Genomic DNA, 86,844 nt, shown 5'->3' on the forward strand with positions numbered 1-86,844 from the left:
GTCGAGGGGTGAGGCCGGGCGCGGCATCGTGCCGGTGGTGAAGTCGTAGCCGCAGTTCTCGCAGAACAAGGCGTCCGGTGCGGCGGGCTCCGAGCAGTTCGGGCAGTCCTGGGTCACCGGCGCGGGCGCCGGAGCGGCCGTCGCCGGGGCCGGCACCGACGCCGCCGCGGGGGTCGCGGCCGTTGCGATCGGCAGGCCGCAGACATCGCAGTAGTCGGTGGAGACGGACGGGTGCCCGCTAGGGCACGTCACTGAGCTCATTTCTTCACCCGGGTGGTCTTGGTGGACGCGGTATCCAGCGCCATCTCGTCGGCCTTCTCGACGCTGCGCTTGAGCCGCACGGTGCCGGTGTCCTGGTCGTCGATGTCGACCACCTTGCGCAGCCGCGTGGTGGCCTCCTCGTTGCCGGTCTGGGCGGCGAGCTGGACGGCGCGGCCGAGTTTGGTGGTCGCGGTGGCGGTGTCGCCCGCGGCCTTCGCGGCCAGGCCTTCCTGGATCGCATCGGCGAGCTCGGTCTGGCCGGTGTAGTGCGCGACCTCCGGGCTGATCCGGGTGGTGAGCGCTTCGTCCGCGGACCACAGCGCCTTCACCAGGCCCTGAGCGACAACCTGGTCGCCGACCGCGAGCTGGACCCGGGCCGCGAGCTGCTCCTGCCCGATGCCCTTGGCAGCAAGGCGGATCGCGACGTGGTAGTCGCGGGACTCGTCACCCCAGGAGCCGGTCGGGTAGGCGCCGGTCAGGGCGTTCACCTCGGTACGGCGCGAGGTCAGGTCGTCCACGGTCGGGGCGACCTGGCGGACGAACAGCACCTGGGCGCCCTGCGGAGCCCACACCCGCATGTCGGCGGCGGCGACGCCCTTGCTCATCGCCTTCTGGATCAGGCTGGAGAACTCGGCGGCGAGCTGGTCCGGCGCCGGGATGATGTCGACCGTGCCGAGCAGCGCGGTCGCGATCCGGCGTACCTCGTCGACCTGCCAGGCGACGCCGACGCCGCGGCAGTCGCACTGGAACTGACCGGTGACCGCCTCGATCGTGGCGGTTAGCACCTCAGGCGACTCGTGCTGGTTCTCGCCGTCGGTGAGCAGGATCGCGTGCTTCTGGGTCAGCGACGGCACCGTCGCGAAGACCCGCGAGGCGAGCCGCAGCCAGGTGCCCATCGCGGTACCGCCGTCGGCGAAGAAGCGGGCGACCGCGTCCTTGGCGGCCTGCCGGGTGAACTTGTCCATCCGCACCATCACCGGCTCGGGTGACGGTGGAAAGGCGAGCTGGGCCCGGTCGTTGCCGGAGATGACCGCGAACCAGACGCCGTCGAGGATCTGGTCGAGCGCGGTCTGGGCGGCCTGGCCGGCGGCCCGGACGCCGTCGGCGCCCATCGAGCCGGAGGTGTCGACGATGATGATCTCGCCCGCGTCGCCGCTGCCGGTCTGGCCGGCCACGCCCGCTCCGCTGCAGGACACCGTGACGATCGCGTGGACGTCGGTGCCGCCGTCGGGCAGGAACTCGTTCTGGTACACGGAGGCGGAGAACTCGGCCATCTCAGGCGTCCTTTCGGTCGTGCGTCAGGCTGGGCAACGATGAGAACTAGATACGGGCGAGGGCGACGGTGATGTTGTCCTGGCCGCCCTGGGCGTTCGCCCAGTCGACGAGCGCGGACGAGGTGGCCAGCGGCTCGCCACCGTTGGCCGCCGCGGTCTGACGTACCAGGTCGGCCAGTGGTGCCGCTTCGGAGCAGTAGTTCCACAGGCCGTCCGAGCAGACCAGCAGCCACCCGGGTCCGGTGACGTTGAGCGAGGTGGTGCGGGGAGTGTGGTCCGGGGCGTCCTTGCCCAGCCACCGGGTGATCGCGTGGGCCTGCGGACCGGTCTCGGCCTCGTGCCGCGGTACGCCGGTCGCGATCAGCTCGGCCGCCCACGAGTCGTCCACTGTCAGGGCGACGGCCTCGGCCCCGTCCGGGAACCAGTACGCACGGCTGTCCCCGACGACCCCGGCCACCAGCAGACCGTCCTCGAGCACAGTCGCCACGAACGTGCACGACGCCGGGTTCGGGCTGTCCGGACTCGTGTTCTCCAGTACTGCGTCGCTCGCGGCATCGGCGGCAGCCTTCATGCGCGCCACCACCGCACTGTTCCGCGACGACTCGGTACCGAGGCCCTTCGCGTGACCAGCGACCAGTACGTCGCGGGCGGCTCGCGCGGCGGCCAGGCTCGCCACGTCGGAGTCGAGTGACGAGCTGACCCCGTCACAGACCACCAGCAAGGCCCTGCTGCCGGGCTCGGGATCGGCCGCGATGGCCATGGCGTCCTCGTTGCGGCTGTGCCGGATCCCGCGATCGCAAACTCCGGCCACCCAGGGAGCGGGCTGCTCGCTGAAGTGGTCCCGGGGCTTGGTCGCCTTGGTGCCACAGGTCTCGCAGTACCCGTCCGCGCTGATCGTCCCACCGCAGGAGCGGCAAGGACCCGGTACGGCCGCGGCCCCGGTGTTCAGCTCGATCGTCGGTTCGGTGTCGGTGTCGATCGCCGGGGTAGTGGGGCTGGTCGGGGTGAGCTCGGCCCCGCACGCCTCGCAGAAGCGATCGGCGTCGGAGATCGGCCCGCCACAGCTGGGGCAGACCGTCTGGGTCGTACTCGTCATCGCAGCGTCCATCCTCGAACATCGTTGGCCAGGTCGACCAGGGCGATCCGTTCCTGCCGGCTGTGGGCCTGCCCGGCCAGCTCACGGTAGGCCTCTTCCAGCCCGTTCCGCAGGTCCGGCTCGGTCGCCTCCCGACCGGCGATCCGCAGGGCGGGCTCCGGTCCGCTCTTCCGCACCTCGTCGAGGGCGTTCTGGAACACGCTCGCCGACAGGTTGGCGCGGTCGACCGGGTCGATGGTCAGGTCCTCGATGTTGCTCATCGCCTCGGCCAGCGCGGCCAGCCCACGCCCCGATCCTGCCAGCAGTCCGGCTCTTTGGCGGCGAGCCCGCACGTACGCGCCGCTGGTTCGCGGTACCAGGTCGAGGGCTGCCACGGCGCCGTCGAGGTCGCCGCGGTTCGAACGGATCGCTGCCAACCCGAAGGCGGACGGCGCGATGTAGTTGGCGTCAGTACGGGCACAGGTGAGGTACAGGCCCTCGGCAACGTCGTACTCGCCGCTGATCTCGCAGGAGACCGCGAGGGCGAGCTTGGGAGCGAGTTCGCCCGGCACCTGGCCGTAGACGGCGTTGAACGCGGACTGCGCCGTGGACGCGTCGTCGCGGGCCAGCGCGACCAGCCCGGACATCCAGACCGCCCGCCACTCCCAGGGGTCCTCGGCGAGCAGGTCGGCGACGGCCGTGTCGACCATGTCGTACTGCCCGGACTCCAACGCGGCCAGTGCGATCTCCAGCAGCACCTGGGCCGACGACTCCGGCGCGTTGACCAGCAGTTCGAGCCGCTGGGCCGGGTCCGGCACGCTCACGGTCTTCAGCCAGCCGGCCATCTTGTCGCTGCCGTCCGTCGCCAGTGAAGGCAACCGCTGCCAGGGAGCGGCGGCGTCACCGAGCCCGGCGGCCAGGTCACCCGGGCTGCCGAACAGCAGGGAGGACGCGGAGTGCTGGGCCGCCTTGACGCCCTGCTTCTCCGCGACCACCTCACGCAGTACTCCGAGGAGCTGGACGCGGAGCTCGTCCGCGGAGACGAAGCGGTCGGCCGGGTCGGCCGCGCAGGCCTTCAGCAGCAGCCGGTAGACCGAGTCGTACTGCTGGAAGAGCGGGACCTCCGAGATCGGCGGCAGCGACCCGACGTACCGCGACTGGTAGCCGCGGAACTCGAACGCCAGCACGCACAGGGTGCGGCCGAGCGTGTAGATGTCGGAGGCAACCGACGGGCCGACCTCGGCTACCTCGGGAGCCTGGAACCCGACCGTGCCGTAGATCGCGGAGTCCATGTCGTCGATCCGGCGGACGCCGCCCAAGTCGATCAGCTTCACCGCGTCGCCGACCTGGATGATGTTGTCCGGCTTGAAGTCGCAGTAGACCAGGCCGAGGTCGTGCAGGTAGGAGAAGGCGGGCATGATCTCGAGCAGGTAGGCGATCGCCTGGTCGATCGGCAGCGCGTCGTACTGGTTGTGGTTGGCCGCCATCCGCTGCTTGAGCAGGGTCTTCAGCGAGGTGCCGCCGACGTACTCCATCACGATGTAGCCGGCGCCGTCGTGGGTGACGAAGTTGTAGATCTCGACGATCAGCGGGTGCTCGACCCGGGCCAGGAACTGCTGCTCGGCGATCGCGGCCGCGACGGCGTCCGGGTCCTCGGAGTTCAGCAGACCCTTCAGTACCACCCAGCGGTTGGACACGTTCTTGTCCTGGGCCAGGTAGATCCAGCCGAAACCACCGTGTGCCAGGCATCCTCTGACCTGGTATTGCCCGCCGACCAGGTCGCCATCCTTCAGCTTCGGCGAGAACGAGAACGGGCTGCGGCACTTCGGGCAGAACCCGTCGGTCCGGCCCGGCTGGTCGCCGCGAGACCGGCCGACCGGGTTGCCGCAGTTCGGGCAGTTCCGGCGGTCCTCGGGGACCATCGGGTTCGCCAGGATCGCCTTGCTCGCGTCGATCGCGGGGATCGGCGGCACGTGGGTCAGACCGGCGCCGAGCCGGGCCCCGCGCAGCCGGGTGGACGAAGTACCGAGGCGGCGGGTCAGTTTCGAACCGGCGGCCTGGGCGCGGGCGGAGCCGAGCGGTGTCGAGGCCAGCCGGTTGGAGGCGCGGGAGACCGTCGATGCCGTGCTGATCGGGTCCGGGGCGTCCGGCGTCGCCACCTCGGGCGCACCGGCGACAGCGGACGGGCTGACCGCACCAGCGGGCGCGGGGGAGCCGCAGACGTCGCAATAGCCGTCCATGATCGTGCCGGAGCAGCCCGGCTGGGTGCAGGCAATGGTCGTCATGTCGTCCCTCCTGTGGCGCGACCGGACTCGTGCCCCTGGTGGGGCTTCGGGCCGGTGGCCAGACTGGTGTCCAGATAGGTCTGGTACGCCGCCACGAGTGCGCCGAGCCGGACCAGGTTCACTGGTTCGGAGTCGAGCACCTCGCGGCCGCGCCGGTAGAGCTCTGCCAGGTCTTCGGTGGTTCCATTGGTCCGGGCGACGCTGCTGGCCTTCACCTGATACGCGTCCAGCCGCCCGGCCAGTTCGTCCCGCCGCTCCAGCGCCGCCCGGTACGCCGACTGCGCCTGCCCCAGCGCCCGCCGTACGGCGTCCAGGCGGGTCAGGTACTTCTCCAGCTCGGCAGGCGTGTTCGGCACCGGCCCGAGCGCGGTGACATCCGGTACGCCGAGCCGTGGGGCGGGGGTGACTCCGGCGACGCACCGGTCGGCCAGGGCGCGAACCGCCTGGCCCTGCGCCTCGAGTTCCGTCCGGACCGCGCGGGCCCGGGCGACATCGGCAGCCCGCTCCCGCCGGGTGGCGCCGCCGACGATCAGGTCCCGTTCGTTGCGGGCGGCATCGATCTCCAGGGGACCGATCAGGCCGCCCACGTCGGCACCGCGCTTGGCCCGCTCCGTCAGGTCGGCGACCCGGCGGTCCAGGTCGTGGTGCGCCGCGATCGCCTCGTTGCGGGTCACGGCCGGCTCGCGGGCGACCAGGTCGTTGATCCGCTCCACCTGGGCGCGCAGCTGGCGAAGGCGGGCGGCCAGATCGGCGTCGCCGGGCTCCAGAGCGAGCTTGGCCCGCAGGGTGGAGGCCAGCGCGTCTGACAAGGTGCATGCCTCAGGCAACGAAACCGCGAGTGAACCGCCGGCGCCGCCGGTGTCCAGACCGCCCCAGATCAAGGTGGAGATCCGCTCGGTCTCGGTCGGTCCAACCCGGCCGGAATCCCAGGTGACCAGGATTAGTTCATAGCGATCGGAAACGGCCTTCCACACTGCCATCGACAGCACGATGTCAGCGCTCAATGCGTCGGCGTCAGGGGAGTTCAGCGCAGCCTGGTCGAGCTCGTCCAGCTCGGCGCTGCGCCGGTCCCGCCAGGTGCCGAGCGCATCGAGGAAGGACAGCAGCTCCTTCGCCGGAATGCTGCTGCCGATCCTCCCCGGAGGCGACGGCGCCGTGGCCGTCGGCGTACCTACCGTCATTGGGGCCTGCCGTAGACGGCCGTCGGCGGCGCCGGAGCCTGGCCGAGGGCGGGCTTGAGCCAGTGATTGTAGGAAATCGTCCACTGACCGTCGGTCCGCATCTTCTCCAGTACCGCGTTGACGAATTGCACCAGGTCTTTGGTGTCCTTGTTCATGCCCAGGCCGTACGGCTCCTTGGTGAAGGCCGCCGCGTCGGTCACCTTCGCGTACGGGTCCTGTGCGGCCAGGCCGGCGAGCACGGTGTCGTCACCGGTGATCGCGTCGACCTTGCCCTCCTGGAACATCGCCAGGCAGCCGGTGTGCGTGTCGGCCGGCACCGCGACAACCTTCGGGAACTCGCGCAGCGCGTCGAGACTGGTGGACGCGGCCGGGGCGCAGACCCTCTTGCCGGAAAGGTCCGCGAGTCCCTTTGCCTTCGAGTTCAACGGAACCATCACCTTCTGGCCGGCCCGGTAGTACTCCGTGGAGAAGGCGATGTCGTTCCAGCGGTCGCAGTTGATCGTCATGTTCCGCGCGACGATGTCGACGCTCTTGTTCTGCAGTACCGGGATCCGCTGGGCGCTGGAGATTACCCGCAGCTCGATCTTGTCAGGGGTGCCGAAGATCGCGGTCGAGACCGCCTTCAGCATGTCGATGTCGAAGCCCTCGATCGCCCCGGTGATCGGGTTCCGCGAGCCGAGCAGCAAAGTGTCCGCGGACACGCCGGCGATCAACCGTCCCCGTGTCTTGATCTTGGCCATAGTCGAGCCGGCCGGTAGTGCGTCCGGGCCCGGCAGCGGACTGATCGCTGCGTACGACGCGAGCGGGTTGCCGCAGGCTTGGCTCGCTGCGGGAGGCGCGGCCGAGGCGGCTGGTGTCGGAGTTGGGATCGTTTTTGCCGGCAGCGGCGTTGCGTCGTACGCGTCGGTGCCGCAGGCGGAGGTGAGGAAGAGCACCGCGAGCAGCGCCGCGGTCAGTTTGGAGCGCATCATCGGTACTCCTCCAGTCGCTGCGACATGCCCCAGACGATGAGCAGGGCTGCGGCGATGCCGATCGGCAGGCCGAGCCAGGCGATCGGCGGGAGGCCGTTGCGGGCATCGGCCAGGTTGGCCTGGGTCAGATCGCTGACCGCGCTCAGGCTGTCGCCGGATTGCTTGTCGAAGGTGGCGAAAGCGGCGTTCGACGTCTGGCCGCCGCTGCCGATCGCCTTGTCGACCGCCTGGTCCCAGTTGCCGCCGTCGTCGTCCCTCCGGATGGCGACGTGCACGCTCTTGTAGGCGCTCCAGAGGCTGGTCAGTCCCGGACCGTTGGTGTCCGAGGCGGCGATCTGGTCGTCGACTGTGCCCGAGGACTTTTTCCAGGCTTCCTCGAAGGCGGCGCCGGAGCCGCGGGCGATCAGGGTCAGGCTCTCGTTCGACTTCGCGTCGAACGCCGCGATGCGGGCGCGGGACAGCGCCAGCGTGTCGGCGTACGCATCACCCCGGGTGTCCTCGGCGGCCCCCGAGGCGCTCGCCAGCGACGTACCGCCGACCAGCATGGTCAGCAGCACCAGCACAGCGGCTGCGGCGATCGGCACGTTCAGGTAGCGGTGGGTCTTGCGGGCCAGCCAGTACAGCGTCAGCCCCAGGACGATCAGGGTGGCCAGCCCGGCCAGGTACAGCCACACGCTGCCCTTGCCGACGTTGTTGAACTCGGTGGCGACGCGCTCCTCGTTCGCCTCGACCAGTGCGTTCAGCAGCGGCAGCGAGTCGGTCTGCAGGCTCGCGCTCGCATCCTTCAGGTACTGCGAACCGATGGGCAGGCCCTGTCGGTTGTTGGCCCGGGCCTGCTCGATCAGCCCCCGGTAGGTGAGCAAGGTGGCGTTGAGGGCGCCGAGGGCCTCCTGGTCCGCGGGCTGCGCGGTGGCCGCTTCGGAGATCAGCTTGGCGGCTGTCGACATCGAGTCGACGAATTGCTGCCGCTGCGCGGGCGGCTCGAGGCCACCGACCAGGAAGGCGTTGGTGGCGTTGGCGTTGGCGCTGACCAGGTTGGTGTGGATCGCCTGGATCCGGACCAGTTGCGCGGTGTTCTCCTCGGCCCGCTGCAGTGCACCCTCGGACTGGCGGAAGCCCTGCGCAGCCGCTGCGCCGAAGAGCACGGCGACCACCGCGGTCAGGATGAGGATGGCCCGCATCCGGCCCGGCGTACCGGCGAACCAGGCGCGGACCGCGCCCTGCCGGGAGTTGGTGAGGGCTGGCGAGGACTGTGGGCCGGTGGGTGCGGCCTGTGGAGCCGGCGGCGACAAGGTCGCCGGGGGCGCACTGGTTGTCTGGGTCACGCCGTTTCTCCTTGCTCGGGCTCGCCTTCGCGCGGTGCGGCCTCGCTGTCAGGTGTGCCGGACGGTTTCTCCGGGTGCAGGTCTTCGTCGGTCAGGTCCTCAGGGACGATCTGACGCAGTTGCTCGGTGGTGGGTGCCGTCACGTCGCGAAGTCGCCAGGCGTGCCGGCCGATCGCGGCCTCGAGCATGTTCCGGGCGAACCGGCCGTTGCCGAACGAGCGGTCCCGCGGCGTCGAGGCCAGGATCACCTTGAACTGGTCCAGCGCCTTCTCGGTCAGCTCGTAGTCGGCGCCCTCGGCCAGCCCGGTCAGGATGTCGGTCAGCTCGTCGTCGGTGTAGTCCTCGAACCCGATAGTGGTCCGGAACCTGCTGGCCAGCCCGGGGTTCGCGGCGATGAAGGTCTCCATCGGCTCCGGATACCCGGCGACGATCACGACCAGGTCGTCACGCCGGTCCTCCATCTCCTTGACCAGCGTGTCGACAGCCTCCCGCCCGTACTGGTCGGCGCCGGTGTCACCGGCGGTCAGGCTGTAGGCCTCGTCGATGAAGAGCACGCCGCCGGCCGCGGAGGCGACTACCTCGGCTGTCTTGGTGGCGGTCTGCCCCAAGTACCCGGCGACCAGTTCTGAGCGGTCCACCTCGATCAGCTGGCCCTTGGAGAGCAGGCCGAGCGCCTTGTAGATGCCACTGACCAGCCGGGCCACTGTGGTCTTGCCGGTGCCGGGGTTGCCCACGAACACCAGGTGGCGGGTGATGGTCGGGCTCTTGAGTCCTGCCTCGGTCCGGAGCTTCTCGACCCGCAGTACTGCGACCTGTCGGTGCACCTCGCGCTTGACCTTCTCCAGGCCGGTGAGGTCGTCCAGCTCGGCCAGGAGTTCCTCTACGGTCCGCTCGGGCTCCGCAGGCTTCTCTTCTACTGTCTTGGCCTCTGTCGACTTGGCCTGTGTGGCAGGCGCCGGTGTAGCTGGGGTAGGTGTCGCCTGGACTGGCCGAGCGCCTGCTGCTTGGAGCTGGGCCGCTGCTGCGACAGAGGCGTTGCCGATGACGCGCATGGTGGGTTCACCCAGGCTGCAGGCCGCCGATGCCACCTCAGCCAGCGCCTCGGCGTACGGGATCTTCTCCGGCGATCCCTGCGCGACCAGATCAGTCAGTACTGCGGTCGGCGCGCCCCTCCACCTGCGGCCGCGCACTGCGGCGTTGAAGAAGTCTTGTGTGCCTGCGCCGGGTGTCACCGAGGCCCAGTCGGCTGGTGCGCCGGGAGCTGACTCGGCCAGGGCTGCCGCGAGTGAGAGTGCTTCCGCCCGGGCAACCTCCTCCGGAACGTCCGCACGCGCGGCGACAACCAGCAGAGCCGACAATGCGCCCTGCAGCGAAGTACCCCCCGCGCCGCTCATGCTCCTCCTCGTCCCGGTGGTGGTTGCAGTGGCCCCGCCCCGCTGTCCGGTGGTGTCGAAGGCGGTACCGAAGGTGCTGGTGTCGACGGGGTCGGGCCGAGGGCGAGGCCGCCGCCGGTCGAGCCGGTGCCGAACTTCTCCTGCAGGAAGCGGCCGTGCGCGATCAGGGCCGCCGCGTCCGCCCGGTTGACCGCGTCGAACACCTTGTCCATCGTCGATCCCAGCAGGTCCAACTGGTCGATCAGGATCATCAGCGAGGTCTTGCCGCGGTCCACCGGCCGGCTGTCCGCCCACTGCCGCGGCAGTCGCAGGTAGCCGCCGATCGCCTCCGGCAGATAGTCCGTCGCCGTCGCCATCACCGAGTACGCCTGGGCGCTGCCGCCGAGGTTCCCGAGTCGCGGAATGGTGTCCCGGACAGTCCGGACCACCCGGCCGACGCGTGAGGCGACCACGGCCGGCACCGCTCCGTCCGCGACCAGTTGCTCGACCCGGACCAGCGCCTGCAGCAGGTCCTCGTTGGTCGGCGCGCGGGGGATCGGGGCAGGCTCGGGCTCCGCCTTGCGGCCGGTCAGCCGCGCGAAGAAATCACCCAACGCCATCCAGTTTCCCGTCCCCCCGCTCGTCTGCCGGTTCCGTCCCGTGGTCTGCGCTCAGCCGAGGTCCAGGGTGCCCTGGACCACCCGCTGGTCCTGCTGGGAGACCCGGTCGAGGTAGCTGCGCGACTTGGTCACCTCGGACTCGAGCGTGCCGATGGTGGCGGCCATGCTGTCCAGCGCCTCCACCTTGAAGGTGTCGATCGCGTCCATGGTGGCGTAGATGTTCGCGAACGCCGCCTGCAGTTGGGGCAGCCCGATCGAGGCCGACGCCGCCTGCTGCTGGATCGCCACCGAGTTGTCCCGCAGCATCTGCGAGGTGCGCTCGATCATGCCGCTGGTGGTGGTGTTGAGCGCGGTGATCTGGTCGAGCACCAGCTTCTGGTTGCCGAGCGCCTGCGCCACGATGACCGCCGTACGGAGGGCGGAGACGGTCGTTGTGGAGGCGCGGTCGACGCCCTTGATCAGCTCGATGTTGTTCTTGATCACGATGTCGATGGCCAGGTAGTTCTGGATCGACACGGCGAGCTGGGTGAGCAGGTCCTGGTGCTTCTGCCGGACGTAGAACAAGACGTCGTCGCGCAGCGCCCGGGCCTTCTCGGGATCGGTCACCTCCAGGTCCGCGATGGTCGCGGCCAGCCGGGCGTCCAGCCGCTCGGCGACGTACACGTACTGGTTCAGCCGGGCCATCGCGTCCCAGAGCTGCTGCTTCTCCAAGTTCAGCGAGGCGTTGTCCTTGCCGAGCTGGTCCTGGCCGTCGCGGAGCGCGTGCAGGATGCCCTCGAGGTGCGTCTGGGCGCTCTGGTACTTGCGGAAGTAGTCCTCGATCTTGTCCCCGAACGGGATCATCCCGAACAGCTTCTTGGCCCCGGTGGCTTCCTTCGGGTCCAGGCTCTCGACCGTGCGTCGCAGCTCGAGCAGGGTCTTGCCGACCGTCGAGCCCTCGGAGAGCCCACCGCTCTGCAGCGCCCTCACCGGCTGCTGGAGGAGCCGGTTCGAGCTCTCCGCGGCGTGCCGGATGTCGACGTCACCCATGCTCCGGACGTCAGTGGCCTTGGCGGCGAACTCCGGCGAGCGCGGCTCGACCGTCATCAGCGAGGTGAGGAAGGTGTCGACCTTCGCGTCCAGCCCGGGCAGCGCGGCGGGGTCCACGGCGGGCGCCAGGCTCGGGGCGGCCGTTGCGGCGACGGGCTGTGTCGGCGCGGGCGCGGTCAGTATCAGGCCGGGTGCGGTCGCCGTCGGCGGCTGCAGTGGCGACTGCGCGGCTGCCGCCGCCGGTGCTGCCGCTGCGCCTTGCGTGTTGTCAGCTTCGGTCATCGTCGTTCCCCTCCGGTGGCCTGCCGCGAGCCCGCGGCCCACGTCCCCAGTCACACAGTCCGTGACGCGCACACAATCTACGCGGTTCCCGGCCCACCATGACCGAGCCGTTGCGCACTCGTTGTCAGGTCAGGCGTACGGCGGGGCCGTCAGGCGCGGTGGTAGGTGACGAAGGTGAAGCCGTCGTGGGGGTCACGGGCGGTGACCTGCCAGTCCGACCGGTCGAAGGTGGGGAAGGTGACGTCGCCGGCGGGGGACTGGTCGACCTCGGTGAGTTCCAGGCGGTCGGCGTGCGGGAGGGCCTGGCGGTAGATCTCGCCGCCGCCGGCCACGTAGACGTCCTTGCCGTCCGCAAGGTCGAGGGCGGCCTGCAGGCTGTGCGCCACCTCGACGCCGTCGACGGCCCAGTCCGGCTGCCGGGTGACCACGACCGTACGGCGGCCGGGCAGCGGGCGGCCGATCGAGTCGTAGGTCTTCCGGCCCATCACCAGGGTCTGGCCGAGGGTGAGTTCCTTGAAGTGCCGCAGGTCCTCGCGGATCCGCCAGGGTAGGTCGTTGTCGCGGCCGATCACCCCGTTCCTGCCGACCGCCGCGATGAGGATGACCGTCATACCGCGATGGGCGCCTTGATCCCGGGGTGCGGGTCGTACCCGACCAGCTCGACGTCCGCGATCTCGTAGGAGTCGATCGAGTCTCGCTTCGCCAGTTGCAGCGTCGGCAGCGGCCGGGGTTCGCGGGTGAGCTGGAGCCTGGCCTGGTCGAGGTGGTTCAGGTAGAGATGCGCGTCGCCGAGGGTGTGGACGAAATCGCCCACCTCCAGCCCGGTCTGCTGGGCCACCATGTGGGTGAGCAGCGCGTACGACGCGATGTTGAACGGCACGCCCAGGAAGATGTCCGCCGAGCGCTGGTAGAGCTGGCACGACAGCCGGCCGTCGGCGACGTAGAACTGGAACATCGTGTGGCACGGCGGCAGCGCCATCCCGTCCACGTCCGCCACGTTCCAGGCGTTGACGATGTGCCGGCGGGAGTTCGGGTTCTGCTTGATCGACTCGATCACCGCGGCGATCTGGTCGATGTGCCGGCCGTCCGGGGTCGGCCAGGAGCGCCACTGGTACCCGTAGACCGGGCCGAGCTCGCCGTCCGCGTCGGCCCACTCGTCCCAGATCGAGATGTTGTTCTCGTGCAGCCACTTCACGTTGGTGGAGCCGCTGAGGAACCAGATCAGCTCACCGACCACCGAACGCAGGTGCAGCTTCTTCGTGGTCACCGCGGGGAACCCGGCGGTCAGGTCGTACCTGGCCTGGTGGCCGAAGACGCTGAGCGTCCCGGTACCGGTCCGGTCTCCCTTCTCGACGCCGTGGTCCAGGACGTGCTTAAGGAGATCGAGATACTGCCGCATGCCGCCAAACTAACAGCCGCCGGAAGAGCCCCGGGTGCGGCACGACGAGCTACTCGGAGGCGTCCGCTGAGCGGGCGGCGCGGGGCTGGCAGACTCGCGGGGTGAGTTCTGTGGAGCGCGAGTTCGTGCTGACGTTGGTGCTGCAGGTGGAGAAGGCGGAGCGGCCGGGGCAGACGGATGCGCTGGAGACGGCGGCGCGCGCGGTACTGGCGATCCTGGCGGACGAGCGGTCGGTCGGGGACGGGGACTGGGCCGCCGCGATGCGGGACTGGCAGGACGCCCGGATCCGGAAGGTCGTACGCCGAGCCCGGGGGGCCGAGTGGCGCAGGGCCTCCACGCTGCCGGGGATCACCGTGACCGGTACGACGGCCGTAGTACGGGTGTTTCCGCCTGTGCCGCTGGACGAGGTACCCAAGGATCTCGCCAAGCTCCAGGTCACCGGCACCGATCTGGAGGACCCTGAGCCACCTGATGAACCCGAGCCGGGCACCCCGGTCCTGTGGGTGAATCCTCATCTCGAGATGTCGACCGGCAAGACCATGGCCCAGGTCGGCCACGCCGCTCACCTCGCCTGGCTCGACCTGCCCACGCGTGCACGCGAAACGTGGCAGTCGGCGGACTTCCCCGTCGCCGTCCGCACAGCCACCGCGACCCAGTGGTCGGCCCTCCTCCGGAGCAGCCTCCCCGTCGTACAGGACGCCGGTTTCACCGAGGTCGAGCCCGGCTCCTGCACTGTCATAGCCGATCACCCTGCCCTCCGTGGCCGGGAGTACTGAGATCTAAGGGGTTCGGAGGCTTTTCTGAGGGGTTGCGGCCGATGTGGGTAGGGGGCCTCAGCGCCGACGGTGGAACTAGAGCGGCGGTCCCGCGCCGCAAGGTCCACTGGAGGAGCCATGAACCGCAAGCAGTCAGCAGCCGCACTGTCCGTCCTGGCGATGGCAGGCATCGTCCTGACCACCACCGAAGCGTCAGCGAGGTACAAGGACCCGGAGCCCTGGGCCATGCACCTGGCGCAGCCCGGTGAGGGCTGGCCGGACGAGGGAGCCGGCTACCCGGTGCCCGAGCCCACGACCACCGAGTACAACTACCCGAACTACGACCCGAAGTACGAGGTTCCACCGGCACAGGTGGCGAGCGTCACCAGGGTGTCGGACGACAACGGCGTCGAGGTCCTGCAGTCGGGTGCCTCAGCCCTGGGCGGCGCGGCCGTCGCCATGGGCGCGATGTGGTTCTACCGCCGCCGCCACGTCGTGGCCGGCTGATCGTCTCCCACGGAGAAGGGGCTACCGGACTCGGTAGTGGAGGTGGGTGACGCGGGTGCCCTGGACGACGGAGGGGCCGTCCAGGAGCACCTGCGCGCCCGAGTAGGTACCGAAGAAGGGGATGCCGGTGCCGAAGACCACCGGGATCAGGTTGAGGACGATCTCGTCGACCAGGCCGGCGGCCAACGCCTGGCCGGTGAGATTGCCGGCGGTGAGGGAGACCGCCCGGTCGCCGGCGAAGTCCTTCGCCTGGTTGATCGCGTCCTCGACGCCGTTCACAAAGGTGAAGGGGGCGTCGGGGAAGGGCCAGTCGGTCGGCGGTTCGTGGGTGACGACGAAGACGTGGTCGCCGACCGCGGGGACACCGTGCCAGCCGTTGGTCAGGTCGAACAACCGGCGCCCGATCACGGTCGCGCCGACCGTCGGCCAGACCGAGTTGATGTAGTCGGCGGTCTCCTGGCTGACCTTGAAGGCCCGGCCCTTGTCGGTTCCGAACACCTCGACCGGACCGTTGTTGTAGAAGTCGAACAACGGGCCCACCGCGTCCTCGGTGTCGGCGATGAAGCCGTCGAGGGAGACCGCGGCCGATGCGATGACCTTGCTCATCAGTCTTTCACCACCTTGTAGGTGAGATGTTGCGCGGCGGGGGTGGAGATGGCGTTGACCAGTTCCAGGCCGACTCTCGGCGCCTCGTCCCGGAACAGCGGGGTGCCGCCGCCGAGCACGATGGGCGCAACGTGCAGCCGCACGGTGTCGGCGAGGCCCTCGGCGAGGACGGACCCGCAGATCGCGCCGCCACCCATCACCACCACGTCCTTGCCATCAGCAACTTCCTGCGCCTGCTGTACCGCGCTCGCCAGGCCGTCGGTGACGAAGTGGAACCGATCGCCGAGCCGGGTCTTCGCGGGCGCCTGGTGGGTGACCACGAAGATCGGCGGGACGGTCTCCCCGTGGGGCTTGGCTCCGTAGCCCATCTCCTCGTTCCAGCCGTTCGGGCCGTCGATGAAGTCGAACAACCTGCGGCCCTGGATCACGGCGCCGGTCTGGGCGTACGACTCCTCCAGTACCGCGTGGTCCGCGTCGTTGCCCTCCATCACCCAGGTGTGCAGCACTTGGCCGTCGACACCGAGTCCGTGCGCGAGGTCCGCACCCGGAGCGGTCACGTAGCCGTCCAGCGACATCGTGATGTCGACGACGACCGGGCTCTTGGCAGCGCTCATGACTTGTCACCGCTGAGCAGTTCGGCCAGTCGGTCCATCGAGTCGCGGATGCCGTACTCCATCCCGGCCTGGACCGCCGCGTCGCGGGACTCGACGGACGGGAACACCGACTGCGTGTGCAGCCTGACCCCGGTGTCGGTCTTCTCGTAGCGAGCCGACTCGAGGCAGACCTCACCCGGCGCGCCCTCCCACTCGAAGGTCTGGATGATCCGCGCGTCCTGCTCCACCGTGTGGAAGACGCCGCGGAAGGCATCCTCGCGTCCGTTCGCCCGGTGGATGTAGCGGTACCGGCCGCCCGGGCGGACGTCGTACTCGATCACTTCCATCTCCAGATCGCGCGGGCCGAGCCACTGGGCGACCAGTTCGGGATCGGTGGAGACCTTGAACAGCTGGGCCGGGGTGGCGTCGAACTCGCGGACGACCTCGATGAACGGGGTGCCGGCGGGGGCGTTGATGGTGGTCGGGTTGGTGCTCACGATTCCTGCTCCTTCACGGTTTCGAGGACGGCGTCGATCCGGCGGAACCGGCGCTCGGAGGCGAGCCGGTACTCGTCGATCCAGCTCGTCAGTTCTTCCAGGGCGGTCGGGTTGAGATGACAGGGACGGCGCTGGCCGTCACGGCTGCGCGTGATCAGGCCGGCGGCCTCGAGCACCTGGATGTGCCGCGACACGGCCTGCTTGGTGATCGCGAACGGCTCGGCGAGCTCGTTCACGGTCGCCTCGCCCCGGGACAGTCGGGCGATCAGTGCCCGGCGGACCGGGTCACCGAGCGCCATGAAGGCCCGGTCCAGCGCGGCTTCGTCAACTGCCATCTTTATCAACCATTCCGTTGATCAACTGATGCGTTGACTATAAACAGAGGTCGCCGGCCAGGTCAAGAGCGGAGTTTTAGCAACTCTGGTTGACACCGCGAGATTGTCAACCTAGGTTGCTTAGATGGAGAAGTTGACGGATCCGGCCGATCCCGGCGCGGGGCTGGCCGCGGTCGTCGCGCTGCGGCGGTTGGCGGACCGGCTCGAGGACAGTCAGGTGGAACAGGCGATGCGGGCCGGCTGGAGCTGGTCCGAGGTGGCCGAGGTGCTGGGAGTCACCCGGCAGGCCGTGCACAAGAAACACGCCAAGCGGCTGATCGCCGCGGGCGTCGCGCTGAGGAGGCGTTGATGTCGACCAAGACCAAGGATGTCCGGTCGGTGCTGGTCCGGGGTGCTCGCGCTGAGGCGAGACTGGACGGCTCGTCCATGATCGAGGCGGAGCACGTGCTGCTCGCCCTCGCCGCGTTGCCGGGGAGCGCGGCCGCCCGGATGCTGCACGGTGCCGGTCTGACCAGGGACGCGATCCGAGCCGCGCTCGATCAGGAGTGGGAGCAGAGCCTCGCGACCGCAGGGATCGCCGTCACGGTCGCGGAGTTGCCCACGGCAACACCTGACGAGGAGCGGACTCCCGCCATCGGCGAGTCCACCAAGCTGCTGCTCAAACGCGCGATGGACAACGCGGCCGCGACCGGAGGCGGCCGGATCGGCGCCTCGAACATGCTGGTCGGCATCCTCGACGCCAACCTCGGACGCGTCCCCCGCGCACTGGACCTGGCCGGCATCGACCGCGCCGCCCTCCGCGCCCAAGCCACCCAGGCCGCCGAACAAGGCGACCACTGAACCACCTGTACTGCGTGCCCGGGCGGCACTGGAGGTCAGACGGTTTCGAAGCCGGCCATCATGGCCATGTCCTCGTGCTCCAGGTTGTGGCAGTGGATCACGTATTTCCCTTTGTGGCTTGAGAACTTGACCAGCACGTCGACAACCTCGGCGGGCCGTACGTCGACGGTGTCCTTCCAGCCGGCGTCGTACGGGCCGGGCTTGGAGCCGCCGCGACGGAGTACCTGGAAAGGCGCGAGGTGGACGTGTACCGGGTGGTGCACGTCGGTGGCGAAGGACCACACCTCGTACTGGTCGAGCTTCACCTGGGCCTGCATCACCTCGGGGTCGAAGGGCTCGCCATTGATGGTCCAGCCCTTGTGGCCGTTCGCGTCGCCGCGGCGGAATCGCCACGTCCGGTGGACCAGACCGCCCGGCTCGGGAAGCGGCGTGTAGCTCGACAGCTTCTCCGGCACGTTGCTGTCGTCGGTGGCCTTCCGGGCGACCTTGAACCGCATCACCTGTCCGGTGCGACCGCCGTCGAGCTTATTGAGCAGCGTGATCTCCGTCCCCGGCTGGTACTGCGAGAAGTCGAGCACCACGTCGAAGCGTTCGGCCGGGGCGATCACGAGGGTCTGGTGCTCGATCGGGGCGCCGAGCAGTCCGCCGTCGCTGCCGATCTGGACGAACGTGGCCGGGCCGTTGCTCAGGGCAAGTTCACACCGGCGGGCGTTCGACGCGTTCAGGATGCGGAAGCGGTACCGCGCGGCGTCCACTTCGAGCACCGGCCAGGGTGCACCGTTCACCAGGATCACGTCACCGATGACCCCTTCCATGTACTCCGGTTCGACGCCGGGGCCGTCCTTCAGGGCGGGGTAGAGGAAGGACCCGTCGGCGGCGAAGGCGCGATCCGCGATCACCAACGGGATCTCGCGGTCACCGCCAGGCAACGGCAGGGCGTCCTCCTCCGCGTCGCGGATCAGGTGGAGCCCGAAGAGGCCGCGGTAGACCTGTGGCGCCGTGTAGTCCATCCGGTGGTCGTGGTACCAGAGGGTGGCGGCTCGCTGGGTGTTCGGATACGTGTACGTCCGGCTGCCGGTCTTCACGTCGCCACCGGGCATGTTGTGGTGGCCGCCGTGTTCATGGTGTTCGCTGTTCGGCATCAGCAGGTCCAGGGGCCACCCGTCACTGCTGGCCGGGGTGTGGCCGCCGTGCAGGTGAACCACCGTCGGTACGGCGAGTTGGTTGACCTGCTCGATGACTGTGGTTCGCCCGCTGCGTACGTCGAAGGTGGGGCCGGGCAGGAGGCCGTCGTACCCGAGTACTGGTGTCTTGAGGCCGGGGAGGATCTCCAGGCTGGCCTGCTGCTGGACCACTCGGTAGTAGTCGACACCGGCCGCCGTGCGGATCGGCTTCTTCACTGGCGGAATGGGGAGCGGCACCTTGAAGGCTTCCGGCAGTGGCGCCTCGCTGTGGAGAAGTTCAGCCGTCTGGCCGGGGGAGGCGTCCAGGCCGCAGTTGGCAAGGGTGGCAGCGAGTCCGGTTCCTCCGGCGACGGCCAGGACCGTGCGGCGGGAGATGCTCATCGCGCTACCTCCTTGCGGCCACGGCGGGCGCTGGGGCGGAAGGACCAGATCGCCATCGCGACCACCGTGATGACGATGGCCGTCCCGAGCGGAACGTGGACGGCGAAGTTCTGCAGATACCCGAAGGTCAGCTGGATGAACTCGGCGAAGAAGAGCACGAACGTGAGCAGCGCAGGCCAGAGGCGGCCGCCGCCGGGACGCCAGTAGAGCATCGCGGCCACGAACTGCAGCATCGAGAACATCCACAGCGACGACCCGATCGGCCCGTGCCAGGCCATCGCGTCTACCTCGCCGGAGAGGAAGTACCCGGCGAGGATGGGCTGCGCGACCACTAGTCCGGCGTGGAGCACCAGCACTATCCGGAGGGACCACAGCGACGCCCGCGGCCGGCGTACCGGCTTCTGCTCGACTTGCTGTTCCACCTCGGTGGTCATGCCGCCACCGCCTGCTTCTCCGTACGCCGGACAGCCGCGCCCGGGCGGCACGTCCAGGCGGCGAAGGTGCAGGCGATCGCCACGATCGCGATGCCGAGCGGGATGTGCAGGGCCAGTTGACGGCTGTAACCCATCCCGATCTGGAGTCCCTCGGCCAGGAGGAGCGCCAGGGTGGCGGTGACCGCGAGCCCGCGGCCGCCGGAGCGCCAGTAGATCGTTGCTATCAGCAACTGGCCGAGGCAGAGGAAGGCGACGCCGAGTCCGATCGGCTCGTGCAGCCGCATCGCGCCGCTGGAGCCGTTCAGGTAGACACCCGCGAGCACGGGTTGCAGGCAGACGGCGACGGCGTGCCCCGCCGCGACCACCCGAAGAACCAGCAAGGACTTCATGGACAGCCACACTAGTAGCTTGTCTACATGTAGCGCGCCGGGGTATTCCCCTGAGTCACCCCTGGGGTCAGGTGAGGCGGCCCAAGGGGGAGACGGCGATGCCGGCGCGTTCGCAGACCCAGTGGGGGTCGGGGCCGAGCTCCGGCTCGATCCGGAGCTCGTGGTCGTTGAGGTCGTCGCAGGCGGTGCAGCGCGGCCAGCGGATGCCGGAGTCGACCAGGCGATCCTGGACGTCCTGCGCGACGAGGCCGGCGATGTGCTCGGCGCCGTCGGGCCACTGGTCGAGCCACCACTGCCGGCCGGCGACCGCGTCCTCCAGCAGGGACACCATGATGGCGTCGTCGAATCCCCGCGCGGCCAGGTCGTGGAGGACCATCGCGCGGGCCGTCAGTAACACGCCGGGCTCGTTCATCGCCCTTCAGAGTGCCAGACGGAACCGACAAAACCCCAAGCCGCCCGGCTCGGGGTCCTGTCGCCTCGGGAGAGGTCTGGTTTCGATAGTGGTTGTCGCCGGGGTCAGCCGGCGCTGCAGGTCGGCGCCGGGTCCAGCCGGTCGGCCAGCTTCAGCTCGCGCTCCGCGGTGGCGCGGAGGGCGGTGCCGAGGCGGGCGCGAAGGGCCTGGGTGCGCGGCGGACGCGGCTCCTCGTAGGGCTCCTGCGGCGCGTTCGGCAGGGCCGACTGCGCGAGGGACCGGGCGTTTTCCACTGCGGTGTTGCCGGCGATGAAGTAAGTCATGGTCGTGCTCCCTTCCGAAGGGCGTGGTGATCAGAGCCGGCGGCCGGACGGCCGTGGCTGACTTGGGGTGTTCTGCTGTTAGTTGCGGGGTGCCGGACCGCTGCTCGCGCGAACGATCAGCTCGGTCGGCATCGTGATCTGCCGCTCGGTCGTCGCCGGATCGAGCAGCACCCGGCCGACGGCGCGGCCCTTGTCCCGGATCGGCTGGCGGACGGTGGTGAGCCCGGCGCTCTCGGCGGCCGGCACATCGTCGAAGCCCGCCACGGTCAGGTCCTTGCCGGGGACCAGGCCGCGGGTCGTCATCGCCTCCATCGCGCCGAGCGCCAGCACGTCGCTCAGCCCGACGATCGCGGTCGGGCGGTCCTGGGAGTCGAGCACCCACTCGGCCGCGGCCAGTCCGGATCCGAAGGCGTTGTGGCCGCCTGAGACCAGCCTGATCCGGGCGTCCGGCATCTCCTTCTGCAGGCCCCGGATCCGGAGCTCGCAGTCGGTGTAGCCGACCTCGTCGAGGGTGAGGTCGACCGGTTGCGAGCCGGCCGCCTCGGCGTTGTCGACCAGCACCACCACGTCGCGGTGGCCCAGCCGGGCCAGGTGCTTGCCGAGCTTCGCGGCCGCCTCGACCTCGTCGATCGCGACCCAGGACAGGTCCGGGTGGTCGCCCCGGTCGGTCGAGACCATCGGGATGCCCCGGTTCTTCAGCGTGTCGAGGGCCGGGTGGCCACCGGCGACGCAGAAGATCGCGGCCGCGTCGATCGCGGCCTGCTGGACCGCGTTCGCACCGCCCTGGATGTCGGTCGAGCTGAGCGGCATCAGCAGCAGGCTGGTGGTGAACTCCTCGGCGACCTCGGCCAGCCCGGCCAGGAAGCCGACCGCGTACGGGTCGGAGAACGCGTAGGCGAGCTTGTCGGTGAACAGCACGCCGACCGCGCCGACCTTCCCGCTGCGCAGCGCCCGGGCCGAGGCATCGGGCCCGGCGTACCCGAGTTCCTTCGCCTTGGCCAGGATCCGCTCGCGCATCGCGGCGGACAGTTGGTCCGGCTTGTTGTAGGCGTTCGAGACGGTCGACGGCGACACCCCGACGGCCTGGGCGACGGTCTTGATGGTGACTCCCGGCGACATCCTCGACACCTCTCTCCGAACAGTCTTCTGTATCGTTCTTCTAAATCGTTCTAGAAAAACGATACAGAAGACCCTGGGGGTGTGCAACAGGGTTTCCGAAGAGTTTTGCCGGGCCCGGACGAACCAGATGAAGGATGATGGCGGGCATGGGTTCGTTGCTGGAGGTCATCGCGCTGCATCCGGCGGACGCGGAGGCGGCTCAGGAGGGTGGGGCGGACCGCCTGGAGTTGTGCGCCTCGATGGAGGCCGGCGGCCTGTGCCCGTCGGTGTCGACGGTCAGCGCGGTACGCCGGGTCACGGATCTCCCGCTGCGGGTGATGCTCCGGCTCACCAACTCCTTCACCACCAACGGCGCCGAGCTGAACCGGCTGACCGCGACGGCGCAGTCGTACCTCTCGGCAGGGGCGGACGGGTTCGTCTTCGGATTCCTGACCCCCGACAACGAGGTGGACGTCGAGTCGGTCGCGGCGCTGGCGAGCACGTTCGCGGGCACGCCCTGGACGTTCCACCGGGCGGTCGACGCCGTGCTCGAACAGCGCAAGGCCTGGCGTGCGCTGCGGAGTCTGGCAGGGCTGGACTGCGTGCTCACCGCCGGTTCGAGTCTGGGCGTCCGCTACGGGCTGGACGACCTCTGCAAGCTGGCCAAGGACGACCCGCAGGTCGCGAAGGTGATGATGGCCGGCGGCTCGCTCAAGCCGGAGCACGTGCCCTGGCTGTACGGCAGCGGAGTACGGCGGTTCCACGTCGGGTCGTCCGTGCGGCAGGACGCGTCGTGGACCAAGGCCTACGTGAACTCCCGCTTCGTCCGGGCCTGGCGCAACCTCCTCGACGCCCAGGACGAGCGGCAGGAAGAGAAGGACGAGAAGGAGCGCCCCGGGTGATCCTGATCGACCCACCGGCCTGGCCGGCCTGGAACAGGGTCTGGTCGCACCTGGTGAGCGACGAGTCCCTCGATGAACTGCACGAGTTCGCCCGCAAGACCGGCATCCCGGCCCGGGGCTTCGACCGGGACCACTACGACGTCCCGTCCGACAAGTACGACGAACTGGTCGCGGCCGGCGCGGTACCGGTCTCCAGCCGCGTCCTGGTCCGCCGCTTACTCGTCTCCGGCCTGCGCCACCGCAAGGGCAGCGGTCAGGTCCGGCCCTGAACCTCAGCAAAACAAGGCGCCCCGGGCATCAGCCCGGGGCGCCTCGTTTCACTTCAGTCGAGCAGTTCGGTCACCGTGCCGGCGGCGACGGTGTGGCCGCCCTCGCGGACGGCGAAGCCGAGGCCGACGTCCATCGCGACCGGCTTGGCCAGCTCCACGCCCAGCTCGATCGTGTCACCCGGCATCACCAGCTCGATTCCGCCGAGGTCGATGCCACCCGACACATCCGTGGTCCGGAAGTAGAACTGCGGCCGGTAGTCCGCGGCGAACGGCGTGTGCCGTCCACCCTCGGCGGTCGACAGCGCGTGCAGCTGCGCCCGGAACTTGCGGTGCGGCTGGACGCTGCCCGGCAACGCCACCACCTGGCCGCGACGGACCTCGTCGCGCTTGACGCCGCGCAGCAGCACGGCCGCGTTGTCACCCGCCTCCGCGGACTCCAGCGACTTGCCGAACGTCTCCAGCCCGATCGCCGTACTGGTGACGGTCGGACCGAGGCCGACCACCTCGACGGTCTCGCCGAGGCGGAGCGAACCGCGCTCCACCGCACCGGTGACCACGGTGCCACGCCCGCTGATGGTGAGCACGTTCTCGATCGGCATCAGGAACGGCTCGCCCAGCTCACGCGGCGGGTCCCGCACGTAGGAGTCGACGGCATCGAGCAGCTCGCCGATCGAGGCGATCCACTCGGGGTCGCCCTCGAGCGCCCGCAGCCCGGAGACTCGGATCACCGGCACCTCGTCGGCGGGGAACCCGTACTCCGACAGCAGTTCGCGGACCTCCAGCTCGACCAGGTCGAGCAGCTCGGGGTCCTCGGCGGTGTCCGCCTTGTTCAGCGCGACCACCAGGTACGGCACGCCCACCCGGCGCGCGAGCAGCACGTGCTCGCGCGTCTGCGGCATGGCGCCGTCCTGCGCCGACACGACCAGGATCGCGGCGTCCACCTGCGCGGCGCCGGTGATCATGATCTTCACGTAGTCGGCGTGCCCGGGCATGTCGACGTGCGCGTAGTGCCGGTTGGCGGTCTCGTACTCGACGTGCGAGATGTTGATGGTGATCCCCCGCGCGACCTCCTCCGGCGCCCGGTCGATGCCGTCGAAGGCGACGAACGAGTTGAGGGCCGGGTAGCGCTCGGCGAGCACCTTGGTGATGGCGGCGGTCAGGGTGGTCTTGCCGTGGTCGACGTGACCCATCGTGCCGATGTTGAGGTGCGGCTTGGTCCGCACGAACTGGCTCTTGGCCATGATGCGTTTTCCCTTGCTGGTCAGAAGATTCGAAGAGCCAGGACCCGGTGGCCCACCTTCTCGACAGCTGCAAGCGGCACAGCGCCGGCTGCGGTGAAGGGGGCCGGTTGCCGAGCCACCCTCCTCCGCGGGTCCTGCTTCAGCAGGAGGAGGGTCGGCTTCGTGCGCCGGTGTGTGAAGCTGAATCGACTGACGCCCACGCGGCAGCGCCCGTCAGGCCGAGGCCTGACAGGTACGCAACAGAATCCACGCGGAACATGCTGGTCACGGTAGATGCCAACGCTGCCTCCGGCAACGGAATTCCCGCCGGCTGGTCAGCCGAGATAGGCCTTGCGGGTGGCGGGATCGAGCTTCTCGACGGCATACCGCAGCGCCGGTCGCTGCATGGTGCCGGCGTGCTGGTCGAGGAAGTTTCTGAGGGCCGCTTCGTCCGCGACGCCGGCGTACTTCAAGGCGATCCCGACCGGTTTGGACACGACCGGATCGCTGTCGTCGAGGAGTAGTTCGGCCAACGCGAACAGGTCGGTCAGGTCGGCGGTCGTACCGAAGCGGGCGAAGTACAGGGGTGCGGTGATGGCCGTACGGCGGCGCAGCGGGTCGGTGGTCCGGGCCAGCTTGAAGAGGGGATCCCTGGATCGCTTGAGCAGATAGCGCCCGACGACGTGCGGGGCCGCGCGGTCGACCATGTCCCAGCTGTCGATGGCGTCGTGCCGGCGCAGGTACAGCTCGTACCCCGCGCGCCGTTCGTCGTCCGGCAGCTTGGTCCGGCGGGCGCGGAAGTCGAGCACGCAGAACCCCGCCAGCCGAGCCTCGTACGACGACTCGTCGAGCAGCCGGTCCACCTCGGTGAGCGGCAGGTCGGTGAACGCCTTGGAGGTGTCGAAGGTCGCCTTCATCGGCACGCCGAGCACGTCGCCGCCGCCGTGGTAGTGCTTCTGCACAGCCTCGCCGGGCCGCGCCTTCTCCCGCAACGCCGCCACCAAGGCGTTCGCCGTCAGCTCCATCCGCGGAGCCTAACCGGATTCAGTGCTGCGCGGCGGGTCAGTTTAGGGCGAAGAGGCGGGTGCCGTCGCTGAAGACGGGGCGCCCGCTGGCGACGGTGACGGCCGGCTTGTCGCAGGTGACCTTCTTGGTGTCGGCGACGGAGGTTGCCGTCGGCCCGGCGACGATCGGCCGCGGCTGCACGCCGGTGGTGCCGACCATGACCGGTGAGCAGCTCCCGTCGGGCTGCGGCATCAAGGTGACCACCCGGCCGTCCGGCAGCAGGCCGAACCCGTCCCTCGGGAACGTGGGCTGCTGCAGCTTCGGCGGCACTTGCAGCAGGTGGTGCCACTGCGGGGTGCCGTCGGCCGGGCTCACTGCCGACACGTCGTACGTCTGGGCCTCGCCGACTTCGTTGCTCGTCCGGCAGGTCACCAGGACCAGGGAGGCATGTGTCGCCGCGAGCTGCGCGTCGCAGGACGACCGGCCCAGCCGCGGCCTCGGAGTACCGGGTACTGGGGTCGTCCAGAGGATGCGGCCTTCGCCGACGTCTACGGACCACTGGTGCAGGGTTCCGCCGGCAGCGCCTGTCCACACCAGCCCTGAGACCTCGCGGGTTTCCGGGACGGCCACGAGCTCGCCGATCCAGGTGGCGGGGTCCAGCTCGGCGCTGAGCTCGAACCGGATGCCCAGGTCGACCTCCCAGCGCTGGTCGCCGTCGGTGAGATCCAGACCGCGCACTACGGCGCTGTTGCCGCCACAGGCGTCCACCACGACGGCCTGGTCGGCCAGGAGCACGCCTTGCGTGACGGCGCATTTCAGCTGGGTCCGCCAGTGGGTGGGATTGCTCACGCCATGCGCCACGACGTACCGGCCCTCGGCGACGAGCAACTGGTTCGCGTCCACCGCGAGAGCCGTGCCGTCGGTGTGGACCTCGGTGAGCACCCTCCCGCTCTCGGCGTCGAGTACGGCGTACGTCGGGAGGTCGATCCCGCTCGGCGCGTGGTTGCCGTCGTACGGGAGGTGTGCGGCGAGGGTGCGTCCGTCGGCGGAGACCAGGAGACCGCGCGAACCACTGGAGGCGGCGTCGTCGACGTCGGCCCGGGAGTAGCGCCAGCGGATCTGGCCGGTGGTCGCGTCGGACATCACCACGCCGTCGGACCGGAGCTCGGCCACGCCGCCCGCACTACCGGCGATCGCACCGGTTGCGGGGACCTCCCGGCTCCAGGCGAGCTCTCCGTCGAGCTGCACCGGCAGTACGCCGGGCGGCATGGTGGCGGTGGTGCTGACCGTGTTGGCGGTCTCCAGCCGAGCCTGGACGAAGGGCTCACCGGCGGAGACCACGATCCAGGCGAGCAAGGAGGCGCAGACCAAGGTGACGCCGAGACTCAGCCCGCGCGGTGGAGACAGCGCGTACGGCGGGGCGAGCCGCAGGCGCCGGGCGAGGGCCAGGAGCGCTCCGGCGAGCAAGATCGCGACAGAGGCGAGCATCAGGTACGGCCAGCGCTCGCTCATCGCCGCACCTGGTTGAGCCGCGGGCCAGCGCCACCAGCAGATCCCGATCGCGACTGCGCCGATCGCGGCGAACACCAGAGCAGGGATGGTCACCAGTCGGGGCTTGGCCCGTCGGAACCAAGCGCAGGTCAGCGCGGCAGCCACCGCGGTACCGGCGATCGGTGCCCACACCGGGAAGCCGTTCACCTCGTCGGGCGCGGCCGGCCAGCGTGGGGCGGCGCCGAGACCACGGCCGAGCAGCACGGAGGCGGCGACTACCACACCGAGCGCGGCGCCGAGGTAGATCATCGGGATGAGCCCGGCGATCGGCCGGGCCGCCTTAGGGCCCCAGCGCTTCAGCTCCCGCCGGAGGTTCTCCCGGGCGGCCTGCTCCCACTGCTCCTGAGCCCGGCTGGTCGCGTACAGGCTGGTCTCGGCCAGGCTCTGCAGGAAGGTCATCCGGCCGCGGGCGAAGTCGCGGTCGCCGATGTGCCCGTACTCCTCGCGGATGCCGGCGGCGTACTCGTCGTATCGGTCGGCGGACAGGCTGAGGATGCGCAGGTCGGCGTCGCACAGCACCGCGCCGTTCGCGTCGTCCGGCTCGCAGTCGTGCTTGGCGGTCAGCCGGATCAGCCGGCCGATCTCGGTGATCCTCGCGGCCTCGACGCCGTAGGCGGACAGTTCGAGCTCGGCCAGCTGGGCCGAGACCTCCTCGTTCTCGCCGGGATCGGCCTGCGGGTCGTAGATCGCGTCGTGGAACCAGGCGGCCAGCCGGACCGTGTCGGCGTCGTCGGCCAGATCGGCGAGCTCGTCGATGGTCTCGAGCAGCTCGGTCAGGTGCCGCTGGTCGTGATAGTGGCGATGTTGCTCTGCGTAACGGGCCAGTAGGTCGTCGCCCAGCGGCTGCGCGTCCGGCAGCAGGCGATTCCACTGGTCGCGCAGATCCATGATTGCGAGTCTCGCACCCGGAACCGGCCCGTACCGACCGATCCGGGGGTCCCGGTTAGGGTCGTGGCCAAAGCGATATCGGCTTGTCACCTGACCGGTGTGGTGGGTGGGGCCCGCAGCAGAATGGAGAACGCCATGCGCTTCGGTCTGGTTGGTACCGGTCCCTGGGCTCGCGACACCCACGGACCGGGGCTGCGGGCCGCGGCCGGCGTCGAGTTCGTCGGTGTCTGGGGGCGGGATCCAGGCCGGACGGAGGCGTTGGCCACAGGCCTTGACGTGACGGCGTTCAGCGACTACGCAGAGTTACTGGAAGCGGTCGATGCGGTCGCCTTCGCGGTTCCGCCGAAGGTCCAGGCGTCGATGGCGCTCGAGGCCGCTGCCGTGGGCAAGCATCTGCTGCTGGACAAGCCGGTCGCCGACTCGTACGACGACGCCCGCGCGCTGGCGGACGAGGCGGCCGACGAGGGGATCGCCTCGGTCGTCTTCTTCACCGCCCGGTTCGCGCCGGAGAGCCGGACCTTCTTCGAGAAGGTGCAGGCGCAGGGAGGGTGGAAGGGCGGCTGGTCCCGCATGCTCGCCTCGCTCGATGCTCCGGACAACCCGTTCAAGGAGTCCGTCTGGCGTCGGGAGCCGCGCGGTGCGCTATGGGACATCGGGCCGCACGCGCTGTCCAACCTGAGCGCGATGCTGGGGCCGATCGCGGAACTCCGGGCGATGGGCGGCGCGGGGGACCTCGTGCACCTGGTGATCACCCACGAGTCGGGTGCAACCAGCACGGTGAGCCTGTCGCTGTTCGCGCCACCGGCCGGGACCAACTTCGAGACCGGCATCTGGGGAGAGACCGGTACTGCGCTGCTGCCGCCGTGGGTGACTCCTGGGGTCGAGTCGTTGCAGTTGGCGGCGCGGGAACTGATCGAGGCGGCCGAGTCCGGTGAGTCCCACCCGGTCGACGTCGCCTTCGGCACCCGGATCGTCGAACTCCTCGCCTCCGCCGAGTCCCAACTGCAAGCCGCCCGCTGAGCCTCAACCCGCCGAGGTTCAGCGGAGGGCTATCACGCTGGTGTTGCCGGAGGTGAGGACGAGGTTGCCGACGGCGACGGCGTCGCGGCTGCAGGAGACGCCGGTAGGCAGCCGGACCTGGCGGAATCCGGTCGCGCCGATCACGTTCGCCCAGCAGCCGTCGGAGCCGCGGGCGAGCGAGACCACCCGGGCGTCAGCGGTGACGGTGACCCGGGCGCGCGGGCTCACGGCCGCCGTCGTCTGCCACACGGTCTGACCTGTGTCGGAGTCGATGGCCGTGACGATCGTCTGACGGTTCTCCCGGGTGTCCGGGCCGGGGCAGTCCACCACGACCAGGAGCTTCCCCGCCGCGTTCAGCAACGTGCGGCAGGCCCAGTTCCGCGGTACCGGCCAGCGCCACTTCGTCTCGCCGGTGCGCGGCTCGATCGCCAGCAGTGCGGCCGGTACGTCGGAGTCGCCGCCGGGCTCGGCCACGACGACCAGTCCGCCCACGACGACGGGCCGCCGGTACATGTCGCTGGGCGCCTTGGTCCACAGCTTCTTGCCGGTCTTCAGGTCCAGCCCGGTCATCTCGTCCGGCTCGTCACCGCAGCTGTGCCCGAGAAAGGCGACCACGGTGTCGGCGGTGGCCACCGCACCGATGTCGGTGCAGCGGCCGGGCTCGAACGTCCAGCGATCGCTGCCGTCCGGGTCGACGCCGCGCAGCTTGTCGGAGCCGCGGGCCACTTCCTCGCCGGTGAGCAGCGGATCGCCCTGCTGGATGGTGTGGTCGCGGGTCCGGCCGGGCCAGGCCGCTTTGCGCTCGCCGGTGTCCGCGTCGAGCAGCAGGTAGCCGATGTCGGCGAACTCGGCGACGATGAATCGGCCGTTGGCGGTGGCGACGATGTTCGGCTTCTCGTCCGAGTCGGACCGGCTGTAGCGCCAGCGGAGCTCACCGGTCGCCGCGTCGAGCATCTCCACCACACCGGTCTGCCGCGGAATGGCGATGCCGTACCTCGTCCCGACCGCCTCCTCGGCTCCCGCACCCGTCAATGCGCGGCTGACCCAGGCGACATTGCCGTCCAGCACCGAGTCGGGTGAACTACCGGCCGGGCGGTGGGAGCCCTCCACCCGCTCGTTCGAGCTGAGCACGTAGCTCCGCGCCAGTGGCTGCACGATCAGGAGGAGGATCAGCGCGATCACCCCCGGTACGGCGAGCCAGGCCAGCTGCTGGCCGAGGTTCCTCGACGGCATGAACCGGGCGACTCTCGTGCGCAGCAGCGACGCCACCAGAGCTGACGTGCCGGCCACCAGAAGTAAGAGGAGCGCGGAGATCACCAGTGGCACCCGCAGCCCGACGCCCAGCGCCGGGTTCGTCACGGGCACCTGCGCCCAGGCGACGAGGAGCCCTGTCACTGCCACGGCCACCACGGCGCCGGAGATCAGCCTGGCTCGCTGGGTGTCGCTACGAGCACAGCGGAACAGCACCGGCGCGCTGAAGAACGCGAACACCGCCAGGAGGACTGTCGGCCAGCCGGACTCAGGCTCGACCGACGGAATCTGCCACGACGCACCTGCCGCAGCTATAGAGACGACGGCGGCCGCGATCGCGCTGAACGTCGCAGTGGCCGCCAGTGCCGCCTGCTGCCACCCGCGCCAAGGTGCTGGGAGTTCACTGTCGAGTCCGGCGAGCTCCGTCTCCAGATTGGCCCGAGCAGCCGGGCCAAGCCGCTGCCGCGCCAGTTGCGTCCGGTAGAGATGCCCCTCGAGCAGTTGGCGTACTTCGTCGTACCGGTGTTCCACCGCGGCAGTCCGGTCGCCGGCGTCTCGCCGTACTTCGGACGTGTGGGCCGCGTAGCGCGCCGGGGCCGTGGCCAGGGTGGAGTTGACTGCGTCGAGCAGGACGTCGCCGTTCGCGTCACGCCGGGGCGGAGCGTAGGAGTCGGGCGGGGGAGCCGCGAGGTCACCGGTCAACCGGACGAGCCGGGCCACCTCCGCGATGCGGATGGGGTCGATCCCGTAGGACGGCAGGGTCTGTTCGACCAGCCGCGCGGACGATTCGGCGTCCTCGGCCGGTCCGCCGCCGGGCTCGTGCACCGCCCGGTGGAACCACGCGGCCAGCCGGACGGAGGTCGGGTCGGTGCTGAGCTGGATGAGCGACTCGAGTGTGGTGAGCACGGTCTCGAGGTACTGGTCGCGGTAGGCGCGACGGTTCCGCCCGACGTACCTGGCGACCAGATCGTCCGCCAACGTCGCCGAGCCCGGGATCAGCTCGTTCCACCGTTCGCGCAGGGCCACCACCGCCACAGTCTGCCAGCCTGACCGCACGACCACCCCTCGATCACCCGACCGCAGCCTTGCGGTTGCCGAACAACCACCCCTTGGCAGGCGTGGTTTGGTGGAATGCGAGACCTTCGCCATCTACGATGCGGATACGGAAACCATATTTCAGGGAGAGGGTGAGTTCGTGGCGCGTGCGATCGGCCGTGAGGCCGGGCCTGGGACACAGAGTGTCGAGCGGGCTCTGTCGCTGCTGTCCGAGTTCACCGAGGCCACTCCGCAGCGGCGCGTCTCCGAGCTGGTGGAGGCGACCGGCCTGGGGCAGTCCACCGTCTCCCGGCTGGTCGGCGCCTTGGTCGCGCTGGGCTTCCTCGCCTACGACCAGCGCAGCGGCCTGTACGGGATCGGCCCTCGGGTGATCACCCTGGCCGGCATCGGGCTGAACGAGATGCCTGTCCACCAGCAGTCCCGCCAGGTCGCGCAGAATCTCGCCGCGGACCTGAACCTCGGCGCCAACGTGGCCGAGCGCCGCGGTGCCGAGATGTTCTACCTATGCCACTTCGAGGGGCGTGCGGCCGGGCGGTCGTCCACGCTGGTCGGCCGCACCGGGCCACTGCACGCGACGGCGATCGGCAAGGCGCTGATCAGCGAGCTGCCGCGGTCTGAGTGGCAGGAGCTGCTCGGCGACAACCTCGCGCGCTACACCCCGCACACCGTCACCGACCCCGACGAGCTGGAGCGGATGCTCGCCCAGATCCGCGAGCGCGGCTACTCGCTGGAGCTCGAGGAGCTCGCGTTCGGCCGGGCCTGCCTGGCCGCGCCGATCCGCGACCGGACGGGTGCGATCGTCGCCGCGCTGTCGGTGTCCGGCCCGCTGACCGCGATGGACCTGGCCACCCGCGAAGAGGCCCTGGCCAGGCAGGTCATCGAGCAGGCGGACCAGATCTCGTCGGGTCTGGGGTACCACGCATCGGCCGCGGTGAGCTGACCCGCCGCACCACCAGTACTGCGGCCAGCGCCGCGGCGGCCGGGCTGAACACCAGCACCACGGGTACGACGTACCACGCACCAACAGCGAGCACGACCAGTACTACGGTCGCGGCGAGTGGTAGAGCCGGGCGTCGCCAGCTGAGGTGCAACGTGACCAGCCAGAGCTCCTTCAGCGGGCGATCCCCGGCGGACACCACAGCAGCCGGCAACATCCACAGCGTGACCAGGTAGCCCAGGAACACCACCGACAAGGGAACAGCCCAGACGGTCTGCCTCGCGGCGGCCAGGTAGAACGCCAGCACCCAGACGGTGGCGAGTGGCAGGCCAAGGACCAGTTGCCCGCGGCCGAGCCACTTCCGCCAGGCCGACCAGAAGCAGGACCACGGCCTGACCTCGGACTCATCCAGGTAGGCCATCGTCAGCCGGTGAGCGGCAAGTGTCGCCGGCGCCAACCCGGCGACCACCAAGCCCGCGGCAACACCGAGCAACCACAGCAGCGTGATCACTGCCAGGCGCAGCGGCCAGTCGAGGAATCGGTAGACGGGCGCGAGCCGGCCGGTCAGGTCCACCTCAGGCATCGCGGAGCCTGGCCTGGAGGTCAGCGCGCCCGGCAGCAGCCGGCGACATGACCGACAAGCCGCCGTCCACCGGCAGCACCACGCCGGTGATCCCGGAAGCCTTCGGACCAGCGAGGAACGCGACAGCGTCCGCAACCTCCCGCGCCTGGATCGTGCGGCCGATCGGGTAACCCGCAGCCGCGTCCGGGAGTTTCGTGCCGCCGACCATGCCGGGCGCTACTGCGTTCACGCGGACCCCGCGGCCGCCGTATTCGACCGCGAGTTGCCGGACGAGCGCGTCGATCCCACCCTTGGCCGCGGTGTAGGCCGCGGCCCAGGGAGCGGCGACCAGAGTGTTCACCGAGGACACCGCGACCACAGCGGCCGCGTCGCTCTCGAAGAGGTGTGGCAGGGCGGAGCGGACCGGGAAGAAGAAGGTGTCGAGCGTGTTGGACAGCGTGTCGAACCACTGCCTGTCTGTGGTCCGATGGGCGGGTTCGAGCGGCATCCGGCCGGCCGCGGTCACCAGCACGTCCAGCCCGCCGAAGTCGGCGACCACGGCCGAGACCACCTCGGCCGCGCCGTCGGGGTCGGAACAGTCGGCGGTCAGCCGCAGGTCCAGCCCGTCGACCTTGTCGTCCTCCAGCGACGCCCCGGCGACCCGGCAGTCGTCCGCGGCCAGCGCGGCCACGATCGCCTGACCGATGGGCGTCGTGGCCCCGATCACCAGGGCGCGGCGCGTCACCGGATGCACGCCGCGCGCACGGCATCCTCGTTGACCTCGACCCCGAGCCCCGGCCCGGTCGGTACCGCGAAGCCGAGCGTGCCCGGCTCCAATGGCGTCACCAGGACCTCGTTGACCGGGCCGAACAGCATCGGGTGGAACTCGTAGGCGAGCAGGTTCCCGACCGCCGCGGACGCGTGGATGCTCGCGGCCATGATGATCCCGAGCCCGGCCGAGTGGTGCGGGGCCAGCGGGGTGAACCAGGTCTCGGCCACCGCCGCGAGATCCACCAGTTCGGTGATCCCGGTCCGCCCGGCGTCCGGCTGCAGGATCGAGGCCGCACCTTCCAGCAACCACGGCTTGAACTCCTGCCGGTGCCGCAGACTCTCCCCGATCGCCACCGGGGTGTCGATTCGCCGAGCCACTTCCGCATGACCCGCGATGTCCTCGAAGCCCACCGGTGCTTCCAAGAACCAGCCGCCCGTGCTGTCGAGGCCCCGGCCGAGCCGAACCGCCTGGGCGACGTCGTACACGCCATGGATGTCGACGGCAACCAGCAGGTCGTCGTGCACGTTGCGAAGGGCCTCGACCGTCGCAAGGTCGGCCCGTACTCCGTGACCGAGGCCGAGCTTGATCTGGCGGACGCCCTGGTCGACCCACTCCCGGGCCATGGCGACCCGCTCGCTGTCCTTCTTCCCCGGCAACCCGGACACGTACGTCGGTACGACGTCCCGCTGGGCTCCGCCGAGCAACTGGTGCACCGGCACCCCCGCGATCCGGCCGGCCAGGTCCCACAGCGCCACGTCGATCGCGGCGACGGCGTCACCTTGGTGCCCGCCGAGGTGACCCCGCTCCCGCATCAGGGCACGCAGAGCGGTGACGAGCGGCCGGACTCGGGTCGGGTCGGCTCCTAGCAGCGCGGGCTTCAGCAGCAGCTCGATGATCTTGCCGGGGACCTCCGGCGCCACCGGTGCCAGGGCTTCTCCCCAGCCGACCGAGCCGTCGTCCGCGGTCAGCTTGACCAGCAGAGTCTCCCGCCCGGAGGCGTAGATGCTCGGCCAGGGCGGCTTCGTCGTGTATGTCCGGTCCGGTCCGGCCAGGACCAGCGGAAAAACCTCTACGTCAGTGATGGTTGGCATCAGCGGATCCCGGTCAGCGGAGTGGTGCCGGCAGGAAGGTCCAGCCGGTCGAGTATCGCAGCCAGTCCGGCCCTGGCCCTGGAGTCCAGCTCACGGGCAGGAACGCGGACGGCCGCGTGGTCGATCAACCCGCGGCGGACCAGGACCTCCTTGTGCACGGCCCAGGCGATCCCGGACTGCAGCCCGTACACCAGCAGCGGCAGCAGCAGGTCGAACCTCGCCCGGGCATCGTCGTACCGGCCCGCCCGCCAGTCGGTGAACACCGGCGCAAGCAGGTCCGGGATCTCGCAGGCGGGCATCGTTCCGACCGCCCCGGCCGCGAGCTCGTCGAGCAGGAACTGCGCGTTCTGACCACCGAGTACGACGAAGCCGGGCTCGTCGATGCGGTCCACCACAGCCGCGACCTTCGGAGCCGTCGGTGGCGCCTCGACCTTCACCGAGGTGACTCGGGCGATGGTGGCGAGCTCGGCGATCTGCTGCGGCGACATGGCCACTCCGGTCGCGCCGGGGGCGTCCTGCACCATCACCTCGGGTCCGACCGCGGCGACCGCGGCGTAGAACGACGGCAGCTGGGCAGGGCTCGGCGGCACCATGAACGGCGGCAACACCATCAGCGCGTCGGCTCCTCCCGCGGCTGCCTCCCGGGCCTGTTCCACCGCCGTCACCGTCGAGGTGGCGGCGACACCGACCACCAGCGGGACCTGTCCGGCAACCACCTCGGCGACCGCGTTCGTGACGAGCCGGCGCTCGGTCGCGGTCAGGGCGAAGGCCTCGCTGGCCATGCCGAGCACGGCGACGCCGTCCACCCCGCTGGCCAGCTGGAACCCGGTCAGCCGGCGCAGGCTCGGCAGATCCAGACTGCCGTCGGGATGGAACGGCGTGGCCAGGATCGGAACCAGGCCTTGGACGGTGGGGGCCACAGGAAGCTCCTCGATGTTCAGCATTCGGCATCCGATGGGTGCTTGACGAGATCCATCATGTGCGTAAGGCTGCCACATAGTGGATGACAACGTCCATCATTCGAGGAAAGGAACGCAGGCTGTGAGTGCCGAGGCAGGGACGAACCAGAGCGTGGAGCGCGCCGCGGCCGTCCTGCGGGCGTTCACCGGTCCGGGCGCCCTGCGCGTCACGGAGGTCGCCAAGCTGGCGGGCCTGCGGCAGTCCACCGCCTCCCGCCTGCTGAGCACCCTCGAGCAGGCGGGTTTCGTCGAGCGCGACGCGGACGGGCAGTACCGCCTGGGTGCCGACCTGATCACCCTGGCCGGCGTCGCGCTGAACGGACATCCCGTGCACCACGCGGCCCGGCAACGCGCCCAGTCCCTGGCGGCGACCACCGGGCTCGGCGCCAACGTCGCAGTACGGCGTGGAGATCACGCCTTCTACCTGTGCAACTTCGAAGGACACCTCGCACCGCGGTCGTTCGCGCTGACCGGCCGCCGCAACCCCCTGCACGCCACCGCACTCGGCAAGAGCCTGCTGCTCGGAGTCGAGGGCCGGCGCGACCTGCTGGGGGAGCTGGAGAGATACACCCCGCGCACCATCACCGACCACGACGTACTGACCGCCGCGATCGAGCAGGTCGCCTGGCAGGGCTACTCGACCGAGACCGAGGAACTGTCCCTCGGCCGGTCCTGCCTGGCCGCACCCCTGCGCGACCGGACCGGTCGGGTCGTCGCCGCGCTGTCCCTGTCCGGACCGTCGAGTGTCGTCGACCTTCCGGGCCGGGAGCACGAACTGTCCCGCCTCGTCGTCGAGACCGCGGACGCCATCAACTCACAGTTGGGTCACCACGGCCCGACCGACCGCCAGATCCCGGCGCCCCCGCGCCACGACCTCCGGAGCCGATCATGAAGATCCGCCCTGCTCTCACCGTGCTCACCTGCGCGGTGGCGCTCGCCCTGTCGGGGTGCAACCTCGTCGGAGGCAGCCCGGACTCGGGCAACGCCACCGACAAGGTCACCGTCACCGTCGCGCTGGTCCCCGACCCGCCCGGCGCCAGCCAGTTCTACCGCGAGCAGTTCGACGAGTTCGAGAAGGCCAACCCGGGCATCGCGGTCAAGGTGCTGGAGAACCCCTCGGACCAGCAGTTGAACGCGGTCGAGCTGATGTTCCAGCAGAACAACGCGCCTGACATCTTCCGTGCCCAGGACGACGGGATGGACCGGATGGCCGCCCGCGGCTGGGTCGCGCCGCTGGACGAGTTCGTCACACCCGAGTTCCTGAAGCGGTTCCCGGAGGGCAGCATGGACCCGGCCACCTCCGGCCTGCACCGCGACGGCAAGCTGATGAGCCTGCCGCTGGTCTGGGGACCGTGGTCGACGCTGCGGGTCTTCCTCTACAACGAGGACCTGCTGAAGAAGTCCGGCTTCACGGCGCCGCCGAAGACCTGGTCCGAGCTCGAGCGGACGGCCACCAAGGTCACCGCCGACGGCAAGGGCAAGTACTTCGGCTACGCGCCGACCGCGGCCAAGGCCGTCGGCGTCGAGATGCTCGCGGACACCGCCGTCCCGTACTCCGTGCCCGCGGCCGGCATCGACTACCGGACCGGCAAGCCCGCCACCTCCAGCCCGGCCTGGTAGAGGCCGTCGAGCTGCACCGGCGGATGCAGGCGGCGAAGGTGATGATGCCGGGTTGGGAGAGCTGGGACGGCAGCCGTGCGTTCAAGGAGTTCGCGGCCGGCCGGCTCGCGATGTACCCGACGCCGCCGTGGCACGTCGCCGAGGTCCGCAAGCTCGCGCCCGAGATCAAGATGGGCATCACCGGTCTGCCCGTGCCGGACGCGGGGCGCGGGGCCTACCTGCCGCTGACCAAGTCCTTCAGCCCGCTGTGGTCGATGTCGTCCAAGTCTGAGCACAAGGCGGAGAGCTGGAAGGTGATGGACTTCCTTTCCTCGGAGTCCTTCCACAACGCCTACTACAAGAAGTTCGGCACGCTCACCGCGCTTGAGGGTGCCTGGAAGGCCGAAGCGGAGAAGAACCCGGACCAGGCCGCGATCCTGAAGGTGGCCGAGGAGACCATGCGGCGCGCGCCGAACCCGGCCCTGGCCAGCACCGGCGGCCGGGCAGTCACCGACGCGCTCGCGGCCAAGCCCGACCTGAAGCACACCGACGCCGCGTTCAGCTCGATCATCAAGAACCAGCCGTTCGCTCCGGCCGCGGCCAAGCTCGACAAGGACCTGCAGACCTACCTGGACAAGACCTCGGCCGACCTGAAGGCGAAGGGCAAGGAGGGCTCGGCCAAGGACCTGACCTTCGCCGGCTGGGATCCCCTCAAGGACTTCACGCCGGGAGGCTGACCGCATGACGACGACCGTCGAGCGTCCGCTCGCGAAGGCCCCGGTCGCGGACACCAAGTCGCGCCGGCCGGGGCGGTTCCGCAAGCACCTGTGGAGCTACCTGTTCCTGGTCCCGCTGGTGCTGCTGTTCGGTGGCTTCACCGTCTGGCCGATGATCGCCAGCTGGTGGTACGCGTTCTTCAACTGGGACGGGGTCGGCTCGCCGACCGACTGGGTCGGCCTGGCGAACTTTCGCGAGGTGCTCGGCGCCGACGCGTTCTGGCGCGCTTTCTGGCACTCGTTCGCGTTCTCGCTGGCGGCGATCTTCATCGAGATGCCGCTGGCGCTGGTGATGGCGATCCTGCTGAACAGCAGCTGGCTGCGCTTCCGCAACCTGTACCGGCTGGTGCTGTTCCTGCCGGTGGTCGCCACCACCGCCGTGATCGGGATCGTGATCGCCATCCTGCTCGACCCGGCCGGCGGGCTGGTGAACCGGATCCTGCTGGACACCGGCCTGGTCGACCAGCCGGTCAACTTCCTCGGCAGTACGTCGACCGCGCTGCCCACGCTGTTGTCGATCGACGTCTGGAAGGGCTTCGGCATCACCTTGATCTACTGGCTGGCCGCGCTGCAGACCGTGCCGAAGGATCTGCAGGAGGCCGCGGCCATCGACGGCGCAGGCTTCTGGCGGGCCCTGCGCTTCGTCACCCTGCCGGTCGTCACGCCGATCGCGATCGTGATCCTGCTGCTCGTGTTCCAGCGCAGCCTGAACACCTTCGACCTGGTCCGCGCGGTCACCGAGGGCGGGCCGGACTACGCAACCGATGTGGTTCCGACCTACATCTACCGCTATGCGTTCGACCCGTCGTTGCAGGCACCGCGGTACGGGTTCGCCTCGGCGGCGGGCGTCGTCTTCGGTCTGCTGACCCTGGTGGTCACGTTGCTGCAGGCACCTTTCCTGAAGCGCCGGCTGTCCGGAGGCAAGGCATGAGCGGGGGTGTGGGACTGCGCCTGAACCGGCGCCTGAACCGACGCCTGGTCAGGCGCAACGTCTGGCACCTGCTGCTGATCCCGCTGTGCCTGGTCTGGATCTACCCGTTCGTCTGGATGATCTCGGCCGCCTTCAAGACACCGCGGGAGATGCTGATCGGCGGTCTCTCGCTGCTGCCCGACGAGGCGACGCTGGAGAACTTCCGGCGCGCCTGGACGACGGCGAAGTTCAGCACCTACACGGCGAACACCATCACATTCTCGATCGCGGTCGTCGTGCTGGTGCTGCTGGTGGCCTCGACCGCCGGCTACGCGCTGGCCAGGCCGGGGCTACCGGGCAAGAAGGTGTTCGTCGGGGTGCTGATCGCGACGATGTTCATCCCGCACGGCTACACGATCATCCCGACGTTCATCGTGGTGAACGGCCTCGGGCTCGGCAACGGCCTGCTCGGTTCGGCGCTCGCGCAGGCGGGTCCCGCGCTCGTCGTACCGGTGCTGTTGTTCATGGGGTTTTTCAGCGGGATCCCGAAGGAGTTGGAGGAAGCCGCGCGGATGGACGGCGCGGGGTACCTGCGGACGTACTGGCGGGTGATGCTGCCGCTGGCGAAACCGGTGATGGGCACGGTGGCGCTGATGAACTTCATCGGCGCCTGGAACGCCTTCTTCATCCCGCTGGTGTTCACCCTGGGCAACCCGGACCTGCGCACGCTCGGCGTCGGCATGTACGGGTTCTACGGCCAGGACACCACCGACTGGACCGGACTCGCGGCCGCGGCCTGCATCAGCGTGGTGCCGATCGTGGTGGTCTTCCTCTTCCTGCAACGGACCTTCGTCGAGGGGATCGCGGGTGCGGTCAAGAGCTGACCTGATCTCCACCACCGCTTATGTGCAAGGGGAATCACCCCGGCTGGATGCCAGGACCGGTGAGCTGGTCTGGGTGGACATCTCGGCCGGCCGGGTGCATCGCGGCAGCCTTGCGGACGGCGTACTGACCGTGCTGCGGGACTACGAGATCGGCCGGCCGGTCGGGGTCGCGGTACCGCTGGCCGAGGCTGGTGCCGGGTGGGCGATCGCTGTGAAGGAGGGGTTCGCCCACCTGGCGGAGGACGGCACGGTGACACCGCTGGTCACCGGCCTGACGTCCGGGCGGGACCAGATGAACGACGGCGCCTGCCACCCCGACGGCAGCTTCTGGGCCGGCTCGCAGGCGCTCCCGCGGGCGCCACACGCTGCGCTCTTCCGCTTGTCGCCCGACGGCTCGGTCGACACGATGCTGACCGGCCTGACCGTTGCCAACGGCATCGACTTCAGTCCGGACGGCCAGACGCTGTACTTCGTCGACACCCTCCCGCACCGCCGCCTCGAAGCCATCGACCTGTCCACCGGTACGCCGGGCGAGCGCCGTACGATCGTCGAGGTCGGCGGCGGGAATCCCGACGGGCTGGTGCTCGACGACGAAGGGTGCGTCTGGGTGGCGGTGTGGGATGCGAGCGAGGTTCGCCGGTACGCGCCGACGGGTGAGCTGCTGGCCACCGTCGAGCTGCCTGTACCGAGGCCGACTGCGGTCTGCTTCCAGGGCAGCACCCTGGTGATCACGACGGCCTCGCTCGGGCTGGCTGATGCGCCGCCCGGCAGTGGCGGGTTGTTCGCCGTCGACGCCGGAGTCACGGGCCCTGCGTCGAGACCGTGGCGAGGCAGATGTGATGGGGTGGGCGCATGAAGATCGAGGAGATCGACCTGGTGTCCCTGCCGGCCGCGGACGACTGGCCGGCGCTGGTGGCGGTGGTACGGACCGAGGACGGCCTGACCGGGATCGGCGAGGTCGGCATGCGCGGCCGGGAGCGCGCTGCGGCCGGGCTGGTCGAGGATCTGCGCCCGCTGCTGGTCGGCGTCGACGCCACCCGGATCGAGCACATCTGGCAGCTCGGCTACCGCTCCGCCTTCTTCCCGTCCGACCGGCACCACGGGTCGGTGCTGGCCGGGATCGACATCGCCTTGTGGGACCTGCAGGGCCAGCGCCTCGGAGTACCGGTGCATGCGCTGCTCGGTGGGCGCTCGCGGGACTATGTGCCGGCCTATGCGCATGTGCGTGGCGGGTCGATGGACGACGTGCTCAACCATGCGTCGGAGCTGGCCGAGCAAGGGTGGCAGCACCTGCGGCTGACGGCGTGGGATCCCGAGGAGCCCGAGTACAACGCTCGCCGGGCTGTTCGGTGGACCGTCGAGCTGATGCGGGAGTTGCGGGCCGGGCTGGGCGACGAGATCGAGTTGCTGCTCGACGTGCACACCCGGCTGGACCTGGCCGAGGCCGTCCAGCTGTGTCGTGAGCTCGAGCCGCTCCGCCCGTTCTTCGTCGAGGACCCGCTGCGCAGCGAGCACCTCTCGGCGTACAAGTCGCTCCGCGGCCGGGTCGGTGTACCGATCGCGGCGGGGGAGCAGCTGTGTACGAAGTGGGAGTTCCGGCAGTTGGTCGAGGACGAGCTGATCGACCACGCGCGGATCGATCTCGGGCACACCGGGATCACCGAGGGCCGCAAGATCGCCGCCCTCTGCGAGACCCACCACGTCCAGCTCGCCCTGCACAACTCGATCGGCGCGCTCTGCACGGCCGCGTCGACGCAGTTCAACACGGCGCTGCCGAACGTGAGTGTGCAGGAGCAGTGTCAGCGGGCGACGCCTCCGCTCGGCGCCTTCACCTCGACCATCCAGGCAGAGCCCGGGCGGCTGACCGCCACCGACGCACCGGGCCTGGGTATCACCGCCGACCTGTCCCAGGCGCTGCCTCCCGAGACGGCCGTCATCCCACGGCTGCACCGGCCGGACGGCTCGGTCACCAACTGGTAGTGATCCATGGTGTAGATATCTCATCTGCACTATGGACATGAAACCCGCACAATCATATCGTCGGTTCACGCCCGAGACGTAGGGAGCCGTCTGATGACCGTTCGCCCTGTTCGATTCCTGGCCTCACTCGCTCTGATCGCATCGACCCTCACCGTCTCCGCCCTGGCCGGTGTCGCGCCGGCCGCGGCTGACCCGCCCCCCGGGCCGAACCATGTCCCCGCTGGGTATCAACTCGACTGGTCGGACGAGTTCGCCGGCGCGACGCTCGCCGCGAACGACTGGTACAAGCGCGAGGGCTCGAAGGCGATCTGCAAGAACGACCCGGACAACGTCACGGTCGGCGGCGGCGTCATGCACATCGCGCTGGAGAAAGAGGTGAACGGCGACACGGACTACACCTGTGGCGGCATCATCTCGACGAAGACCTTCGGCTACGGGTACTACGAGACCCGGGCGAGGTTGTGGGGCGACAAGGGCTTCCACTCCGCCTTCTGGCAGATGGGCCTGGCCGACTACGTGCCGGACGCCCCGTTGTACAAGGGTCCGTACAACAGGTTCAACGAGATCGACGGGTTCGAGATCGACTCGCACGCGCCGGGCACGGTCCAGCAGCACACGCACTGGACAGTGCCGCAGCACATCGGCAACCCGGGCGGGGTGTACGCCGGGCCGGACTCGTCGGACGGGTATCACACCTACGGTTACGAGTGGCTGCCGACGGAGATCCGCTTCTACGTCGACGGCGTCCTGAGCCGCACGCTCGCCTACCCGGGGCCGCATGCCCTGCAGAACGTCTGGCTCACCACACTCGGATTCACCGAGCCGGTGACCGAGACGAACCTGCCGGGTGAGACCACGTGGGACTACTTCCGCTATTACAAGCCGGTGGACTCCGCCAGCGACGTTGCCTCTGGTGATGTCCTTGTGGACAACGGTGATCCGGGCTACGCCGAGACCGGTACGTGGTCGGCGGCGAGCGATGCGTACGGCTACCAGGACAAGCTCACCCGGCGCGCGGCGACCACAGGTGCCTCCGCGACCTGGACCCCGACCCTGCCCGCGACGCAGTCCTACGAGGTCTACGCGTGGAACCCCGACTTCATCAGAACCGGCAGTACTGCGGCCCGCTACGAGATCACCCACGACGGCGGTACTACGAATGTCCTGGTGGATCAGACCAAGGCGGGTCAGCAGTGGGTCGACCTCGGCTCCTACGTGATGACACCGGGAGCAGGCCGGAAGGTGCAACTCGTCAACAACGCGGGTGCGACCGGCACGTTGCGGGCGGACGCGGTGAAGTTCGTCCCGACAGTAGTGATCGACAACGGCGGCGCCGGGTACACCGAGGCCGGGCCGTGGACCAGTACCACCACGGTGAAGGGCTGGCAGGGGACGGACACTCGCTACTCGTCCACCTCGACCTCCACAGCTCGGTGGACCCCGCAGCTACCGTCGGCCGGTCGGTACGACGTCTACGCGTGGATCCCGGGGAACTCCCTGAACGTGACGACAGCGCAGTACGTCGTCAACAGCAGTGCGGGTGCCAGTGCGCCGGTGGATCCGGCTGAGTCGGTGGGAGTCGACCGGTGGGTGCGGCTGGGCAACTACCAGTTCGCAGCGGGCGGTACGGGCTGGGTCGAGCTGAGCAAGCCGTCGGGGCATGAGGGCTATCTGCGCGCTGACGCGGTGAAGTTCGTCCCGGCGCCTGCCGCCGACGCCGTGCCTCCGGCGACGCCCACGGATGTCACCAACACCGTGCAGACGTTCCCGGCGACGGGCGACGCGGTGCTTGATCTCCAGTGGACTCCGGTGACGGATGCGGACGTGGTCGGGCACCACGTCTACCTCGACGGCCGGCGACAGACGGCGAACCCGGTACGCCGTGGGTCGTTCCAGTTGCACGAATTGGCCGCCGGGCAGACATACCAGTTGTCCGTCACGGCGATCGACAGGTCCGGCAACGAGTCGCCGGCCTCGGCCCCGGTCGCAGTACAGGTCCCTGCTGATGCTCAGGCTCCTGCGACGCCTACTGGTCTGATGGGCGAGGCTGCGAACGGCCAGGCCGTCCTGTACTGGAACCAGAGCCCTGAGCTGGATCTGCTCGGCTACAACATCTACGCCGACGGTGTACTGGTGAACACCGATGAGCCGGTCGGCAACATCGGGAATCCCGGATTGGTTGCCCAGGGCATCCCTGTGCCGGATCTGGCGAACAACGTGGCGCACAGCCTGCAGGTGAAGGCCGTAGACCTCAGCGGCAACGAGTCGGCGCCTGCGACGGTCTCGGTGACGCCGCTCCCGATGGCGATCGTGGGAGTCGCAGACCCGGGTTACACCGAGGTCGGGGTCTGGGCGCCGTCCAGTGTGCCGGGCTGGCTGACCACGGGAACACGTGCCGCCAACGGCGTTGGCAAGAGCGCCGACTGGCGGCCGGACCTGCCTAGCGGCGGCCGGTACGACGTGTACGCGTGGGTGCCCAACCACGAGAACAGCACAGCGGCCGCCCACTACGTGATCACTCATGCCACTGGCACGGCGAGCACGGACCTCAGTCAGAAGACCGGTGGAATGCAGTGGATCCTGCTCGGCCGGTACCAGTTCGCCGCCGGTACAGCGGGGCACGTCACCGTCTCCAATCCGTCCTCCGCCGGCTACCTCCGCACCAGCTACACCAAGTTCGTTCCGGTCAGCCCTGATTGTCGGAGGGTGCTGGCAGGGTCGGCGCATGCGGAGTTCGGTGCGGAGGGTTCAGGAGTTGGTGCGGGGGATTGTGCCGTTCGACGAGGTGGAGGCGGGGCATCGGAACGAGGCGTTGAGGTGGTTGGCGAGCACTGACGATGTGTTCCGGCGGGTGAAGCCGGCGACACCGAGTCCGCATCTGGTGTCGTACGTGGTGGTGATCGATCCGGTGGATCGGAGCAGTCTGCTGGTGGATCACCTGAACGCGAAGTTGTGGCTGCCGCCGGGCGGCCATGTCGAGCCGGACGAGGATCCGGTGGACGCTGCCCGGCGGGAGGCATCCGAGGAGCTCGGCGTCGAGGCTGAGCTCGCGGATGCCTTGCCGGCTTTCATCACCGTCACCGAGACGGTCGGGGTTGATCACGGGCACACCGACGTGAGCTTGTGGTTCGTGGTGCACGGGCGGCGGGGGATGTCGTTGGTGACTGATCCGGCCGAGTTCCGTGAGGCGCGGTGGTGGACGCCCGAGGAGGTCCGTGCGGCTGGTGCCGGGGTGTTCGACCCGCACTACCCGCGCTTTGTCGCGAAGCTCGCCGGCCAGCGCGGGCCCGCAGTACTGGCATCCGCAGTGCGTCAGCGTTGGGCGGCGAGGATGCCGGTGAGGAGGCCGGGGTAGAGGGTTTCGAGGTCTTCGCGGCGGAGGGTGCTGATGCGGCGGGTGCCTTCGGTGTGGGTGCTGAGGACGCCGGCTTCGCGCAGGGTGCGGAGGTGGTGGGCCCGGGTGGAGGCGGTGACGGGAAGCTCGATGTCGCCGCAGGCGATGCCCTCGGGTGCGTCGGCCAGAGCGCGGACGATCTGTAGCCGGACGGGTTCGCCCAGTGCCTGCAGGACCGTCTCGACGCGAATCTCCTCGCGGTCCGGCTGCGGCAATGCCCTTGTGGTCATGGGTCCATAGTACGACGTGTATCGAAGTTCGATGAAGATCGTAGTACGATCAACGTCGAACTAGTCGTCCACCCGGGAAGGTCCCTTGATGTCCGCACGCATCTACCTGCTGGCGGCCGGTGCTTTCGCCGTCGGTACCAGCGCGTACGTCGTCTCCGGCGTGCTGCCGGCTGTCAGCTCCGAGCTGCACGTCTCGCTGACAGCCGCGGGTCAGCTGGCCACCGCCTTCGCCCTCTCGTACGCCGTCGGTGCGCCGCTGTTGTCGACGCTCACGGGCCGCTGGGAGCGCCGTACCCTGCTGATCGCGGCGTTGCTGCTGGCTGCGCTGGGCAACGGGATCGCCGCTATCGCGACGAACTACCCGATCCTCATCGTCGGCCGGATCGTGGCCGCGCTCGGCGCCGCGGCGTACACCCCGGCGGCGACCTTGTTCGCGACCGGATTCCTGCCACCGGAGGAACGAGGCCGAGCGGTCGCGGTGGTCTTCGGCGGACTGACCTTCGCACTGGTGCTCGGCGTACCGGCGGGCAGCCTGCTCGGTGACAGCCTCGGGTACCGCGGGGTGTTCGCGCTGATCGCGGCCGTCTGCCTCGTGGTCGCTCTCGCGGTGCGGTCCGCGCTGCCGAAGGCGGCCGCACCGGCCGCGGTGAGCTTGCGTGAGCGGTTCGCCGGACTGACCGACCGGCGGGTCCAGACCGTGTTGCTGATGACGGTGCTGGCAGTGCTCGCGACCATGAGCGTCTACATCTACGTAGTGCCGTTGCTCGCCGAGACCGCCCACCTGAAGGGTGGAACGGTCGGCATCCTCCTGCTCGTGTACGGCGTGGGCGCGGTGTTGGGCAACCTGGTCGGCGGCCGGGCGACGGACCGCTTCGGCAGCCTGCGCACGCTGACGGTGACGCTGATCGGTTTCACCGCGGTGATCGCCACCCTGACCCTGACCGCGACGACCGTGGCCGGTGCCGCTATCGCACTGTTCGTCTGGAGCCTGTTCACCTGGGCCTTCAACCCGCCGATCCAGAACCTCCTGCTGGAGTTGGGCGAGGGCGGCGGCCTCCTGCTGGCCATGAACGCCTCCGCGATCTACCTGGGCGCAGGACTGTCCGCGGTAGCGGGTGGCGTGATCATCAAGCTGGTAGGCGTTCAGTTCCTCCCACCGATCGCCGCAGGCCTCGGCCTGGTAGTGCTCGGCCTGCTGTACACGTTGCGCCGTGACCCGGCCTTGCAGCAGGTCGAACACCTCGAGCCGGTCGAAGCCGAGGAGTGCCTGGCCGCGGCGGTCGACTGACCGTCAGACCGGGCGCCGGCATGGTGGACGACGTACACGGCCGCGGTGGTGGTCGGTCAGTGGGACTTGAGCCACTCGGTGTAGGTGGTCTCCGACAGCGTCGCACCCTCGCCCGGGACCAGGCTGCGCTCCTCCAGCTCGGTACCGAAATAGGTGCCGTGCGGGTCGACCATGACCTTGCGCGGGTCGTTGCTCAGGGCAAGGTGCTGCTGGATCAGGTCGCTGAAGCGGAACTCCTCCGGCCCGCCGATCTCGGTCTTCCCGTTCAGCGGCGAGCCGACCGCGGTCCGGCCGACCGCCGCGGCGACGTCCTCGGCCGCCATCGGCTGGATCAGGGCGTCCGGCACCTTGATGACGCCGTCCTCGGTGGCCGAGTCCGCGATCCGGCCGACGAACTCGTAGAACTGCGTCGCCTCGACGATCGAGTACGGCATGGACGACTTGGCGATCAGCGCCTCCTGGGCGGCCTTCGCCTCCAGGTAGCCGCTGTCCGGCAGCCGCCCGGTGCCGACCACCGACAGCGCGACGTGGTGCCCGACGCCCGCCTCGGCCTCCGCCGCGAGCAGGTTGCGGGTGGACGTCTCGAAGAACTCCATCACCGCCTTGGTCTCGAAGGAGGGCGAGTTGGACACGTCGATGAGCACCGACGCGCCGGTCAGCACCTCGGCCAGACCCTCGCCGGTCAGAGTGTTCACGCCCGTGTTGGGTGACGCAGGCACCGCCTCGTGGCCGTGCTCACCGAGCTTGGAGACGAGATACGACCCGATCAGGCCGCTGCCGCCGATCACTACGATTTTCATGGGGCCCCTTCGCTGCGTCCGGCGGCTTCGGACGCCGCCCGGTCGTACAGCTAAGACAGGGCAGCACCCGGGGGTGTGACAGAAGTCAGCTTCGCCGGGTTCATCGCCCACTGGATCTGGTCGATCCCCTCGGCGGACGCGCTGACGGTGACCAGGGCGAAGGCCACCCCGTCCCGGGCGATCAGCACCGCCGACCGGCCGTTCGCCTCGACCCAGGTGAGCGTCGTACCGACCCAGAAACGCGAGGCGAAGGACGCCAAGTACTTCGAGACCTGCGTCCGGCCCAGCACCGGTATCCGGCTGGCGCGGGCAACGCCACCACCGTCGGCGTAGCTCGCCACATCGGCCGCGAGCAGTTGCTCCAGCGAGGCCAGGTCACCCTGCTGTGCCGCGGCGAGGAACGCTTTCAGCAGGCGATGCTGCTCGGCCGCGTCGACCGGCTCGCGCCGTTCGTCGGCGAGCCGCTTGCGGGAGCGGCTGACCAGTTGCCGGACGTTCGCTTCCGAGAGTTGGATTATCTCGGCGATCTCGTCGTACGGGTAGCCGAAGGCCTCGCGCAGCACGTACGCCGCCCGCTGGGTCGGGGACAGCTTCTCCAGCAGCAGCAGCACCGCCAGTTCGAGAGCCTCACCGCGCTCTGCCCCGAGAGCCGGATCGGCGCTGGTGTCCACCGGCTCGGGGAGCCACGGCCCGATGTAGGTCTCGCGGCGGACCCGGGCGCTCTGGGTCGCGTTGATCGCGAGCCGGGTCGTGATGGTGGCCAGGAAGGCCGCGGGTTCCTTCACTTTGCTGCGGTCGTAGGCCTGCCACTTCATCCAGACGTCCTGGATCAGGTCCTCGGCCTCGTGCACGCTGCCGAGCATCCGGTAGGCGATCCCGAAGAGCCGCGGTCGCACTTCGCCGAAGGTCGCGGCGGCGTCGTCGAGATCGGTGGTCACATGCTCCAGCCTACGGCCGGTCGCCGAGGACTGCCGGGAGGTCTTCCTTGTGCAAGACCGCCAGCGAGGTGACCGCACGGGTCAGGCAGACGTACAGCCGGCGCAGCCCGGTCCGCTCGTCGGCCTCGCCCGCGACGATCCCCGCAGGCTCCACTAGGACCACGTGGTCGAACTCAAGACCCTTCGCCAGCCCGGCCGGTACGACGTCCACGTGAGCCTCGACATCGTCCTCGTCACCGAGTATGGCGAAGCTGACCCCCTTGTCCTGCAAGGCCTTCCGGGCCCTGGTGACCAGGGCGTCCGGCACGATCAGCCCGATCGAGCCCGGCCGGTCGGAGACGGCCCGCACGGTCTCGACGGCAGCCACCAGGCTGTCCGGGACCCGGGTGATCGCCAGTTCACCGCGGGCCCGTCGTACGGCGGTCGGTGGGGTCAGGTGCGGCGCGATCAGCGGCAGCAGCCGGGCGGCGTACTCGATCACCTGGCCGGGCACGCGGAACCCGGCGGTCAGCTCCTCCGTGTGGGCGCCGGTCTTGCCGAGGTGGCCGAGCGCCTCGTCCCAGGAGGGCGTCGCCCACGGCGTGGTTCCCTGCGCGATGTCGCCCAGCACGGTCATCGAGCCCGTCGAGCAGCGCCTGCCGACGGCCCGGAGTTGCATCGCCGAGAGGTCCTGCGCCTCGTCGAGCACGACGTGCCCGAGGCTCGGAGTGCGGTCGACCAGGTCGGCGACCTCGTCGATCAGAGTGGCATCGGCGACGGACCACTTCGCCGCGCCGGCCGAACGGGGCGCCTTCTCCCAGCGCAGCAGCTCCTGCTCCTCGGGGGTGAGGATCCCGTCGGCGTGCTCGGCGAGCAACTCGGCGTCGGTGAACAACTGGAACACGAGCCTGGCCGGGTCGATCGCCGGCCACAGCGCGTCGGCGTACTGCTTGACCGGGCGGCTCCGGGCCACGGAGTCCTGCACGCGGTCGTCGGGGGAGTCACCGGCGGCCTCCATCCGCAGCAGGACGGCATGGGCGAGCCGCTGCGGCAGCATCGCCCGCCCGGCGCCGTACCGCACCCCGCGGGTCCGCAGCTCGTTGACCAGCTCCTCCGCCTGGTACGCCGGTACGCGCCACCGGTGGGACCCCCGCGGGACCACCAGCGCCTCCTTCGGGAGCTGCACCCGCGACCAGACGGCCCGGCGGAGTACGTCGGCCATCCGGGCGTCGCCCTTGAGCACGTCCACGGCGGCCGTCCCGGGCCCGGCGATCTTCACCCGCGCCACCATCTCCTCGACGGTGGTTTGCTTCGCCTCGATCTCGCCGAGAGCGGGGAGCACGTCGCCGATGTAGCGCAGGAAGCTCGCGTTCGGGCCGACCACCAGCACCCCGGCCCGGCTGAGCTGGTCGCGGTACGCGTAGAGCAGGTACGCCGCGCGGTGCAGGCCGACCGCGGTCTTCCCGGTCCCGGGTGCTCCCTGCACGCAGATGGTGTCCTCGACCCCGGCCCGCACGATCACGTCCTGCTCCGGCTGGATCGTCGCCACGATGTCGCGCATCGGCCCGGACCGCGGCCGCTCGATCTCCGCATCCAGGATGTCGCTGTGCTCCTCCACGGCGCCCGGAGCGGTCAGATCCTCGTCCTCGAAGGCGGTCATCTCGCCGTGCGTGAACCCGAACCGGCGGCGCACCCCGACGCCCATCGGCTCGGTCCGGCTGGCCCGGTAGAACGGCACCGAGATCTCGGCCCGCCAGTCCACCACCAGCGGCTCGCCCGCGTCGTCGTTCACGTGCCGGCGGCCGATGTGGAACGTCTCCGGCGCGGGCTCCAGGTAGTCCAACCGGCCGAAGAACAGCGGCACGTCCGGGTCGTCCTCGAGCTCCTTCATCCGCCGCCAGATCGCCGCCTTGAGGAACTCCGTGTTCACCGGGTCCGCACTGGCGATCTCCAGTGACCCGGTCTTCTGCCGCATCACGGCCAGCGCGGCGCGCGACGTACGGAGATAGTCCTTTTCGCTGGAGAGGATCGGATCGTCAGGGGGCATGACAGGACCTCCGCAATGCGGTCGACGGTCAGGGAAGCCCCGCCACGTTACTTGAGCACAAGCTCCGGCGAAACCGAATTATCCCCGTCGCCGTCCCGGCCGCGGGACCGGTTGCGGACCTTGGCTCGCGGCGTGTCGCTGCGCAGCCCGGGCCGCAGTAGCAGCGGCAGGCTGATCGCGAGCAGGATCAGGACCACGATGCCGTCCAGCCAGTAGTGGTTCGCCGTCACGACCACCACGCCGAAGGTGATGATCGGGTGCAGCAGCCACAGCCAGCGCCACTTGGTCCGGGTGATCAGGATCATCGACAGGGCGATCAGAGCTGCCCAGCCGACATGCAGGCTCGGCATCGCGGCGAACTGGTTCGCCACCCCGCTCGAGTTGTCCGCCCCGTACACCGACTGGCCGAACCGCAGGCCGGTGTCCACGAAGCCGGGCATCATCCGCGGCGGAGCCAGCGGGAAGACCATGTGACCGATCAGGGCGAGCCCGGTCAGCGAGACCATCGTCCAGCGAACCCGTGGATAGGCGTTCGGGCGCCAGATGCTCAGCCAGAGCAGGACCGCGCCGGTGAGCGGCGCGTGCACGGAGGCGTAGTACAGGTTGGCCCCTTCGACCACATGTGGCAGTTGGAGCGCGGCGTGCTGGATCGATGCCTCGTCGGGCAGATGCATCCAGCGCTGGAACGACAACACCTCACGGGCATGGTCGAACGCCGATCCCGTGTGCTTCCCGGCGAACTGCCGGCCCAAGCTGTAGAGACCGAAAAGGGTGGCGAGCAGGACTACTTCTCGTACCACCCTCCACACCACCGGCGCGGGCCCCGAAGAGGCCCGCCCCCTTTCCCCCGCCAGTTCCACCTGCTCCAGTGCGTGTGTCCCCATACCCCTCGACGGTACCGGTCGGAGCGTCAGGTTTGGCCCAGGCTGAACCCTGATGTTGCCCTGGGCAACCCCCGAACCACGCTTCGTGACCGGACCATCACCCCCCTTTGTGTGTCGGCGTAAATCCCTCTTTCAACGCAAACCCCCGAGCCGCGCGGGTCATTCCAGGATGACTGTCTGATCACACCTGCGGGAGACTGTGCTGCCATGAAGCCTTTCGGAGTACTGCTCGCAGCCGGCGCCGGGACACGGATGGGGCAGCCGAAGGCCCTGGTGCGCGATGCCGACGGTGTGCCGTGGGTGGTGAGATCCGCCCGCGTACTGCGCTCGGGCGGGTGCGACACGATCGCCGTGGTAGTCGGTGCCGCCGCCGACGAGATCTCGGCCCTGCTGGTGGACGAGAACGTCGTGATCGTGCCGTCGCCCGAGTGGACCGTGGGGATGTCCGCCTCGCTGCGTGCGGGGCTGGACTGGGCGGCGACCACCGAGGCGGACGCCGCCCTGGTGCACCTGGTGGACATGCCGGACGTCGGACCGGACGTCGTACGGCGGGTCGTCGCGGCCGGCGGTCCCGGCGACGCGGCACTGGCACGAGCGGGATACCACGGCAGGGCCGGGCACCCGGTGCTGATGGGCCGGGTGCACTGGGAGCAGGCGAAGGCGGCCGCCACCGGGGACCGCGGCGCCGGCTCCTACCTGAAGCGAGCCGGCTGCCCCCTGATCCCCTGCGAAGACCTTGCCTCAGGCAACGATCAGGATACGTGAGCGGTCCGTCACCGGCCGGCTCTCACGACAACACAACCGACACGACCCGCCAGCCCTGAGACCCCCCAAATCTCCCGGACTTTCCAGTCGGCCCCCCGGAGTTCACAGCCGGCCGATCCCTCAGGTTCGAGGAGACCGGGACCGGGTGGTCAGCTGGTGAAGAGGTTTTCGGCGTCGACGATGGTGTAGGCGTAGCCCTGTTCGGCGAGGAAGCGCTGGCGGTGGGCCGCGAACTCGGCGTCGACGGTGTCGCGGGCGACGATCGAGTAGAACCGTGCAGTGCGGCCGTCACCCTTCGGGCGCAGTACGCGACCGAGGCGTTGCGCCTCCTCCTGGCGGGAACCGAAGGTGCCTGACACCTGCACCGCGACGGAGGCCTCAGGCAGGTCGATCGAGAAGTTGGCGACCTTGCTGACGACGAGCATGTTGATCTCGCCGGTGCGGAACGCCTGGAACAGCCGCTGCCGCTCCTTGACCGTCGTCTCGCCCTTGATCACCGGGCACTCGAGCCGCTCACCGAGCTCGTCGAGCTGGTCGATGTACTGCCCGATCACCAGCATCGGCTCACCCTTGTGGTGCTCGGCGATCTGCTGGACCAGCCTCGACTTGGCCGGCGTCGACGCGGCCAGCCGATACCGGTCCTCGGGCTCGGCCGTCGCGTAGACGAACCGCTCGGTCTGCTCGAGGTCGACCCGGACCTCGACGCAGTCCGCCGGCGCGATCCAGCCCTGCGCCTCGATGTCCTTCCACGGCGCGTCGTACCGCTTGGGCCCGATCAGCGAGAACACGTCGCCCTCGCGCCCGTCCTCGCGGACCAGCGTCGCGGTCAGCCCGATCCGCCGCCGGGTCTGCAGATCCGCCGTCATCCGGAAGATCGGCGCCGGCAGCAGGTGGACCTCGTCGTACACGATCAGGCCCCAGTCGCGCGCGTCCAGCAGCTCGAGGTGCGTGTAGACACCCTTCCGCCGCGTCGTCATCACCTGGTACGTCGCGATCGTGACCGGGCGGATCTCCTTGCGCGCGCCGGAGTACTCGCCGATCTCTTCCTCGGTCAGCGTGGTCCGCTTGAGCAGCTCGTCCTTCCACTGCCGCGCGGACACCGTGTTCGTCACCAGGATCAGCGTGGTCGCCGACGCCTGCGCCATCGCGGCCGCCCCGACGATCGTCTTGCCCGCGCCACACGGCAGTACGACGACGCCCGAGCCGCCGTGCCAGAACGCGTCGGTGGCCTGCTGCTGGTACGGCCGGAGGTCCCAGCCGTCCTTGACGAGGTCGATCTTGTGCGCCTCGCCGTCGACGTACCCCGCGAGGTCCTCGGCCGGCCAGCCGATCTTCAGCAGCGTCTGCTTCAGGTGGCCACGCTCGGACGGGTGCACCAGTACGGTGTCGTCGTCGATCCGCGCCCCGATCATCGGCTTCACCTTGGCCGACCGCAGCACCTCCTCGAGCACCGGCCGGTCCGTGGTGACGAGCACCAGGCCGTGCTGCGGATGCTTCTCTAGCCTGAGCCGCCCGTAGCGGTCCAGCGTCTCCGCGATGTCGACCAGCAGCGAGTGCGGCACGGGGTACCGGCTGTAGCGGAGCAGTACGTCGATGACCTGCTCGGCGTCATGCCCGGCGGCCCGGGCGTTCCACAGCCCCAGCGGCGTCAGCCGATAGGTGTGCACGTGCTCCGGCGCCCGCTCCAGCTCCGCGAACGGCGCGATGGCCTTCCGGCAGTCGGTGGCGTCCGGGTGAGCGGTTTCCAGCAGCAACGTCTTGTCGGACTGAACAATCAACGGACCGTCGGTCACCGCGAGATCTCCCGTCAGCAGCTACGGGCGAAGATCTCCGCCCGACCCTCCATTGTGCCCGCTCCCGCCAAACCACCGGCCTCCCGCCGGCTCCCGGCGAGAGGGCGAAAGAGATGAGCCACCACTCACTCGTGGATTTGCGTTCCCGGCAATCGCTTTCCCTGCCCCAATTCCACGACTCGACGAACGAGGCGACGAACGAGGCGACGGCGAGCGGGTGGGGCACCCGGGTGCGGGATTACCTGTCGACGGGGCGGGCGGCGGCGATTCGGTGGAGGGCGTAGGTGCGGGGTTGGTCGGCGGCTTCGTCGTAGGCGGTTAGCCAGCCGTCGGCTACGCGGACGGGTTCGACGATGCGTTCGGCGGAGTTGCCGTTGTGGTCCACGTAGGAGATCCAGGTGCGGGTGTTCGCCTCGGCGGCTTCGCTGAGGATGCTGATGGTTTCGGCGGGGGCGGTGGTGTCGCCGAAGGTGTGTTCGGCCGGGCGTTCGGCGGCTACGCGATCGCCGGCGCGGACGCGTTCGATCACGGCCTGCACCTGGTCCTCGGTGAGTTCCACCGTGTTGTCGGCGAAGTCCCGGCTGGTACGGCGACGCGGTGGTTCGCCGCGGCGGTTGCCCGCGGCCGTCACGTGCACGACTCCGTCGAAGGTCTCCCCGAGCGGCGCCAGCCCGGCCTCGCGCAGCCGGCTCAGCACCTGGTCGGGCGGTGACGGCGACACCACCACGGTCGGCGCGAGTCGCCGGAAGCGGATGCCCGGCAGGTTCGTGCTCAGCAAGCCGTTCAGCACGTTCTCGTCGTCACACCGCAGGTACGTTGACGCCGCCCCGATCCGCAGTACTCCGTGCCTGCGCGCGACGTCGTCGATCAGGTAGGTCAACGGCTGCGGGACAGGAGTCCGCGAGTGCTCGGCCAGCCACTTGTGCAGCTGGTCGCTGGTCCGCCCGAGGTCGAAGGCGCGGCGCACCGAGCCCTCGCTGAAGCGAAATACCCCACCGCCGCCGTGCGACTCCACGTCAGCCATCGCGACAAGCTCATCCTGTACTGCGCGGACGAGCGGCCCGGGTGCCACCGCGGTCAGGTCAGCCTGCAGCAGCACCTCCGAAACGGGCTCAGGAACAAGCGGCTGGATCGCGGCGGCCAAGTCGTCCACGCTCGGCTCGTCCTTCAGGAGCACGTGCGCGTGGGACGCCAGAGCCCCGAGCCCGGTGAGGCCGAGCAGCGCGGCCTCGGTGATGGTCCACTCGACCAGGTCGTCGCGGAACTGGCCGCCCCGGCGCGGGCGATGCCAAGCGACCCAGGTGACGACGGATTCGCTCGCGGGCGCTGTCCCCGGGTCTGCCTCGGACAGAGCGCGCAGGGTGAGCTGCCGGATCTCCGGAGCCAGCAGTCGCTCCAGGTCGGGAGCCAGCGCGTTCACCAGTCGTTCGCGGGCAGCGGCAGTCGCACCGCCGCTGTCCCGTCGACCGATCAGCCCGATGGCCCGCAGCCCGGTGAGCCACGCGTTGACCAGTGCGGCCCACCGATGAGCGGTGTCCAGCTCCAGCCAGTCGTCATACGAACCAGTGGGCAGCCACAGCTCGTTCGTCCCCACCTCGACCGCCGCAACCAGCCCGGCGGAGTACGCGATCTCCAGTACGGCGGCGGCCGCCGGCTCATCGGCGCCGATCTTCGTGGCCAGGCTGCGGAGCTCCCGTACGCCGATGCCACCAGTACGCAGTACCGGCGGTGGTTCCGTTCCCAGCTGCTCCAGTGCGCGGTCAACCTGGCGCACGAGGTCCAGCGCGGCGCCGGCGGCGGCGCGGTCGGCAATGGATGCCGACACCTGCTTGCCGTCGAGCGGAGGCGGTGTCGGCCGAGTGGACGCCAGTACGCGCCCACCACGAAGGTGCAGCCCGATCTGCCGCGGCAGGACGACAGTGCTCGGATCCTTCGGTACTACGAGCCCGCGCGCGAGCAGTTGCTCCACCGGAGTACGGGCGGAGGCGATCGTCACCGGACGTTCGGCCTTCTCGACAGAGCCGGTCGGCGGTCCCCAGGTGAGCTTGGCGAGGACCTCGCGTGCTTCCGGTCCGGCGTCCTCGATCAGCTGGTCCAGGTCACCGAAGTGGCGAGTGGTGATCGGGCCAAGGCCGGCTGGTGTCGGCCCGAGCAGTTCGTGCACGGCCCGGATCGGGCGGAGGTCGTCCTCGTTGCCCCAGACGAGGGCGAGCGCCAGCAGTTCGGCGATCCGCGGCTTGACCACCTCGACGGGCTGGTCGACACCCTTGGCCAGGGCTGCGAGGTCTACAGGTTCGGGCAGTGCGGACAGGGCCTCCAGCAGGTCGACGCCGAATTCGTCGAGCCTGTTGATGGCCCGGGCCGCGGAAGCGTTGGTGGTCGCACGGGCCGCCAGTTGGCCGGTGTCGGCCGGGATCGGGGTTGCCAGGTCTGGCCGGTGCCGGAGCAACTGGCCGAGGGCAGCGTCGTCCCAGCTGCGCAGTGCCTCGGCGAGGGTGCGTGGGCGGGTCCGCTCGGAATTGCTCATCCCTCCAACGGTACGGCCCCCGCCCCAGTGCACACGACCGGCCGCCGAACTCTTGTCCCTGCAATGCGCTTTCCGGCCCGGGATCCGCAGCGGCGGGACCGCTGCGACCTCAGGCGTCTAGTCGGTGAGCTCCCGGGTGTCGCCCGGCTTCCAACCGACGTCGGCCAGGATCCGCTCGACGGTCTGTTCCAGAGTGCTGTACCGGTCGATGACCTCCTCGCCGACGCCGGACAGCACGTCGAGATCCTGGTACCACGACCGCATCGCCTCGCTGCCGACAACTTGGCCAGTTCACGCAGGAGGATAGGGCTACTTGGGGGCAGGTTCCGCGGCGCCGACCGAGCCGATCCGGTGGAAGCCGACCCGCTCGTAGACGGCGGCGACCGCATCGCTGTCGGCGGACAGCAGCACCAGGTCGATCCCGTTCGCGAAGGCGTGCTCGGCCAGACAACTTGTCACCGCGGCGGCCAGTCCCTGCCTGCGCATCGCCGGCAACGTGGCCACGCCGACGATCTCGGTGGCGTCGCCGACCGGCTGGTGGCTCCCGCTCGCGAGCATCCCCCGGTGGTCGTAGGCGCCGGCGGTGATGGAGATCCCCGCCTGAGCCCGTTCGAGCAACGCGGCCGCGGTCTCGTCGGAGATCTCGGCGAGGTTGGCATCACGGGCCTCCGTGCCGCCGTCGCCGATCGCGGTACCGGGAGTTCCGAAGCCCACCGAGGCGACGGCGCGGGCCTCCCGCAGTACGGACTCGGCGGTGGGCAGGATCGCGCACTCGACAGCGGCGGTCACCGGCTTGAAGTCCGCCCGGTCCAGCACCAGCAAGGGGTGCTCGCGCACCTCGAGTCCGGCGGCCGCGGCGGCCGGGCCGAGGGAGGGGCAGGTGTCGACGACCCACTCGAGGCTGAACGGCAGCCCGAGTTCGTCGTTGCGGGCCCGCACCTTCTCGACGTCGCCGGGCTCGATCGTGGCACCCGAGCCGGGGATCGGGCGGGCGTAGTACGGCCAGATCGTGGTCGAGCGGAAGAGCGTGAACGGTCCCACCTGCTGTCCGGTCGCCCCGGACAACGGGGCCGCGTGCAGGTAGTCGTCGACTCTGGAAAGGATGCTCATCACTGGCAGTGAAGCAGCCGCCGTCGCACCCGACAACCGAATATGTCGAGATCCGGTGAGCGGCGCCGACGTCGTCTGTGCAGGGGCGGGCGCCTCTGCGGGAGGAGGACGGACATGCTGACAGTGAGGTCTGCGGACGGGACACCGATCGCGTACGAGCGGTCGGGCAGCGGTGAGCCGCTGATCCTGGTCGGGGGAGCGCTCTGCGTTCGCGCGTCGACTGGGCCGCTCGGCGAAGCGCTGGCGCCGAACTTCACGGTCGTCTCGTACGACCGCCGCGGCCGGGGCGACAGCGGTGACACCGACTCGTACGCCGTCGCTCGCGAGGTCGAGGATCTCGGCGCGCTGATCACCGCACTAGGCGGTACTGCGGCCGTGTACGGGCATTCGTCGGGCGCGGCCCTGGTGGTCGCGGCGGCCGCAAGTGGGCTGCCGATCACCAAGGTGGTCCTGCATGAGCCGCCGTACGGGGAGGACGACGAGGAGTCGAAGCGCGAGTCGGACGAGGCCGGCGCGACGGTGATCAGGCTGCTGGCGGAGTACCGGCGGGTGCAGGCGGTCGAGGCGTTCCTGCTGATGGCCGGGATGCCGGCGGAGGATGCTGCGGAGCTGGCGGCGGGGCCTGGGATGGCCGAGGTCGCCCACACCTTGGCCTACGACTTCGCGGTGATGGACCACGGGGCACCCGGCGGGGTGGTGCCGTTCGAGTTGCTCAGCAAGGTGACGCAACCCGGTCTGGTGGTCTGCGGATCTGTGAGCCCGCCGTTCATGACCGAGGCGGCCCGGAAGGTCGCGAAGGCGTTGCCCGGCGGTCGGTTGGTGGAGCTGGATGGCCAGCACCACGTGGTGCCACCGGAGGTCCTGGCACCAGTATTGATGGACTTCCTCAAGGCCTGAAACGCCGATCGGGCTGCACATCCCCCGCGCAGATGTGCAGCCCGATCTGGAGTTCAGTCGGCGAGGATCTCGATCGAGTCCACCCGGTCCGGGTAGAACGCGACGTGGTCCCGGATGTCGGCCACCGGGTCGTACGGGCTCTCGTAGGTCCAGACCGCGTTCACGGTCTTCTCGCCGCCCGGGATGACGCTGTAGTACGACGCATCGCCCTTGTACGGGCAGTAGCTCTCGTGGGTGGTGCGCTCGAGGGCCGTCATGTCGACGTCCTTGCGCGGGATGTACTGCACGGCCGGATAGCTGGCCTCCTGCAGCGACAGCGCGTCCCGGCTGTCCGCGATGACCTGGCCCGCGACCTTCACGACCACCCGGTCCGGGTTCTTCTGCACCGTGATCGGGTGGTCCGGACCCGGAATCTTGACCGGCTTGTCAGACATAGCTCAGCTCCCAAGACGTGCGAGATCGACTGTTCACATCTCAACAACCGCGCGCGCCGGCAGCACATTCCGGACCTGCGGAATCAGATCGCCGGAATCAGATCGGCAGCAGCTTCACGACGAGGCAGGGGCCGCCGTCGAACGTGCCGCCGTCGATGCCCAGCGCCAGGCCGTCGGAGTACAGCAGCGGACCGGTCAGGTATGCCGGGTCGATGCCGAGCTGGTCCGCCACGATGCTGTGGCCGTGCACGATCCGCCGGCCGCCGAGGCGCTCCAGCAGTTCGGCCGCGATCACCGGGCCGGCCTCGCCGCGGAACGCGTACCGGGACGTCATCCGGCGCCACATCTCCCACCAGACGACGATGCTGTCGCTGTGCAGGTCGGCCCGGGCGGCCTGGTTGATCTCCTCGATCGAGTCCCCCCACTCGAGGTACTCCTCGGTGTCGGAGTGCATCAGCAGGTGGTCCGCGTCGAGCCCGAGCATCGGCCGGTCGATCAGCCAGGCGACGTCCTCGTCGGTGAGCAGTTCCTGGTCACGGTCCTGGCCGCCGTTCAGCGCCCAGCTGCGCTCGAAGCTGCGGGAGGTGATCCCCTCGTGCGGCACGAAGGTGTCGCCGAACTTGCGCATCCCGAGCGCCAGGATCTCGTGGTTGCCCAGCAGCACCTCGACCGCGCCCTCGCCGTCTGCCGCCTGCTCGGCCAGCCGGCGCACCATCCGCAGTACTCCGATGCCGTCCGGGCCGCGGTCGAAGAAGTCGCCGAGGAACCACAGCCGGGAGTCCTCGCCGGACCAGTTGCCCTCGGCGTCGATCAGGCCGGCCTCCTGCAGCGCCGCGGTCAGCTTCTCCGGATGACCGTGGACGTCACTGACCGCGTACGTCGCGGTCACGCGGGGGTCACCCCTGCAGCGTCAGTACGATCAGTACGACGTTGAGGGCCGTGACGGCGGTCGCTACCAGGCATGCGGTGAGAGTAGTCGGCCACTGGTTGACAAGGGCGCCCATGACACGCTTGGACGCCGTCAGTCGCACCAACGGCCACAGGACGCAGGGGATGCCGAAGCTCAGCACCACCTGGGAAACGACCAGCGCCCGGCTCGGGTCGATCCCGATCGCGAGGACCACCAGCGCGGGCAGCAGCGTGATCAGCCGGCGCACGGCGAGCGGGATGTGCCGCTTCCAGAAGCCTTCGAGGATCACCGAACCGGCGTACGTGCCGACCGAGGACGAGGCGAAGCCGGACGCGAGCAACGCGAGCGCGAACAGTAGAGCAGCCAGACCGCCGAGGCGGTCCCCGATCGCGGTGTGGGCGGCCTCGAGGGAGTCGGCGCCGGTGCCCTCGAGGGCGGCCGCGGCCAGGACGACCATCGCGAGGTTGACCGCGCCGGCCAGAGCCATGGCGACCGCCACGTCCAGCCGTGTGGCCCGGAGTACACGCTGCTTTCCTGAGGTCGAGCGGATGGACTTCCAGTGCCGGTCGGTGACCAGGGCACCGTGCAACCAGATGGCGTGCGGCATCACTGTCGCGCCGAGCATGCCGGCGGCAAGCACCAGCGACTCGGTGCCGTCCAGGCGCGGGACGAGACCGCTGACGATCCCGGAGCCGGACGGGTGCGACTGGATGGTGGAGACGACGAACCCGACCAGGACGACCGCGAGCAATCCGACGATGGCCGCCTCGAACGGGCGTTGACCGCGCTTCGACTGGTAGATCAGCAGGGCGAACGAGACCGCCCCGGTGATCACCCCGCCGAGCAGCAGCGGGATCCCGAACAGCAGGTTGAGCGCGATCGCGCCGCCGACCACCTCGGCCAGGTCGGTCGCGACGGCAACCAACTCGGCCTGCGCCCACAGTCCGGTCGAGGTGGAGCGACTGAAGTGGTCGCGGCACAGTTGCGGCAGCGTCCTACCGGTGGCGATGCTCGCCTTCGCTGCCAGGTACTGCACCAGCACGGCCATCAGGTTCGCGCCGACCACGACCCAGCAGAGCAGATAGCCGTACGTCGCCCCGGCCGCGATGTTGGTGGCGAAGTTGCCGGGGTCGACGTACGCGACGGCCGCCACGAAGGCAGGGCCGAGCAGCAGCAGACCTGAACGGTTCAGCTGCCGACGCAACGGTGCCGGTGCATACATGGGGAGAGTGTGTACCAGGTGACGGACAGTTCAGCCGTCTGTCTGAAAATGAGACGACTCAGGTACCCGTCTTGGTGGTGCCCAGAACCTTGGTGGCCTTCGCGGCGGCGTCGATGGTCGGCTCCTCGATGTCGGCCGAGCTGTCGAAGGCCATGCTGAGCACCACGTCACCGAGGCCGGCGAACACGAAGGTGATCTCGAAGCCCTCCAGCGGACCGCTCGTCGCGGCGAACCGGGCCGCCACCGGGCTGGTGCCTGCCTTGGGCGGAGCCACCTCGGTGACCGATACCGGGGACGTCCCCGCGCCGGGGATGGTGATGGAGGCCTTGCGGCAGGACTCGATCGCCTTCCGGGTGGTGGCGAGCAGAGTCGCGGTGGCAGCCGGGGTGCCCATCGCGTCCAGCGACTCCTGGACGTACGGCCCTTCCTGACCGCCGGAGAAGACCCGGATGGCCTCGGCCTTCGAGCCCGGCGCGGTCTTGGCGTTGAAGAGCCGGACCATGCTCGCGCACTTCGGGTCCTTGGACGTCAGCTTGGTGCCGTCGTCCTCCTCGTTCGGCTCGACCTGGAAGCCGGGCGGGAGATCGGCGAGGGCCAGCAGCGCCTTGGTCAGCTCGGCCGCGGTGCGCGGCTTGGCGACCGGAGCGGACGGCGTGCTCGCCGGCGTCGAAGGAGCCGGTGCCGAGCTGGGCGGCGGCGTCGACGAGGTGCTGGTGCTCGGGGCCTGCGAGCCGGCGTCGTCCGAGTCGCCCGAGCAGGCGACGAGCACCAGAGCGAGCCCTGCGGCAAGGACGGAAGAGAAGAGAGAACGCTTGTTTACCACGGGATTGACCTCCTGGCCGGACAAGGGGGACGGTCGCCCTCAGACGGCCCCCGCTCACCCCGGCCATAGCGTAGAGACCGGAAGGGTCACCGCCGCCCGACGCCCGCGCGGACGGTGACCGAAGTCTCAGGCCCAGGGCCAGCGGACTTCCAGGGAGATCTCGACGGTCTGCTCGCCCGGGGTGACCGACAGCTCGGGCGCGAACCCGTCGCCGGCCTTGGCCGACTGGAGCTGGAACGGCGCGTGGCCGTAGGTCTCGGAGACGGCGGCGATGGAGCCGATCGACTGGCCCGCCAGCGTGGCGAGCTGGTCCGCCTTCGTCCGGGCCTGCGCGAACGCGAGCTCGCGCGCCCGGTCCATCAGCGCCCGCTTGTCCTCCACGTCGAACTGCAGGTGGTCCAGCCCCAGGTTGTTGCCTGCAGCATCCACCGCGGCGTTCAGCAACCGGCCGAACCCGGTCAGGTCCTTGGTCGTCACGATCATCGAGTGCGACGCGCGATAGCCCGCGACGGACATCGAGTCGGCGTACTGCGGATACACGTTCACCGAGCTGGTGTAGATGTCGGCCGCCGCCACACCTTGGGCGCGGAGTGCGGCGTTCACCGCGTCGGTTCGTTCGGCCACCTGCGCGACCGCGGCGGCCACGTCGGCGGCGTCGTGCCCGACGCTCAGGTTGAGGCGGAGGACATCGGCCGGCGCGGTGGCCTGACCGGTCCCGGTGACGGTGATCCCAGAGTCCATGCCCGCCAGTCTGACAGCCGGCCACCTCTCACGCCGTACTTCGCCGCCCAGCGCGCCCCGAACCCTTCACCCAGTCACCGTTTCCTGGTCAGCTGGCGGAGGGCCTGGCGTCGCCTGGTCGGCGCAGGCTGCCTGATCACCAGACCCCAGGGAGAGTTTCGATGCGAAGCAAAACGTTGCTGGCGACCGTGATGGCGGGAGCGCTGCTGACCGGTCTGACCGTGGCCGGCGCCGACGCCACCGGCCGCGACGACAGAGTGGCCCAGGCCTTCGGAGCCACCACCCGCAGTACCGCGTGGTCGCAGGTGGCACGGATCCCGTTGCGGTTCCCGACCTACCACCCGCAGGGGTTCGCGTTGGTGGGAGACCTGATCTTCCTGTCCAGCGTGGAGGTGCTCGAGGCGCCGGTGCCCTACCCGAAGCCGGTCGACGGGTACGACCGCAGCCCGGGCAAGGGGATCGGCCACCTCTTCGTAATGGACCGGCAGGGCAACCTGAAGAAGGACATCCGCGTCGGCGAGGGTACGGCGTACCACCCGGGTGGCATCGACTACGACGGGGAGAACGTGTGGGTCCCGGCCGCGGAGTACCGGCCGAACTCACGGGCCATCGTCTACAAGGTGAACCCGAAGACGTACAAGGTCACCGAGCAGTTCCGGGTGAAGGACCACGTCGGCGGGGTGGTCCGCGACCGGCGTACCGGGCTGGTGCACGGCGTCAGCTGGGGGTCGCGCACGCTGTTCGAGTGGACGGCTTCCGGCAAGCAGTTGGCGGCTGAGGCCAACCAGAGCCACCTGCTGGACTACCAGGACTGCGACTACGTGAGCCGGAGCAAGCAGTTGTGCGGTGGAGTCACCGGCCTGCCGACCGCAACCGGGGGCAGCTACGAGCTCGGCGGCCTCGCACTGCTCGACCTCAAGGACCACAACCGGATCCTGCACGAGATCCCGTTCCCTGCCTTCTCCACGGCCGGGCACTCGGTCACTCGCAACGCGGTCGCGATGGAGGTCGACGGCACGAAGCTCCGGCTCTTCACGGCTCCTGACGACGGCGAGGGAGCCAGCGGCACCGAGCTGCTGATCTACGAGTCGCCGATCAGCTAGCGCGGGGCACGATCCGGGCAGGGATGTCGTGCTGGTGGCAGAGGGCCAACAGCCCGGTGCCGTCGATCAGCTGCAGCGGCTTGCCGTTGGCGAACTGGTAGCTGGACGGCCCGAAGCCACTGGTGGTGATCAGGATGCCCTTGGTCGCCCCGGCGTCGAGCACGGTGCCGAAGAGGTCCCGCACCGCGGAGGGCGGCACGGTGCGGGTGTAGAGCTTCGCCTGGACGACGAACTTGCCGCCGGTGATAGGCCTCGGGTCGTAGGCCACGCAATCGATTCCACCATCGTTGCCACGACGGAACAGGCGGGTCTCGAGGCCCATCCGGCTCAGCAGGTTGTGCACCAGGTGCTCGAACTCGTCCGGGGTGAGCTCCAGCAGGTTGGGCCGGCTGTCGATCTCGCTGATCACGTCCATCGGCTCGATGGCGCGGGGATCCGCCAGATCGAAGTCCAGCAGAGGTTCGACCGGCTGCAGCTCCTCCGGGTGCCGGGAGACCTCCGCGGCGAAGTAGTGCCGTACGCACGCGACCGGGTCGAGCTGGTCGAGCACCAGCGACTGGAACTGCTCGCGGGTCGCCCGCAGCGTGATGAGACACGGCCGCACCATCCGCCCGGTGGCCAGGTCCACCGACTCCACCATGCCGTTGAAGACCACCGTCTCGACCACGTCGTACCGGTCGTTGCCGAAGACGAGGTGCAAGGCCCGCAGCGCGAGCTGGGCTACGAGCTGCTGGTAGAGCAGCCGGATCTCCTTGTCCGGCCGCGGCACCGGGACCACCGAGTCCCGCTCCTTGTCATACCGGTACGCCGCTTCGGCCGGTACGACGGTCAGGTCCGGCAGGTCCCACTCCAACGCCAGCAGGGTGGACTCCGGGACATAGCCGGCCCTCCGGCGGCGCGGGAAGTCGAGCGGCTCGGCAGCGCGGTCGAGCGCCTTCTGGAAGTAGCGGCTCACCGCTCGCCGGTCGCGGGATTCCACGGCGCGCTGGTACTCGTCGATCCGCGCGTGCTGCTCGGCGGTGGCGTCGTCGAGCCGGCGTTGCTGCTCCGCCTGGTCCCGGGTGGCCCGGGCGACCCTGGTACGGCGGGTCTCCTCGGCGGCCCGGTGCCGCTCGATCGCCTCGGCGAACCTGTCCTCGGCCTCCGCCAGCCGTCGGGCATACCGCCGCTCACCGCCGAACCAGCCCACCACCGGCCGGGGACCAGGTGGCGCGAAGGCCGCCCACATCGGCCCCGGCCGCGGTACCAGATCCGCCTCCGGCACGGCCGGTGGCGCCCGGCGAGGCGCGCGCTTCAACCTCTGCAGATCGGTGCCCCGAACCTCGGTGGCGAGAGCGGCAGTCAGCACTCCTTGCAATGCCAGGACACGCTCGGCCACCGCAGCGCTTCGCTGCGCCGCCTCCGCGGTGCGGCCAGGCGGACACTCGCTGCGGGCATGCCGTTCGGTCGACCAGCCCATGCCTCACACCCCTCCCTACAAGCGTAACCACTCCACCACGCTCCGCGATCGCGCCACACGGAGAGTTGGTCATGACATTGCTTGCCGTCCACATCCAGTTTCCCCGAACTCGAACAACTGTTCGCATCTGGGACGGTGGCTGGGTTCCAGGCTGGGTTCCAGGCGGCGGCGTTGAAGAGGTCCAGGTCGTTCGTCAGTTCGGCGGCCTCGAGGAACTCCTGTGCTTTGGTCAGGTGGGCTCGGGCGGCGTCCAGTGCCTTCATCAAGCAGTCTTTCGGTTCAGGGTCTGGCGGGGTGGTGCGCCGGCGACGGGGAGGGCGTCGCGGCGGAGTTCGGTGACGAGGCGTTCTCCGCGACGGACGAGTTGCTTCAGTTCGCGACTGCTGTACTCGACGATCTCGCAGGGGTTGCCCGTCCAGCGGGTAGCGTGCTCGGCAAGGGTCTCGACCTGCAGCAGCCACTGGGGATCGGATTCGGCGATGTCATCCGGGCGTACGACCAGGATGTCGATGTCGCTGTCTGCTCCACCCTGCCCGCGTGAGGTGGAGCCGAACAACCAGACCGCGGCAGCCGAGATCTCCCAGGTCTCGGCCTCGGCCCGCAGGCGATCGACGAACCGGTCGCGGAGGTTCGCCAGCTCTTCGATCGCCGGGGCGGCGACGTGATCCCGATTCAAGGTGTAGAGCTTTGCCCGGCCTGCCGGTTCGGAACTGACCACGCCGTTGCGGACCAGGTCGTCCAGCACCTTCTGTACGCCGCTGGTGCTGGCAGGCGTGTGAAGAAGGCCTGCCAGGGCTCGGCCGGTCAACGCAGTGTCAGTCTGGGCGAGCACACTGAGAACTCGCCCGTGGAGTCCAGGGAAAACGGTCGATATCGGCTCCGAGAACTGCATTATGCTCACCTCTCTCATTGACCACTATAACGGGCATATGACCACTTGAGAGGTCATATGCCCACTCAAGTGAACAATCGGGGAGTCGGCCCTTGTCGGGGTCGGCGGCGGGGGCCACGATGGCGGGATGAGGCTGCCTTCTTATGCGTCCGGGGTTTCCGAGGTGCCGTTGCTGGGGGAGACGATCGGAGAGAACCTCAGACGGACGGTCGCGCAGTACGGGGACCGGGAGGCGCTGGTCGAGGTCGCGAGCGGGCGGCGGTGGACGTACGCCGAGTTCGGGGTCGCGGTGGACACCTTCGCGCGCGGGTTGATGGGGCGCGGGATCGCCAAGGGGGACCGGGTCGGGATCTGGGCGCCGAACTGCGCCGAGTGGACCATCAGCCAGTACGCGACCGCTGCGATCGGCGCGATTCTGGTCAACATCAACCCGGCCTACCGGACCCACGAGCTTGCCTATGCGCTGAACCAGTCGGGTGTGAAGGTGCTGATCTCCGCCACCGAGTTCAAGACGAGCGACTACCGCAAGATGGTCGACGAGGTCCGGCCGGACTGCGCCGCGCTCGAGGACGTCGTCTACATCGGTACGCCGGACTGGGACGCGGTGGTCTCCGCGGCCTCCACGGTCAGCCAGGAGCAACTGGACGAGCGAGCGGCGCAGCTGAGCTTCGACGACGCGATCAACATCCAGTACACGTCCGGGACCACCGGATTCCCCAAGGGCGCGACGCTCTCGCACCACAACATCCTGAACAACGGCTACTTCGTCACCGAGACGATCGGGTTCGGCCCTGACGACCGGCTCTGCATCCCGGTGCCCTTCTACCATTGCTTCGGCATGGTGATGGGCAACCTCGGCTGTACTACGCACGGCTCGTGCATGGTGATCCCTGCACCGGCGTTCGACCCGGCGGCCACTCTGAAGGCGGTCCAGGACGAGCGCTGCACCGGGCTGTACGGAGTGCCGACGATGTTCATCGCGGAGCTCGGTCTGCCCGACTTCGCGTCGTACGACCTGACGTCGCTCAGGACCGGCGTGATGGCCGGGTCGCCGTGCCCGATCGAGGTGATGAAGCGGTGCGTGTCGGACATGCACATGGCCGAGGTGGCGATCTGCTACGGCATGACCGAGACCTCGCCGGTGTCGACGCAGACCCGCCGCGACGACGACTTGGACCGCCGTACGTCGACCGTCGGCCGGGTGATGCCGCACGTCGAGGTGAAGCTGGTCGACCCGGCCACCGGGCTGGTCGTTCCACGCGGTGAGACCGGCGAGCTGTGCACCCGCGGGTACTCGGTGATGCTGGGCTACTGGGACGAGCCGGAGAAGACCGCCGAGGCGATCGACCAGGCCCGCTGGATGCACACCGGGGACCTGGCGGTGATGCGCGAGGACGGCTATGTGAACATCGTCGGCCGGATCAAGGACATGGTGATCCGCGGCGGCGAGAACGTGTACCCGCGCGAGATCGAGGAATTCCTCTACACCCACCCGGACATCGCCGACGTGCAGGTGATCGGCGTACCGGACGACAAGTACGGCGAGGAACTCTGCGCCTGGATCAAACTCAAGGACGGCGCCGATCCCCTCGACGCGGGCGCCATCAAGGAGTTCGCCACCGGCAAGCTCGCCCACTACAAGATCCCCCGCTACGTCCTCCTCGTCGACGACTTCCCGATGACAGTCACGGGCAAGATCCGCAAGGTCGAGATGCGCGAGAAGTCCCTGGACCTCCTCGGTCTCAGCTGACTTCGGGGTGCGCCTTGACGAGGCGCTTGAGGGCTCGGGCGCGCCAGGAGTCGGTGATGATCTCGCGGACTTCGTCGGTGTCCAGTTGGTCGAGCCAGGCGAAAACGGCCGCAGGGAAGGCCTTCCAGAGCGAATAGGCCTCGGGGTTGCTCGCAGCCAACCCCTCTCGGTCTACGGCCCAGAACTGCAGGAGTTCCCGGCCCTCGTCCCAGCGGAGCCGCGCGAACTGCCTGCCGGCGACGTCGTACGCGGGCGAGCCTTCATGCGCCTCGCCGGGCGTAGTTTCCGGCAGGCTCAGGGCGATCTTCCCGACGTCGTCCCAACTGGCCATCCGCGTCGTCCCTCCATCCGTCCGGCTCACTGTAGTGAGCATCGACTACCGGGACTTCCGGGCCCGGTGGGAAGCTCGTGCGGTCGAGCTCGGGGTCGCGCCGATCGTGCTCGGCCCGGTGGCCGAAGAGGCACACCTCGATCTCTACGACTCCTTGCGCTGAGAGCGTCAGCGGACGGCGGCCAGCGCCGCGGAGTCCTCGTCGCCGAAGACGTCCTCGAGTTTCTCGGGGGAGTAGTCGAGGTCGATACCGGCTACGTCGGCGCCGACGGCGGACTCGATCGCGCCGAGGCGGCGAGTGGCGCGGTCGCCGGCGTACGTCATCAAGGCCGTCGGGTCGATCTCCGGCGGGATCTCCGGCATGGTGTCCAGGGCCCACTGGATCTGGGTGAGGGCGTGCGGGAGCAGATCCTCCATCGTGTCGGTGACGACCTTCCAGTTGGACTCGTCGGCCGCGATGTGGCGTCGGCAGGTGAAAGTGCCCCAGGCCATGTGGCGGCGCTCGTCGTCGCCGATCCGGCGGATGAGTTCCTGCATGCCGGGCAGGACGCCGCGACCGGTGCAGAGCAGGTTCCACGCGTGGTAGCCGGTGAGGGCCAGAGTGCCTTCCACCACGTGGTTGTAGGTCACCGAGGCCCGGACCTGGTTCGCCGGTGACGGGTCGTCGGCGAGGGACCTCAGCGCCACCGGAAGAGCCTCGTAGAAGATCGCCCGGTAGCCGGGATTGCTCTCGATGTACTGGTGCAGGTCGACGGTCACGCCGATCGCGTCCAGCCACATCCGGAAGACCGCGGTGTGCTTGGCCTCCTCGAAGCAGAACTGGGTCAGGTACAGCTCGTCTCCGAACCGTCCCTCACTCGCCATCGCCTGCAGGAACGGCTGGATGTCCTCGGTGACCGCCTCCTCGCCGGCGATGAACTGCGCGCACAGCATCGACGCGGCCTCGCGCTCGTTGTCGGTGAAGGCCTGCCAGTCGCGGGCGTCCTGACTGAAGTCGATGTCGCGCGGGTTCCAGAACTTGCGGTTGCCCTTGTCGAACAGCCGCAGCGGCAGCGCGTCCCAGTTGAGACCGCCGGCCCGCAGCGAGCTGAAACCCTGCCGGTGAAGAGGATTGGTCGTCGTCGTCATGCCTACCTCCGAGAACTCAGACTGTTTCTTCAGCTGTTGCTGAGAAAGGGACCCAGAACCCGTGCCACCTGCGCCGCGACGACGGCCGGAGCCGCGCCGGGATTGACGATGTGGCTCAGTACGACGCGCAGCGCGATGTCCACGCAGGTGGTCGCGTCGTCGGCCGGGACCTCCGGCCAGTGTTCGCGCACGTGCGCGTCGAGCCGCTGGTGGCTCAGCTCCAGCACCTGCTGCCCCCGTGTGGTCAGCAGTTGACTGGCCTGGTCGGATCCCGGCTGGCCGAGCGCGGCCTTGATCAGCGGGTTGTCCGACGCAAGATTCAGGGCCCGCTCGATGGCGGCCCGGAGACCCTCGATGGGGTCGGCATGCTCGGCCAGCGCGGCGTTCACGTCGACCAGGAAGCGCTCGGTCTCGCGCGCGGCGACCGCCTGCAGCACCCCCCACTTGTCGCCGAACTCGTTGTAGACGGTCTGCCGGGACACCCCGGTCCGCCGCCCGACCTCGGCCATCCGGAGCCCGTAATACCCGCCGGCCACGATCGCGTCGTACGCGGCGTCGAGCAGTTCCTCGCGCAACCTGCGCTTGGTCCGATCGGCAAACGAGTCCATGCGGCCAAGGCTTTACATTTCATGCCTGGATGTCAAGAGTCCAGACATGACAATCAACTATGTCAACCTCTGGATGAGCGCGCTGGAAGGTGCCGGGCCGGGAAGAAGTAGGGTTGGGGACGTGTCAACCGCCGAGATCCAGCCGCCTTCCGTGACCACCGACGTGCCGGAGCTTGTTGTCGGGTTCGACCTGGACATGACGCTGATCGACTCGCGGCCGGGCATCGGGGCCGTCTGGGATCTGCTCGCGGCCGAGACCGGCGTACCGATCGACACCGACCTGGTGGTGAGCCGGCTCGGGCCGCCACTGACCTGGGAGATGGCGAACTGGTTCCCCGAGGAGCAGGTCGACGCGATGGTGTCGCGGTACCGCGAGCACTACCCGTCGCACGCGATCACCGGCAGCCTGCCGCTGCCTGGAGTGGCCGAGTCACTGGCCGCGATCCGGGCGCTCCGCGGACGCACGGTGGTGGTGTCGGCGAAGTACGCGCCGAGCGTGAAGCTGCACCTGGACCACCTCGGGCTGGACGTGGACGAGCCGATCGGCGATCTGCACGGCGCCGAGAAGGGCATCGCGCTGCGGGAGCACAAGGCGACCATCTACGTCGGCGACCACACTGCTGACATCGACGGTGCCCGAGCTGCCGGTGCAGTCGCGGTGAGCGTTGCCACCGGGCCGTTCACCGCGGACGAGCTGCGCGCTTACGGTGCGGACGTCGTACTGAACGACCTGACCGAGTTCCCTGCCTGGCTTGACGAGTATGTGCTCGAGCAGCGGCTGGAAGCGTTGATGGAGCGGCTGTCGGGTTACCAGAGCATGGTGGTCGCGTTCAGCGGCGGCGCGGACTCCGCATTCCTGCTCGCAGCGGCCGCGCGGGCGATCGGCCCGGCCAACGTGGTCGCGGCGACCGCCGTCAGCCCGAGCCTGCCGGTGGCCGAGCTGGAGCCCGCCGCGCGGTTCGCCGACAGCCTCGGCGTTCGGCACGTCACCCCGCACACGCACGAGATGGACCGCGAGGGGTACCAGGCCAACGCGGGCGACCGGTGCTACTTCTGCAAGGCCGAGCTGGTGGAAACGCTGCAGCCGATCGCCGACGAGTTCGGCATCGACGCGATCGCCACCGGGACGAACGCGGACGACGCGATCGCCGGGTTCCGGCCGGGCATCCGGGCCGCCTTCGAGCGCGGCGCGATCACCCCGCTCCGGGACGCGCGGCTGACGAAGGCGCAGATCCGCGAGGCCTCCCGCAGTTGGGGGCTGGAGACGTCCGACAAGCCGGCCGCCGCCTGCCTGTCCAGCCGGATCGCGTACGGCATCCGGATCACGCCGAACCTGCTGGTCCGGGTGGACCGCGCCGAGCAAGCTGTCCGTGACCACCTCGCTCCGTACGGCGTACAGAACGTCCGGGTGCGGGATCTCGGCGAGTCGGCGAGCATCGAGATCGACGCCGGCCTGCTCGGCACGGTCGACATTTCGGCTCTGGTCGAGCTGGTCCGCGCGGTGGGCTTCGCCGCGGCCGCCGTCGACCCCCGCGGCTTCCGCTCGGGCTCGATGAACGAGCGGCTCCCCGATCCCGAGCGCTTCCGCTGAGCTGAGCCGGCCGCTCGGGCTTGCGCTGGTGTGCCCGACGTACCGTGGTCAGAGAGCCGGGGCTCGCCGGGGAATACGAGAATCAGCGGTGCGGAATCGTTGCCTCATCAGATAGTTTCCGACAGGCGCAGCCACCCGGGTTCACGTACGCTGGGTAGCCGGCCCGGGCAGCCTGTCCGGTACCCCTCCGTCCTGTTCCGACGATTGACACCGAAGAGGTTCCCGTGCCTGTAGGCAAGGTCAAGTGGTATGACTCCGAGAAGGGGTTCGGCTTCCTCAGCAAGGAGGAAGGCGGGGACGTCTATGTCCGGGCGGAGGCCCTGCCGGCGGGAGTGACCAACCTCAAGCCGGGCCAGAAGGTCGAGTTCGGTGTCGTCGAGGGCCGCAAGGGTGAGCAGGCGCTGCAGGTCCGGCTGATCGACCCGCCGCCCTCGGTGGCGAAGGCGATGCGGCCCAAGCCCGAGGAGATGGCCCTCGTCATCGAGGACCTGATCAAGCTGCTCGACAACATCGGCGAGGGCTACCGCCGCGGCCGCCACCCCGACAGCAAGGCCGCCCGTGGGGTGGCCACCGTGCTCCGCGGCGTCGCGGACAAGCTCGACATCTGACCAACCCTGTACTTCGCTGCGCCCTGCCGCACGTTCCTGAGGACGTGCGGCCGGGCGCAGCGCCGCAGTACGGGCTGTTGTCAGGCGGTGCGGCGGGTGATCAGGGCCTGGATGCCGTCGAGGACCGTGTCCAGGCCGAAGGAGAAGTCGTCGGCGTCGTAGTCGACGTCGAAGTCCGAGGTGGGCCGGGCCGCCAGGTTGCCTGCGATGGCAGGGAAGCGCTCGGGGTCGGCCAGCAGCTTGAGCCGCCGGGCGTACGTCAGGTTCGCCTCGCCGGCGTCCTCGTCCTTGGTGGCCATGTCCATGGTCAGCGCCCCGACTCCACGGACATAGATGTTCACCAGCAGCATCGCGGACAGGCTGTCCTGCGGGGTCAACGGTGTGTCCTCGAACGCGCGCAGCCCGTTCTCCATCCACTCCAACTGCAACGGTGACAGCGGCGGTTCGAATACCGGCACCTGGAGCGCCCAGGGGTGCCGCCGGATGGCCTCCCGGAACGTCACCGCCCAGGTGGTGATCCGCTCCCGCCAGTCCGCCCCGGGGTCCACCGGAGCCGGTGGACCGAAGGCCTCCTCCAGCATCACGACGTACAGGTCGTCCTTGGAGTCGACGTACCGGTAGAGGGACATCGTGGTGCGGCCCAGCTCGGCCGCCACCTTGCTCATCGAGACCGCCCCGAGGCCGCCGGCGTCCGCCAGCCTGATCGCGGCGCGGGCGAGATCGCTGATGTGGAACGTCGGCTTCGGTCCCGGCCGCGCCGGACCCTCGAGTCCCCACAACTGCTGCAGCACCCGCGGCAGGTCCTCCGCCGTCTCGCTCATCGCGTACTCCTCCCGATCCCGTGAACTGCCGGAATCTTATCTGTTTACAGCATAGACAGATACTTGTTATGGTCTGCGTATGGCGCACACAGTGTGCGTCGTACACAGATCTCTGGAGGGGTCATGAGCACTGCGGAGCTCGCCGGTCCGAAGGCCGGCCGGAAGGAATGGATCGCACTCGGCGTGCTCGCGCTGCCGCTGCTGCTGGTCTCGATGGACGTGTCGGTGCTGTACTTCGCGGTCCCGTTCATCAGCGCCGACCTCGGGGTGTCGGCGACCGAGCAACTGTGGATCTTCGACATCTACGGCTTCGTGCTCGCCGGCCTGCTGATCACGATGGGCTCGCTGGGGGACAGGATCGGCCGGCGCCGGCTGCTGATCTTCGGGGCGATCGCGTTCGGGCTCGCCTCGGTCGCGGCGGCGTACTCGCAGACTCCCGAGCAGTTGATTGCCGCCCGCGCGGTGCTCGGCATCGGTGGCGCGACCCTGATGCCGTCGACGCTGGCGCTGATCCGGAACATGTTCCACGACCCGGTCCAGCGAGGTAAGGCGATCGCGTTCTGGAGTGCGGTGATGATGGGCGGCATCTCGCTCGGCCCGGTGCTCAGCGGTGTCCTGCTGGAGCAGTTCTGGTGGGGCTCGGTGTTCCTGATCAACACCCCGGCGATGCTCCTGCTGCTGGTCCTCGCGCCGGTGCTGCTGCCCGAGTTCAAGGCGACCGTGCGTGGGCGCTTCGACCTGCTCAGCTCGTTCCTGTCGCTCGGTGCCGTGCTGCCGGTGATCTGGGGGATCAAGGAACTGGCCGCGCACGGTGTCGCCATGCTGCCGATCGTCAGCATCGTCCTCGGTCTGCTCGTCGGCCTGGCCTTCATCCAGCGGCAGCGCACCGCGGAGCACCCGATGATTGAGCTCCCGATGTTCCGCAACCGCGCCTTCAGCGGGGCGCTGGCCGCGAACACCATCGGCATGGTCGCGCTGGTCGGCAACGCGGTCTTCATGACGCAGTACCTGCAACTGGTCCTCGGGATGAGCCCGCTGAAGGCTGCTCTGTGGTCCTTGGTTCCGTCGGTCGTCGTGGGTGGCGCGGCGCCACTCGGTACTGCGCTGGCGCGGAAGGTCGACCGGGCGTACGTCCTGGGCGGCGGGTTCGTGGTCGCGGCGGCCGGGTTCGGCGTACTGACTCAGATGCAGGTCGAGTCGAGCCTCGTAGTACTGCTTGGTGGTGCGGGTCTGCTCGCCGCCGGGCTGGTGATGGTGATGGCGCTGGTCACCGAGGCCGTGGTCGGCTCGGTCGCGCCCGAGCGAGCCGGATCGGCGTCCGCGCTGATGGAGACCTGCAGCGAGTTCGGTGGAGCGCTGGGCATCGCGGTCCTGGGAAGCATCGGTACTGCGGCCTACCGGAGCGACCTGGACACGCACCTGCCGTCGGGCCTCACCGCCGGCGCCGCCGCAGCCGCCCGCGAAGGTCTGGCCGGAGCAACCGCCACTGCCGCACAACTCCCGGCAAACCTGGCCGACGCGCTGCTCACCACAGCTCGCCACTCCTTCAACCACAGCATGAACGTGGCCGCCCTGGTCGGCACCATCCTGCTGGCGGCCACAGCCGTCGCCGTGACCCTGGTCCTCCGCGGCACCTCGCACCCGACCCCAGTTGTCGGCGAGCCGGCGGACCACGAGGGCGAGGAGAGTGAGGTCACCGAGGCCGACAAGCCGGCCGCGGTGGTGGTGAACTGAGTCAGCGTGGGGGCCGGCGGGTCGAGCCGGCATCGGGGTCCGACCGGCGTCGCCGGAAGGGCCCCGGCCTACGTTCGGATGGCTCGTCGCGGGGCGGCTGCTTGTTCTCGACAGTCTTGTCGGCGGCCCAGGGAGCCTCGTCCTCGACGGTCTCGTCGTCGTCCGGCTGACCGCTCCACCAGCGGCCCACCGCCTGTCCCTGCACTCCACCGGTTTCCCGGGGCTGCTGGCCGACGGTCGGGTCGGGGCGGGTGGAGTCGTCGTCGTTCGGGTCGAAGCGGAGCTCGACGGTCGGCTCGGTGTAGCGGGTGCGGGAGTCCGTTCGCGGGCGGTTGGCGCGGCGTTCGGCGATCGACTCCGGGTCGCTGGTCAGGATCGTGCGGGTGGTGCCGGTCCGCGGTTCCGGCGGACCACCCTGACCGGCAGGTCGGCGACCACCTGAACCACCGGGACCGCCAGAACCAGGACCGCCGGCCCCACGCGAGGTGGGTGAGCCGGGACGGGGACGGGGTGCGGGAATGGTGGGTTTGTGGCGGACGACCAGAACGACCACCAGGACGAGGATCCCGGCGAGGAAGCCGAAGCCCACGCGGGGCATCAGGGGGAGGAGAATGCCGCAGCCGCCGCCGAGCACCCAGGCCAGTTGGAGAACGGTTTCGGACCGCGCGAAGACCGACGTCCGGACCGACTCGGGCACGTCGCGCTGGATCATCGCGTCCAGCGACAGCTTGCCGAGCGAACTGCACAGCCCGGCGACCAGGCCGAGCGTGATCAGCATCGGGAAGCCGTAGAACACCGCCACCCCGATGGCTACCACCACGTCCGCCAGCAGCACGACCAGCACGACGGTCTCAGGTTTTCTTGCCTTGAGCAACGATCCGGCGATGGTTCCAAGGCTGTTGCCGATGCCGGCAGCGGCGATCACCGCCCCCGCGGCGACCACCCCGTCGATCCCGCTGATCGGCCGGTCCCGCAGCAGGAAGGCCAGATACATGGTGAGGAAGCCCGAGACGAACCGCAGTCCCAGGTTGCACCGGATCCCGCGCGCCACCGCCGCGGTGATCGCCCGTCGCCGGGCGTCGCGTCCCGCAGTACCGGTCATTTCTTCGCCGGCGGGGGAGTCGACGCGGCTCGGCAGCCGGATCGCGAGGATCAGGCCGACCGTGTAGACGACCGCGGCCCAGCGCAGCGACCACTGCGGTCCGATCGCGGCGAAGGCAGCCGCGAGGCCGGCTCCGACGGTCGCGCCGGCCAGGCCGGCCAAGGAGATCCGCGAGTTGGCCGTGACCAGGGTGACGTCCTTGGGCAACAACCGCGGTACTGCGGATGCGCGGGTGACCCCATAGGCCTTGGAGGCGACCAGACACCCGAGGGCGGCTGGATACAACCAGGCAGAGCTCTCGTGGATCGACGCGGCAAGGCTCCAGACCAGGAAGCCGCGCAATCCCAGCGTGGCCCCGATCGCCCAGCGACGCCCGTGCCGGAACCGGTCCAGGATCGGCCCGATCAGCGGCGCCATCAACGCGAACGGCGCCATCGTCAGCACCAGGAACAACGCGACCCGGTCACGAGCCTGCGAGCTCGGTACCGCGAAGAACACCGTCCCCGCGAGTGACACGGCGAAGGCGGTGTCGCCGGCCGCGTTCACCGCGCCCAGTTCGATCAGCCGGGACAGACCTGATTCGCGGGCTCCCTGCGCGCCGGTGAGTCCGCGGATGCGACGCCCGGTCGCCTTGCCGAAGCGGCCGGTGACGTTCGCGGTCTTGCGCGAGGCGGAGGCGAAGCCGCTGGCGCCGGTCTTGGACGCGTGCCCGACCTTCTTGCTGGCGTCGCCGAGCCGTTTGCTCGCGCTGCCCAGCCGCTCACCCGCCGTACTGCGCGGCTGCTCTGCGGGGTCCGGGCTTTCCATGTCACCATCCTGCCTTGCGGTGGGGACAGACCGCAGTGCCGACCGCGCGCGTTTCTCGTCACGGTACGGTTCGGTTCGGAGCCGCGCCCGTGCGAGAATGACCGATTGTGACTCCCGTCAAGACTCCGGAACCGGTTCGCGCCAAGCCTGACGCCATCAGCGTCGCGGCGGTCGAGGCTGCCCGTGAGGCGGCGATCGAGGAAGCCGGCGCCGCCCAGGTCGGGGAACACCTCGGTCACCGGGTCGAGGGCGAGCGGCTCGTCACGCACTACTTCGCCTCCACCCACCCCGGCTACCGGGGCTGGCGGTGGGCCGTCACGGTGACCCGCGCCGCCCGCGCGAAGACCGTCACCGTCAACGAGGTCGTGATGCTGCCCGGCGACGAGGCGATCGTCGCGCCTGAGTGGGTGCCGTGGTCGGACCGCGTCCAGCCGGGCGACCTGCGCGCGGGCGACCTGTTCCCGACGCTGCCGGACGACCCGCGGCTCGAGGCCGGATTCACCGACACCGGTGCGCCCGAGGACGTGCTCGAGGTCGTCGAGGAGCTCGGGCTGGGTCGCGAGCGGGTGCTGTCACCGATCGGCCGGCAGGACGCGGCCGACCTCTGGTACGCCGGTGAGTTCGGCCCGACGTCGCCGATCGCCCAGGCCGTTCCGTACAAGTGCTACACCTGCGGGTACTCGGTCCGCCTCGCCGACAGCCTCGGTCAGGCCTTCGCCGTCTGCACCAACGAGATGGCGCCCGGGTTCGGGCGCAGCGTGTCCTTCGACTACGGCTGCGGAGCCCACTCGGATGTGGTGATCGACGCGCCGGACCACCCGTCGACCGAGCACGCCTTCGACACCACCGGGTACGACGAGCTCGCGATGGAGACCACCCCGGCGACCGACGACGAAGTACAGGAAGCTGACGCGGTCCAGGCGGAGGTCGAGGCGGCCGCCGAGCCCGAGTCGGACGACGAGGTCGTGGAAGAGGCCGCCGAGTCGGATCAGACCGAAGGCTGAGTCAGTCTTCGGTGGCCGGGCGATGGCCCGCCTGGATGGCGGCCCAGCGGTGGCGGCAGTAGGCGAGACCGATCCAGCCCAGCCCGAAGCCGGCCACGGTGACCCACAACCACCACTCGGTGCCGTTCTTCTTCAGGTCGTCGCGGAAGATCAGCAGCACCACGAAGGCGATCGCCCAGGCGACGATGCCGGTGATCACCGACGGGATGCCGGACAGGTCGAGCGGCTTGACCTCGGCGTGCACCAGTTCGCCCCGGGCCAGCTGACTGGTCGGGTCGGTGCGCTTCTTCGAGGCCGGCGTCTCGTTCTGGTCTGCCACGCTTCCACCTTAGTCCCCGCCCCCGCTCGGCTGCCGGTGCGGTCAGACGGCGCTGTGGTCAGTGGACGGTGTGGTCAGCCGGGCGGCGACACGGGTTCGCGGAACCGCTCGCCACCCGGCGCCACGAACTGGCACCATTCCGTCATGAGCTCGCCCCAAGCTGACACCGCCCGCTCCCGATCAGGCTTCGTCGACTCCTTCTTCAAGATCAGCGATCGTGGCTCGACGGTCAGCCGCGAGGTCCGCGGCGGGCTGGTCACCTTCTTCACGATGGCCTACATCGTGGTGCTGAACCCGCTGATCATCGGCACCGTCAAGGACGGCGCCGGCCAGTACATCGGCGGCGGCCTCGATCCCGCGGTGTCGATCGCCAAGGTCGCGGTCTGTACGGCGCTGGTCGCCGGGGTGGTCACCATCCTGATGGGGCTGGTGGCGAACTTCCCGCTGGCGCTGGCCGCCGGGCTCGGCCTGAACGCCTTCATCGCGTTCAGCGTGGCGGCCAAGATGACCTGGGCCGACGCGATGGGCCTGGTGGTGATCGAGGGCATCATCATCCTGATCCTGGTGCTGACCGGGTTCCGCAAGGCTGTCTTCGAGGCGGTGCCACGACAACTCAAGATCGCGATCAGCGTCGGCATCGGCCTGTTCATCGCGTTCATCGGGGTGGTCGACGCCGGCTTCGTCCGCCGGCCGGCGGCGGCGAGCGGACCGCCGGTGGAATTGGGGGTCGGCGGCAACCTGCGCGGCTGGCCGGTGCTCATCTTCGTGGTCGGCCTGGTCGTGATCATCACGCTCTACGCCCGCAAGGTGAAGGGCGCCATCCTGATCGGGATCCTGGCGGCCACCGTGCTGGCGATCGTGGTGGAGGCGATCTTCGAGGTCGGCGCCCGGACCGCCGACAACCCGGGTGGCTGGGGCCTGAGCGTGCCGAAGGTGCCGGACGACTGGTTCTCCAAGCCGAACCTGGACCTGATCGGCGAGTTCAACCTGTTCGGCTCGTTCGAGCAGGTCGGCGTGATCTCGTCGCTGCTGTTGATCTTCACCCTGATGCTGGCCGACTTCTTCGACACGATGGGCACGATGACCGCGATCGGCGCGGAGGCCGGCCTGCTGGACAAGAACGGCACGCCGCCGAACACGCAGCGCATCCTGATCGTCGACAGCGTCGCGGCCTCCGCCGGTGGAGCCGCCTCGGTCTCCAGCAACACGTCGTACATCGAGTCCGCGTCCGGTGTCGGTGAAGGGGCGCGGACCGGGCTGGCGAGCGTCGTCACCGGGATCTGCTTCCTGATCTCGATGGTGATCGCGCCCTTGGTCACCCTGGTCCCGTACGAGGCGGCCACGCCGGCGCTGGTGCTGGTCGGGTTCCTGATGATGATGCAGGTCAAGGGCATCGACTTCGACGACTTCGAGATCGCGTTCCCGGCCTTCCTGACCATCATCCTGATGCCGTTCACCTACTCGATCTCGGCCGGGATCGGCGCCGGGTTCGTCTCCTACGTGCTGCTCAAGGTGGTCCTCGGCAAGGCCCGCGTGGTGCACCCGCTGATGTGGATCGTCTCCGCGCTCTTCGTCATCTACTTCGCGATCGGACCGCTCGGCGACTGGCTCACCTGACGCTGTGTGACCGACCGGTCTGAGGCAGTCGCCGGTGGGTCAGGTCCGTGTACTCCGTGGTCATCCGCGTTCTTCCGCTGGGAGATTCGTTCTGGTGCTCCCATTGGATGCCGGCGGCCGGGTCGCCTACATCGGCGACGCCTGCTCATCTTTGGCGTGCCGCCTACCCACATCTCAGCGCCGGAGCGGGGATTGCTAGAATGACGTTCGTCCGGGCTCTCCGGCATCTGACGACCGATCCACTGTCTTCCACTCAGAAGTGTCCGATCGTTGTCGTACTCTCACTTCCCTGATCACCGGTCCGGATAGGGAGCCCAGAGTCCCGGTTATGGATACGAACGAATTCCCAGCCCAGTCCGCGCGGACCCGCCGCTTCACTCTCGGCCTGCCGCGCGATTTCACCTTGTCACCCGATGGAAACCGGGTGCTCTTCCTGCGCACCCGCGGCGGCGAGGACCGCGGTAGTTGCCTCTGGCTCCAAGAAGGCGGCGAGGAGCGCCTGGTGGTCGCTCCCGAGCACCTCGGCGCCACCGGCCCGATCCCGGAGGCCGAGCGCATCCGCCAGGAACGCGCCCGCGAGAGCTCGGCCGGTGTGGTCGCCTACTCGGCCGACACCGCGCTGAGCAGGGTCGCCTTCGCCGTCAACGGCCGCCTCTGGACGCTCGACCTTGCGGAGCCCGAGTCGCTCCGGCAGGTGGAGACCGCCGGGCCGGTGGTCGATCCGCGGCTGGATCCGACCGGCAGCCGCGTCGCCTATGTCACCGATGGGGCGATGCACGTCGTGGAACTTGCCGACGGCAACGACCTGCGGTTGGCCGGGGACGAGGATCCCGAGGTCAGCTGGGGCCTGGCCGAGCACGTCGCGTCGGAATCGATGGGTCGCTACCGCGGCCACTGGTGGTCGCCTGACGGCACCCGGCTGCTGGCCACGAGGGTCGACCTCACCCCGGTCCAGCGCTGGTGGATCGCGGACCCGGCGAACCCCGACCGGCCTCCCCGCCAGATCGCGTACCCGGCCGCCGGCACCCCGAACGCGATGGTCACTCTGCACGCCTTCGACCTGGCCGGCGGATCCGTCGAGCTGACCTGGGACCACGCGGCGTACGAGTATCTGGTCTCGGCGGCCTGGGATACCCACGGACCGTTGCTCAGCGTGCAGTCGCGCGATCAGCAGACGCTGTGGGTCCTCACGGCCGATCCGGACACCGGCGAGACCCGGCTGCTGCACGAGCAACTCGATCCCGCCTGGGTGGAGATCATCTCTGGGACGCCGGCTCGCACCACCTCGGGCAGACTCGTCCACACCGCAGACGAGCCAGAGACCCGCCGGCTCGTGATCGACGGCGAACCGGTGACGCCGGAAGGCCTGCAGATCCGAGCTGTGCTGGAGGTTTCGGGCGAGTCTGTGCTCTTCGAGGCGACGGACGAGCCGACCGAGTGCCACCTCTGGCTGTACGACGCTTCCGGGCTGCGTCGGTTGAGCGATGGTCCGGGTGCTCACACCGGCACCCGGGTCGACGGTGCGCTGGTGCTCTGCTCGAACACCGAGTCCGGCCGAGCGTTCGTCGTCCGCCGCGAAGGCCGTCCGGACGAGCCGATCACCTCGCACGCGGCACAACCCTTGGTGACTCCGCGGATCACCTGGTTGAAGGCCGGGCCGCAGGAGTTCCGCACCGCGTTGCTCCTGCCGTCCTGGCACCAACCCGGCGACCCACTGCCGGTGCTGATGGCGCCGTACGGCGGACCGGCGATGCAGATCGCGATGAAGGTGACCGGCGGATGGTTCTGCACGGCGCAGTGGTACGCCGAGGCCGGGTTCGCCGTGGTCATCGCGGACGGCCGCGGTACGCCGGGCCGTGGACCCGCGTGGGAGAAGACGGTTCACCGGGACACGTTGACGGCTCCCCTCGAGGACCAGGTGGTGGCGCTGCACGCGGCCGCGGAGTACTGCCCCGACCTCGATCTGACCCGGGTCGGGATCACCGGCTGGAGCTACGGCGGCACCCTCGCCGCGACCGCGGTACTGCGGCGGCCGGATGTATTCCACGCCGGGATCTGTGGGGCCGGGCCGAGCGATCAGCGGTTGTACGACACGCATTGGCGCGAGCGGTCCCTCGGCCATCCGGACGAGCACCCGGAGGACTACGACCGGTCGTCACCGATCAATGACGCGGCGAAACTCGAGCGACCGTTGTTGCTGGTCCACGGCCTGGCCGACGACAACGTGGTGGCGGCGCACACCTTGAGGATGTCGGCCGCGCTGCTTGCGGCGGGACGTCCGCACCAGGTGCTCCCGCTGTCGGGCGCCACCCACAGACCTACCGAGCCTGCCGCGGTAGCAGGTCTGATGCGATTCGAACTGCAGTTCCTGAAGGACTCGCTGAAGGTCTGACCTGCTGAAGCCCGCGCCCTTGCTCAGGGGCGCGGGCTGTCCGCCGGCAGCAGGCGGGCGCGCAGGGCGAGGTACTCCGTGCGGGCGGTGAACAGCTCCCGGAGTTCGGCGGTGACGTTGTCGAGGAACTCGGTCCGGTACGTCGCATCCGTCATCAGCGAGATCGAGTAGTAGAGCCCGGTGAAGTTCGCGATGCCGACGGCGACCTTGACCAGGGCGGCACTGATCAGCAGCGGATGCCCGAGCAGCTCGAACTCGTACGACCAGGCGCCCGGGCTGACACCCCACTGGTCGTAGATGTGCTGGCTGATCGCGAGCAGGCCGAACCCGACGAAGAACAGGCCGACGCCCGTGCTGACCACGAGCACCTGCATCCACTGCCGGACCACCAGGCTGATGCTGAGGTTCAGTCGTTGGATCCGGCGCAGCGGGGGACCCGAGCCGGCGTCCTTCTCGATCTCGTCCAGTTCCTTCGGCAGCCGCAGCATCAGGAAGAGGTCGCTGAGCAGGGCGAAGGCGAGCGCGAAGAAGACGATGAAGGCGACCGGCATGCCGGCGAACACCTGCCACATCTCGGTGTTCACGAACAGCACCAGGGAGAACACCAGCAGCAGCGGCAGCGCGCGGACCAGGCTGGCCACCGAACTCGCCAGTTCGGTCCCGAGCCGGTGCAGGCCCCAGAACGTCGTACCGATCAGGCCGTAGCCGACCACGGCGTAGATCAGTCCGACGAGCAGAAGGTTGCCGAGGGCCACTCCGAAGAACTGCCGTAGCTGGCCCTCGGAGGCGAGCGGGAGCAGCGCCGGGAGCAGCACGAAGACGGCGAGCTCAGGGATGCCGAAGCGGGTCGGGAAGGACCAGAACGGCCGGCCGCGGAGCCGGTTGAGCACGCCGAAGCCGCCGATCAGGACGACCAGTCCGGCGAGGGCGGCGAGCAGGTTCTGCCAGAGCGGCCACTCGAGCGAGGTCGCGCCGAGCATCTCCAGGATGAAGACGAGCACCAGCAGCGGCGTCGCCCGGCTGAAGATGTCGTGCGACGGTGAGAAGTCCTCGATGAACAGCGGCAGCCCCGCGCGCCGGAAGCGCTGCTCGTACCGGGCCAGCTCCGGTGGTGTCCCCATGCCAGCGAACCCTAGTCGCCGTCCAAGGGCATCGCCTGAGATCCAGAAGGACTCCGCGGCACCTGTCGCTTCGGAAGGTCCACTTCGCCGCCGCCGGGTCAGGCGTAGAGCCGGAAGCCGTGACCCCACAGCGTCATCAGCCACCACATCTGCTACCCCATCGACTGCACCGCGGCCGGGCCGGCCGTGTACGCGAGCCTTCTCACGCCGGCGCATCCTCGAACGCGGCCGCGTCGATCGTCGCCTGGTCGGTCTCGGCGATCTGCTGCAGAAGGGTGCGGGCTGTCTCGACCCGGGTCGCGTCGAAGAGGCTGAATACCCGACCGGTCACCGTGCCGATCCGGTCAGTGACGGACGCGTAGCGCTCGGCTCCTGCGGACGTGAGGCTGAGCTGCTCGTCGCCGTCCTCGATGAGTCCGTCGGCGGCGAGGCGCGCGAGCAGCGCATCCACGCTCGGGTCGTCGTACCCGCTGGTGAAGAGCAGTTCCTTGACAGTCGTCTTCGGAGTACCGCCGCGCAGGCCGAGGGCGTTGAGCGTGAACCACGCGCCGGGCTCGAGGTCCTCCTCGGTGAGGATCCGGATCAGAGGACCGCGCAGGTTGCGCTCAGCGAGGGCCATCGCAGTACCGAACGGGAGTCTCGGTGCGTTCACCGTCGTGCTCCTTCCTACAATGGACAGTTACCTGTCCACCGTAATCGAAAGACAGGAGACTGTCTATATGCCTGAGCGTCCCCAACCACTCATCGGGTTGCTGCTGCGCCTGGCGAACCAGCGCTGGTCCACCGAGATGGACGCCGAGCTCGACAAGCTCGGCGTCCGCGACCTCACCGCGGCACATGCGCGAGTGATCCCGTTCGTGCCGCCCGAGGGCGTCACCGTCCAGGCGCTCGCCACAAAGGCCAACGTGCGCAAGCAGACCATGGCCCAAAGCGTCGAGCAGTTGGTCGCGGCCGGCCTGGTCGAGCGCCGTCAAGATCCCAACGACCGGCGCGCGTCGCGCGTCGTACTCACCGAGGCCGGGCTCGCGATCCGACCGATATCGCGCAAGGCCGGAGGCACTGTCGAGCGCGCCTGGGCCGACCAGCTCGGCGAGGACCGACTGGAGGCGCTCCGGGCGGCGCTGATCGAATTGGTCGGGTACGACGCAGGGACCTAGACGCGATCGAACTGCCGGTCGAGTCCCATCCGCGCTCGAAGTCGAAGTCGAGGTCGCCGCCGCCGCCTCTGTTGAACCTGTACGGCCAGCGTGGGAACGACACCCTCACCGGTGACAACCCGCCGGTCGACCGCGACGTCCGCGACGTCCGCGACGCCTGCGTGGGCGGCTCCGGGTAGTCGTTGACAGGGTCGGCGGGGGTTTCTAGCCTGATCGCACGGCTGATGCGGCCGGCCGCCTGCGCCCGGTGATCACGGGTTCGGTGAACGCATCGCTACTCCTCCTGATCCGGTTCTCCGTGTGGCGGACGCATCAGCAACGCAGGCACTGGTCGGTGATGTCCGCCTGGAGGATCAGATGCGTACCTTCCGCGACGCCAAGATGATGGCGAAGACGCTGCGGGTCGAGTTGCTCGAGCGCAAGCAGACCGAGATCTCGCACAGCGAGGCGCTGGAGATCGTGTCCCGGCAGTTCGGGCACGACAACTGGAACGTGATGGCGGCCAAGACGGAGCAGTTGTCCGGGATCGACGGAGACGGCGGCTCGGGAGCCGCCGTCACCACCATCCCGGTACTCCGGATCTTCGACGTCGAGCAGGCCAAGACGTTCTATGTCGACTTCCTCGGCTGCCGCCTCGACTTCGGCGGCCCGTCGGACGGCCAGGACGGCCCGTTCTACGGCCAGGTCACCCGCTCCGGCAGCACCTTCCACCTGACCGAGACCGGGTACGTCGCGTCGCCCGGCGCCACGATCGGGATCTGGACCGCCCAGCTGGACCGGTTGCACGACGAGCTGAACGAGAAGCGCACCAGGATGGACGTGTGGGGACCGGGCATCTGGGTGCCCTGGCCCGAGGACGCCCCGTGGGCCCGGGTGATGACGATCAGCGACCCGTTCGGCAACAGCTTCCGCTTCATGGAGCCCCACGACCTGAAGACCCAGCCGACCCCACGCTGGTAACAACCGGTCCCTACCACCGCACGCCGCCCTGCGCCCGGTCCGCCCGGGGCGCGGGGCGGTTCGGCGTACCCGGAGCCTGGGGTGGGTCATCCGTTGACTGAGTACGGAATACGGCGGCAACTCATTTTCGTTAGCAAAAGTAATGAGTTACGCTAAAGGTATGCCCGAAGTCGTAGCCCAGCAGGTGAAGTCTGACGTCGGGCTGGCCAGCGCCCTGAGATCGTCCACGCTGCGGCTGTCCCGGCAGATCCGCCGGCAGCGCGCGGACAGCCACGACCTCACCGCGAACCAGCTCGGCGTGCTCGGTGCGCTCGGCAAGCACGACGCGATGACGATCGGCGAGCTGGCCGCGCACGAGCAGGTCAAGCCGCCGTCGATGACGCGGATCGTGTCGAACATGGAGGAGGCGGGCCTGGTCACCCGCCGCCCGCACGAGACCGACAAACGCCAGATCGTGGTCGAGCTGACCGACGCCGCGCACCACCTGCTGCGCGCCAACCGGCGCCGCCGCGACGAGTGGCTGCAGAACAAACTGAAGAAACTGACCCCCGAGGAGCGCGACATCCTGCGCAAGGCAGCACCTGTTCTCGAACGCCTGGCGGCCCCATGAGCCCAACCTTCCGCGCGTTCAAAGTCCGCAACTTCCGTCTCTACGCCTCCGGCGCGATCATCTCGAACACCGGTACCTGGATGCAGCGCGTCGCCCAGGACTGGCTGGTTCTGGAGCTGACCCACTCCGGGACGGCGCTCGGCATCGTCACCGGCCTGCAGTTCCTCCCCGCGCTGCTGCTCTCGCCGTACGCGGGTCTCGTCGCCGACCGGTTCCCCAAGCGCCGGGTGCTGACCTGCACCCAGATCGCGATGGGCACCGTCGCTCTGGTCCTCGGCACCCTGGCCGTCACGGGCCTGGTGCAGGTCTGGCACGTCTACGCACTGGCCTTCGTGTTCGGCATCGGCACCGCCTTCGACGCGCCCACCCGGCAGTCGTTCGTGGTCGAGATGGTCGGCAAGGATGACCTGTCCAACGCCGTCGGCCTGAACTCGGCCTCCTTCAACGCGGCCCGGCTGATCGGCCCGGGACTGGCCGGTCTGCTGATCGCCTGGATCGGGACCGGGCCGGTGATCATGATCAATGGCGTCAGCTACGCCGCGGTGATCCTGTCCCTGTACCTGATGCGCCCCGACGAGCTGCACACACCGAAGATGGCCGGGCGCGACAAGGGCATGATCCGCGACGGGATGAGCTACCTGTGGCGCCGGCCGGACCTGATGATGGTGCTGGTCGCGGTCTTCTTCGCCGGCACCTTCGGGCTGAACTTCCAGATGACGTCCGCCCTGATGGCTACCAGCGCGTTCAACAAGGGCGCGGGGGAGTACGGCATCCTCGGCTCGATCCTGGCGATCGGCTCGCTTGCGGGGGCGTTGCTCGCCGCCCGGCGGGTCCGGACCCGGGGCCGGCTGGTGATCGGGGCCGCGCTCGCCTTCGGCGCGATGGACATCATCAGCGGCCTGATGCCGTCGTACCTGTCGTTCGCCGCTGTGCTTCCGCTGGTCGGGTTCACCGCGCTGACGATGCTGACCGCGGCCAACGCGACCATGCAGCTCGGCATCGAGCCGACCATGCGCGGCCGGGTGATGGCGCTGTACATGACGGTCCTGATGGGCGGTACGCCGATCGGGTCGCCGTTCATCGGGTGGGTCGGTCAGGAGTTCGGCGCCCGCTGGTCGCTGATCGTCGGCGGCGGTCTCACCATGCTCGGCGTCACCGGATCGGCGCTCTACTTCTCCCGCCGCCAGGGCATCGCCATCCGCCCCCGCCTACTGCCACGCCCCCGGCTGGAAGTGCTTGCCCAGACCGAGCTCCTTGGCGAGAAGGCAACAGCGGACGTCGGCCCCCGGGTCGCCTGACCCCGCGTTGCGTTCCGTGGCTGGGTAGTCGCGAACAATGCGCTGGTCTGGTTCCGCCGACTCCGGCTGAGGTGGTTTCCACCGGGCTTGGGGCGGGGTGGTCGCGTCAGCCATAGGCGGAGGTGGTTGCGTCCCCGGGCTGCGTGATGGTGCTGGTCGGGGTGGTGTGCGTCAAGAGCGCCTTCGGCGTCCCTTCGGGATCGGAACAAGTTCCGGCTCTTGACACACACCACCCCGACCAGGGAAGGACGCAGCTATCCCGGAGCCGCTGAGGGGTGTGGCGACAAGGGCCGGGGGCTCCTCCGCCCAAACCTTCGGGGACTTCCTCTGCCGGAAGGCCCGGCGAGTCGCCTTGCCTGGACCTTCGGGGAGTTGGCCTGCCCGGAAGGGCGGCGGGACTCCCCGAAACCGGGACTTTGTGCACCACCTGAGCAAATCCCGGCGACCGGGACGCTCAACCGGTGCACAAGGTGGGGGCTCGGACACCAAGTCGGGACCTCGGACAGGAAGTGACCTGTTCCAGAGCCTGTTGCTCTTTGGTTGGCTGGCGTGGGATGCGGTCAGCTCGAGGTTCAGGTGTTGGGGGGGT

General features: G+C 69.4%; 86 protein-coding genes and 1 pseudogene (1 of these 87 running past the window's edge). 33 read left to right on the forward strand and 54 right to left on the reverse strand.

What is annotated here, in order from left to right:
- The 12 genes from ACFPJ1_RS30815 to ACFPJ1_RS30870 form a co-directional block, all read right to left on the reverse strand.
- Positions 1–261: the beginning of an FHA domain-containing protein gene (locus tag ACFPJ1_RS30815; RefSeq protein WP_380109226.1), read on the reverse strand. It extends 456 nt beyond the left edge of the window; only the first 261 of its 717 coding nucleotides appear in the window; the start codon lies at positions 259–261; the stop codon falls past the left edge of the window.
- Complete coding sequence (locus ACFPJ1_RS30820) at positions 258–1,535, reverse strand: vWA domain-containing protein (protein WP_380109229.1); 1,278 nt, start codon at positions 1,533–1,535, stop codon at positions 258–260. The genes ACFPJ1_RS30815 and ACFPJ1_RS30820 overlap by 4 nt, the downstream gene beginning before the upstream one ends.
- A gap of 46 nt (positions 1,536–1,581) precedes the next feature.
- Positions 1,582–2,631: a protein phosphatase 2C domain-containing protein gene (locus ACFPJ1_RS30825; RefSeq protein WP_380109231.1), complete on the reverse strand. Its 1,050-nt coding sequence runs from the start codon at positions 2,629–2,631 to the stop codon at positions 1,582–1,584.
- Entirely contained in the window at positions 2,628–4,895 is a 2,268-nt protein-coding gene (locus ACFPJ1_RS30830) for a serine/threonine-protein kinase (RefSeq protein ID WP_380109233.1), read from the reverse strand. Before ACFPJ1_RS30830 ends, ACFPJ1_RS30825 begins: the two co-directional genes overlap by 4 nt.
- Positions 4,892–6,076 (reverse strand): hypothetical protein, encoded by a 1,185-nt coding sequence (locus tag ACFPJ1_RS30835; RefSeq protein ID WP_380109235.1) that lies wholly within the window; start codon positions 6,074–6,076, stop codon positions 4,892–4,894. The genes ACFPJ1_RS30830 and ACFPJ1_RS30835 overlap by 4 nt, the downstream gene beginning before the upstream one ends.
- Entirely contained in the window at positions 6,073–7,047 is a 975-nt protein-coding gene (locus tag ACFPJ1_RS30840; protein WP_380109237.1) for a glutamate ABC transporter substrate-binding protein, read from the reverse strand. The genes ACFPJ1_RS30835 and ACFPJ1_RS30840 overlap by 4 nt, the downstream gene beginning before the upstream one ends.
- Positions 7,044–8,372: a hypothetical protein gene (locus ACFPJ1_RS30845; RefSeq protein WP_380109238.1), complete on the reverse strand. Its 1,329-nt coding sequence runs from the start codon at positions 8,370–8,372 to the stop codon at positions 7,044–7,046. Before ACFPJ1_RS30845 ends, ACFPJ1_RS30840 begins: the two co-directional genes overlap by 4 nt.
- A complete protein-coding gene (locus tag ACFPJ1_RS30850) occupies positions 8,369–9,766 on the reverse strand; it encodes an AAA family ATPase (protein ID WP_380109240.1) in 1,398 nt (465 codons plus the stop codon). Before ACFPJ1_RS30850 ends, ACFPJ1_RS30845 begins: the two co-directional genes overlap by 4 nt.
- On the reverse strand, positions 9,763–10,365 hold the full coding sequence (locus tag ACFPJ1_RS30855) for a hypothetical protein (RefSeq protein ID WP_380109241.1): 603 nt from the start codon (positions 10,363–10,365) through the stop codon (positions 9,763–9,765). The genes ACFPJ1_RS30850 and ACFPJ1_RS30855 overlap by 4 nt, the downstream gene beginning before the upstream one ends.
- Before the next feature lie 51 nt (positions 10,366–10,416).
- Positions 10,417–11,676, reverse strand: a complete 1,260-nt coding sequence (locus tag ACFPJ1_RS30860) for a toxic anion resistance protein (protein WP_380109243.1) — start codon at positions 11,674–11,676, stop codon at positions 10,417–10,419.
- 149 nt (positions 11,677–11,825) lie between these two features.
- Entirely contained in the window at positions 11,826–12,287 is a 462-nt protein-coding gene (locus ACFPJ1_RS30865) for a dihydrofolate reductase (RefSeq protein WP_380109244.1), read from the reverse strand.
- On the reverse strand, positions 12,284–13,075 hold the full coding sequence (locus ACFPJ1_RS30870; protein WP_380109246.1) for a thymidylate synthase: 792 nt from the start codon (positions 13,073–13,075) through the stop codon (positions 12,284–12,286). Before ACFPJ1_RS30870 ends, ACFPJ1_RS30865 begins: the two co-directional genes overlap by 4 nt.
- Positions 13,076–13,176: 101 nt before the next feature.
- On the opposite strand from ACFPJ1_RS30870, the gene ACFPJ1_RS30875 reads away from it, so the two are divergent.
- A complete protein-coding gene (locus tag ACFPJ1_RS30875; RefSeq protein WP_380109248.1) occupies positions 13,177–13,851 on the forward strand; it encodes a peptidyl-tRNA hydrolase in 675 nt (224 codons plus the stop codon).
- A 117-nt stretch (positions 13,852–13,968) separates the two neighbouring features.
- Positions 13,969–14,337, forward strand: coding sequence for a hypothetical protein (locus tag ACFPJ1_RS30880; protein ID WP_380109250.1), 369 nt, complete (start codon positions 13,969–13,971; stop codon positions 14,335–14,337).
- Between the two features lie 21 nt (positions 14,338–14,358).
- Here the strand turns inward: ACFPJ1_RS30880 and ACFPJ1_RS30885 are convergent, their stop codons facing one another.
- From ACFPJ1_RS30885 to ACFPJ1_RS30900, 4 genes are read right to left on the reverse strand one after another with little or no spacing between them, the layout of a single operon-like run.
- Positions 14,359–14,943, reverse strand: coding sequence for a dihydrofolate reductase family protein (locus ACFPJ1_RS30885; protein WP_380109252.1), 585 nt, complete (start codon positions 14,941–14,943; stop codon positions 14,359–14,361).
- Positions 14,943–15,557 (reverse strand): dihydrofolate reductase family protein, encoded by a 615-nt coding sequence (locus ACFPJ1_RS30890; RefSeq protein WP_380109254.1) that lies wholly within the window; start codon positions 15,555–15,557, stop codon positions 14,943–14,945. The genes ACFPJ1_RS30885 and ACFPJ1_RS30890 overlap by 1 nt, the downstream gene beginning before the upstream one ends.
- Positions 15,554–16,033 carry an SRPBCC family protein gene (locus tag ACFPJ1_RS30895; RefSeq protein ID WP_380109255.1) on the reverse strand — a complete coding sequence of 160 codons (480 nt, stop codon included), beginning with the start codon at positions 16,031–16,033 and terminating at the stop codon, positions 15,554–15,556. The genes ACFPJ1_RS30890 and ACFPJ1_RS30895 overlap by 4 nt, the downstream gene beginning before the upstream one ends.
- Positions 16,030–16,368 (reverse strand): ArsR/SmtB family transcription factor, encoded by a 339-nt coding sequence (locus tag ACFPJ1_RS30900; protein ID WP_380109256.1) that lies wholly within the window; start codon positions 16,366–16,368, stop codon positions 16,030–16,032. The genes ACFPJ1_RS30895 and ACFPJ1_RS30900 overlap by 4 nt, the downstream gene beginning before the upstream one ends.
- Before the next feature lie 124 nt (positions 16,369–16,492).
- Between ACFPJ1_RS30900 and ACFPJ1_RS30905 the strand changes: the two genes are divergently transcribed.
- Together ACFPJ1_RS30905 and ACFPJ1_RS30910 are read left to right on the forward strand one after the other, a co-directional pair.
- Positions 16,493–16,717, forward strand: coding sequence for a hypothetical protein (locus tag ACFPJ1_RS30905; protein ID WP_132298487.1), 225 nt, complete (start codon positions 16,493–16,495; stop codon positions 16,715–16,717).
- Positions 16,717–17,208, forward strand: a complete 492-nt coding sequence (locus tag ACFPJ1_RS30910) for a Clp protease N-terminal domain-containing protein (protein WP_380109258.1) — start codon at positions 16,717–16,719, stop codon at positions 17,206–17,208. Before ACFPJ1_RS30905 ends, ACFPJ1_RS30910 begins: the two co-directional genes overlap by 1 nt.
- 35 nt (positions 17,209–17,243) lie before the next feature.
- Here the strand turns inward: ACFPJ1_RS30910 and ACFPJ1_RS30915 are convergent, their stop codons facing one another.
- The 6 genes from ACFPJ1_RS30915 to ACFPJ1_RS30940 form a co-directional block, all read right to left on the reverse strand.
- A complete protein-coding gene (locus ACFPJ1_RS30915; protein ID WP_380109260.1) occupies positions 17,244–18,773 on the reverse strand; it encodes a multicopper oxidase family protein in 1,530 nt (509 codons plus the stop codon).
- Positions 18,770–19,207, reverse strand: a complete 438-nt coding sequence (locus ACFPJ1_RS30920; RefSeq protein WP_380109261.1) for a hypothetical protein — start codon at positions 19,205–19,207, stop codon at positions 18,770–18,772. The genes ACFPJ1_RS30915 and ACFPJ1_RS30920 overlap by 4 nt, the downstream gene beginning before the upstream one ends.
- Entirely contained in the window at positions 19,204–19,596 is a 393-nt protein-coding gene (locus ACFPJ1_RS30925) for a hypothetical protein (protein ID WP_380109262.1), read from the reverse strand. Before ACFPJ1_RS30925 ends, ACFPJ1_RS30920 begins: the two co-directional genes overlap by 4 nt.
- A gap of 67 nt (positions 19,597–19,663) precedes the next feature.
- Positions 19,664–20,008 (reverse strand): hypothetical protein, encoded by a 345-nt coding sequence (locus ACFPJ1_RS30930; protein WP_380109264.1) that lies wholly within the window; start codon positions 20,006–20,008, stop codon positions 19,664–19,666.
- A gap of 104 nt (positions 20,009–20,112) precedes the next feature.
- A complete protein-coding gene (locus ACFPJ1_RS30935) occupies positions 20,113–20,331 on the reverse strand; it encodes a hypothetical protein (RefSeq protein ID WP_380109266.1) in 219 nt (72 codons plus the stop codon).
- A gap of 78 nt (positions 20,332–20,409) precedes the next feature.
- Positions 20,410–21,450, reverse strand: a complete 1,041-nt coding sequence (locus ACFPJ1_RS30940) for a LacI family DNA-binding transcriptional regulator (protein ID WP_380109268.1) — start codon at positions 21,448–21,450, stop codon at positions 20,410–20,412.
- Positions 21,451–21,596: 146 nt separating this feature from the next.
- Between ACFPJ1_RS30940 and ACFPJ1_RS30945 the strand changes: the two genes are divergently transcribed.
- The gene (locus ACFPJ1_RS30945; RefSeq protein ID WP_380109269.1) at positions 21,597–22,331 is read left to right on the forward strand and encodes a copper homeostasis protein CutC; all 735 of its coding nucleotides are present in this window, start codon (positions 21,597–21,599) and stop codon (positions 22,329–22,331) included.
- Complete coding sequence (locus ACFPJ1_RS30950; RefSeq protein ID WP_380109270.1) at positions 22,328–22,600, forward strand: DUF4031 domain-containing protein; 273 nt, start codon at positions 22,328–22,330, stop codon at positions 22,598–22,600. The genes ACFPJ1_RS30945 and ACFPJ1_RS30950 overlap by 4 nt, the downstream gene beginning before the upstream one ends.
- A gap of 53 nt (positions 22,601–22,653) precedes the next feature.
- Here the strand turns inward: ACFPJ1_RS30950 and tuf are convergent, their stop codons facing one another.
- From tuf to ACFPJ1_RS30965, 3 genes are all read right to left on the reverse strand, one after another.
- On the reverse strand, positions 22,654–23,841 hold the full coding sequence (gene tuf, locus ACFPJ1_RS30955; RefSeq protein WP_380109271.1) for an elongation factor Tu: 1,188 nt from the start codon (positions 23,839–23,841) through the stop codon (positions 22,654–22,656).
- Positions 23,842–24,155: 314 nt separating this feature from the next.
- On the reverse strand, positions 24,156–24,845 hold the full coding sequence (locus ACFPJ1_RS30960) for a DNA alkylation repair protein (RefSeq protein WP_380109273.1): 690 nt from the start codon (positions 24,843–24,845) through the stop codon (positions 24,156–24,158).
- Positions 24,846–24,882: 37 nt separating this feature from the next.
- A complete protein-coding gene (locus ACFPJ1_RS30965; protein WP_380109274.1) occupies positions 24,883–27,264 on the reverse strand; it encodes a hypothetical protein in 2,382 nt (793 codons plus the stop codon).
- 135 nt (positions 27,265–27,399) lie between these two features.
- Here ACFPJ1_RS30965 and ACFPJ1_RS30970 point away from each other — a divergent pair, with 135 nt between their 5' ends.
- Positions 27,400–28,284, forward strand: coding sequence for a Gfo/Idh/MocA family protein (locus tag ACFPJ1_RS30970; protein WP_380109275.1), 885 nt, complete (start codon positions 27,400–27,402; stop codon positions 28,282–28,284).
- A gap of 18 nt (positions 28,285–28,302) precedes the next feature.
- Here ACFPJ1_RS30970 and ACFPJ1_RS30975 read toward each other — a convergent pair whose 3' ends face one another.
- Positions 28,303–30,564, reverse strand: coding sequence for an outer membrane protein assembly factor BamB family protein (locus ACFPJ1_RS30975; protein WP_380109276.1), 2,262 nt, complete (start codon positions 30,562–30,564; stop codon positions 28,303–28,305).
- A gap of 166 nt (positions 30,565–30,730) precedes the next feature.
- Here ACFPJ1_RS30975 and ACFPJ1_RS30980 point away from each other — a divergent pair, with 166 nt between their 5' ends.
- A complete protein-coding gene (locus ACFPJ1_RS30980) occupies positions 30,731–31,531 on the forward strand; it encodes an IclR family transcriptional regulator (RefSeq protein ID WP_380109278.1) in 801 nt (266 codons plus the stop codon).
- Here the strand turns inward: ACFPJ1_RS30980 and ACFPJ1_RS30985 are convergent.
- The 4 genes from ACFPJ1_RS30985 to ACFPJ1_RS31000 are packed head-to-tail and all read right to left on the reverse strand — an operon-like array spanning position 31,467 to position 34,873.
- Positions 31,467–32,111: a DUF624 domain-containing protein gene (locus tag ACFPJ1_RS30985; protein WP_380109280.1), complete on the reverse strand. Its 645-nt coding sequence runs from the start codon at positions 32,109–32,111 to the stop codon at positions 31,467–31,469. The two genes, ACFPJ1_RS30980 and ACFPJ1_RS30985, sit on opposite strands and share 65 nt — an antisense overlap.
- Positions 32,104–32,844: an SDR family NAD(P)-dependent oxidoreductase gene (locus ACFPJ1_RS30990; protein WP_380109282.1), complete on the reverse strand. Its 741-nt coding sequence runs from the start codon at positions 32,842–32,844 to the stop codon at positions 32,104–32,106. The genes ACFPJ1_RS30985 and ACFPJ1_RS30990 overlap by 8 nt, the downstream gene beginning before the upstream one ends.
- The gene (locus tag ACFPJ1_RS30995) at positions 32,832–33,953 is read right to left on the reverse strand and encodes a mandelate racemase/muconate lactonizing enzyme family protein (RefSeq protein WP_380109284.1); all 1,122 of its coding nucleotides are present in this window, start codon (positions 33,951–33,953) and stop codon (positions 32,832–32,834) included. The genes ACFPJ1_RS30990 and ACFPJ1_RS30995 overlap by 13 nt, the downstream gene beginning before the upstream one ends.
- On the reverse strand, positions 33,953–34,873 hold the full coding sequence (locus ACFPJ1_RS31000) for a dihydrodipicolinate synthase family protein (protein WP_380109286.1): 921 nt from the start codon (positions 34,871–34,873) through the stop codon (positions 33,953–33,955). Before ACFPJ1_RS31000 ends, ACFPJ1_RS30995 begins: the two co-directional genes overlap by 1 nt.
- Before the next feature lie 121 nt (positions 34,874–34,994).
- Here ACFPJ1_RS31000 and ACFPJ1_RS31005 point away from each other — a divergent pair, with 121 nt between their 5' ends.
- The 9 genes from ACFPJ1_RS31005 (at position 34,995) to ACFPJ1_RS31045 (ending at position 44,416) form a co-directional block, all read left to right on the forward strand.
- Positions 34,995–35,804, forward strand: a complete 810-nt coding sequence (locus tag ACFPJ1_RS31005; RefSeq protein WP_380109288.1) for an IclR family transcriptional regulator — start codon at positions 34,995–34,997, stop codon at positions 35,802–35,804.
- Positions 35,801–36,532 (forward strand): ABC transporter substrate-binding protein, encoded by a 732-nt coding sequence (locus ACFPJ1_RS31010; RefSeq protein ID WP_380109289.1) that lies wholly within the window; start codon positions 35,801–35,803, stop codon positions 36,530–36,532. The genes ACFPJ1_RS31005 and ACFPJ1_RS31010 overlap by 4 nt, the downstream gene beginning before the upstream one ends.
- 23 nt (positions 36,533–36,555) lie before the next feature.
- Entirely contained in the window at positions 36,556–37,248 is a 693-nt protein-coding gene (locus ACFPJ1_RS31015; RefSeq protein WP_380109290.1) for an extracellular solute-binding protein, read from the forward strand.
- A 4-nt stretch (positions 37,249–37,252) separates the two neighbouring features.
- The gene (locus tag ACFPJ1_RS31020; RefSeq protein WP_380109293.1) at positions 37,253–38,218 is read left to right on the forward strand and encodes a carbohydrate ABC transporter permease; all 966 of its coding nucleotides are present in this window, start codon (positions 37,253–37,255) and stop codon (positions 38,216–38,218) included.
- Positions 38,215–39,081 carry a carbohydrate ABC transporter permease gene (locus ACFPJ1_RS31025; RefSeq protein ID WP_380109294.1) on the forward strand — a complete coding sequence of 289 codons (867 nt, stop codon included), beginning with the start codon at positions 38,215–38,217 and terminating at the stop codon, positions 39,079–39,081. Before ACFPJ1_RS31020 ends, ACFPJ1_RS31025 begins: the two co-directional genes overlap by 4 nt.
- On the forward strand, positions 39,065–39,937 hold the full coding sequence (locus ACFPJ1_RS31030; protein ID WP_380109296.1) for an SMP-30/gluconolactonase/LRE family protein: 873 nt from the start codon (positions 39,065–39,067) through the stop codon (positions 39,935–39,937). Before ACFPJ1_RS31025 ends, ACFPJ1_RS31030 begins: the two co-directional genes overlap by 17 nt.
- Positions 39,934–41,061: a mandelate racemase/muconate lactonizing enzyme family protein gene (locus ACFPJ1_RS31035; protein WP_380109297.1), complete on the forward strand. Its 1,128-nt coding sequence runs from the start codon at positions 39,934–39,936 to the stop codon at positions 41,059–41,061. Before ACFPJ1_RS31030 ends, ACFPJ1_RS31035 begins: the two co-directional genes overlap by 4 nt.
- Positions 41,062–41,154: 93 nt before the next feature.
- Entirely contained in the window at positions 41,155–43,896 is a 2,742-nt protein-coding gene (locus ACFPJ1_RS31040) for a golvesin C-terminal-like domain-containing protein (protein WP_380109299.1), read from the forward strand.
- Positions 43,883–44,416, forward strand: coding sequence for an NUDIX hydrolase (locus tag ACFPJ1_RS31045; protein WP_380109302.1), 534 nt, complete (start codon positions 43,883–43,885; stop codon positions 44,414–44,416). The genes ACFPJ1_RS31040 and ACFPJ1_RS31045 overlap by 14 nt, the downstream gene beginning before the upstream one ends.
- On the opposite strand, the gene ACFPJ1_RS31050 is transcribed toward ACFPJ1_RS31045, so the two are convergent.
- Entirely contained in the window at positions 44,374–44,685 is a 312-nt protein-coding gene (locus ACFPJ1_RS31050; protein WP_132298460.1) for an ArsR/SmtB family transcription factor, read from the reverse strand. The two genes, ACFPJ1_RS31045 and ACFPJ1_RS31050, sit on opposite strands and share 43 nt — an antisense overlap.
- A gap of 88 nt (positions 44,686–44,773) precedes the next feature.
- On the opposite strand from ACFPJ1_RS31050, the gene ACFPJ1_RS31055 reads away from it, so the two are divergent.
- Positions 44,774–45,973, forward strand: a complete 1,200-nt coding sequence (locus ACFPJ1_RS31055; RefSeq protein WP_380109304.1) for an MFS transporter — start codon at positions 44,774–44,776, stop codon at positions 45,971–45,973.
- 56 nt (positions 45,974–46,029) lie between these two features.
- Here the strand turns inward: ACFPJ1_RS31055 and ACFPJ1_RS31060 are convergent, their stop codons facing one another.
- The 4 genes from ACFPJ1_RS31060 to ACFPJ1_RS31075 are packed head-to-tail and all read right to left on the reverse strand — an operon-like array spanning position 46,030 to position 50,537.
- Positions 46,030–46,773, reverse strand: a complete 744-nt coding sequence (locus ACFPJ1_RS31060) for an SDR family oxidoreductase (RefSeq protein ID WP_380109306.1) — start codon at positions 46,771–46,773, stop codon at positions 46,030–46,032.
- Positions 46,774–46,823: 50 nt separating this feature from the next.
- The gene (locus ACFPJ1_RS31065) at positions 46,824–47,711 is read right to left on the reverse strand and encodes an RNA polymerase sigma-70 factor (RefSeq protein ID WP_380109308.1); all 888 of its coding nucleotides are present in this window, start codon (positions 47,709–47,711) and stop codon (positions 46,824–46,826) included.
- A 10-nt stretch (positions 47,712–47,721) separates the two neighbouring features.
- Positions 47,722–49,737 carry a HelD family protein gene (locus tag ACFPJ1_RS31070; protein WP_380109310.1) on the reverse strand — a complete coding sequence of 672 codons (2,016 nt, stop codon included), beginning with the start codon at positions 49,735–49,737 and terminating at the stop codon, positions 47,722–47,724.
- A 47-nt stretch (positions 49,738–49,784) separates the two neighbouring features.
- The gene (locus ACFPJ1_RS31075; RefSeq protein ID WP_380109312.1) at positions 49,785–50,537 is read right to left on the reverse strand and encodes a phosphatase PAP2 family protein; all 753 of its coding nucleotides are present in this window, start codon (positions 50,535–50,537) and stop codon (positions 49,785–49,787) included.
- Positions 50,538–50,828: 291 nt separating this feature from the next.
- Between ACFPJ1_RS31075 and ACFPJ1_RS31080 the strand changes: the two genes are divergently transcribed.
- Entirely contained in the window at positions 50,829–51,386 is a 558-nt protein-coding gene (locus ACFPJ1_RS31080) for a nucleotidyltransferase family protein (protein ID WP_380109314.1), read from the forward strand.
- Positions 51,387–51,535: 149 nt separating this feature from the next.
- Here the strand turns inward: ACFPJ1_RS31080 and ACFPJ1_RS31085 are convergent, their stop codons facing one another.
- From ACFPJ1_RS31085 to ACFPJ1_RS31100, 4 genes are all read right to left on the reverse strand, one after another.
- Positions 51,536–53,179, reverse strand: coding sequence for a DNA repair helicase XPB (locus ACFPJ1_RS31085; RefSeq protein ID WP_380109315.1), 1,644 nt, complete (start codon positions 53,177–53,179; stop codon positions 51,536–51,538).
- 238 nt (positions 53,180–53,417) lie between these two features.
- The gene (locus tag ACFPJ1_RS31090; RefSeq protein WP_380109317.1) at positions 53,418–55,706 is read right to left on the reverse strand and encodes a helicase-associated domain-containing protein; all 2,289 of its coding nucleotides are present in this window, start codon (positions 55,704–55,706) and stop codon (positions 53,418–53,420) included.
- A gap of 117 nt (positions 55,707–55,823) precedes the next feature.
- Entirely contained in the window at positions 55,824–55,970 is a 147-nt protein-coding gene (locus tag ACFPJ1_RS31095; RefSeq protein WP_380109319.1) for a P-loop NTPase family protein, read from the reverse strand.
- A 45-nt stretch (positions 55,971–56,015) separates the two neighbouring features.
- Positions 56,016–56,816, reverse strand: coding sequence for a GNAT family N-acetyltransferase (locus tag ACFPJ1_RS31100; RefSeq protein ID WP_380109321.1), 801 nt, complete (start codon positions 56,814–56,816; stop codon positions 56,016–56,018).
- A 114-nt stretch (positions 56,817–56,930) separates the two neighbouring features.
- On the opposite strand from ACFPJ1_RS31100, the gene ACFPJ1_RS31105 reads away from it, so the two are divergent.
- Entirely contained in the window at positions 56,931–57,713 is a 783-nt protein-coding gene (locus ACFPJ1_RS31105) for an alpha/beta fold hydrolase (RefSeq protein WP_380109324.1), read from the forward strand.
- A 53-nt stretch (positions 57,714–57,766) separates the two neighbouring features.
- Here ACFPJ1_RS31105 and ACFPJ1_RS31110 read toward each other — a convergent pair whose 3' ends face one another.
- The 5 genes from ACFPJ1_RS31110 to ACFPJ1_RS31130 form a co-directional block, all read right to left on the reverse strand.
- Positions 57,767–58,147, reverse strand: a complete 381-nt coding sequence (locus ACFPJ1_RS31110; RefSeq protein WP_380109325.1) for a DUF427 domain-containing protein — start codon at positions 58,145–58,147, stop codon at positions 57,767–57,769.
- Positions 58,148–58,244: 97 nt separating this feature from the next.
- Positions 58,245–59,036: a metallophosphoesterase gene (locus ACFPJ1_RS31115; RefSeq protein WP_380109327.1), complete on the reverse strand. Its 792-nt coding sequence runs from the start codon at positions 59,034–59,036 to the stop codon at positions 58,245–58,247.
- A gap of 7 nt (positions 59,037–59,043) precedes the next feature.
- The gene (locus tag ACFPJ1_RS31120) at positions 59,044–60,279 is read right to left on the reverse strand and encodes an Nramp family divalent metal transporter (RefSeq protein WP_380109328.1); all 1,236 of its coding nucleotides are present in this window, start codon (positions 60,277–60,279) and stop codon (positions 59,044–59,046) included.
- A gap of 58 nt (positions 60,280–60,337) precedes the next feature.
- On the reverse strand, positions 60,338–61,102 hold the full coding sequence (locus ACFPJ1_RS31125; RefSeq protein WP_380109329.1) for a hypothetical protein: 765 nt from the start codon (positions 61,100–61,102) through the stop codon (positions 60,338–60,340).
- A 126-nt stretch (positions 61,103–61,228) separates the two neighbouring features.
- Positions 61,229–61,843 (reverse strand): SIMPL domain-containing protein, encoded by a 615-nt coding sequence (locus ACFPJ1_RS31130; RefSeq protein ID WP_380109331.1) that lies wholly within the window; start codon positions 61,841–61,843, stop codon positions 61,229–61,231.
- 161 nt (positions 61,844–62,004) lie between these two features.
- On the opposite strand from ACFPJ1_RS31130, the gene ACFPJ1_RS31135 reads away from it, so the two are divergent.
- Positions 62,005–62,946: a DUF6454 family protein gene (locus ACFPJ1_RS31135; protein WP_380109333.1), complete on the forward strand. Its 942-nt coding sequence runs from the start codon at positions 62,005–62,007 to the stop codon at positions 62,944–62,946.
- On the opposite strand, the gene ACFPJ1_RS31140 is transcribed toward ACFPJ1_RS31135, so the two are convergent.
- Together ACFPJ1_RS31140 and ACFPJ1_RS31145 are read right to left on the reverse strand one after the other, a co-directional pair.
- Positions 62,939–64,324 carry a restriction endonuclease gene (locus ACFPJ1_RS31140; protein WP_380109336.1) on the reverse strand — a complete coding sequence of 462 codons (1,386 nt, stop codon included), beginning with the start codon at positions 64,322–64,324 and terminating at the stop codon, positions 62,939–62,941. The genes ACFPJ1_RS31135 and ACFPJ1_RS31140 overlap by 8 nt on opposite strands.
- Positions 64,325–64,667: 343 nt before the next feature.
- Positions 64,668–65,237, reverse strand: coding sequence for a nucleotidyltransferase domain-containing protein (locus ACFPJ1_RS31145; RefSeq protein WP_380109338.1), 570 nt, complete (start codon positions 65,235–65,237; stop codon positions 64,668–64,670).
- Positions 65,238–65,424: 187 nt separating this feature from the next.
- Between ACFPJ1_RS31145 and ACFPJ1_RS31150 the strand changes: the two genes are divergently transcribed.
- Positions 65,425–67,047: an AMP-binding protein gene (locus ACFPJ1_RS31150; RefSeq protein ID WP_380109340.1), complete on the forward strand. Its 1,623-nt coding sequence runs from the start codon at positions 65,425–65,427 to the stop codon at positions 67,045–67,047.
- Here the strand turns inward: ACFPJ1_RS31150 and ACFPJ1_RS31155 are convergent.
- A complete protein-coding gene (locus ACFPJ1_RS31155; protein ID WP_380109342.1) occupies positions 67,040–67,378 on the reverse strand; it encodes an MmcQ/YjbR family DNA-binding protein in 339 nt (112 codons plus the stop codon). The two genes, ACFPJ1_RS31150 and ACFPJ1_RS31155, sit on opposite strands and share 8 nt — an antisense overlap.
- 34 nt (positions 67,379–67,412) lie before the next feature.
- On the opposite strand from ACFPJ1_RS31155, the gene ACFPJ1_RS31160 reads away from it, so the two are divergent.
- On the forward strand, positions 67,413–67,541 hold the full coding sequence (locus tag ACFPJ1_RS31160) for a hypothetical protein (RefSeq protein ID WP_380109343.1): 129 nt from the start codon (positions 67,413–67,415) through the stop codon (positions 67,539–67,541).
- Positions 67,542–67,546: 5 nt separating this feature from the next.
- On the opposite strand, the gene ACFPJ1_RS31165 is transcribed toward ACFPJ1_RS31160, so the two are convergent.
- Together ACFPJ1_RS31165 and ACFPJ1_RS31170 are read right to left on the reverse strand one after the other, a co-directional pair.
- Positions 67,547–68,506 carry a R2-like ligand-binding oxidase gene (locus ACFPJ1_RS31165; RefSeq protein WP_380109345.1) on the reverse strand — a complete coding sequence of 320 codons (960 nt, stop codon included), beginning with the start codon at positions 68,504–68,506 and terminating at the stop codon, positions 67,547–67,549.
- Between the two features lie 29 nt (positions 68,507–68,535).
- Entirely contained in the window at positions 68,536–69,114 is a 579-nt protein-coding gene (locus ACFPJ1_RS31170; protein WP_380109347.1) for a TetR/AcrR family transcriptional regulator, read from the reverse strand.
- Between the two features lie 121 nt (positions 69,115–69,235).
- Between ACFPJ1_RS31170 and larE the strand changes: the two genes are divergently transcribed.
- Both larE and ACFPJ1_RS31180 read left to right on the forward strand, forming a co-directional pair.
- Positions 69,236–70,705 (forward strand): ATP-dependent sacrificial sulfur transferase LarE, encoded by a 1,470-nt coding sequence (larE, locus tag ACFPJ1_RS31175; RefSeq protein WP_380109348.1) that lies wholly within the window; start codon positions 69,236–69,238, stop codon positions 70,703–70,705.
- Positions 70,706–70,929: 224 nt separating this feature from the next.
- Positions 70,930–71,313 carry a cold-shock protein gene (locus ACFPJ1_RS31180; RefSeq protein ID WP_132190825.1) on the forward strand — a complete coding sequence of 128 codons (384 nt, stop codon included), beginning with the start codon at positions 70,930–70,932 and terminating at the stop codon, positions 71,311–71,313.
- An 80-nt stretch (positions 71,314–71,393) separates the two neighbouring features.
- Here ACFPJ1_RS31180 and ACFPJ1_RS31185 read toward each other — a convergent pair whose 3' ends face one another.
- Positions 71,394–72,134, reverse strand: coding sequence for a TetR/AcrR family transcriptional regulator (locus ACFPJ1_RS31185; protein ID WP_380109350.1), 741 nt, complete (start codon positions 72,132–72,134; stop codon positions 71,394–71,396).
- A gap of 123 nt (positions 72,135–72,257) precedes the next feature.
- Between ACFPJ1_RS31185 and ACFPJ1_RS31190 the strand changes: the two genes are divergently transcribed.
- Complete coding sequence (locus ACFPJ1_RS31190) at positions 72,258–73,868, forward strand: MFS transporter (RefSeq protein ID WP_380109352.1); 1,611 nt, start codon at positions 72,258–72,260, stop codon at positions 73,866–73,868.
- A 1-nt stretch (position 73,869) separates the two neighbouring features.
- Here the strand turns inward: ACFPJ1_RS31190 and ACFPJ1_RS31195 are convergent, their stop codons facing one another.
- The gene (locus ACFPJ1_RS31195) at positions 73,870–75,777 is read right to left on the reverse strand and encodes an MFS transporter (RefSeq protein WP_380109353.1); all 1,908 of its coding nucleotides are present in this window, start codon (positions 75,775–75,777) and stop codon (positions 73,870–73,872) included.
- 97 nt (positions 75,778–75,874) lie between these two features.
- On the opposite strand from ACFPJ1_RS31195, the pseudogene ACFPJ1_RS31200 reads away from it, so the two are divergent.
- A pseudogene (locus ACFPJ1_RS31200) lies at positions 75,875–76,649 on the forward strand (DUF3027 domain-containing protein); the annotation flags it as partial.
- A 133-nt stretch (positions 76,650–76,782) separates the two neighbouring features.
- On the opposite strand, the gene ACFPJ1_RS31205 reads toward ACFPJ1_RS31200, so the two are convergent.
- Positions 76,783–77,100, reverse strand: a complete 318-nt coding sequence (locus ACFPJ1_RS31205; protein ID WP_380109355.1) for a DUF2530 domain-containing protein — start codon at positions 77,098–77,100, stop codon at positions 76,783–76,785.
- Between the two features lie 144 nt (positions 77,101–77,244).
- Here ACFPJ1_RS31205 and ACFPJ1_RS31210 point away from each other — a divergent pair, with 144 nt between their 5' ends.
- Both ACFPJ1_RS31210 and ACFPJ1_RS31215 read left to right on the forward strand, forming a co-directional pair.
- Positions 77,245–78,717 (forward strand): NCS2 family permease, encoded by a 1,473-nt coding sequence (locus tag ACFPJ1_RS31210; RefSeq protein WP_380109356.1) that lies wholly within the window; start codon positions 77,245–77,247, stop codon positions 78,715–78,717.
- A gap of 328 nt (positions 78,718–79,045) precedes the next feature.
- On the forward strand, positions 79,046–81,109 hold the full coding sequence (locus ACFPJ1_RS31215) for a S9 family peptidase (protein WP_380109357.1): 2,064 nt from the start codon (positions 79,046–79,048) through the stop codon (positions 81,107–81,109).
- A gap of 23 nt (positions 81,110–81,132) precedes the next feature.
- Here ACFPJ1_RS31215 and ACFPJ1_RS31220 read toward each other — a convergent pair whose 3' ends face one another.
- Together ACFPJ1_RS31220 and ACFPJ1_RS31225 are read right to left on the reverse strand one after the other, a co-directional pair.
- Positions 81,133–82,230 (reverse strand): hypothetical protein, encoded by a 1,098-nt coding sequence (locus ACFPJ1_RS31220; RefSeq protein ID WP_380109358.1) that lies wholly within the window; start codon positions 82,228–82,230, stop codon positions 81,133–81,135.
- A gap of 202 nt (positions 82,231–82,432) precedes the next feature.
- Positions 82,433–82,882: a MarR family winged helix-turn-helix transcriptional regulator gene (locus tag ACFPJ1_RS31225; protein WP_380109359.1), complete on the reverse strand. Its 450-nt coding sequence runs from the start codon at positions 82,880–82,882 to the stop codon at positions 82,433–82,435.
- Positions 82,883–82,949: 67 nt separating this feature from the next.
- Between ACFPJ1_RS31225 and ACFPJ1_RS31230 the strand changes: the two genes are divergently transcribed.
- The 4 genes from ACFPJ1_RS31230 (at position 82,950) to ACFPJ1_RS31245 (ending at position 86,255) form a co-directional block, all read left to right on the forward strand.
- Positions 82,950–83,387, forward strand: a complete 438-nt coding sequence (locus tag ACFPJ1_RS31230) for a MarR family winged helix-turn-helix transcriptional regulator (protein WP_380109360.1) — start codon at positions 82,950–82,952, stop codon at positions 83,385–83,387.
- A gap of 357 nt (positions 83,388–83,744) precedes the next feature.
- Positions 83,745–84,347 (forward strand): glyoxalase superfamily protein, encoded by a 603-nt coding sequence (locus ACFPJ1_RS31235; protein WP_380109361.1) that lies wholly within the window; start codon positions 83,745–83,747, stop codon positions 84,345–84,347.
- Positions 84,348–84,507: 160 nt separating this feature from the next.
- Complete coding sequence (locus ACFPJ1_RS31240) at positions 84,508–84,957, forward strand: MarR family winged helix-turn-helix transcriptional regulator (RefSeq protein WP_380109363.1); 450 nt, start codon at positions 84,508–84,510, stop codon at positions 84,955–84,957.
- Positions 84,954–86,255, forward strand: coding sequence for an MFS transporter (locus ACFPJ1_RS31245; RefSeq protein WP_380109365.1), 1,302 nt, complete (start codon positions 84,954–84,956; stop codon positions 86,253–86,255). The genes ACFPJ1_RS31240 and ACFPJ1_RS31245 overlap by 4 nt, the downstream gene beginning before the upstream one ends.
- The last annotated feature ends 589 nt before the right edge of the window (positions 86,256–86,844 follow it).

Source organism: Kribbella qitaiheensis, from assembly GCF_042657745.1.
GTDB classification, from domain to species: Bacteria; Actinomycetota; Actinomycetes; order Propionibacteriales; family Kribbellaceae; genus Kribbella; species Kribbella qitaiheensis.

Excerpts from the sequence above, each read along its gene's own strand:
- ACFPJ1_RS30820 (WP_380109229.1), bottom strand. The coding sequence starts at position 1,535 with ATGGCCGAGTTCTCCGCCTCCGTGTACCAGAACGAGTTCCTGCCCGAC.
- ACFPJ1_RS30825 (WP_380109231.1), bottom strand. The coding sequence starts at position 2,631 with ATGACGAGTACGACCCAGACGGTCTGCCCCAGCTGTGGCGGGCCGATC.
- ACFPJ1_RS30830 (WP_380109233.1), bottom strand. The coding sequence starts at position 4,895 with ATGACGACCATTGCCTGCACCCAGCCGGGCTGCTCCGGCACGATCATG.
- ACFPJ1_RS30835 (WP_380109235.1), bottom strand. The coding sequence starts at position 6,076 with ATGACGGTAGGTACGCCGACGGCCACGGCGCCGTCGCCTCCGGGGAGG.
- ACFPJ1_RS30840 (WP_380109237.1), bottom strand. The coding sequence starts at position 7,047 with ATGATGCGCTCCAAACTGACCGCGGCGCTGCTCGCGGTGCTCTTCCTC.
- ACFPJ1_RS30850 (WP_380109240.1), bottom strand. The coding sequence starts at position 9,766 with ATGAGCGGCGCGGGGGGTACTTCGCTGCAGGGCGCATTGTCGGCTCTG.
- ACFPJ1_RS30855 (WP_380109241.1), bottom strand. The coding sequence starts at position 10,365 with ATGGCGTTGGGTGATTTCTTCGCGCGGCTGACCGGCCGCAAGGCGGAG.
- ACFPJ1_RS30860 (WP_380109243.1), bottom strand. The coding sequence starts at position 11,676 with ATGACCGAAGCTGACAACACGCAAGGCGCAGCGGCAGCACCGGCGGCG.
- ACFPJ1_RS30865 (WP_380109244.1), bottom strand. The coding sequence starts at position 12,287 with ATGACGGTCATCCTCATCGCGGCGGTCGGCAGGAACGGGGTGATCGGC.
- ACFPJ1_RS30870 (WP_380109246.1), bottom strand. The coding sequence starts at position 13,075 with ATGCGGCAGTATCTCGATCTCCTTAAGCACGTCCTGGACCACGGCGTC.
- ACFPJ1_RS30880 (WP_380109250.1), top strand. The coding sequence starts at position 13,969 with ATGAACCGCAAGCAGTCAGCAGCCGCACTGTCCGTCCTGGCGATGGCA.
- ACFPJ1_RS30885 (WP_380109252.1), bottom strand. The coding sequence starts at position 14,943 with ATGAGCAAGGTCATCGCATCGGCCGCGGTCTCCCTCGACGGCTTCATC.
- ACFPJ1_RS30890 (WP_380109254.1), bottom strand. The coding sequence starts at position 15,557 with ATGAGCGCTGCCAAGAGCCCGGTCGTCGTCGACATCACGATGTCGCTG.
- ACFPJ1_RS30900 (WP_380109256.1), bottom strand. The coding sequence starts at position 16,368 with ATGGCAGTTGACGAAGCCGCGCTGGACCGGGCCTTCATGGCGCTCGGT.
- ACFPJ1_RS30905 (WP_132298487.1), top strand. The coding sequence starts at position 16,493 with ATGGAGAAGTTGACGGATCCGGCCGATCCCGGCGCGGGGCTGGCCGCG.
- ACFPJ1_RS30910 (WP_380109258.1), top strand. The coding sequence starts at position 16,717 with ATGTCGACCAAGACCAAGGATGTCCGGTCGGTGCTGGTCCGGGGTGCT.
- ACFPJ1_RS30915 (WP_380109260.1), bottom strand. The coding sequence starts at position 18,773 with ATGAGCATCTCCCGCCGCACGGTCCTGGCCGTCGCCGGAGGAACCGGA.
- ACFPJ1_RS30920 (WP_380109261.1), bottom strand. The coding sequence starts at position 19,207 with ATGACCACCGAGGTGGAACAGCAAGTCGAGCAGAAGCCGGTACGCCGG.
- ACFPJ1_RS30925 (WP_380109262.1), bottom strand. The coding sequence starts at position 19,596 with ATGAAGTCCTTGCTGGTTCTTCGGGTGGTCGCGGCGGGGCACGCCGTC.
- ACFPJ1_RS30930 (WP_380109264.1), bottom strand. The coding sequence starts at position 20,008 with ATGAACGAGCCCGGCGTGTTACTGACGGCCCGCGCGATGGTCCTCCAC.
- ACFPJ1_RS30935 (WP_380109266.1), bottom strand. The coding sequence starts at position 20,331 with ATGACTTACTTCATCGCCGGCAACACCGCAGTGGAAAACGCCCGGTCC.
- ACFPJ1_RS30940 (WP_380109268.1), bottom strand. The coding sequence starts at position 21,450 with ATGTCGCCGGGAGTCACCATCAAGACCGTCGCCCAGGCCGTCGGGGTG.
- ACFPJ1_RS30945 (WP_380109269.1), top strand. The coding sequence starts at position 21,597 with ATGGGTTCGTTGCTGGAGGTCATCGCGCTGCATCCGGCGGACGCGGAG.
- tuf (WP_380109271.1), bottom strand. The coding sequence starts at position 23,841 with ATGGCCAAGAGCCAGTTCGTGCGGACCAAGCCGCACCTCAACATCGGC.
- ACFPJ1_RS30960 (WP_380109273.1), bottom strand. The coding sequence starts at position 24,845 with ATGGAGCTGACGGCGAACGCCTTGGTGGCGGCGTTGCGGGAGAAGGCG.
- ACFPJ1_RS30965 (WP_380109274.1), bottom strand. The coding sequence starts at position 27,264 with ATGGATCTGCGCGACCAGTGGAATCGCCTGCTGCCGGACGCGCAGCCG.
- ACFPJ1_RS30970 (WP_380109275.1), top strand. The coding sequence starts at position 27,400 with ATGCGCTTCGGTCTGGTTGGTACCGGTCCCTGGGCTCGCGACACCCAC.
- ACFPJ1_RS30985 (WP_380109280.1), bottom strand. The coding sequence starts at position 32,111 with ATGCCTGAGGTGGACCTGACCGGCCGGCTCGCGCCCGTCTACCGATTC.
- ACFPJ1_RS30995 (WP_380109284.1), bottom strand. The coding sequence starts at position 33,953 with ATGCCAACCATCACTGACGTAGAGGTTTTTCCGCTGGTCCTGGCCGGA.
- ACFPJ1_RS31010 (WP_380109289.1), top strand. The coding sequence starts at position 35,801 with ATGAAGATCCGCCCTGCTCTCACCGTGCTCACCTGCGCGGTGGCGCTC.
- ACFPJ1_RS31015 (WP_380109290.1), top strand. The coding sequence starts at position 36,556 with ATGCAGGCGGCGAAGGTGATGATGCCGGGTTGGGAGAGCTGGGACGGC.
- ACFPJ1_RS31020 (WP_380109293.1), top strand. The coding sequence starts at position 37,253 with ATGACGACGACCGTCGAGCGTCCGCTCGCGAAGGCCCCGGTCGCGGAC.
- ACFPJ1_RS31025 (WP_380109294.1), top strand. The coding sequence starts at position 38,215 with ATGAGCGGGGGTGTGGGACTGCGCCTGAACCGGCGCCTGAACCGACGC.
- ACFPJ1_RS31035 (WP_380109297.1), top strand. The coding sequence starts at position 39,934 with ATGAAGATCGAGGAGATCGACCTGGTGTCCCTGCCGGCCGCGGACGAC.
- ACFPJ1_RS31040 (WP_380109299.1), top strand. The coding sequence starts at position 41,155 with ATGACCGTTCGCCCTGTTCGATTCCTGGCCTCACTCGCTCTGATCGCA.
- ACFPJ1_RS31050 (WP_132298460.1), bottom strand. The coding sequence starts at position 44,685 with ATGACCACAAGGGCATTGCCGCAGCCGGACCGCGAGGAGATTCGCGTC.
- ACFPJ1_RS31055 (WP_380109304.1), top strand. The coding sequence starts at position 44,774 with ATGTCCGCACGCATCTACCTGCTGGCGGCCGGTGCTTTCGCCGTCGGT.
- ACFPJ1_RS31060 (WP_380109306.1), bottom strand. The coding sequence starts at position 46,773 with ATGAAAATCGTAGTGATCGGCGGCAGCGGCCTGATCGGGTCGTATCTC.
- ACFPJ1_RS31070 (WP_380109310.1), bottom strand. The coding sequence starts at position 49,737 with ATGCCCCCTGACGATCCGATCCTCTCCAGCGAAAAGGACTATCTCCGT.
- ACFPJ1_RS31080 (WP_380109314.1), top strand. The coding sequence starts at position 50,829 with ATGAAGCCTTTCGGAGTACTGCTCGCAGCCGGCGCCGGGACACGGATG.
- ACFPJ1_RS31090 (WP_380109317.1), bottom strand. The coding sequence starts at position 55,706 with ATGAGCAATTCCGAGCGGACCCGCCCACGCACCCTCGCCGAGGCACTG.
- ACFPJ1_RS31095 (WP_380109319.1), bottom strand. The coding sequence starts at position 55,970 with ATGCGGTCGTGGTACCAGGATCTCGACGTGCTGTCCGGCGTCGGCGAG.
- ACFPJ1_RS31100 (WP_380109321.1), bottom strand. The coding sequence starts at position 56,816 with ATGAGCATCCTTTCCAGAGTCGACGACTACCTGCACGCGGCCCCGTTG.
- ACFPJ1_RS31105 (WP_380109324.1), top strand. The coding sequence starts at position 56,931 with ATGCTGACAGTGAGGTCTGCGGACGGGACACCGATCGCGTACGAGCGG.
- ACFPJ1_RS31110 (WP_380109325.1), bottom strand. The coding sequence starts at position 58,147 with ATGTCTGACAAGCCGGTCAAGATTCCGGGTCCGGACCACCCGATCACG.
- ACFPJ1_RS31120 (WP_380109328.1), bottom strand. The coding sequence starts at position 60,279 with ATGTATGCACCGGCACCGTTGCGTCGGCAGCTGAACCGTTCAGGTCTG.
- ACFPJ1_RS31130 (WP_380109331.1), bottom strand. The coding sequence starts at position 61,843 with ATGGACTCTGGGATCACCGTCACCGGGACCGGTCAGGCCACCGCGCCG.
- ACFPJ1_RS31135 (WP_380109333.1), top strand. The coding sequence starts at position 62,005 with ATGCGAAGCAAAACGTTGCTGGCGACCGTGATGGCGGGAGCGCTGCTG.
- ACFPJ1_RS31150 (WP_380109340.1), top strand. The coding sequence starts at position 65,425 with ATGAGGCTGCCTTCTTATGCGTCCGGGGTTTCCGAGGTGCCGTTGCTG.
- ACFPJ1_RS31155 (WP_380109342.1), bottom strand. The coding sequence starts at position 67,378 with ATGGCCAGTTGGGACGACGTCGGGAAGATCGCCCTGAGCCTGCCGGAA.
- ACFPJ1_RS31165 (WP_380109345.1), bottom strand. The coding sequence starts at position 68,506 with ATGACGACGACGACCAATCCTCTTCACCGGCAGGGTTTCAGCTCGCTG.
- ACFPJ1_RS31170 (WP_380109347.1), bottom strand. The coding sequence starts at position 69,114 with ATGGACTCGTTTGCCGATCGGACCAAGCGCAGGTTGCGCGAGGAACTG.
- ACFPJ1_RS31185 (WP_380109350.1), bottom strand. The coding sequence starts at position 72,134 with ATGAGCGAGACGGCGGAGGACCTGCCGCGGGTGCTGCAGCAGTTGTGG.
- ACFPJ1_RS31190 (WP_380109352.1), top strand. The coding sequence starts at position 72,258 with ATGAGCACTGCGGAGCTCGCCGGTCCGAAGGCCGGCCGGAAGGAATGG.
- ACFPJ1_RS31195 (WP_380109353.1), bottom strand. The coding sequence starts at position 75,777 with ATGGAAAGCCCGGACCCCGCAGAGCAGCCGCGCAGTACGGCGGGTGAG.
- ACFPJ1_RS31210 (WP_380109356.1), top strand. The coding sequence starts at position 77,245 with ATGAGCTCGCCCCAAGCTGACACCGCCCGCTCCCGATCAGGCTTCGTC.
- ACFPJ1_RS31215 (WP_380109357.1), top strand. The coding sequence starts at position 79,046 with ATGGATACGAACGAATTCCCAGCCCAGTCCGCGCGGACCCGCCGCTTC.
- ACFPJ1_RS31220 (WP_380109358.1), bottom strand. The coding sequence starts at position 82,230 with ATGGGGACACCACCGGAGCTGGCCCGGTACGAGCAGCGCTTCCGGCGC.
- ACFPJ1_RS31230 (WP_380109360.1), top strand. The coding sequence starts at position 82,950 with ATGCCTGAGCGTCCCCAACCACTCATCGGGTTGCTGCTGCGCCTGGCG.
- ACFPJ1_RS31235 (WP_380109361.1), top strand. The coding sequence starts at position 83,745 with ATGCGTACCTTCCGCGACGCCAAGATGATGGCGAAGACGCTGCGGGTC.
- ACFPJ1_RS31240 (WP_380109363.1), top strand. The coding sequence starts at position 84,508 with ATGCCCGAAGTCGTAGCCCAGCAGGTGAAGTCTGACGTCGGGCTGGCC.
- ACFPJ1_RS31245 (WP_380109365.1), top strand. The coding sequence starts at position 84,954 with ATGAGCCCAACCTTCCGCGCGTTCAAAGTCCGCAACTTCCGTCTCTAC.